Genomic DNA, 113338 nt, shown 5'->3' with positions numbered 1-113338 from the left:
TTGCCGACCACCTGGACCGACACGTTGCCGATCTCGAAGCCGGCCGCCCGCACCCGCCGCGCGCTCTCGGTCAGCAGCGCCACCCCGGACGCACCGGCCCACTCCGGCTGGTCCACCCCGAAGTTCGCGCCCAGGTCGCCGAGGCCGGCGGCGGAGAGCAGGGCGTTGCAGGCGGCGTGCGCCGCCACGTCGGCGTCCGAGTGGCCGGCCAGGCCGTCCTGGTCCGGCCAGTGCAGGCCGGCGACCCAGCAGGGCCGTCCGGCCGCGAAGGCGTGCACGTCGGTCCCGATGGCCACCCGAGGAACGATCACGAGCCGAGGGTACGCGTCAGGCGCCGGTGGCCAGCAGGTGCTCGGCCAGGGCCAGGTCGAACGGGCGGGTGATCTTCAGGGCCAGCTCCGACCCGGGTACGCAGACCACCGGGACGCCCAGCTTCTCGACCAGGCCGGCGTCGTCGGTGAGCGGGTCGCCGGCCGCCTCGTGCGCGGCGGTCAGCACCGACCGGCGGAAGCCCTGCGGGGTCTGCACCGCGCGCAGGGCGGCCCGGTCGACCGTGCCGAGGACCCGCTCGCCGGCGTCGACCTCCTTGACGGTGTCGACCACCGGCAGCACCGGGATCACCCCGTCGTGGCCGGCGCGGACCGCCGCGGCCACCGACTCGACCAGGTCGGGCGGGGTGAGCGCCCGGGCCGCGTCGTGCACCAGGACGATCTCCGGCCCGGCGGGGACGGCGGCCAGCGCGGCGGCCACCGACGCCTGGCGCTCGGCGCCGCCGGCGACCACGGTCACCGGGGCCACCGGCGCGAGCATGGCCCGGACCGACTCGACGTCGGCGGCCGGGGCGGCCACCACGACAGTGTGCACCGAGGGGGCGGCGGCGATCCGGCGTACCGCGTGCACCAGCAGCGGCTCGCCGGCGAGCAGCCGGAGCGCCTTGGGAGCGCCCGGGCCGAGGCGTACCCCGGCTCCGGCAGCAGGAACAAGGACCGCGACGTCACCGCGCGGATTGAGCTGCGCGGTCACGTCGCGGTCCTCGGATTCGTTTGCTACGGGGTGGGTACGACGATGTGGTGCGGATCAGGCCTCGGTCAGCACCTTGTCGAGCAACGTCTCCGCCTCGTCCTTGGTGCTCTTCTCGGCCAGCGCGACCTCGCCGACGAGAATGTCGCGTGCCTTGGCCAGCATGCGCTTCTCACCCGCGGAGAGACCCCGCTCCCGCTCCCGGCGCCACAGGTCGCGGACGACCTCGGCGACCTTCAGCGGGTTACCGGAGGCCAGCTTCTCCAGATTCGCCTTGTAACGCCGCGACCAGTTGGTCGGCTCCTCGGTGTGCGGTGCACGGAGCACGTCGAAGACCTTGCCCAGGCCCTCTTCGCCGACCACCTCGCGCACACCCACGATCTCGGCGTTCTCGGCGGGCACCCGGACCGTCAGGTCACCCTGCGCGACCCTCAGGACGAGGTACTGCTTAGGCTCGCCCTTGATGACCCGAGTCTCGATTGCCTCGATGAGTGCGGCCCCGTGGTGGGGGTAAACAACGGTCTCGCCGACACTGAAAACCATAGGTTCGAAACCCCTTTCGCTGTGTCTAGGGTAACACGCTCAGGCACCGATGTCTCACCGCTGTCCTGACCGTTGGCGCAGCTCAGGGACCCTGTGAGAGGTATTTCTCCAGCTTGACAGGCGGTCAAGCCGATGGTTTCGACACGCTCCGTAACTAACGGATGACAACCCGGTAAGAGTGACGGAAGCGTTCATATCTAGGGCGATGCGCTCCTTCCATGGTAGCTCCGGAATTCCGCGTGCGCCCAGGTGTGGCGGTACGACCACCGGTGCGGGACGCTTGGGATGGACTGACGTCCGCTCACCGAGACGGTTCCTGGGGGTCCGATGGGCATGCCTGACGCTGAAGGCCACGGGCCCTCCGACGGGCTGCCCGACCTGCCCCCGGAGTGGGGCCGGGTGGTCGTCCCCGACGACGCCTCGGCGCTGGACGAGGAGGCCCGCCAGGTCCGCCGCGAGCTGCGCCGGAGCCGCCGGCAGGCCGCCGGGCGGCGGCGCCTCGGCCCGGCCGGCCGGCCGACGCTCGGGCTGCCGGTGCTGGTCCTGCTGGTCGCCGTGGTGATCACCCTCACCGGGCTGGCCGCGGTCACCTGGCCGCGGTCGAACCGCTCCGGGGGCGCCCCCACCGTGCTGCCCTACCCGACGGCCCCGGTGGGGCCGCTGCCGGCGCTCGACCTCGTCGGCCCCGACGACGCTCCGGTGCCGCTGCGCAGCCTGCTGCCCGCCATGATCGTCCTGGTGGACGCCTGCACCTGCGCGGAGCAGGTCACCACCGCGGCGGCCGCCGCGCCGCCGGAGGTCACCGTGGTCACCGTCACCGAGGGCCGCACCGCCGGCACCGCCACCGCCCCGGGGGTACGCCCGCTCGCCGACCCGGCCGGCGGCCTCCGCTCCTACCTGCACCTCTCCGCCCATCCCGGCACGGCCGCCGCCCTGCTGGTGGACCGGCAGGGCACCCTGGTCCGGGTGGTGCCCGAACTGGGCCCGGCGGCGGACTACCGCGACGACCTAGCCCGGCTGGCCGGCTGACCGCCGCTCAGCCCAGCTCGTTCAGCCGGGCATCGAGGTCGACCCGGTCGCCGAGCGCGACGAAGCGCACCAGGAGCGGCCCGCCACTGCCGTCCAGCACCGTGACGTCGGTCCGCCCGTCGCAGCTCACCACCCGCTCCGACTCGTCAGCGTTGGAACCGGTGAACCCGACGGCGACCGTGCCCGGGCCCGAACAGCCGACCGTGAGCAGGAACCGGCTTCCGTCGGACGCGTTCGCCCGGCGGGTCACCGGGGCCCCGCCCGGCGTCAGGCGGGACTTCTCCCGCCACACCTCGTACCGGACGGCGCGCTGCCGGACCACCCCGTCGGGCTCCTCGTGGATCACCAGCGGCTCGTCCGGATCCGCCTCCGGCCCCGGCAGCACGACCTGGTCCAGCACCTGCCCCGTCTGCGGGTCCACCACCGCCCGCAACCGGGGCCCGCCGGCGTCGACCCGGATGCCGGGTTCGAGGAAGGCGGCGGTCGACGGGGCGGGGTCCGGCGCGGCCCGGCCCAGCTCCGGAGCCGCCGCCCGCCACCAGCCCGCGCCGGCCGCCAGCGCCGCCACGGTCAGCCCGGCCAGCACCGCGCTCCGCATCCGCTCGTCGGGAGCCATGGGGAGAGCGTATCGGCGTGGTGCGCCGGCCACCGCCCCGTCAGGGGGTGAGCTCCAGCAGGGCCGCGTAGAGGGTGAGGCCCGGGCCGAAGGCCAGCATCACGACCCGCTCCGGCGGGGTCTGCGCCCGGCGCAGCCGGTCCAGGATCAGCAGCACCGTCGGGGACGAACAGTTGCCGTGCTCGTCGAGCGTCGCCCGGGACGCCGCGAGCGCCGCCGGCGGCAGGGCCAGCTCACGCTCCACGACGTTGAGGATGCGCGGGCCGCCCGGGTGCACCGCCCAGCCGTCCACCTCGGAACGCTGCCACCCGTGCCGGTCCAGCAGATCGTCGACCAGGCCCCGGACGTGGTGCGAGAGCACCTGCGGCACCTTCGGCGACAACCCCATCCGGAAGCCGGTGTCGGTGACGTCCCAGGTCATGTGGTCCGCCGTGGAGGTGTCGGTCACGGAGGTGACCTCGCGCAGCGCGTACCCCCGGCCGCCGGGGACGACCACGGCGGCGACCGCGGCGTCCGAGAAGAGCGCGTGCGAGACGATCTGCTGGGTGTCCACCCGGGCGCCCGGCGGCTGGATGTGCAGGCTGGTCAGCTCCGCGCAGAGCAGCAGCGCGGGGCGGCCCCGGGCGGTCACGAAGTCGCTCGCCGCGCCGAGCCCCGGCAGGGCCGCGTAGCAGCCCATGTGCCCGACGAACATGCGCTGGGTGTCCGGGGCCATGCCCAGGTCCCGGGCGAGCAGGATGTCCAGTCCCGGGGTGGCATAGCCGGTGCAGGAGCAGACCACGAAGAGGCCGATGTCACCCGCGTCCAGGCCGGCGGCGGTCAGCGCCCGGCCGACCGCCTCCTTGCCCAGCGGCAACGCCTCGACCTGGTAGCGCCGCATCCGGCGTTCGGTGGGCCACTCCGAGACGTCCTCCAGCAGCGGGTTCACCGCGGCCTGCCGGCGGGACACCCCGGAGTTGGCGAAGATCCGCTCGGCCAGCGCCCGGGTGGTCCCCGAGAAGTGCTTCGCGAAGAAGCCCGCCCACAGCTCGTCCTGCGCGGCTGACGGCGGTTGCGCCGCACCCAGACCCGCGATCACCGGCACGCCCATGTCCCCCACCTCTCGTCCCCGAATCCACTTCACCAACGAGGCGTGGCCGTGTCACGGTCCGGGTCGCCGCCGAGCGCGGCGATGCCGAGCCAGTCGGCGCAGACGTCGGAGGTGGCCGGGTGCAGCGAGCCGCACCGGGCGTCCCGGTAGAGCCGCTCCAGCGGATGCCCCCGCCGTGTCGCCGAGGTGCCGGCGGCCTCCAGCATGGACGCGGCCACCTCGGCGGCCGTGGTCCCGGCGAGCAGCTTGGCCCGCCAGACCCAGCGGTTGGTCTCCGCGTCGCCGGGCGCCTCGTCGACCCGGCGGGCCGCCTCGGCGACCACCAGCTCGGCCGCCGCCACGGCCGCGTCCGCCCGGCCGAGCCGGGCCCGGACCGCCGGCAGGCCGGCCAGGTTGCGGGCGTTCAGGTGCTCGGCGGCGGCGTCGATCGCGGCCCGGGCCACCCCGACGTAGACGGCCGCGTAGCTGGCCACCAGCCAGTGCGGCATGAGCTGGGCGACCACCAGGGCTAGCCCCTCCACCCCGCCGAGCAGCCGGTCGGCGGGGACGGTCACGTCCAGGTGCAGGTCGTGCGAGGAGGTGGCGCGCATGCCCAGCGAGTCCCAGGTCGGCTCGACCGTGAGCCCCTCCCCGGCCGGGACCAGGAACTGGGAGACCACCGACTGGTCACCGGCGCTGCGGGCGGCCACCAGGTAGCCGTCCGGGTGGCCGGCGCCGGAGCAGAAGGTCTTGCTGCCTTTGATGTGCCACCCGCCCTCGACCGGCTGGTAGACCGTGCTGAGCTGGGACAGCCGGGCCCCGGCGCCGCGTTCGCTCATCGCCACCGCGTACCAGGCGCCCTCGGCCGCCGCGCGCAGCAGCCGGTCCCGGGCCGCGAGCGCCTCGTCCGGTACGCCGAGCGCCTCGGCCAGCTCCTCGGTGACCGCGCCCAGCGCGCCGGTGACCGAGGCGTGCATGTTGAACACCAGCGCGGTCGCGCCGTTGCCCCGGGCCAGCTCGGTGGCGACGGCGGCGTACTCGGCGAAGGTGGCCCCCATGCCGCCCAGCTCACGCGGCACCATCAGCCCGAACAGGCCGGCCTCGCGGAGGTCGGCGAAGTCGTCGACCGGGAAGGAGCCGTCCCGGTCGTGGTCGGCCGCGCGGGCGGCCAGTCGCGGCGCCAACCTGCGGGCCGCCTCCAGCGCGTGCACAGTCATGTAGCCCCCTTCTCGGCGTCCCTTTACCCCGGGCGGCCCCCGCTACCCGCTCCGGTGCCCGCGGCCCTGGTAGAGCACCGCGGTCGACCACGTCGGCACGATGCGCGGCTCCGTCCCGGCGGGACGGTCACCGCCACGCACGCGACGCAGCAGCCAGGCCAGTGTCCCGCCCAGCTCGGGGCGGATGCCGTGCAAGCGCAGCGCCACGCCGTGCCGGGCACATTCCGACACCAGGGCGCGGTCGTCCACGAACAACCGTGGATCGTGGATGCCGCGGGGCACGGTGGGAAGCCGTTCGCCAAGCTCCACCGCGATCAGCCGGGCCAGCAGGGTGTCGTTGAGCGTGTCCAGCACCAGCAGGCCGCCCGGCCGCAGCAGCCGGCACGCCTCGGCCACGGCGCGCCGCCAGTCCGGCACGTGTTCCAGCAGCTCGCCGGCGGAGACCACGGCGGCGCAGCCGTCCGCGAGCGGAACGGCGGTGGCGTCGCCCTGAATCACCGTCACGTCGTGCGCGGCGGCCTGGTCGAGGGCCGATCGGGTCAGGTCCACCCCGACGTGCCGGTAGCCCTTGCCGGACAGGTGCGGGGCGAGCAGCCCGGCGCCGCAGCCGAGGTCGACCAGCAGGTCGTCCACTGCGGACGCCGGGGGCACCAGGGCCGCGCGGGCCCGGGCCAGCCAGTGCAGCATGGCGAACGCGCCGTCCGGTCGCCACCACTCGCCGGCCAGATCGTCGTACTGGCGGGGATCGTTGGGCGGCAGCACCCGGGGCGGGGTGGACACCGGGGCCGCGTCTCGCATGGACCGAGCGTGGCACGACTCCCCGGTAACGACCAGACTTCCCTTATGTCGATGTCGGTGTTAGGGCTGGTCAGGGCGAGCCACCCGGAACCCGCCGCCGCGGTGACCGTGGTGGCCGGGCTGCTCGCGCGGGGCGTCGGGCACGGCCCGGCCGGGGTCGCCACCGTGGCGCTCACGGTGCTGGCCAGCCAGCTCGCCGTGGGCTGGAGCAACGACCTGATCGACGCCGACCGGGACGCCACGGTGGGGCGTACCGACAAACCGGTGACCAGCGGTGCGGTCTCGCGGCGGGCCCTGGCCCGGGCCACCGTGCCGGCCGCCGTCGCCACCCCGCTGCTGGCGCTGGCCGCCGGTCCGGCGGCGGCGTTCTGCGCCACCCTCGGCTTGGTCTCGGCACTGCTCTACAACTGGCCGCTGAAGTCGACCCCGGTCTCGGTGCTGCCCTACGCGGTCTCGTTCGGCGCGCTGCCCGCCTTCGTGGTGCTGGCCCTGCCGGGCGCGCCCGCGCCCCCGGTCTGGCTGGTCGCCGCCGCCGCGCTGCTGGGCGCCGGGGCGCACTTCGCCAACGTGCTGCCCGACCTGGCCGACGACGCGCGGACCGGGGTGCGCGGGCTGCCCCACCGGCTCGGGCCGGCGGGCAGCCGGGGGGCCGCCGCCGGGCTGCTCCTCGCGGCCACCGTCGCGCTGGTCCTCGGGCCGCCCGGGCCGCCGTCGTGGGTGGGGCTGGCGGCGGTCGCCGCCGCCGTCGGGGTGCCGGCCCTCGGCTGGTACGCCGGACGCGCCGCGAACGGGGCCGGCGGCCGGCCGGTGGCCGCCTTCCGGGCCGTCATGGTGGTGGCGCTCATCGACGTGGTGCTGCTGGTGGCGAGCGGCCGGGTGGTCTGACGGTTCCCCGCGGAGGTGGCATTACCGGGTCGGCGTGCGGGCCTCGATCAGCTCCAACTACCCTGGAGCGCGGTCTGCGCGGGTATGGCCACCCCGTGTCCGGCGTCCGGCCGGGCGGGGATCGTGACGAGGAGGACCGACGTGACGCGCTCGATCAGGGGTTCCCGGCGGGCGGCCCTGTTGCTGGCCGGTACCGCGGCGGCGGCGAGCCTGGTGCTGTCCGGGTGTGGCGCCGGCCAGGTGGCCGAGACCGCCAACAAGATCCCGTCGGTGCAGGGCGTCAACGTCCAGACCCCCGACAACCTCTACAAGGTGCGCGGCCTCTACGTGGAGTTCCCCGGCACCGAGGGCTACAAGTCCGGCGCCAACGCGCGGCTGAACGTCGTGATCTACAACGACAGCCAGGCGCCGGTGACCCTGACCGTCACCACCGACAGCGCCCGCGAGATCCTGCTCAGCGGTGCCGGGGCGGGCAGCGACGAGGCCACCCCGACCGGTTCGCCCACCGAGCCGGCCTCCGCGTCGCCCACCGCGACCGACCCGAGCGCCTCGCCCAGCCAGTCGCTCGGCACCAGCGAGTCCCCGTCGGCGAGCGGCTCCGCCTCGGCCAGCGGGTCGGCCTCGGCGAACCCGTCGCCGTCGGCCAGCGAGTCCGCGCCGGCCGGGCAGCCGGCCCGGATCGAGATCCCGGCCCTGAGCTACGTCCAGCTCACCAGCAACAGCCCGCAGTTCCTCCAGCTCGTGGGCCTCAACGAGGCCCTGCTCGTCGGCGAGCGGGCCAACCTGACCTTCGACTTCGGCAACGGCAAGGTGATCAAGACCGGCGCGGCCGTCGGCGTCCCGCTGACCCCGGCCGCACCGCCCTCGCCGGTGGTGCAGCCCCGCGAGGAGGAGGAGGGCGGCGCCGGCCACCCGGGCGGCCTCCCGGGAGGCGGCACCGAGGGCGGCAACCACAGCTGACCGCCAGCTCACGCTTCGACGACACCGCCGGTGTGGCCCGCGCCACGCCGGCGGTGTCGCCGTTTCCGGGTGGGCTTTCGTCGTACCGTCCGGTTAGCGTCCTGGGGTGACCTCGCCCCGATCGACCTCGCCCCGGGCCAGCGCCGGCCGCGGCCGCGCCGCCGCCCGTGAGCCGCGCCCGGCCTACGAGTGCGACGCCTGCGGCCATCAGCCCCCCAAGTGGGTCGGGCGCTGCCCGGAGTGCGGCGAGTGGGGCTCGGTGGTCGAGTGCACAGTGAGCGGCCCGCTGGTCTCCGGCCGGGTGGTCAGCTCCCGGATGCCCGCCGAGCCGGCCCGCCCGATCGCCACCATCAGCGCCGCGCCCGCCCGCGCCCGGCCCACCGGGGTCAGCGAGCTCGACCGGGTGCTCGGCGGCGGCCTGGTCCCCGGCGCGGTCGTGCTGCTCGCCGGCGAGCCCGGGGTCGGCAAGTCCACCCTGCTGCTCGACGTCGCCCAGCAGTGGGCGGCCAACGCGGGCAGCCCCTCGCTGGTGGTCAGCGGTGAGGAGTCGGTCAGCCAGGTGCGGCTGCGCGCCGAGCGGATGGGCACCCTGCACGAGCAGCTCTACCTGGCCGCCGAGAGCGATCTGTCGGCGGTGCTCGGCCACCTCGACGCGGTCAAGCCGGGCCTGCTGGTGCTCGACTCGGTGCAGACCATCTCCACCACCGGCACCGAGGGCGTGCCGGGTGGGGTCACCCAGGTCCGGGCGGTCACCGCGGCGCTGGTCGCGGTCGCCAAGGAGCGCGGCATCGCCACCGTGCTGGTCGGGCACGTCACCAAGGACGGCCAGGTCGCCGGCCCCCGGGTGCTGGAGCACCTGGTCGACGTGGTGCTGCACTTCGAGGGCGACAAGCACTCCTCGCTGCGCATGGTCCGCGGCGTCAAGAACCGGTTCGGCGCGGCCGACGAGGTGGGCTGCTTCGAGATGCACGAGGGAGGCATCAGCAGCCTGGCCGACCCGTCCGGCCTCTTCCTGACCCGCTACTCCGAGCCGGTGCCGGGCACCTGCGTCACGGTGGCCATGGAGGGGCGGCGCGCACTGGTCACCGAGGTGCAGGCGCTGATCGGCGCCACGGTCGCCGGCTCCCCCCGGCGCACGGTCTCCGGGCTGGACAGCGCCCGCCTGGCCATGGTGCTCGCGGTGCTCCAGCGGCGCACCGAGCGGCTGACCCTGCACGACCGGGAGGTCTTCGCCGCCACCGTGGGCGGCATCCGGGTGGTCGAGCCGGCGGCCGACCTGGCCGTGGCCCTAGCGGTCGCCTCCGGCGGGCTCAACCTGGCCCTCAACCCGCACCTGGTGGCCATCGGCGAGGTCGGGCTCACCGGCGAGGTGCGCCGGGTCGGGGCGGTCCCCCGCCGGCTGGCCGAGGCGGCCCGTCTCGGCTTCCGGCTGGCCCTGGTGCCGCCCGGTTGCGGCCCGGGCAGCAGCGGAGTGGCCCCCGAGAACATGCGCGTGATGGAGGTCACCGACGTCCGGGCGGCCCTCCAAGCTGCCGCACGCGCGTCGGCCGAGTGACGGTCCGTACGCGTGCGGTGGGACCGGCCGGGCGATTTCGGACAGCCGTCGCAGCTGGTCGGCGACCGGGGGAGCCGGACATCGTGACACATCACAGTAACCACGAGAGCACCCACCGCACCGCAGTCCGTAGACTGTGCCCGTGCCGATCGACCGCGATGCCACCAAGCCCGCCGCGACGACGCCGCACGCCCGCACCGGCGCCGTGGGCTCCCCCGCCCGTGCCATCAGCGTGAGCGTCACCGGAAGCGTCGGCGGAGCCGGCGGCGACCCGCTGCGGGCCAACCTCGCCCTCATGGCGCCGGGCACCGCGTTGCGCGACGGCCTGGAGCGGATCCTGCGCGGCCGCACCGGCGCACTGATCGTGCTCGGCTACGACAAGATCGTCGAGCAGATCTGCACCGGCGGCTTCCCGCTCGACGTCGAGTTCTCCGCGACCCGGGTCCGCGAGCTGTGCAAGATGGACGGCGCCGTGGTGCTCTCCAGCGACGGCACCCGGATCGTCCGGGCCGCGGTGCACCTGATGCCCGACCCGTCGATTCCCACCGAGGAGTCCGGCACCCGGCACCGCACCGCCGAGCGGGTGGCCCGGCAGACCGGCTACCCGGTGATCTCGGTCAGCCAGTCCATGCGGATCATCAGCCTCTACGTCAACGGCCAGCGGCACGTGCTGGACGACTCGGCCGCCATCCTCTCCCGGGCCAACCAGGCCCTGGCCACCCTCGAGCGCTACAAGCTCCGGCTGGACGAGGTCTCCGGCACGCTCTCCGCCCTGGAGATCGAGGACCTGGTCACGGTCCGCGACGCGGTGGCCGTGGTGCAGCGGCTGGAGATGGTCCGCCGGATCGCCGACGAGATCGCCGGCTACGTGGTCGAGCTGGGCACCGACGGCCGGCTGCTCGCCCTCCAGCTCGACGAGCTGATGGCCGGCGTGGATGCCGACCGCACCCTGGTCATCCGGGACTACCTGCCGGTCGGCCGGAAGTCGCGCACCCTCGACGAGGCCCTGGTCGAGCTGGACCTGCTCAGCGCCACCGAGCTGATCGACCTGGTCGCGGTGGCCAAGGCGATCGGCTACCCGTCCGCCTCCGACGCGCTCGACGCCGCGGTCAGCCCGCGCGGCTTCCGCCTGCTGGCCAAGGTGCCGCGGCTCCCCGCGGCCGTGGTCGACCGGCTGGTGGTGCACTTCGGCAGCCTCCAGCGCCTGCTCGGCGCGACCGTGGAGGACCTCCAGGCGGTCGAGGGGGTGGGCGACGCCCGCGCCCGGGGCGTCCGCGAGGGGCTGTCCCGGCTCGCCGAGGCGTCCATCCTGGAGCGCTACGTCTGACCGCGGTCAGCCCGTGATGGTCAGCTTCACCGGCTCGCTGAGCTTGGTGCCCACCCGGGCGAAGACCTGGTAGGTGCCGATCGGGGCGTACTTGCCGTTGGCCACGCCGTTGGCGCAGCTGTTGTCCAGCTTGCCGTTCCAGCCCAGCTCGTAGGAGCGCTCGAAGTTCGGCGTGAACGACTGCACGTCGGAGCCCTTGCCGGTGCCGCAGGTGTCCGAGGACCAGATGCGGTTCGCGCCGGCCTTGATGTAGAGCTCCTGCAGATCGGCCCCGACATCCCGGCTGCACGTACGCCCCGAGATGTTCTTGACCTTGAGCCGCAGGGTGACCGTCGTGCCCCGCTGCGCGCTGGCGGGCAGCGCCACCGGCGTCACCTGGAGCTCCGAGTCGGTGCAGGTGCCGTCGTCGGCCACCGGGGCGGCCGGCGCGCCACCGTCGTTCGTGCCGGTACCGCCGCCGTTGTCGGTTCCCGTGCCGCCGCCGTCGCTCGTCCCGCTGCCGGCACCCGAGTCGCCCGCGGTGGGCGACGGGCTGGTGGACTGCGGGGTCAGCAGGGAGCCGGTCGGCCCCGGGGCCGCCGTGCCGCTCGGTGACGCACCGCTGGTGGGCGCGCCGTTGTTGCGCTCGGTGCCGGTGCACGAATAGAGCAGGACAATCAGGAAGAGCAGCCCGGCTCCGAGTACCACGGCGCGACGCCGCCAGTACACGTTGGGAGGCAGAGGGCCGACCGTCAGACGCATGATGCGTTCACCGTAACGGCGCGACGCCCGGCCCGCCGGTGCGACGCGCCGGGAAGCCTTCGCCCCGCTCCACCGCCGTCCACAATGGACAGCTCAGGTCACCGAACGGGGCCATCCGGCCACCGCCGGTCAGAGGTAGACCTTGCGCTGGTAGACGGCGTGCGCACCGGCCACCTGGTTGAGGAAGAGCAGGCCGGCGCAGTGGTCGATCTCGTGCTGGAGCGCCCGGGCCTCGAACCCGTCGGTCACCAGCCGCACCGGGTCACCGCTGCCCGGCAGCACGGCCTCGACCACGAGGCGGCTGGCCCGCTTCACGTCACCGGTCAGGTCGGGCACCGACATGCAGCCCTCCCGCCCGGCCTTCCAGCGGCTCGCCTCCACCACGGTGGCGTTGCAGAGCACGAAGGTTCCGTGCACGGTGACCGCCTTCGGGTGCCCGGTCACGTCCACGGCGAACACCTGGGCGCTCACCCCGACCTGCGGCGCGGCCAGACCCACGCAGCCCGGCGACACCCGCATGGTGGCGACCAGGTCGGCGGCGAGCTGGACCACCTCGGCCGAGGTCGGGTCGACTGAGGGCCCGGGCCGGCTGAGCACCGGGTCGGGCGCGGCCACCACCGGGCGTACCTCGCCGGCGAGGCCGAGCTTCTCCGGGGTCCAGCCGCCCAGGCCGGCGTACTCCTCCGCCGTCACAGCAGGTCCGTGTCCGCCGGGCGGAGGCTGACCCCCACGCCCAGCTCCGCAGCGGTACGGGCGAGCCGGCCCGCCACCTCGTCGGCGCTGCCCGGCGGCAACTCGACCTCGGCGACCACCACGTAGAGCGAACCGGTCAGCCGGGTGCTCAGGTCGGTCACGTTGCCGCCCGCGTCGGTCAGCACCCGCGTCATCGCCGCGACGATGCCCATCCGGTCCGCGCCGTGCACCGCCATCACGTACGGCTCGCCGGCCGGCGCGGTCTGCCCGTCGGGGGTGACCGCCCGTACGGTGGCCAGCAGCTGCCCCTCGGCGGCGAGCGGGGCCAGCGCGGCCTCGACGTCGGCGGCGGCCGGGCCCACGCAGATCAGGGTCATCGCGAAGTGTCCCCGCAACCGGGTCATCGTCGAGTCGGTGAGGTTCGCGCCGAGCCGCGCGAGGACCTCGGCGACGTCGGCCACGATGCCCGGCCGGTCCCGGCCGATGACGGTGATCGCGAGCTCGTTCATCCGGACATTCTGCCCGGTAGCCGCCGGTCCACCGCGACGGCCCGCCCGGCCCGCCCAACCTGCGGGAAAGCCGCCCGTGACATCATCGGCGGCGCGATGTCTGAGCCCACTTTCGCCACCCTGATCAGCCGGTGGTACGAACGCAACGCCCGCGACCTGCCGTGGCGCGAGCCGGGGATCGGCGCCTGGGCGATCCTGGTCAGCGAGGTCATGCTCCAGCAGACCCCGGTGGTCCGGGTGCTGCCCGCCTGGGAGGCGTGGCTGGCCCGCTGGCCGACCCCGGCCGCACTGGCCGACGACACCCCTGCCGAGGCGATCCGGATGTGGGGCCGCCTCGGCTACCCCCGCCGGGCGGTACGCCTGCGCGACTGCGCGGTGGCCATCGTGGAACGGCACGGCGGCGCGGTGCCGGAGCGGCTCGACCAACTGCTGGCGCTGCCCGGTGTCGGCACCTACACGGCCCGGGCGGTGGCGGCCTTCGCGTACGGGCAGCGGCACCCCGTGGTCGACACCAACGTCCGGCGGGTGGTGTGCCGGGCGATCGCCGGCGAGCCCGACGCCGGACCGGCCACCCGCCCCGCCGACCTGGTCGCCACCGAGGAACTGCTGCCGGTCGAGCCCGCCGCGGCCGCGCTGGCCAGCGCCGCGTTCATGGAACTCGGGGCGGTGGTCTGCACCGCCCGCGCCCCGCGCTGCGCGGTGTGCCCCGTCGAGTCGCTCTGCGCGTGGCGCGCCTCCGGCCAGCAGGCCCCGGCCGGCCCGACCCGCCGCCCCCAGCGCTACGCCGGCACCGACCGGCAGGTACGCGGTCTGCTCCTCGCGGTGCTCCGCGACGCCCCCGGGCCGGTGCCGCACCAGCGGCTCGACCAGGTCTGGCACGATGACGTGCAGCGGGCCCGGGCGCTGGCCGGGCTGGTCACCGACGGCCTGGTCGAGCCGGTCGGCGAGGAGTCCTTCCGACTCATCGGCGACGGCCCGCCGGTCCCCCTCCCCCGCCCCTGACCCACCAGCCCGGTCCCGGCCGGCTCGGCACGAGAAAAGGCGACGGCCCCGGTGGCTTTCGCCTACCGGGGCCATCGCCCTCGATCAGTTGCCCGAACTTACGCGGCGTCGTCCGCGCCCGTGGCGGCGGTGCCGCCGAGGTCCGCCGGGACCGCGTCCGGCACGGCCACCGGCCGGTCGGCGCCCCGGAAGACGAGCTTGGACTTGTCGATGTTGTCGGGGTCGCCCTCGCAGTCCACCACCACGATCTGACCCGGGGTCAGCTCGTTGAAGAGGATCCGCTCGGACAGGTTGTCCTCGATGTCGCGCTGGATCGTGCGACGCAGCGGCCGCGCGCCCAGCACCGGGTCGAAGCCCTTCTTCGCCAGGTACTTCTTGGCGTTGTCGGTCAGCTCCAGGCCCATGTCCTTGTTCCTCAGCTGCGTCTCGATCCGGGCGATCATGATGTCCACGATCTGGAGGATCTCGTTCTCGCGCAGCTGGTGGAAGACGATGGTGTCGTCGATCCGGTTCAGGAACTCGGGCCGGAAGTGCTGCTTGAGCTCGTCGTTGACCTTCTGCTTCATCCGGTCGTAGTTCGACTCGGAGTCCTCAGAGGCCTGGAAGCCCAGCGACACCGCCTTGGCGACGTCCCGCGTGCCGAGGTTGGTGGTCAGGATGATGACCGTGTTCTTGAAGTCCACGATCCGACCCTGGCCGTCGGTGAGCCGCCCGTCCTCCAGGATCTGGAGGAGCGTGTTGAACACGTCCGGGTGGGCCTTCTCGATCTCGTCGAAGAGGACCACCGAGAACGGCCGACGACGCACCTTCTCGGTCAGCTGCCCGCCCTCGTCGTAGCCGACGTAGCCGGGAGGGGCACCCACCAGCCGGGACACCGTGTACCGGTCGTGGAACTCGGACATGTCCAGCTGGATGAGGGCGTCCTCGCTGCCGAACAGGAACTCGGCGAGCGCCTTGGAGAGCTCGGTCTTACCGACACCGGACGGGCCGGCGAAGATGAACGAGCCGGACGGGCGCTTCGGGTCCTTCAGGCCGGCCCGGGTACGCCGGATCGCCTTCGAGACCGCCTTGACCGCGTCCTCCTGGCCGATGACGCGCTTGTGCAGCTCGTCCTCCATGCGCAGCAGGCGCGAGGTCTCCTCCTCGGTCAGCTTGTAGACCGGGATGCCGGTCCAGTTGCCGAGCACCTCGGCGATCTGCTCGTCGTCGACCTCGCTGACGACGTCCAGGTCACCGGCCTTCCACTCCTTCTCCCGCTGGGCCTTCTGCCCGAGGAGCTGCTTCTCCTTGTCGCGGAGCTGGGCAGCCCGCTCGAAGTCCTGCGCGTCGATCGCGGACTCCTTGTCGCGGCGGACCTGGGCGATCCGCTCGTCGAAGTCACGCAGGTCTGGCGGCGCGGTCATCCGGCGGATGCGCATCCGGGCGCCGGCCTCGTCGATCAGGTCGATCGCCTTGTCCGGCAGGAAGCGGTCGGAGATGTAGCGGTCGGCCAGGGTGGCCGCCGCGACGAGAGCCGCGTCGGTGATGCTCACCCGGTGGTGCGCCTCGTAGCGGTCCCGCAGGCCCTTGAGGATCTCGATGGTGTGGGCCAGCGAGGGCTCACCCACCTGGATCGGCTGGAAGCGGCGCTCGAGAGCGGCGTCCTTCTCCAGGTGCTTGCGGTATTCATCCAGGGTGGTGGCGCCGATGGTCTGCAGCTCGCCACGGGCCAGCATCGGCTTGAGGATGCTGGCGGCGTCGATCGCGCCCTCGGCGGCACCCGCACCCACCAGGGTGTGGATCTCGTCGATGAACAGGATGATGTCGCCGCGGGTGCGGATCTCCTTGAGCACCTTCTTGAGGCGCTCCTCGAAGTCACCGCGGTAGCGGGAACCGGCGACCAGGGCACCGAGGTCGAGGGTGTAGAGCTGCTTGTCCTTCAGCGTCTCGGGCACCTCGCCCTTGATGATCTTCTGGGACAGCCCCTCCACCACGGCGGTCTTGCCGACGCCGGGCTCACCGATCAGGACCGGGTTGTTCTTGGTGCGGCGGGACAGCACCTGCATGACCCGCTCGATTTCCTTCTCGCGCCCGATGACCGGGTCGAGCTTGCCCTCGCGGGCGGCCTGGGTCAGGTTGCGGCCGAACTGGTCCAGCACGAGGCTGGTCGACGGCGCGGCCTCGCCCGGCGCGGCGCCCGCCGCGGCCGGCTCCTTGCCCTGGTAGCCGGAGAGCAGCTGGATCACCTGCTGGCGGACCCGGTTGAGGTCGGCGCCGAGCTTGACCAGCACCTGGGCGGCGACGCCCTCGCCCTCACGGATCAGGCCGAGCAGGATGTGCTCCGTGCCGATGTAGTTGTGGCCGAGCTGCAGCGCCTCGCGCAGCGACAGCTCCAGCACCTTCTTGGCCCGCGGCGTGAACGGGATGTGCCCGCTCGGCGCCTGCTGGCCCTGGCCGATGATCTCCTCGACCTGCTGACGGACGCCCTCGAGGGAGATGCCGAGGCTCTCCAGGGCCTTTGCCGCGACACCCTCACCCTCGTGGATCAGGCCCAGCAGGATGTGCTCCGTACCGATGTAGTTGTGGTTGAGCATCCGGGCCTCTTCTTGGGCCAGGACGACAACCCGTCGCGCTCGGTCGGTGAACCGCTCGAACATGCCCTCGTGCTCCTCACGTGCCGTGCGCCTTGATGGTCAGATCTCGGCGGGGCCGGTGCGCGGACGTCCGGGACGGGCGTCCGTGCCTCCTTACTCTATCGCCGCGGACCGACTCCGCTGAGGTCGTGTGTCCCCGCGAATGGCCGTTCACGCGTCGTTTCTGACAACCGTCCACGCTCAGGAGGTGTTCCGGTACCCCAGCCTGTACGCGCAGAGCGAAATTCGACCGCCGGTGGAAAAGCCCGGTCGAGGGGCTCGGGGCGGGGGCGTGGCGCCCGGCCGCGGTCTTCCACAACCTGTGGACAGCATCTCCACCACCTGTGGACAACTGCCCCGGAGGCCCGTTTCTTCCCGAGTCGCGGAGACCCCGCGGCGCAGCCGGCGCGAACCAGACAGACGGCGCAGCCGGGCGGAAACGCCGACGCCGGCCCGGAGTGGCACTCCGGTCCGGCGTCGTGTCGCCCGCTGCTGGCGTCGTCGGGGTCAGTGCCCCGCCTTCGCGTGGTACTCGTCCACGATCTCCTGCGGGATGCGCCCCCGGTCGGAGATGTCCTTGCCGGCCTTCCTGGCCCAGGCCCGGATGGCCTTGTTCTGCTCGCGGTCGGCGGTCGCGCCGCCGCGCCCGCGCGCGGCCCGGCCACCCACGACCACACCGCCGCGGCCGACCTTCGTCCCGTGCGCGATGTACTGCGCGAATACGTCACGCAATTTTTCAGCGTTGGAAGCCGAGAGGTCGATCTCGTACTGCACACCGTCGAGCGCGAACTTGACGGTCTCGTCAGCGTCCCCGCCGTCCAGGTCATCGACCAGCTTGTGAATGATCTGCTTGGCCACGTCCCACATTCCTTTCGAGCAGGGTTGCGATCCTGCAATACAGGAGCACAATAACCCCCCCGCTGCTTCCTCCGTCAATGGGATGCGGTAACGACCCGGAGAAGCTTCTGCGCTACTCCGGCCGGACCAACGGGAACAGGATGGTTTCCCGAATTCCCAGGCCGGTCAGCGCCATCAAGAGCCGGTCGATTCCCATTCCCATACCACCGGCCGGCGGCATTCCGTACTCCATCGCCCGGAGAAAGTCCTCGTCCAGCCGCATGGCCTCGTCGTCGCCCCGGGCCGCGAGCTGCGCCTGGGCCACCAGCCGCTCCCGCTGCACCACCGGGTCGACCAGCTCGGAGTACGCGGTGCCCAGCTCGAAACCGAGCACGTAGAGGTCCCACTTCTCGGCCAGGCCCGGCTCGCTGCGGTGGCCCCGGGTCAGCGGGCTGGTCTCCTCCGGGTAGTCGCAGACGAAGGTGGGCGCCTGCAGCGACGGGACCACCAGCTCCTCGAAAAGCTCCTCGGCCAGCTTGCCCGGGCCCCACTTCGGGTCGACCGAGAGACCGACCTTGTCGGCGTACTCGACCAGGCGTGACCTTTCGGTGCGGACGGTGACCTCCTCACCGAGCGCTTCGGAAAGAACACCGAACAGCGAGACCGAGCGCCACTCGCCGCCCAGATCGAACTCACGGCCGTCGGCGTGGGTTACCACCGTCGAGCCGGCGACCGCGAGGGCCGCCTGCTGCACGAGATTTCGGGTCAGCTCGGCCATCGTGTTGTAGTCGCCGTACGCCTGGTAGGTCTCGAGCATCGCGAACTCGGGCGAGTGCGAGGAGTCGATGCCCTCATTCCGGAAGTTGCGGTTGATCTCGAAGACCCGGTCGACGCCACCGACGACCGCACGCTTGAGAAACAGTTCCGGCGCGATTCGCAGATACAAATCGGTGTTCAGCGCATTGCTGTGGGTCACGAATGGGCGGGCCGCCGCGCCGCCGTGCAGCAGCTGGAGCATCGGGGTCTCGACCTCGATGAAGTCCTGCCCGTGCAGGGTGTCCCGGAGGCTGCGGACCGCGGTGGCCCGGGTGCGTACCATCTGCCGGGCCTGCGGTCGCACCACCAGGTCCACGTAGCGCTGGCGGACCCGGGCCTCCTCGCTCAACGGCTTGTGCGCCACGGGGAGCGGGCGCAGCGCCTTGGCGGTGACCGCCCACTCCTCGACCAGCACCGACAGCTCGCCGCGCCGGCTGGTGATCACCTCACCGGTCACCCCGACGTGGTCGCCCAGATCGACCAGCCGCTTCCAGTCGTCCAGCCGCTCCGCGCCGACCCGGTCCAGGGAGAGCATCGCCTGGAGTTCGGTGCCGTCGCCGTCCCGCAGGGTGGCGAAGCAGAGCTTGCCGGTGTTGCGGACGAAGATCACCCGGCCGGTGACCGAAACCCGGTCGCCGGTGGCCGTGTCGGTGGGCAGTTCGGCGTACCGCTCACGGATCTTCGCCAGCGTGCTGGTCCGCGGGAAGCCCACGGGGTACGGCTCGACGCCCTCGGCGAGCATCCGGTCCCGCTTCTCCCGGCGGACCTTCATCTGCTCCGGAAGGTCGTCGGCGGGGTCTACTGGCAGGGCGTTCTGCTCGGTCACGGCATGCTTCCTCAGACGGAGAATTCGGGCGGGGTCAGGCCCCGAGCGTACTCAAGGGCCCGCCGGGTCGTTACGGGATAACCTGCCCGCCATGACCGACCCCACTGAGGCCCTCTCGTTCGGCACGGCCGCCGCCGACTACGACCGGTACCGGCCGCGCTATCCCGAGGCGGCGTTGCGGTCGGCGCTCGACGACCTCATCCGGCCCGCCCGGGTCGTCGACCTGGGCGCCGGCACCGGGATCGTCAGCCGCGGCCTGCTCGCCCTCGGCCACGAGGTGACCGCCGTCGAGCCCGACCCGGGGATGCGGGCCCAGTTCGAGGCGGCCACGCCGGGCGTCGCCGCCCGGGCCGGCAGCGCCGAGTCGGTCCCGCTGCCCGACGGGCACGCGGACGCGGTGCTGGTCGGCCAGGCGTACCACTGGTTCGACCGGGAGCGGGCGCACCCGGAGATCGCCCGGGTGCTGCGCGCCGGGGGGATCTTCGCCGCGATCTGGAACCTCCGGGACGACCGGGTCGGCTGGGTGACCGAGCTGAGCCGGATCGCCGAGATCGGGGACACCGTCGACCACCTGCGCGAGACCGTGACCGGCTTCGGCCCCCGGTTCGCGGCGCCCGAGTGGGCCGAGTTCGACCACGCCACCCCCCTGACCCCGGACGAGCTGCTCGGGATGGTGCGCACCCGCTCGCACTACCTGACCGCCGGGCCGGACCGACGCCGCGAGGTCGACGCGGAGCTGCGCGATCTCCTCGCCACCCACCCCGACCTGGCCGGCCGGGACAGCCTGGACCTCCCCTACCGCACCCTGGTCGCCCGGGCGCGGCGCCACTGACCCCCCGCGCGGCCGGCCGCCGCACTAGCCTCGGCCCATGGCCGACGTGACCCAGGCACTCTCCTTCGGCGCCGCCGCCGCCGAGTACGACCGGTTCCGCCCCCGCTATCCCGAGGCGGCGCTGCGCTGGGCGCTGGACGGGCTGGCCGCCCCGGCCCGGGTGGTGGACCTCGGCGCGGGCACCGGCATCCTCACCCGCGGCGTGCTCGCCCTCGGTCACGAGGTCGTACCCGTGGAGCCGGATCCGGGGATGCGGGCGCAACTGGCAGCCGCCACCCCGGGCACGACGGCGCTGGCCGGCAGCGCCGAGGCCGCGCCGCTGCCGGACGGGGCGGTGGACGCCGTGCTGGTCGGCCAGGCCTACCACTGGTTCGACCGGGAGCCCGCACACGCCGAGATCGCCCGGGTGCTGCGCCCGGGCGGCACGTTCGCCCCGATCTGGAACACCCGGGACGAGGGCGTGGACTGGGTGGCGGAGCTGGGCCGGGTCGCCCACCTCGGCGACAACGCCGGCAGCGTGGTGGAGAAGTACGCCGACTTCGGCCCCGCCTTCACGCCGGTAGAGCTGGGCGGGTTCACCCACACCACCACCCTCACGCCCGACGAGGTGGCCGCCATGCTGCACACCCGGTCCTACTGGCTGACCGCCACGCCGGCCGAGCGGGAACGGGTCGACCGGGCGCTGCGGGAGCTGTTCGCCACCCACCCCGACCTGGCCGGCCGGGTGACGGTCGAGCTGCCCTACCGCACCCTCGTCCTGCGCTCCCGGCGGCGCTGAGGCTCAGTTGTTGCGCTCGTAGACCATCCGCAGGCCGATCAGGGTGATCATCGGCTCGTGGTGGGTGATGGTGCGGCACTCGCTGAGCACCAGCGAGGCCAGGCCGCCGGTGGCGATGACCGCCCGCACCTCGCCCAGTTCCTCGATCATCCGCTCGACGATCCGGTCCACCTGGCCGGCGAAGCCGAAGTAGAGACCGGCCTGGAGGCACTCGACGGTGTTCTTGCCGATCACCGAACGGGGCCGGGTGGCCTCCACCTTGCGCAGTTGGGCGGCGCGGGCGGCGAGCGCGTCGAAGGAGATCTCGATGCCCGGCGCGAACGCGCCACCGAGGAACTCACCCCGGTCGCTGATCACGTCGAAGTTGGTGGTGGTGCCGAAGTCCACCACGATCGACGGCCCACCGTAGAGGGTGTAGGCGGCCAGGGTGTTCACCACCCGGTCCGCGCCGACCTCCTTGGGGTTGTCGATGGCGAGCTGCACGCCGGTGCGCACGCCGGGCTCGACGATCACGCTGGGCAGGTCGGCGTAGTAGCGGGCCAGCATGGTGCGCAGCGAGCGCAGCGCGGCCGGCACGGTCGAGCAGGCCGCCACCCCGGTGATCTCCACGGCGTCCCCGGCCAGCAGGCCCCGGAACATCAGACCCAGCTCGTCCGCGGTGGACCGGGCATCGGTCTTGATCCGCCAGTTGTGCACCAGCTTGTCGCCGTCGAAGGTCGCCAGCACGGTGTTGGTGTTCCCGATGTCGATGCAGAGCAGCACAGCGGCAGCCTAGACGGTCATTCCTCGCGCAGATCCAGGGCGATGTCCAGGATCGGCGAGGAGTGGGTCAGCGCGCCGACGGAGAGGAAGTCGACGCCGGTCGCCCCGTACTCGGCGGCCACCGGCAGGGTGAGCCCGCCGGTCGCCTCCAGCTCCGCCCGGTCGCCCACCGCGGCGACCACCTCACGCAGCTGCGCCGGGGTCATGTTGTCCAGCAGCAGGAAGCCGGCGCCGGCCTCGACCGCCTCCACCGCCTCGGCCAGGGTGTCCACCTCGACCTGCACCGGCACGTCCGGGAACGCTTCCCGGACCCGGCGGAAGGCGGCCGCGACCCCGCCCGCGGCGACCTTATGGTTGTCCTTGATCATGGCGACGTCGTGCAGGCCCATCCGCTTGTTGGTGCCGCCGCCGGCGCGGACCGCGTACTTCTCCAGGGCCCGCAGGCCCGGCGTGGTCTTTCGGGTGTCCAGCACCATCGCCTTGGTGCCGGCCAGCGCGTCGGCCCACGCCCGGGTGTGGGTGGCCACCCCGGACATCCGGGAGAGCAGGTTCAGCGCCGTCCGCTCGGCGGTGAGCAGCAGCCGGGTCGGGCCGGTCACCGTGGCCAGCACGTCGCCGCGCGCCACCCGCTGACCGTCGTGGGCCACCAGCGACACCTCGACGGTACGGTCCGCGCCGGTCACCTCGCCCACCAGCTCGAACACGGCCGCGGCCACCGGCAGCCCGGCCACCACGCCGTCGGCGCGGGCGACCAGGTCGGCGGTGTCGTTCTGCGCGTCCGGGATGGTGGCGACGCTGGTGACGTCGAGGAAGTCCGCGCCCAGGTCCTCGGTGAGCGCGTCGACGACCACCCGCCGGACCCGCTCCGGGTCCAGGCCACCGGCCCGCAGCGCCCGCTCCGTCGACTCCCTCACTGTGACTCCTTCGTTCGCGACTGCGGGGCTCGCAAGACCGGCTCACTCCTCGCGCTCACTGTGCCTCCCAGCGCTCGGTCAGAAAACCCTCCGCCCCGACGGCGGCCACCAGGTGGCCGCGCCACCGCTCGTCGGCCGTCGGGAAGTCCTCCCGCCAGTGGCAGCCCCGGGTCTCCCGGCGGGCGTACGCTGCGGCGACCAGGGTCGACGCCACGGTGATCAGGTTGGTCGCCTCCCAGTCGGCGGTCCGCGGCACGCCCCGGGCCAGGCCCAGCTCGGTCAGGGTGGCGGCGGTCCCGGTGAGGGTCGGCGCCGACCGGAGCACGCCCGCGCCGCGGGTCATCGCCCGTTGCAGGGCGGGCGTGGCCTCCGCCGGCACCAGCCAGCCCTGGCCGCCCACCCAGGCGCCGGTCTCCGCCGGCTTCGCCTGCTCGGGCAGCCCGGCGGCGATGTCCTCGGCGATCCGGCGGGAGAAGACCAGCCCCTCCAGCAGCGAGTTGCTGGCCAGCCGGTTGGCGCCGTGCACGCCGGTGCAGGCGACCTCGCCGCAGGCGTACAGCCCGGGGATGGAGGTGCGGCCGCGCAGGTCGGTCCGGACGCCGCCGGAGGCGTAGTGGGCGGCCGGGGCGACCGGGATCAGGTCGGTGGCCGGGTCCACCCCGATGGCCAGGCAGGAGGCGACGATGGTCGGGAAGCGCCGGGCCAGGAAGTCGCCGCCGAGGTGGCGGGCGTCCAGCCAGACGTGGTCCGCGCCGGTGGCCAGCAGCACCCGGTGGATGCCCTTGGCCACCACGTCCCGGGGCGCCAGCTCGGCCAGCTCGTGCTGGCCCACCATGAACCGCTTGCCGTCGCCGTCGACCAGGTGGGCGCCCTCGCCGCGCAGCGCCTCGGAGACCAGCGGCTGCTGGGCGAGGCCGGCCCCCGGCCCACCGGCCGGCACCATCAGCGCGGTCGGGTGGAACTGCACGAACTCCAGGTCGGTGACCGCCGCGCCGGCCCGCAGGGCGAGCGCCACGCCGTCGCCGGTGGAGACCGCCGGGTTGGTGGTGGCCGCGAAGACCTGGCCCATCCCGCCGGTGGCCAGCACCACGGCCCGGCCCAGGATGGCCCCGACGCCGTCCTCGCTGCCCTCACCGAGCACGTGCAGGGTGATCCCGCAGGCCGGGCCGAGCCCGTCCGGCCCGTCGCCGGGGGCGCGCAGCAGGTCCAGCACCAGGGCGTGCTCGACCAGCCGGATCCACGGGTCGCGGCGGACCGCGGCGTGCAGCGCCCGCTGCACCTCGGCCCCGGTGGCGTCGCCGCCGGCGTGCACGATCCGGTCGGCCCGGTGGCCACCCTCGCGGGTGAGCATCAGCGAGCCGTCCGGGTTGCGGTCGAACTCCGCCCCGATCCGCATCAGCTCGCGCAGCCGGGTCGGGCCCTCCTCGACCAGCACCCGGACGGCCGCCGGGTCGCAGAGGCCGACCCCGGCCACCTCGGTGTCGTACGCGTGCGCGGCCGGGGTGTCCGCCGGGTCGAGCACCGCGGCGATGCCGCCCTGCGCCCAGCGGGTCGACCCCTCGTCGATGTTGACCTTGGTGACCACGGTGACGTGCAGCCCGGCCTCGCGCAGGTGCAGCGCGGCGGTCAGCCCTGCGACCCCGGAGCCGACGACGATCACGTCGGTGGTCTCCACCCAGCCGGGGGCGGGCGCGGCGAGCAGCCTCGGCAGGGCCGGCAGGTCGACGGTCGGAAGGTCCATGAGCACAGTCAACCCGAAGGCCCCTCATCCCGGGCGGCGGGGGCGGGACGAGTGGTTTCGGCTACCTCGTCCGCACCGGCAGACCGGCCGGGCCGGCCCCCTTGAGCGAGGCGGTCACCGTGCGGTCGCTGAGCCAGAGGTAGCAGCGCACACCCCGGTCGCCGACCGCCCACCGGCCGGCCCCCGGCGGGCGGACGACCACGCCGCTGCGGAACCGCAGCGTCGGGTCGTCGGGCACGCCGGCGTACTTCGCCAGGACCGTGTTGCAGCCGGTGTAGAGGGGCGCCCAGTCGGCGTCCTTCTTCGGGTACGGGCGGTCCGGCGCCGCCCACACCCCGACGAACTCGGCGTCGTGCGAGGCGCGGCAGTCGACCGGGGTGAGGGTCTGCACCCGGCGGGCGTCCCGGCCGGTGCGCTGGCAGCCCAGCCGCAGCGGGGACGGCCCCTTGAGCGCGTCGCGCAGGCTGCCCGTCCGGGTCACCACCGTCGCCGCCGCCTCGACCGTGGTCAGCTCGGTCAGGTCGCAGCGGTACCAGCGGGAGCCGGCCGCCCAGCCGGGGCCGGTGGGCAGCGCCACGGCCAGCCGCAGCCGGCCGGCCCGCCAGTTGTCGCCGACGTAGCCGCCGGCCCGCGTGTCGCACTCGGCGAAGGCCGCCCGCAGCTCGGCCGATCCGAGCCCAGGCGGGCTGGACCGCTCGACGGTGAACGCCCCCACGTGCACCGTCTCCACCCGGTGCGGCAGGTCACAGCCGACCGGGTCGTAGCCGGACAGGCCCACGGTGGGGATGAAGTCGGCGACCTGGCAGACCCCGGCGGCCGGGGTGAACGCGCCAGCCGCCGGCAGGGCGCCCCAGTCGTCGGTGAGATCCCCGTCAAGCCCGCCCGACGAGGCACAGCCGGCCAGCGCCACTCCCGCGACCACCGCGGCGACGAGGCTGCGCATCGCACGGCCCATCGCGCCTCCCCCAGCCCGACGACCGTCGATTCCGACGGTCCGCCCAGGGTAGCCGAAAATGACCTTCCGGTAACAGAGCGCGCTCCCGCCCGCCCACCACTCGCCGATCTTGCAGTTGCGGCCCCGACAAATGGGGGCAGAGGACGCGGTCGGCGGGCACCAACTGCAAGATCGCGGGGAGGCGCGGGTCAGTTGAGGGCGGCGGCCAGGGGGTTGGGGACGGGGTCGCCGGCGGTGCCGGGGGCGGCCGTGGTCGGGTCGGCGGTCAGGTCGACGACCTTGTTGTCGGCGTCGACGTGCACCACCCGGGGCTGGTAGGAACGCGCCTCGGCGTCGTCCATCTGCCCGTACGAGATCAGGATGACCAGGTCCCCGGGGTGCACCAGGTGCGCCGCGGCGCCGTTGATGCCGATCACGCCGCTGCCCCGCCGCCCCGGGATCACGTACGTCTCCAGCCGGGCGCCGTTGGTGATGTCCACGATCGCGACCTGCTCGCCGGGGATGAGGTCGGCCGCGTCGAGCAGATCCTCGTCCACCGTGACCGAGCCGACGTAGTGCAGGTCGGCCTGGGTCACCGTGGCCCGGTGGATCTTCGACTTGAGCATGGTGCGGAGCATCGGGCTGCCTTGCCTTTCCGAAGGGAGGTGGTGGGGTCAGGAACGCGGGGCGAGGTGGATCGCCGTGTTGTCGATCAGACGGGTGGCGCCGACCCAGGCCGCGATCAGCAGCCGCGCCGCGCCGGAGACCGGGCCGGGCTCCAGGTCGGCGTCGGTGAGCACCAGGTAGTCGAGGCGGGCCCCGGGCGTACCCGAGTCGAAGGCCCGGTGAGCGGCGGCCAGCACCGCCCCGGCGTCCGCGCCCTGGTCGGCGGCCTCGGCGCCGGCCCGCAGCGCGGCGGAGAGGCTCAGCGCGGCCACCCGCTCCTCCGCCGACAGGTAGCGGTTGCGGCTGGACAGGGCCAGTCCGTCCGGTTCCCGCACGGTCGGCACCCCGACGATCTCCGTCGGCACGTCCAGGTCGCGGACCATCCGCCGGACCAGGGTGAGCTGCTGGTAGTCCTTCTCGCCGAAGAACGCCAGGTCGGGGCGGGTGAGCTGGATCAGCTTCATGACCACGGTGAGCACACCGTGGAAGAAGCCGGGGCGGCTCAGCCCCTCCAGGTCCTCGCCGAGCGGGCCCGGGTTCAGCCGCACCTTCGGCTGGCCCTCCGGGTACATGTCCGCCACGGCGGGGGCGAAGACCACGTCCGCGCCGGCCCGCCGGCAGATCTCCAGGTCGGCGTCGAGGGTGCGCGGGTAGCGGTCGAAGTCCTCGTTCGGACCGAACTGGAGCGGGTTCACGAAGATCGTCACGAGCACGTGGTCCGCCCGCTCCCGGGCGGCCCGCAGCAGGGCCTCGTGCCCGGCGTGCAGCGCGCCCATGGTCATCACGACGCCCACCGTGCCGGTCAGGCCCTCCCGGGCCGCCGCCAGCTCCTTGCGGGTGTGCACCAGCTCCGTCACCAGTGCCTCCTCAGTTCGGGCCTGCGGGGCTCGCAGAACCGGCTCCTCGCCCTCACGCCGACACCTCAATCCGGTTCAGCACGTCCAGCAGCGGCGCCGCGTCGACCGGCCGCAGCCGGCCGGCCGCGATCGCGCGATCCGCCGTCCGTCGAGCCAACGCCAGGTAGGGGGGCACGGATTCCGGCGCGGTCGCCGCCAGCCGCTCCAGGTGCCGGCGTACGGTGCCCGCGTCGCCCCGGGAGACCGGGCCGGTGAGCGCGTCGTCGCCGAGCCGCAGCGCGTTCTCCAGGGCGGCCCGCAGCAGCGGGGCGAGCACCTTCTCCGGCCGGTCCACCCCGGCGTCGCGCAGCCGGTCGGCGGCCTCGTTGACCAGGGTCACCAGGTGGTTCGCGCCGTGCGCCAGCGCCGCGTGGTAGAGCGGGCGGTCGCCCTCGGCCACCCACTCGGGCACCCCGCCGAGGTCGGCCACCAGCCGGGCGGCGAACGCGCGCAGCTCGGCCGGGGCGGTCACCCCGTAGGAGATGCCGGCGAGGCGGGTCAGGTCGTCCGGCGTACCGGTGAAGGTCATCGCCGGGTGCAGCGCGAGCGGCCGGGCGCCGACGGCGGCGGCCGGGGCGAGGACGGCCAGCCCGTGCGCGCCGGAGGTGTGCGCGATCACCTGGCCGGGGCGGAGCGCGCCGGCGCCGGCCAGGCCGGCCACCACGCCGGCGAGGGCGTCATCGGGGACCGCCACGATCAGCAGGTCGGTGGCGGCGCGAGCCACGGCGGTCGCGGAGCGGGTCGGGGTCTCCGGCAGCAGCAGCGCCATCCGGGCCCTGGTCGCACCGGAGGCGCCGGCGGCGGCGACCACCCGGTGGCCGGCCGCGGCGAGGGCCGCGCCCAGCACGGCGCCGACCCGGCCGGCGCCGATCACACCGACCGTGAGGGTGCGCGGGAAGACGAGCGAGGCGTCGGCGGCCCGGTGCGGGGCGGCCGGACGCGAACGCAGCGGTGCGCTCATGGCAATCGATCCAGTCCTCGAAGGGGGTACCGGTCGATCGCAAGTATGCGCCGGGGTCACAGAGCCGAAACAAGCATGTGTGAAAACCTTCACCGACGGCGCGAAGGGGCCGCTCCGACGGCGCCGAACGGCCCCTTCTGCTACGCCGGCCCACGTCGCGGAGGCCCCGGCCGTCCGCCCGCCGTAGGGTCGGCACGGTGACGCCCCCGGCACGAGGAACGAACTGATGGCGCTCCGCTGGCGCGACGCGATGTCGACCGCCCTCTACGGGCCGGATGGCTTCTTCGTCGCCGGCCGAGGGCCGGCCGCCCACTTCCGCACCAGCGTCCACGCTTCTCCGGTCTTCGCCTCCTGTCTGCTGCGGTTGCTGACCTCTCTCGACGCGGCTCTCGGCCATCCCGCTCGTCTGGACGTGGTGGATATCGGTGCTGGTCGGGGGGAGCTGTTGCGGTCGTTGTCGGTCGCCGTGGGGGTTTCGGGGGAGCCCACCCGCTCCGGGCGGTCAGGCTTGATCCCTCCGCGGGCGGGCTCCCCCGAAACCCTGACCACCACGGCCGCCGCCCGCCCGTCGCCTTCCGGGCCGGCCGCCGCCGGGTCGTTGGCCGCCGCGCCGGTTCCGCTGGCCGAGCGGGTACGTCTCATCGCGGTCGAGAAGGCGCCCCGACCCGATGACCTGCCGGTGGAGATCGAGTGGGTGGACGAGATCCCGCAGGGCGTCACGGGTCTGCTGGTGGCCACCGAATGGCTGGACAACGTGCCATTGGACCTCGCGGTGTACACCTCGGAGGGCTGGCGGTACCTGCTGGTGGACCCGGCGACGGGTGAGGAGTCGATGGGCGACCCGGTGAGCGCCGAGGATGCCGACTGGCTGGACCGGTGGTGGTCTTCTGCCGTGCGGAACGCGACCGGAACGACCACCGAGGGGTTCCGGGCGGCCCGGCCGGCGGAGGGATCAAGCCTGACCGCCCGGAGCCGGTCGGGCCGCCCGGAACCCCCCACCGGCGCGCGGGCCGAGATCGGAAGGACCCGCGACGAAGCCTGGGCGGCGGCGGTGACCCACCTCGACCGAGGGCTGGCGTTGGCCGTGGACTACGGGCACCTGCGGGGTGATCGGCCGGTCGACGGGACGTTGACCGGGTATCGGGGTGGACGGCAGGTGGCGCCGGTGCCGGACGGGTCGTGTGACGTGACGGCGCATGTGGCCATCGACTCGGTCGCCTCTGCCGGTGAGCGGGTCGCGCGGTGTGCGTACACCGTGGTCTCCCAGCGGGAGGGGCTGCGGGCGCTCGGGGCCGACGGCGGGCGACCGGCGCTGAGCCTGGCCTCCCGGGACCCGGCCGGCTACCTGCGGGCCCTCGCCGCCGCGTCGGCGGTGGCCGAGCTGACCGACCCGGCCGGCCTCGGCGGGCACTGGTGGCTGCTGCAACCGGTCGGCGTCGCCCTCGATCCGCTCATGGCACGATGACGGACATGACCACCGACGCCGGCGACCTCCGCGAACTGACCGTCGGCACCGGGGCCGGCGGGGAGCAGCTCGGCACCGACATGGTGCTCAACATCGGGCCGCAGCACCCGTCGACGCACGGTGTGCTCCGGCTCAAGCTGGTGCTCGACGGGGAGCGGGTGGTCTCTGCCGAGCCGATCGTCGGCTACATGCACCGGGGCGCGGAGAAGCTCTTCGAGGTCCGCGACTACCGGCAGATCATCGTGCTGGCCAACCGGCACGACTGGCTCTCCGCCTTCTCCAACGAGCTGGGCGTGGTGCTCGCCGTGGAACGGCTGATGGGCATGGAGGTGCCGGAGCGCGCGGTCTGGCTGCGGATGGCGCTCGCCGAGCTGAACCGGGTGCTCAACCACCTGATGTTCCTCGGCTCCTACCCGCTGGAGATCGGCGCGATCACGCCGATGTTCTACGCGTTCCGCGAGCGGGAGACGATCCAGGCGGTGATGGAGGAGGTCTCCGGCGGCCGGATCCACTACATGTTCAACCGGGTCGGCGGGCTCAAGGAGGAGGTGCCGTCCGGCTGGACCTCACGGGCCCGGGCGGCGATCGGCGAGGTCCGCCGGCGGATGCCCGACCTGGACAACCTGATCCGGCGCAACGACATCTTCCTGGCCCGCACCGTCGGGGTGGGCGTGCTGTCGGCGGCCGACGCCGCCGCGTTCGGCGCCTCCGGGCCCGTCGCCCGGGCCTCCGGGCTCGACCTGGACCTGCGCCGGGACGAGCCCTACCTGGCGTACGACCAGCTCGACGTGCCCGTGGTCACCAAGGCCGCCGGGGACTGCCACGCCCGGTTCGAGGTGCTGCTCGACCAGGTGTACGTCTCGCTCGACCTCGCCGAGCAGTGCCTGGACCGGGTGGACCGGCTCAGCGGGCCGGTGAACACCCGGCTGCCCAAGGTGGTGAAGGCGCCCGAGGGGCACACCTACGCCTGGACCGAGAACCCGCTCGGCATCAACGGCTACTACCTGGTCTCCCGAGGCGAGAAGACCCCGTGGCGGCTCAAGCTGCGCACCGCCTCGTACGCGAACGTGCAGGCGCTGGCCACCCTGCTCCCGGGCTGCCTGGTGCCGGACCTGATCGCCATCCTCGGCTCGATGTTCTTCGTGGTCGGCGACATCGACAAGTAGCGGCGGCCCGGTCAGCGCCAGCGGTCGGTGGCGCTGGTGCCACCGGCCCGGGGGGCGTCGTCGCGCGGCGGGTACCCGTAGCGGGCCGGCTCGGGCTCGACCTGACGCCACTCCGGCTGGCCGCTGCGCTGCGTCGGGGGCCGCCACTCCTCGGGCACCGGCACCCCGCCGGCCGGGAGCGCCGGCCGGCTCTCCTCCGCCCAGCCGCCGGCCTCGCCGGGAACGGCCCGGCCACGGACGGACGCCCAGCGGTCCTCGACCCGGTACTCGGTGCCGCCGCCGTCGGCGTGCACCGCGGCCCGCCGCTCCCCGACCCGGATCTCCCGGCCCTGCTCGTCGTCGCGGACCGCGGCCCACCGGTTGCCGGTGCGCAGCTCGGACCAGTAGTCACCGTCCGGATCGTCGGCCACTGCCCGGCCGGGCCGCTCGGCGGGCGCCCAGCCGCGGGCGTCCGTCCCCGCCCAGCCCTCAGCCGCCGGCTCGCCGTATCCGCTCCGGTCGCCCTGACCCGCCCAGGCACCCGGCCCGGTCCGGTCGCCCTGGCCGGTGCGGATGGGCTCGTCCCGTCGAGCGGCCCAGCCCGCCTCCTCGCGGCCGCCGCGCCCCGCCGGCCAGGACCGATCGTCGGCCGGTCCGTCCTGGCCCGACCGCCAGGACCGGTCGTCGGCCGGCCGGGACCGTTGCTCGGCCGAACCCGCCGACCAGGACGAATCGTCGGCCCAGCCGCGGTCATCGCCCTCCCGCGCCGGCCAGCCCCGGTCCTCGCCCTCCCGCGCCGGCCGGTCCCGGTCGTCGCTGGACGCCCGGCCGACGCCCGCCCACGGGTGCCCACCGCCGGGCGCGGACCAGGAGCGCTCGTCCCGGGAGTCGGCCGACCCGGACCAGGAACGCTCGCCGCCCTGCCCGGACGAGCCGCCGAGCCGGGAGCCCTCGGCCGGGCCGGACCAGCCGCCGCCGACCTGGGCGGACCAGGAGTGCTCGTCCCGGCCGGGTCGGGCGCGGTCGTCATCGGAGTCCCGGTACCCGGCGCGGGGCTCCTCCGCCTCCGCGCCGCTCCACGAGCGCTCCTCCGGGGCCGGGGACCAGCGGCCGGCGTACCCGCCGTACCGGGCGCCCGCCGGGTCGGCGCCGCCGTCCACGATGGTGTGCCGGGTGGTCACGTGCACGGTCTCGGTGTGGTGCACCACCCCGACCTGTCGGTGCTCCGGACGGATCTCCGGTTCGGGGGTGCGCGGCGCGCCGTAGACACCGGTCTGCGGGCGGTCACTGCCGTAGACACCGGTCTGGGGGCGGTCGCCGCCGTAGACGCCGGCCTGGGGGCGGTCGGCACCGTAGACACCGGCCTGGGGCCGGTCGGCGCCGTAGACACCGGCCTGCGGTCGGTCGGTGCCCTGGCCGGGGCGGTCGGCAGCGTGGTCGGCGCCGTACCGGGTGCCGGGGCGGTGGACTTCGTCGTCCTCGTCCCGGGCGGCGGGCTGCGCCCGGCCCGGCTCGGTGCGGGCGCGCCCCTCCTCGTGCGGCTCGGTGGCCGGCACGCGGGCGCGGCCACCGGCCGGCTCGTCGGTGGCGGACGTGGCAAGGCCCGCGGCGGCGGCGATGCCGGCGGCCGCGGCGTCGAGTCGGCGGCGCATCGCCGTGACCGACTCCTGGGTCCGGTGGGCCTGGTCGAGCGCCTGGTTGCCGCGCTGGGCGGCGGCCACGATCTCGCCGCGCAACTCCCGGCGGAGCTGCTCGAGTTCCGCGCGCAGTTCCTCGGCGCCGGCCGCCCCGCCGCCGCTCTCCGCCCGCAGCGCGATGGAGAGGCCGATCAGCACCACGGCCAGGATCGCCAGCACGGCGCCGAACCGGAGCGGGCCGTTGCCGTCGGCGACCAGCAGGATGAGCGCCGCCAGGGGCGCGAGCCCCACTCCGATCCAGAACAGGATGGTCAGCAGCACGGGGCTGCGGTTTTCGGCGGGGGCGACCGAGGCGGGCATGGCTGAGCAGACTACCGAGAGTTGCCCCGGTAGGGAACGGGCCGAAAGCATCGATGTAAAGGGCGGTGACCAGGACTTCCCGCCCGGCCACGGCTGCCCGTCGCGCCGGCGAGCCGAGGTGGCCCGCCGGCGCGACGGTGGTGGTCAGCTCGCGGCGAGCGCGGCGTCGGAGGAGAACACCAGGCCGACGCTGGCCGCGCCGGTCTTCAGGGCGTTCTTGGTCTGCGGGCCGCCCGCGTCGAGCGAGCTGAACGAGCCGGCCTTGAAGGCGTAGACCTCGACGAGGCCGGCCTGGCACTTCGGCCGCTGCGGGCACTCCGGCGGGCCGGCCAGCACAGTGGCCGTGCCGGAGCACTTGGCCGCCAGGTCGGACAGGGTGGCGACCTGGTACTTGTCGGCGAACGCCTTGGTGACGGCGAACGCGTTCTGGTCCTGTGCCTGGGCGGGCTGGCCGAAGCTGATGCCGACCTTGTCGCCGGCCGCCTTCAGCGCGCCGACCGTCTTGTCCAGCTCCGGCGAGGAGACCGGCTGGGCGTCCTTGCCGTTGGCCTTGGTGTTGAGGAACTCGGCCATGGTCGCCGCGTACTCGGGGACGACCTGGACCTGGCCCTTCTCCAGGGCCGGCTCGTAGAGCTCGCGGTTGCCGATGGTCTGCACCTTGACCTGGTAGCCGGCCGCGGTGAGCGCGATCTTGTAGAGCTCGGCGATGGTCTGGCTCTCGCTGAAGTTGCCGGCGCCGACCGTCACCTGGCCGCCGGGGCCCTTCTCGACGCCGTCGGTCACGCCGTTGGCGTCGGCGAACTCCTTCGCCGCGACCTGCGGCGTCTTCCGGTCGACGTCGACCGCCCGGTTCAGCTCGATCAGCTTCGGGGTGTCGAGCTTCGCGGAGACCTTGTCGAGCGCGGCGACGAGCTGCGGGGTGGCCGCCTTCGCGTTGATCGCGGGGATGACGTTGTCGGTGTTCTGGAGCTTCTTGTCGTCGGTGAGGACGACCAGCTTGTCACCCGCCACCGGGGCGCAACCGGCCCCGGAGGCACCCTGCTCGGGCGCGTCGGTGCCGGAGGAACCGGCGTTGCCGCAGCCGGTGAGGAGGCTCGCCGCGGCGAGGACGCCGAGCGCCCCCACGGCCAGCTTTGAACGTGCGTGCATCAATGCCCGCCTTCCGTGTCCCGGCGCGACCCGTCAGGGCCGGCCGCGTGTCCGACGGGCGATCCGATCGAACGCCCGCGACTCCAGCCAATATCTTCCAGCCCGGACCGACAAATTCTGAGCCGGATTCGTCACCGGATCGTCATCCCGGGGGACTCAGGCGCCGGCGGTGGCGTCGGCCGCGCGGCGGTTCGCCGCCCGCCGGACCCGGCGCAGCGGGCGCGGCGTGACCAGGCGCTCGACCACCGCCAGCACCCCCTCGACGAGCAGCGCCAGCCCGCCCACCAGCACGCCGCCGGCGACGATCTGGCCGCCGCCGGCCGCGATGTCCAGTCCGAAACCGGCCCGGATGATCTGCCCGAGCCCACCGCCGTTGACGAACGAGGCCAGCGCCGCGGTGGCCACCACCTGGACGGCGGCGGTGCGGAACCCGGCCGCCAGGTAGGGCACCGCGAGCGGCAACTCCACCCGGCGCAGCACCTGCCCGCCGGAGAGCCCCATCCCGCGCGCCGCGTCCCGGGCCTCCGGGTCGGCCTGCCGCACCCCGGTGTACGCGTTGGCCAGCAGCGGCGGCACCGCGAAGACCGCGAGCGCGACCACCACCGCCGGCCGGCCGAAGCCGAGGAAGGTCAGCGGCAGGATGGTCAGCAGGGCCAGGGTCGGGATGGCGAGAGTGACGTTGGACACCAGCAGCACCAGGCCACCGCCCCGGCCGGTGTGGCCGAGCCAGAGCCCGATCGGCCAGGCCACCAGGCAGCCGAGCAGCACCGCCAGCGCCGACATGCTCAGATGCTCGCCCAGCCGGTCCAGGATGCCGCCCGGGTTGGTCCAGTTCAGCGGGTCGTTCAGCCAGACGACCGCCTGCTGCACCGGGTTCATGAGCTCCGCCCTCGCAGCCAGGGGGTGAGCAACCGGCCGACGCCGGCCAGGACCAGGTCGAGCACCAGCGCCAGCAGCACGCAGAGCACGGTGCCGGTCATGATCTGCGCCTTGTAGAAGTTGTTCTGGAAGCCGGCGAAGATCAGCTGGCCGAGGCCGCCGCGGCCGACCACCACCCCCACTGTGACCAGCGCCACCGTGGAGACCGTGGCCAGGCGTACGCCGGTGAGGATGCCGGGCAGCGCCAGCGGCAGCTCGATCCGGAACAGCCGGCCCCAGCGGCCGTATCCCATGCCCTCGGCGGCCTCCCGCACCTCGGGCGGCACCTGGTTCAGCCCGGCCAGCACGTTGCGCACGATGACCAGCAGCGCGTAGAGCGCCACCACAGTGAGCACGGTGATCGCGCCGATGCCCAGGTACGGCGCGAGGAAGGCGAACAGCGCCAGCGACGGGATCGTGTAGAGCACCCCGGTCAGCGCCAGGATCGGCGCGGCCAGCGAGCGGAACCAGTAGGCGGCCACCGCGAGCGGCAGCGCCACCAGCGCCGCGATCAGCACCGCCCGGGCGGTCAGCCAGGTGTGCTCACGCAGCGCCGCCAGGATCGTGTCAGAGTTGTCCCGCACGTACTGCCAGGAGAACCATGGGTTACCCGGCGCGGCCCGGTAGCTCAGGTGGAGGGACACACGTGGACGTTACCCCGGGCGCCGGACAGGGCGCGGCCTCGATCACGCTGGAGCGCATCCGCAAGCGCTACCCGGACGGCACGGAGGCGGTGCGGGAGCTGAGCCTGGAGGTCAAGGCCGGCGAGCTCGTCGTGCTGATCGGCCCGTCCGGCTGCGGCAAGTCGACCGTGCTGCGGATGATCAACCGGCTGATCGAGCCCACCGGCGGGCAGATCCTGCTCGGCGACGACGACGTCACCCAGGTCGACCCGGTCACGCTGCGTCGCCGGATCGGCTACGTGATCCAGAACGTCGGCCTCTTCCCGCACCAGACCGTCGCCGCCAACGTGGCCACCGTCCCCGGGCTGCTCGGCTGGCCCCGGGAGCGGACCCGCGCCCGGGTGGACGAGCTGCTGGAGCTGGTTGGCCTCGACCCGGGGCAGTTCGGCCGCCGCTACCCGCACGAGCTCTCCGGCGGGCAGCGGCAGCGGGTCGGGGTGGCCCGCGCGCTCGCCGCCGACCCGGTGGTGCTGCTGATGGACGAGCCGTTCTCGGCCGTCGACCCGATCGTCCGGACCCGGCTCCAGGAGGAGTTCCTCCGGCTGCAGGCCGAGGTCCGCAAGACCATCGTGCTGGTCACCCACGACCTCGATGAGGCGGTCCGGCTGGGCGACCGGATCGCGGTGCTCTCCCAGGGCGGCCGGCTGGAGCAGTACGACACCCCGGCCGCCCTGCTCGGGTCGCCCGCCTCGCCGTTCGTCCGCGAGTTCGTCGGCGCCGACCGCGGCATCCGCCGGCTCGCGGTCACCCCGGTGACCCGCGAGGTGCTCGACCCGCTCCCGGCCGACGGCGGGGCCGGCCTGCCGACCGTGCCGCTGGGCGGCTCGGCGTACGACGCGCTGGGCGGGCTGCTCACCTCCGGCGCCGAGCAGGCGGTGGTCACCGAGGATGGCCGGCCGGTGGGACTGCTCACCCGGGCCCGGGTGCTGGGCCTCGGCGTGCTGGACTGACCGCTCAGGCGGTCAGGCTCGGCCGCGCCGGGCGGACCGGACTGGCCAGGCCGACGATCCAGCGGTCAGGCTCGGCCGCGCCGGGCGGACCGGACTGGCCAGGCCGACGATCCAGCGATCAGGCTCGGCCGCGCCGGGCGGACCGGACTGGCCAGGCCGACGATCCAGCGATCAGGCTCGGCCGCCGAGGCTGGCCAGGCCGACGATCCAGCCGGCGAAGAAGCCGTAGGTGACTCCGGTGCTGGCGGCCTGGAAGGCGGCGAAGAGCGAGCCGTGCGGGCCGAGGAGGGTGGCCAGCAGGGCCGTGCAGCCGGCGGCCAGGGCGTAGGCCCCCCAGCCGGAGAAGAACTGGCTGGCCGAGCTCTCCACCCGGGCCACCTGTGGGCCGGGCAGCACGTAGAGCAGCGCCGCGGCCAGCACGATCAGCAGGATCGCCCGCAGGTTGGTGGCGAGCACGCCCTGCGACGGGTCGTCGGCGTGCAGTCGCCAGGCCGGCCAGGCCAGCAGCCGGAGGAACCACCCGCCGGCCCCGGTCGGGTCGGTGTGGCCCTGCACCCAGCCCACGTACGTCGGGCTGCCGCAGACCGCCACGAGCAGGAGTACGGCGAGCGTGCCGGTGCCGGCGGCCGTGCCGTACGCGCTGATGGTGCGGGGGCGGTTGGTGAGGGCCATGGAGCGGTCAGTTCCCGGCCCACCGCGCCGGGCAAACCTGCGTACCCGTGAAACCGCCGAGGGTCGGCGGGTGGTCATCGCCTAGTGCTTCAGCAGGTAGTCGATGAAGGCGGCCCGCAGCAGCGGCGCGGACTCCTCGTAGCCGTGCCCGGTCATCTCCCGCCACAGGGCGTTGGCCTCGTCGATGATCGGCCCGACCGAGTTGGGAGCGCCGTCCAGGACCGAGGCCTCGTCCGCGTTGGGCATGTGCCGCAGCACCGACCAGAAGAACTCGACGTCGCGACGCTCCCGGGCCAGGTGGAACGCCCGCTCGCGCAGTTCCTCGGTGGAGAGCTTGTCCAGCTCGTCGAAGGTGCGGCCGCCGGGGGCAGGAGTGTGCGTCATGCCGCCGAGCCTAACCGGCGAGATCAGCTCCGGACCCGCCGGACGCGACGCCGAGGCCGGTCGGGCCCGGGTCAGCGGTCCCCGGCGTCCCAGCGCCGCGGTTCGCTCTCCCAGCGCGGCGACTCCCACGAGTCGACGGTGTCGGTGGTGCGGACCGGCAGCACCGACGGCCAGGCGTCGGCCGGCTCCGGTGGCGGGGTCAGCGCCCAGCCGGTGCTGATCGTGCCGTCGCCGCTCGGCCCGGTCGGAACCGCCCCCGGCGGCGCCGGTCGCGGCCGGCCGAACGTCTCGACCAGCCGGGTGACCAGCAGCCCGGCGCCGAGCGTGGCCCCGCCGACCGCCCACCGGCTGATCTCCCAGTCCTGCGCCACGGCCCAGGCCAGGAAGACCTCCACCGTGCAGACCGCCAACAGGGCGCCGAAGATCCCGCCCCGGCGGCCGTACGCGCTGGTGCCGCCGAGCATCACCGCGCCGATCGCCAGCACCGACCAGTCGAGCCCGGTGACGGGCGCCACCGGCCCGTCCCCGTTCGCCGCGATGAGCACCCCGCCGAGCACCGCCAGGACCGCCGAGCCGATCAGCGCCAGCGCGGTCACCGTGGCGGCCACGGCGCCCCGCCGTCGGGCCGGGTCGGCGACCGGCCGGAATCGCCCGACCAGCCGGCGGACCGGTTTGATCGCACCGAAGAGCCCGCCGAGGACGGCCACCGCGGCGAAGCCGAGGAAGAGGTAGAGGGCGGTGCGTCGGGGGTCGTAGCCGCCCTGGACCACGATCGGGGTGGTCCGCCGCTCGATGTACACGATGACGCCGGCCGCGCCGGCCAGGCTGGCCGCCCAGGCGGGCACGTGCAGCACCACCACGGCCACCGCCAGCGCGAGCCCGCCGAGCGCCGCCACCACCAGCGCCGGGAGCAGCGCCTCCCGTATCCCGCGGTCGCCCTGCTCGGCGAAGTGCAGCGCGGCGGCCACGGCGACCGGGCCGATCGCCAGGTTGACCGCGGCGGCCCGCAGACTGAGCCCGGCGGCCAGGGTGAGCAGCCCGAGGCCGGCCACGTCGACCAGCAGCGTCTTCAGCGCGCCGCCGCGCAGCGCGTCGGCGTTTTCGCGCCAGAGCAGCCAGGTCACCGCGGTCAGCCCGGCCAGCAGCAGGAACTCCCAGACCACGTGCACGGCGATCCGGTCCCGGCCGGGCTCGCCGTGGGAGGGGTCGTCGAAGACGTTCTCCAGCACCGTCGCGGGCACGCCGGACGACGCCTCCGCCGGCGCGTTCCGGCCCGTCTCGTCGTACCCCATGGCCCGCGCCTCCCACATGGCCGGCGGTGCGGTCCGACGCTCGGGCGGACCGGCGGCGGCCGTTGCTCTCCGGTCGCCAGGCACGGTACCTGCGGGGGGAGGTGCTGGGAACCCCTGATCAGAGCCGGCCGCGCGGAGTCTCCCGGTCGCCGGGCTCGCGATCCTCGTCGTCCTCCTGCTCGGGCACCCGGCAGGACCGCTCCAGCCAGAGCGCCGCCGCGACCAGGGCGAGCGAGGCGAGCAGGCCGGCCCCGCCGGCCGGCCGGTCGCTCATGGCGGCGTTGGTCCGCTCCACGAAGAGCCAGGCGGTCAGCCCGGCGTAGAAGCCGGCGAAGATGGCCCCGGCCAGGGCGGACGCCTTGGCCAGCACCACGAACCGGGCGACCAGCAGCGGGTTCACCGGGTCCCGCCCGGGACGGCGCTCGATCCGCCCTCGGGTGTTGACCGCCGCGTACGCCTCCAGCACGGCCAGGCCGGCCAGCGTGACCACCGGCAGCCAGGGCAGGTCGGGGGCCATCTCGTAGTAGAAGGTGCTGATCAGCAGCCAGGCCAGCGCGGCGGCGGCCAGGGCGGCCACCACCAGCGTGGAGATCCGGGTCGGACCCATCCGGAAACGGTGGGGGTCGCGCGGGGACTGCGCCTGGCTCATGCCGTCCGGCTCCACAGGGTCATGTGTCCGACTCTAACGCCAGATCGGGGCGCGGACTGAGTTCCAGCGCGTCGGAGGCGAGTGGCTCGGCGTTGAGCAGGTCGGTCAGCCAGCCGTGCCCGGGCAGCCGGCCGTGCGGCTCGATGTCGATCCACGGCCGCAGCACGAAGGCGCGTAGGTGAGCCCGGGGGTGCGGCAAAGTCAGCTCCGGGTCCGCGCTGAGCACCGGCTCCCCGGCGGCGTCCCAGACCGCGATCACGTCCACGTCGAGGGTGCGCGGCCCGAACCGCCGCTCCGGGTCGCGGGTGCGGCCGGCCGCCGCCTCGGCGGCCCGGGCCCGCGCCAGCCAGTCGCGCGGGGTCGCCGCCGGGTCCCCGACCAGCAGCGCCGCGTTGAGGTACGCGGGCTGGTCGGCGTCCCCCCACGGTGGAGTCTCGTAGACACCGGAGACGACCAGCACGGCGTCGCCGAACGAGGCGACCGCGGCGCGCAGGTGGGCGAGGCGGTCGCCCAGGTTGCTGCCGATCGACAGCACGGCCCGGGTCATCGGGTACGCCGCATCGTCACCGCCACGTCCCGGAAGGCGTGCGGGATCGGGGCCTCCGGCTTGTGCACGGTGACCGTCGCGGCGGCGACCAGCGGCTCGGCCAGGCAGACGGCGAGCAGCCGGTCGGCGAGCGTCTCGATCAGGTTGACCGGCTCGCCGGTGACCACGGCGACCAGCTTCTCGGCCAGCTCGCCGTAGTGCACGGTGTCGGTCACCTCGTCCGACTCGGCGGCCGGGGCCAGGTCGAGTTCGAGCACCGCGTCGACCACGAACTCCTGCCCCTGGGCGCGTTCGAAGTCGTAGACGCCGTGCCGGCCGTGCGCGCGCAGGCCGGTCAGCTCGATCCGGTCGCTCATCAGAGCCCCCCTTTCATTCGCGACCGCGGGACTCGCAAGCTCGTTCCCTGCGCTCATCGGTTTCCCTCGTCTCCCGTGGGCCGGGCCAGGCGCGGGCGGCCGGTCGCCCGCCAGACGGCGAGCGCGTCGGCGGTGCCCTGGACGTCGTGCACGCGTACCCCCCAGGCGCCGGCCGCCACGGCGAGGACGCTGGTGGCGACGGTGGCCGCCTCCCGTTCGGCGGTGGGGCGGGGGTTGCCGTCCGCGTCGGCGAGCAGCCGGCCCAGGTAGGACTTGCGGCTCGCCCCGAACAGCACCGGGAAGCCGAGGTCGACCAACTCGGGCAGGCGGGCGCTGAGCTCCCAGTTGTGCGCGGCGGTCTTCGCGAAGCCCAGCCCCGGGTCGACGATGATCCGGTCGGCGGCCACCCCGGCGGCCAGCGCCTCGTCGACCCGCCGGCTCAGCTCGGCCCGCACGTCGGCAACCACGTCGGTGTAGCGCGCCAGGTCCCGCATCTCGCGCGAGTGGCCCCGCCAGTGCATGAGCACCCAGGGGCAGCCGGCGTCGCGGACCACCCGGGCCATGTCCGGGTCGGCGAGGCCACCGGAGACGTCGTTGACCACATCGGCACCGGCGGCGAGGACGGCCTCGGCCACCCGGGCCCGGCTGGTGTCGATGCTGACCGGGATGCCGGCGGCGCTCAGCTCGCGGATCACCGGCAGCACCCGGGCGGTCTCGGTCTCCGCGTCGACCCGGTCGGCGCCCGGCCGGGTGGACTCGCCGCCCACGTCGACCAGGTCGGCGCCGGCCGCGCGCAGTCGCACTCCGTGTGCGACGGCGGCGTCGAGGTCGGCGTATCTGCCGCCGTCGGAGAAGGAGTCGGGCGTGACGTTGAGGACGCCCATCACCACCGGGGTCTCCGCCCGTACCAGATCGGTCACGGCCCCGACAGTACCGGTCACCAGCAGGGCGTCCGGCGGCCCGGGCGACCCCGGCGGACGACGCCTCTGACGTGCGGATTGGAACAGGTGTACGATCGGTCGTCAGGTCCGTTCCGGGTCGACTCTTCGCGGGTTGTCGCAAAGGTAACCGGGCCGTACGCTTTGGAATTGCCCAGCATTGAGATGGCGAAGCCTGGAGGGAGGGCCGAAGCGGGACCAATCCCCCCAATACTCACCACCCTCCGTGGTGGGTGACGAACCCAGCGTCGTCGACGCTGTGTGGTACGAGCACCATCCCGCCAGGCTTTGCCCACGTGCACCACCGCGGCGCCGCCGGCCGCGACCTTGGGGAGGTTTTCCAGTGATCGCCATCGAGCTCATGGGGACGGCGTCCGCCGCCGTCGACCACGCGCTCCACACCTTGGCGTCGACTCCACTCGCCGAGCCGGCTCCCAAGGGCATCGACACCAACAATGTCGTCTCCTTCTTCGCCAGCAAGATCGCCCCGATCCTGCTGGCGGTGCTCGGCGTGATCTTCATCGGCCGGGCCAGCCGGGGCGAGATCTCCAAGGTGCTGACCAGCTCGGCCATCGCGATCATCGGGCTGGCCTTCATCGCCGGCGCCGCCACGCTGTTCTTCGTCGGCGACTACCTGATCAACCTGATCTTCGAATAGGCGTTGGGCGACGATGCGGCTGCGCACCGACGACGACATCTACCGGGCACGCCTCGTCTACCTGGGGCCGCCCGGGTACACCCTTCCCGTCCACCTGCCGTACGCCCAGTACGGCCTGTTCATGCTGCTCGTACCCCTCTACATGTTCATCCACTGGTTGTTCACGCTCCAGGTCGAGCTCTTTCCCGCCTGGGAGATCTCGCTCGCCATCGTGACGACCTCGTTCATCTTCCGGTACGTCGACCCGGACCGGCCGGCGCGCATGGTCATCCGGACCGCGCTGACCGACTGGCGACGCACCCGGGAGCCGGCCGCCGAGCTGCGCGACCCGCGCCTCGTCGCGAGCCGGATCAGGATCCGGGAGGAACTGGCATGACCGGGCGTACGCCGACGGCGCAGACGAACGACGCGGGTGAGGCGGTCGCATGAGTCGCTCTTCCACGCCGGGTTCCCCGGCCGGACGTCCGGCCGGGCCCTACGGTAACCGTGCGCGATCGTTCGACTACCCACCGGACGAGGAGCTGGATGAGGCCGCCCTCGACCCGGCCCTGGTGACCAGCCCGCACCACGGTCGCGTCGGGGTCTTCCAGCCGCCCCGGCCGCTGGCCCCGCGCGGCACCGAGCAGCGGGAACCGGTGGTCGCCGACAGCGGTGACATCGACTCCCCCTTCCTCGACCTCTTCGGTGGCGCGCAGTCCCGGGCCAGCCGGCCGGCGATCCCGCCCGCCGGTTCACCGGCCCCGGTGGAACCGGTGGTGGCGCCGCCCCGGCGTGGCGTCGGCCGGGAGGCGCTGCCCATCCCGCACCAGCACTCCGCTCCGGCAGAACCGGCAGAGCCGGCCCCGCCGATCCCGCACCAGCACGCCGCTCCGGTCGAGCCGGTGGAGCCGGCCCTGCCGCCAGCCCTGCCCGAGGACGAGCCGCCGGCCGCCCGACTCCGGGAGAACCTGCCGGGCGTCCGTCCGGTGGGCCGGCCGCGCGAGGCGCCCGAGGCCGCCCGCCCGGCGGCGTACGCCGCCCCCGCACCGCCGGAGCGGCCCGCCCTCGAACCGGCGCCGGCCGCCCGTACCCGGGTGCCGCACCAGGTCGGCGACCGGCTCCCGGCGCTCCGGTCCACCGTGGAGCCGGAGCCGACCGAGCCCGAGGCTCCGGTCGAGCGCCCCGGCCGCCGGGCCGACCGGCGGCGGGCCGAGCCGGCCCGGCCGAACGGGCGCGAGGTGGCGGCCGCGGCCACCCGCGAGGTGGCCCCGCCGCCCAGCCGCGAGGTGGCCCCGCCCCGGCAGCGGTCCCCGGAGCGCAGCGGCAGGCCCGCCAAGCCGGTCCGGGCCCCGAAGATCAAGTTCAGTGACCGCGACCCCGCGGTCGAGCTGGCCATCACCGAGATCGCCGGCCACCTCACCTTCACCCCCAACACGGTCACCGCCTGGTACTGGCTGCCCGAGGTGCGCTGGGCCTTCCGCCCCGACGCCGAGCGCGAGGCGCTGCTCTCCGCGATCTCCGAGCAGTACGCCGGCCTGGCCGGCTTCCGGCTGCACCTGCGCCGCACCACCCGGCCGTTCCCGGCCGACGAGTGGGCCCGCACCATCGACGCGCACACCGCCGCCCCGCTGCCCGACGTGCCCGGCACCACCGGCTGGGCCGACCACCTGGTCGCCGCGCAGCGGCACCTCATGGCGGTCAACCACGCCGAGGGGCAGACCTACCTCGGCGTCACCTTCGCCCGCCGGTCGCTCGGCGACTCGCTCACCGAGCGCCTGCTGCGCACCTTCGGCCGGGGCACCGCCGACGGCGAGCGGCGCCGGCTGGGCCGCACCGTCGAGCAGTTCGACGAGGTGCTCGGCGCGTTCGGCATGCGCGGCCGCCGGGTCACCGCGCAGGAACTGGAGTGGCTGCTCTACCGCTCGGTGGCGCTCTGCATGGCACCGCCCGGCGTGCTCTCCCCGATCACCAACGGCCGGTGGGAACGCGGCGACCTGCTGGCCCTCACCGAGCAGGTCGAGCGCTACCGCACCCCGTACGGCTCGACGGTCAAGCTGGTCAACCGGATGACCGGCGAGGAGCGGCACGTCGCCGTGCTCGCGGTCGGCCGGATGGAACCGCTGGAGATCCCCGAGCGGCACGAACCCTGGCTGCACTTCCACGAGCGGCTGCCGTGGCCGATGGAGCTCTCCACCCGGGTCGACATCCTCGGCCCCGGCGACTCCTTCCGGAACCTCGAACACCGGCTCCGGATGATCCGCTCCCAGCAGCTCGACTACGCCGAGCACGGCATCGACGCCCCGCCCGAGCTGGAGCGCCTGGCCAAGCGGGCGCTGGTGATCGGCGACGAGATGACCACCGGCCTGCCCGTGGACTCGGCCCGCGCGCACGGCTGGCACCGGATCGCGGTCGGCGGCCGGACCCGCGAGGAGTGCCTGGAACGGGCCCGCCGGCTCATCCAGCTCTACTCGCGGGAGCTGCGCATCTCGCTCCAGCACCCGAAGAACCAGGACTGGCTGGCCCGCGAGTTCATCCCGGGCGAGCCGATCGCCAACACCGGCTACGTCCGGCGGATGCCGGTCAACCTGCTGGCCGCCGCGCTGCCCCAGGCCGCCTCCACGGTCGGCGACCGGCGCGGTGACCTGATCGGCCGCACCGCGGGCACCTGCCGGCGCCCGGTCTTCCTCGACCTGCACTTCCCGATGGAGGTACGCGAGCGCTCCGGCCTCGCCGTCTTCGTCGCCGAGCCGGGTGGTGGCAAGTCCACCCTGCTCGGCGCGCTCGGCTACCTGGCCGCCCGGCGCGGCGTGCAGGTGACCCTGCTCGACCCGTCCGGCCCGTTGGCCCGGCTCTGCGCCATGCCCGAGCTGAAGCCGTACTCGCGGGTGCTCAACCTGACCGGCTCGGAGCAGGGCACCCTGGCCCCCTACGCGCTGATCCCGACCCCGCTGCGCAGCGAGTTCGGCGCCGGGGCGCCCGGCGACCGGGAGTTCGAGATCGCGGTCTCCAACGCACGCGCCGAGCGCCGGATGCTGGTGCAGGACATCTGCATGATGCTGGTGCCGCCGCAGGTGGCCCGGGAGGCGTCCACCGCCACCCTGTTCCGGCACGCCGTACGCCAGGTGCCGGCCGAGGAGACCTCCACCCTGGACGACGTGGTCGCCTGCCTCCAGGGGCTGGACGACGACGCCGGCCGCGAGCTGGCCAACCTGCTCCTCGACACCGCCGAGATGCCGCTGGCCATGCTCTTCTTCGGCCGGCCGCCGGAGGGGCTGCTCGGCGCCGACGCGGCGCTCACCGTGATCACCATGGCCGGGCTCCGGCTGCCCGACCTCAAGATCGAGCGGGAGTACTGGTCGGCCGAGGAGGCGCTGGCCCTGCCGATGCTGCACACCGCGCACCGGCTCGCCGTCCGCCGCTGCTACGGCGGCTCGATGTCCTCCCGAAAGCTGGTCGGCCTGGACGAGGCGCACTTCATGGAGGGCTGGCGCTCCGGCCGGTCGTTCCTGGTCCGCCTCGCCCGCGACTCCCGCAAGTGGAACCTGGCCGCGCTGGTCGCCTCGCAGAACCCGAAGGACATCCTCGGTCTCGACGTGCAGAACCTGGTCTCCACCGTCTTCGTGGGCCGGATCGCCGAGGACACCGAGATCGCCTCCGAGGCGCTGCGGCTGCTCCGCGTGCCGGTCAACGACGGTTACGAGGCCACCCTCGCCTCGCTGTCCCAGGCCGACAGCGGCTCGGCCGCCCGGCTCGGCTTCCGCGAGTTCGTCATGCGCGACGTCGACGGGCGCGTGCAGAAGGTCCGGGTCGACGTGTCGTACGTCGACGGGCTGCTGGAGCACCTGGACACCACCCCCGCCGCGGTCGCCCAGGCCGCCGGGCAGCTACCGACCGTCCTGGCTGATCTGGAGGCGTGACATGGCGAGGGCCCGGGCACGGATCGCGGCGCTCCTCCTCGCGCTCGGCGTACTGGCCGGGGCCACCATCGCCTGGCCGTTGGTCGGGGCGACACCCGCGTACGCCGCCGTGCCGGCCGCCCAGGCCCGGGCCGAGCTGTGCAGCACCAAGGAGTGGCAGGCCGACTTCCGCGCCTGCGTCGCCAAGCTCAAGGCGGTCAGCGAGGACCAGGTCGAGTGCCGCAACGCGCCCGTGCCCGGCGCGCCCGACTCCGGCCTGGCCGGCTGGTTCGCCTCCCGCCCCGACTCCGCCAAGCAGCCCGGCCCCAAGGGCCTCTACAGCGACTACGGGTACGCCGGGTACAGCTACACCACGTACGACGTCGACGGCGGCTGCGCGTCCTCCGTGCTGCATCCGGACTACCGCTTCACGACCATGGTGGCGAACGGCGAGTTCATGTTCGCCAACGCGATCATCGGCGCCTCGAACGCGCTGCGCGAACGCGCCTGGGACCCGCGGACGATGTGGCGCTGGGCCGACCCGCTGGTCGAGCAGGCCACCAAGGCCGTCTACCAGAAGGTGTTCAGCGTCTTCGGCATCATCACCATCTGCGTGGTCGGCCTCTACCTGCTCTGGCGGTCGCGCCAGTCGGACATGAGCAACGCCATGACCACGGCCGGCTGGGCGATCCTGGTGATGGTGGCGGTGACCGCCCTGGCCGCCTGGCCGGTCAAGTCGGCGAACATCGCGGACAACACCCTGATCACCACCCTCGGCGTGGTGCACGACGCCGTCGGTCCGGCGTCCAGGGATATTCCCCCGGACAAGTGCGCCCTGCCGAACCGGGACGCCTGTGTCGACAAGCGCCCGCCCGCGGTCCGTGCCAGCGACACCGCGACCGAAACCATGCTCTACCGGAACTGGCTGCGCGGCGTCCTCGGCTCGGCCGACAGCGAGACCGCCAAGAAGTACGGCCCGGCGCTCTACGACGCCAAGTCCCTCTCCTGGGAGGAGGCGGAGAAGCTCCGGCAGAACCCGGCGACGCGCGAGGCCACCATCAAGGCCAAGCAGCAGCAGTGGGCCCGGGTGGCCGAGCAGATCAAGTCGGAGGATCCGGAGGCTTACGAGTACCTCCAGGGCGTCCGGGACATGGACCGGATCGGGGCCGGTTTCATCGCCGTGCTGGCCTCTCTGCTCTTCGCGATGTTCGACCTGACCGCCTCACTGCTGGTGCTGCTCGGCTTCCTGATCTTCCGCTGGGCGGTGATCGCCGCGCCGATCCTGGGCACGGTCGGGCTGATGCGCCCGGCCAGCGCCGGGCTCCGGCGGCTGGCGAACGCGGTGGTCGCCGCGGTCTTCAACATCGCCATCTTCGGCACCGGCGCTGCCATCTACCTGTTCGCGGTGGATCTGATCATGAACACTCCCACTCTCCCCGGCTGGCTCCAGGTGGTCCTGGTCTGGCTCTGCGGTGTGGTGGGCTGGCTGCTGCTCCGCCCCTACCGGCGGATCACCCAGCTCGGCGGCAAGGACAGCAGCGAGGCGGTCAGCTCGGCCGGCTCCTGGCACCGGCGGTTCTTCCGGGACATGCGCATCGCGGCCCGTCTCGACGTGGCCGAGCCGGGCGGCACCGCCGAGCCGGCGATGGGGCGGCGGCGCGGCGTGTCGGCCGACCAGCGCAGCCTCCGGCCGGAGGCCCGGCACGAGGACCCGGCGCACACCGTCACGGCGATCGAACGGGACCGGCCCGACGGGCGGGAGCGCCCCGAGGAGGCGGCCGAGTCCCGGTCCGGGCGCCGCGGCGCTGCGCCCCGGCCCCGCCGCCAGCCGGCGGGCTGGACCGGGCCCGACGTGCCCGAGGAGGCACCCTCCTTCGCCGTCTACCGGCCGGACTCGGCCGACCGCACCCCGGCGCCGAAGCCGGCGCCGCGGGTCCGCTCCGAGGCGCGGTGAGCCCGGTGCGGCGGGCGCTGGAATTCCTGGTCACCCGGGTACTCCGGTCCCGGCTCGGCGTGGCGCTGGTGATCGCCGTCCTGGTCTTCGGCGTGATCGGCGCGGCCCGGCTGGTTTCCGGTCCGGTCGACACGACCACCGGCCTGAGCACCCGCCCGAGCCAGCCGATCAGCACGGTGGACCCGCATGCCGGTGACGACGGGGTGCTGGCGAGCCCGCCGGCGGCGGTCTCCCCGAAGACGCGACCGGGCGACGCCACCCCCGAGCAGACCGCGAGCCGGTTCACCACCGCCTGGCTGACCGGCCCAGGAAGCAGCGGCGAGGCCTGGCAGGCCCGGCTGCGGCCGCTCTCCACGCCCGCGCTCATCGAGAAGATGACCGGCGCCGACCCGGAGACCGTGCCGGCCCGCCGGATGACCGGCGCGGTGACCCTCCGGCCCCGCACCGAGTCCTTCGTGGAAGCGCTGGTCCCGCTCGACGACGGCCGGCTCCGGCTCGAACTGGTGGCCCCGGACGGGTCGTGGCTGGTGGACGCGGTCGACTGGGAGCGGCCGTGAGCGCCGCGTCCGGTGGCACCGCGCCGGTCCGCCGCAAACGGCGGGTCGGCGTGCTGGTCACCGCGGTCACCACGGTGCTCACCCTGCTCTGCTGCGTCGGCGGCGCGGGCGCCTTCCTCCTCACCGAACTGGGCGGCGACCAGAAGGACGGCGTGCTCGCCGGCCTGGCCTGCGACCCGGCCTACCAGGTGAATCTCACCGGGGACATGCCGCGCTTCACCGAGTACGGTGACGGCCAGCTCCGCAACGCCGCCGTCATCATCAAGGTCGGGCAGGACATGAAGGTGCCCGCCCGCGGCTGGGTGATCGCGCTGGCCACCGCGATGCAGGAGTCCGGGCTGCGCAACCTCGCCAACAGCAGCGTGCGCGCGTCGCTGGCCCTGCCGCACGAGGGCGTCGGCGCCGACCACGACTCGCTCGGCCTGTTCCAGCAGCGACCCGGGTGGGGCAGCGTCCAGCAGCGGATGACGCCCTCGTACGCGGCCCGGAAGTTCTACGAGAAGATGATCAAGGTGCGGAACTGGCAGCAGCGGCCGCTGACCGTGGTGGCGCAGCGGGTGCAGGTCAGTGCCTTCCCGGACGCCTACGCCAAGCACGAGGACCTGGCCGGCCGGATCGTGGACGCGCTGGCCGGCGGGGCCGCCCGGACCGTCGAGATCGCCGGCAAGGCGGTCTGCGACGCCGCCGCCGGGGCCCGGATCGCCGCCTCCGGCTGGACCGCGCCGCTGCCCGGGGGCGTGGTCTCCGGCTTCCGCACCGCGGAGCGGCCCAGCCACAACGGGGTCGACCTCGACGCGGACAAGCGCACCCCGATCCACGCCGCCTCGGCGGGCCGGGTGCTGGTGGCCCGCTGCGACCCCGACCGCTCGGGGCGGCGGGACTGTAACCGGGACGGCTGGCCGGGCAAGGGCGGCTGCGGCTGGTTCGTCGACATCCTGCACGCCGGCGGCTACATCACCCGCTACTGCCACATGATCGAGCGGCCCCGGGTGGTGCCGGGCCAGCTCGTGGAGGCGGGCGAGGAGATCGGCCTCTCCGGCACCAGCGGCAACTCCTCCGGTCCGCACCTGCACTTCGAGGTGCACGTGGAGAGCGACCGCTCCAGCCGGGGGGCGATCAACCCGGTGCCGTTCATGCGCGAGCGGGGCGCTCCGGTGGACGGGACCGCGTGAGGCGTACCGGCCCATGAACAACCCGCTGCCCGACCCCTTCGCGGACCAGCCCGACTGGGCTCCGCTCCCACCCCGCCCCGTCGAGATCGTCCCGGCCACCGGCCGGATCGAGCTGCGCGGCCGGCGTGTGCTGGTCGGCCTGCCGGGCCTCGGTTGGCGCGGTGACCTGCGCGCCGACGAGCGGGTGGTGCAGGGCAGCCGGACCTACGTGCCGGTCATCCCGGAGCACGAGTGGTACCGCGCCGAGTCCGAGCAGGTGGAGGTCTTCGCCCCGCTGGTGCCGGTGGAGCGGGTCTGGGTGGAGACGATCGGTGAGCGGCGGGCGAGTGCCGGCCCGACCGAGTCGAGCATTCGGCTCGTCTCGCTCGACGCGCCCACTCGGCGCCCGCCCACCCCGGCCTTCGAGGCCGACTCGGTCACCGGTCGACGCGTGGTGCACGTAACCGGTGCGACGGAGCAGCGCGACCTGCGCGCGGTCACCGAGACCTACTCCGGCGCCGACGGGGACATCTGCGTCCGGGTGACCCCGGAGCTGGAGTGGTACCGCTGGGCCTGGCTCGGCCAGGCGCCGACCACATTGGAGGTGCCGGTGCACCTGCTGTGGCTGGAGTAGGACCGGCCTCACCCGGTGCGCTCGGCCGCGCAGACTCCCCAGCCGTCGCTCCGCCGCGTCTCGAACCGCCAGCCCTGCCGATCGCTCTGCGAGATCCCGTCGACGTGGGCCGAGATGATCAGATCAACCTCGACCACGGCCACATCACCGGACTGCTGGGCGTTGAGCGCGCCCCAGCTCACCGAGATCGCCGTGTCGAATCTCTTCTCCCGCGCAACTAGATCGTCACGAAGTGCGCGAAGGTCGCCGACGTCCGTTCGGTCCGGACAGGCGAACTCCTGCGCCTTGGTGTCGTTGCGGTCCACCAGTAGCGCCCGGAGGTAGTTGTCCACCACCACGTCCGGGGCGCTGCGGTCGGGCGCAGTAGCGCGGTCGTACAGCACGAAGCCGACGATGGCCCCGCCGGCGCAGACCAGCGCCAGCACCCCGGCGACCACGGCGAGGACGGTGCGCAGCCGCCGCTTCGGGCGGACCGGCGCCGGAGCGGGCGCGGGCGGCGCCAACTGCTCGGGCGGGGTCCGCTGCGCCGGTACGCGGGAGACCTGGGAACCGGCGGGGGGCTGCACTGATTCCACCTCCTGAGGCTATCGGCTGCGCGGCGCGTACCCAATGCCTCAGAACTGACGGATAGTGGCGAACCGCCGCACGGTCCGGTTGGCGGGCCGGCGGGTGAGGCTGCTCACCGCCGAGCCGAACACCGCGCCGACCGACATCCCGGAGGTCGGCCCCCGGCTGGGATACCGTCACACCCGGGGAGGAGTGTCGGCCTCGGAAAGAGAGGTGGACGGGTGGCGAGTCCGAAGGCCCGCGCCGGCCGGGCCGCCGCGCTGCACCGCAGGGCCGAGGCCACCGCGACCGCGGCGGCCGGGATCCTCGACGAGATCCGGCCCGCGCCCGCCGACCACCACCGGCAGTACGAGCTGGCCGAGCGGCTCCGGGCCGCGGCGGCGCTCGCCGCGCCCGGCTGGGCCGGCGACGCGCTGGAGACACTGGCCCCGACGACCCCGCCCGGGGACGGCCCACCCGCCTTCGTCCGGGTCGGCACCGCCGCGCCGCTGGACGACGCCCGGTTCCCCGCGCTGGTGCCGCTGCTCGCCAGTGGACATCTGAGCATCGACGCCGACGCCGGCGACCCGCGGGTTGCCGGGCTGCTCCGGGCCCTGCTGCTGCGGCTCTTCGCGGCCAGCCCGGCCGGCGCCCTGCTGGCCCGCGCGGTCGACGGCGGCCCGGCCGCCACCTTCGCCGGCTACGTGGCGCTGGCCGACGCGGGCCTGCTGCCGCCGCCCGCCACCGACCTGCCCGGGCTCCGGGCGGTGCTTGCCGAGGCCGAGCAGTGGGTGGCCGCCGGCACCGCCCGCCAGCGCGGGCACGACCGTACGCTGCTGCTGGTGGTGGCCGCCCTGCCCGACGGGGCCGCACCGTCCGATCTCGACCGGCTCGCCGAGCTGGCCGCCCGGGGTCCCCGGGCCGGGCTGCACCTGGTGGTGGCCGGCTGGCCCGACCGTGCGCCGCTGCCGCAGGCCACTCCGCTGGCGGTGCGCACCGCGTACGCGCTGGTCGGCGACCCGCCGGCGGCCGGATTCAGCAGCCCCGGGGCGGAGCCGCCGGGCGGGTTGAACTGCCCGATCTTCCTCGACGAGGATCCGCCCGAGGAACTGATCGCCGGGGTGTGCCGGCGGCTGGTCCGGCAGATCGAGGACGGCTCCCGCCTCGCCCTCACCGACCTGCTGCCGGAGGGCGAGCCCTGGGCGGAGAGCTCGGTCGACGGGCTCACCACGACGGTCGGGGACGCCGCCGGGCGGCCGGTCGGCCTGGGCTTCACCGAGCTGACCCCGCACTGGCTGGTCAGCGGCCGCTCGCAGGCCGGGCGGTCGGCGTTCCTCACCGACGCGCTCTTCGGCCTGGCCGCCCGGTACGGCCCGGACGAGCTGGTCCTCTACCTGGCCGACCTCGACGACGGCGAGTCCTTCGTGGAGTTCCTCCAGACCGAGCGGGACCGGTCCTGGGTGCCGCAGGTCCGGGCCGCCGGGATGGCCGCCGACCGCGAATATGTGGCGGACCTGCTCGGCGAGCTGGAGGGCGAGTTACGCCGCCGGGAGGAGGCGGCCCGGCGGGCCGGCGGGCAGCGCTACGCCGAGCTGCGTCAGCACCAGTCGCTGCCCCGGATCGTCTGTGTGATCGACAACTTCCCGCTGCTGCTGCGCGAGCGGGACCGGCTCGCCGCCGACCTGCTGGCCCGGCTGGACGGGCTGGCCCGCGCCGCCCGGTCGTACGGGATCCACCTGGTCCTGGCCGGCGAGGGCGACCTGTGCATCGGCGGCCCGCGCGACCCGCTGCTCGGCCAGTTCCCGGTCCGGGTGGCGCTGCCCGGCGGTTCGGCCGTGCTCGAGCCGACCAACGACGCGGCGGCCGGTCTGCCGGTGGGCAGCGCGGTGGTGAACACTGCCGGCGGGTTGGGCGGCCCGCGCGGCGCGACCCGGGGCCACGAGCGACTGATCCGGTTCCCGGACCCGCACGACGATCCGGCGGTCCTCGCCGATCTGCGGCACCGGCTCTGGTCGGCCCGGCCCGAGGGGGCCGCCCCGCCGGTGGTCTTCGCCGGGTTCGCCCGCCCGTTGCTCGCCAACGACCCGCGGCACCGGGCCGCGCTGGCCGGCCGGGCGCACGCGCCGGCCGCGCTGCTCGGCCGGGCGGTGGACGTCCGGCGCTCCACGGTGGCCGTGCCGCTCGGGCCGGCCGCCGGCCGGAACCTGGCCGTGCTGGGCCGGGACGAGGAGGCCGAGCGGCTGCTGGTCACCGCGGTCCGCAGCGCCGCGGCGGCGCACCCCGGCGCCGCGCGGTTCGTGCTCGCCCCGCTGGCCAACGGGTCGGCCGAGCCGGCTGGCGTGCTCGCCGCCGAGCTGGCCGGGCGGCACCGGGTGGAGACCGTCGACGTGACCGGGTTGCGGGCGGCGGTGGCGGCGGACGAGCCGGGCTACCTGGTGGTGTTCGGGCTGGACGTACCGGACGCCGCCGAACTGCCGCCCGAGCTGCTGCGCACGCTGCTGCTGGAGGGGCCGCCGGCCGGCCGGCACCTGCTCGGCTGGTGGCGCACCGTGGCGCCGCTGGCCGGGCTGCTCGGCCCGGAGGGCGAGGTGGACAAGCTCACCGCCGTGGTGGTCACCGACGTGCCCGGCGGCCGGCTGGAACAGCTCTTCGACCGGCCGGTGCTCTGGCGGCCCCGCCCGGGCCGGGCGGTGCTCTGGGACGGTCCCGGCGAGCAGGGGACGGTGCTGGTCCCGTTCGGCGAGGGGGTAGCACCATGAGCGAGACCGGTACGGCGGTGCCCGCGCCCCGGTCCGGCGGCCCGACGGTCGACGTGGACCCGGCCGGGGCGGCCTGGGCCGACTACGTGGCCGCCGCCCGCCAGCTCGACGGCGTACGCCGCGCCGCGGCGACCGCGGCGAGCGAGCAGGCCCGGTCGGTGGCGGCGGCCCGGGAGGAGCTGACCGCGGTCCGCGAGCGGCTCGCCCCGCAGCAGTCGCGGCTGCGGGAGCTGGGCGTGCCGGCCATCTCGCTGGTGCCCACGCCCCCGGAGGTGACCGAGGCATCCCGGCCGATGGCGGCCGGACCGGCGGCCGTGCTGGCCGCCCTGCGTACCGCCCGGGGCTGGGCGGACGCGGCGGACGACAGCCTCGCCGCGCGCGGCCTGCCCCGGCTGGCCCGCTGGCCGGCGCGCCCCCGCAACCTGCTGATCTACGGCCCGCTGGCGCTGCTGGTGCCGCTGGTCCAGCTCGTGCTCTTCCTCGCCACCGGCACCGGTCCGGTGACCGTGCTCGCGCTGGTGGTGGGGCTGCCGCTGCCGACGGTCGCGTTCATGCTGGGCTGGCTCGCGGTGGGCCGGCTGTTCCGGCCCCGCCCGGTGGACCGGGTGGACCGGACGCCGCGCTTCGGCGCGCTGGTCTGCCTGGTCCCGGCGGTGCTGACCGCGGCCGGCCTGCTGCTGGCCATGCTGGCCGACTGAGCCCGGACACGGCACAGGGCCCCTCCCGGCGGGAAGGGCCCTGTTTCGCTGCGGTCAGCGCGGGATGATCAGTGACATCGCCTCGGCGCGCGACTTGGCGTCGTGCTGGAGGGTGCCCCGGACCGCCGAGGTGATGGTCTGGGCGCCGGACTTCTGGATGCCCCGCATCGCCATGCACATGTGCTCGCACTGGAGCACCACCACGACGCCGCGCGGGGCCAGCTTGGCCATCAGCAGGTCGGCGATCTGCGAGGTGAGCCGCTCCTGCACCTGTGGACGCCGGGCGAACACCTCGACGAGCCGGGCCAGCTTGGACAGGCCGGTGATCCGGCCGTCCGGCCCCGGGATGTAGCCGATGTGCGCGCTGCCCCGGAACGGGAGCAGGTGGTGCTCGCAGAGGCTCATCACGTCGATGTCCCGGACGAGCACCAGCTCCTCGTGGTTGGCCTCGAAGGTGGTGCTGAGCACCTGCGCCGGATCGACCCGCAGGCCGGCGAAGAGCTCGGCGTACGCGCGAGCGACCCGGGCCGGCGTCTGCTGGAGGCCGTCGCGGTCCGGGTCCTCGCCGACGGCGACGAGGATCTCCCGGACCGCCTTCTCGATGCGGCCCAGGTCGACGCTCTCCTCCACCGGCCGGCCGGTGAGCTTGCCGCTGATCAGGCGGGCGGCGACGTAGTCGAGCGCGTCGTCTTCGGGCTCGGTCGCGGAGACGGCCAGCCCCCGGTCGTGGGAGCTGGCCGTCGGGTCGGTGCTCAGTGCGTACCGTCCGAGTTGTTCGAGGGGGACCCGCCGACCGCGGCGCCGTCGGCCTGGGCCTGCGCCTTGAGGGTCTCCTTCTCGGCGGGGGTGAGCACGGGCGGCTCGGTGGAGGGCTGACGCTTGCCGAAGCCGTGGTAGGGGGCCATCGGCGGGCGCTTCGCCACCCGGGCGCAGATACGGGCCATGTCGGCCGTGGAGAGGGTCTCCTTCTCCATCAGCTCGAGCACGATGTTGTCGAGGACGTCCCGGTATTCCACCAGGATCTCCCAGGCCTCGTCGTGCGCGAGCTCGATCAGCGCCCGCATCTCGCCGTCGATCTCGGCGGCCACCGCGTCGGAGTAGTCCCGCTCGTGGCCCATGTTGCGGCCGAGGAACGGCTCGTCCCCGCTGGTGCCGTACTTGATCGCGCCGAGCTTGGAGCTCATGCCGTACTGGGTGATCATCGCGCGGGCCAACTGGGTGGCCTTCTCGATGTCGTTGCCGGCGCCGGTGGTGGGCTCGTGGAAGACGAGTTCCTCGGCGGCCCGGCCACCCAGCGCGTACGCCAGGGTGTCGATCATCTCGGCCCGGGTCTGGGTGTACTTGTCCTCGGTCGGCAGGACCAGGGTGTGGCCCAGCGACCGGCCCCGGGACAGGATGGTCACCTTGTGCACCGGCGCGGCGTGCGGCAGCGCCCAGGCGACCAGCGCGTGCCCACCCTCGTGGTACGCGGTGATCTTCTTCTCCTGGTCGCTCATCACCCGGGTCCGCCGCTGCGGACCGGCGATCACCCGGTCGATCGACTCCTCCAGGGAGTCGTTGGTGATCGCCCGCTGGTCCTTGCGGGCGGTGAGCAGCGCGGACTCGTTGATCACGTTGGCCAGGTCGGCGCCGCTGAAGCCGGGGGTCCGCCGGGCGACCGAGTCGAGGTCGACGTCGGGCGTGAACGGCTTGCCCTTGGCGTGCACCCGCAGGATGGCCTTGCGGCCCTCCATGTCGGGGGCGTCGACCGGGATCTGCCGGTCGAAGCGGCCCGGGCGCAGCAGCGCCGGGTCGAGGATGTCGGGCCGGTTGGTGGCGGCGATCAGGATGACCCCGCCCTTGGTGTCGAAGCCGTCCATCTCGACCAGCAGCTGGTTGAGGGTCTGCTCCCGCTCGTCGTGGCCGCCGCCCATGCCGGCGCCACGGTGCCGGCCGACGGCGTCGATCTCGTCGACGAAGACGATCGCCGGCGCGTTCGACTTGGCCTGCTCGAAGAGGTCGCGGACCCGGCTGGCGCCGACACCGACGAACATCTCCACGAAGTCCGAGCCGGAGATGGAGTAGAACGGCACGCCGGCCTCGCCGGCGACCGCCCGGGCCAGCAGGGTCTTACCGGTACCGGGCGGGCCGAAGAGCAGCACGCCCTTCGGGATCTTGGCGCCCAGGGCCTGGTACTTCGCCGGGTTCTGCAGGAAGTCCTTGATCTCGTGCAGTTCCTCGACGGCCTCGTCCGCCCCGGCCACGTCCGCGAAGGTGGTCTTCGGCGTGTCCTTGGTGATCATCTTCGCCTTGGACTTGCCGAAGTTGAGCACCCGCGAGCCGCCGCCCTGCATCTGCGACATGAAGAACAGCAGCAGGAGCACGAGCAGCGCGATGGGCAGCAGGTTGACCAGCAGGCTCACCCAGATGCTGTCCGAGGAGACCTTGGTGTCGGCCGGGCCGGTGACCCGGTTCTCCGCCTTGGCCTTGAGAACGTCGTTCCAGACCTGGCTGCCCACCTCGTAGGGGAACTGGGCCTCGATCCGGTCGGTGGTGGTGTCGCCGAACTTCGTCTTCTGGGCCAGGTCGAGCTGGAGCGTCTGCTCCTTGTCCTGGAAGACCGCCTTGTTGATCTTCGCGGTGTGGAGCTGGTCGAGCGCCACCGACGTGTCCACGCGGTGGTAGCTGGGGCCAGCCGTGAAAAGTTGACTGAGCACAACGGCGCCGAGGATGACCAGGATGATCCAGACCACCGGTCGGCGGAAGAAACGCGTACGTTCCATACTGTTGTCGGGCACCGAAGCGCCCGCATCCTCCTGATCGACGTCCTGACCGTCTGAATGGTGTCGCCGCCTCGGGCGGCGGCCGCGGCCGCCGTGCGGGCCGGCCCCGACCCCGAGGCGCGCCAACTGCCGCGCCGCGGTCATTCGACGGTACACCGTTCGTGCCAGATGCGAGCTTGCGAGCCCGGCACTTACGCGTACGGCGAACCCGGGTTTGAGCCGGCGTGGCGGGGAGCTCCCCACCCGGCCACCCGGCCGCCCGGTCACGCGGTTCGAGGGGTCGGGCGTGGAGAGTGCCTCCACGTCACCGGCCTCTACCGTAGACCGGAAGGCTGAGAGCCCGCTGAACGTCGGCTGACGACCGGCCGGGCGACCGGGTCAGGCCCGGGCGTAGACCTCGGGCTTGAGCACGCCGACGTAGGGCACCTCGCGGTAGCGCTCGCCGAAGTCGAGGCCGTAGCCGACCACGAACTCGGTCGGGATGTCGAAGCCGACGTACTTCACCGGGACCGGCACCTTGACCGCGTCCGGTTTGCGGAACAGGGCGACCACCTCGACGCTGGCCGCGGAGCGCGACTCGAGGTAGCGCAGGAGCCAGGAGAGGGTCAGACCGGAGTCGACGATGTCCTCGACGACCACCACGTGCCGGCCGGCGATGTCACGGTCCAGGTCCTTGAGGATCCGCACCACGCCGGAGGAGGTGGTGCCCTGGCCGTACGAGGAGATGGCCATGAAGTCCAGCTCGGCGGGCGGGCCCTGGCGGCCCAGCGCGCGGGCGAAGTCGGCCATGAACATGACCGCGCCCTTGAGCACGCAGACGAGCAGGAGACCGTTCTCGACGTGCGCGTAGTCCGCCGAGACCTGCTTGGCCAGTTCCGCGGTCTTCTCGCGGATCTGCGCCTCGGAGATGATCACGTGGTCGATGTCGGCGTCGTACCAGGAGCCGTCAGCCATGCTCCTAGCCTGCCGTACGCCGGATGGCCTCCGTCGGCGGGGCCGCCCCTTTTGGCGCGGTCCCGCCGGGGATTAACGGCGCAGATGGAGCAAATCACGTCAGCAGGTGCGCGAGCGCCAGCGCCGGCCGTCGTCGGTCGGCTTCCAGTCGGCCGAGTCCCGGGTGTCGGCGGTCAGCCCGAAGGCGCTGGCGCCTACGAGGAGGAGCAGGAAGAGCAGGAGCAGCAGAACGGTCATGGCGGCGCTCGCTTTCGCGTGGTTGATGTGGTTTTCGCCGCCGGTGCGCACCGGACACCATCAAGTTTGCGACCCGCCGTGCAGTTCGGACAGTGGCAGGGATGCCACTGAGCCTCGATTTCCTGCCACCTCTGGGGTTACCCTCGTCACATGCTTCGTACTGTCGCCGTCGTCGCCCTGCAAGAGGTCGCCGCGTTCGAGCTCGGTGTCGTCGCGGAGGTGTTCGGCACCGACCGCACCGCCGACGGCTTCCCCGGCTACCGGTTCGACGTCTGCACCGTCGACGGCGGGCCGGTCCGCACCCGCTCCGGCTTCCTGCTCACCCCGACCGCCGACCTGACTGCGGTCGACGACGCCGACCTGGTGGCCGTGCCCGCCCACGGCGACGGGACCACGCCGGTCCCCGCGTCGGTGCTGGCCGCGCTGCGCCGCGCGGCCGACCGCGGCGCCTGGCTGCTCAGCGTCTGCTCCGGGGCGTTCGTGCTCGGTGAGGCGGGGCTGCTCGACGGGCGCGACTGCACCACCCACTGGCGGCACGTCGACGACCTCCAGGAGCGGTTCCCGGCGGCCCGGGTGCACTGCAATTCGCTCTACGTGCAGGACGGGCGGCTGCTCACCAGCGCCGGCACCGCCGCCGGGATCGACGCCTGCCTGCACCTGGTCCGCCAGGAACACGGCTCGGCCACGGCCACCCGGCTGGCCCGCCGGATGGTCGTCCCGCCGCACCGCGACGGCGGCCAGTCCCAGTACGTCGAGGCGCCCATCCCCAGGGCGCCCGAGGCGCCCACCCTCGAGCCGGTGCTGGGGTGGCTCATGGGGCACCTGGACCGGACGGTGACCGTGGACGAGTTGGCTGCCCGGGCCGGGATGGCGGCGCGGACCTTCGCCCGGCGGTTCCGCGCCGAGACCGGCACCACCCCCCACGACTGGCTGACCAACCAGCGGGTGCTGCTGGCCCGGCGGCTGCTGGAGGAGACCCGGCTGAGCGTGGAGACCGTCGCCGACCAGGCCGGCTTCGGCGACGCGGCGGCGCTGCGGCACCACTTCACCCGCCGGGTCGGCACCACCCCGCACGCCTACCGGACCACCTTCCGGGAGCGGGTCGACGCCTGATCACCAGCCCAGCATCGCCCCGTCGACCCGGGACTCCGACCCGGCCACGTACCCGCCACCGGGCGCCCGCCAGATCGCCTGGCCGTACCCGAAGACCGACGGCTCGGCCGCGACGGTGATCTCGTGCCCGCGCGACCGCAACCCCGCGACCAGCGCGGGGTCGAGTTCCGGCTCGACCAGCAGCGTCCGGCCCGCGTGCCAGTACCAGCGCGGGGCGTCGAGAGCCGCCTGCGGGTCGCGCCCGGCGTCGATGGTGGCCGAGACGAGCTGCACGTGCCCCTGCGGCTGCATGTGCCCGCCCATCACCCCGAACGGTCCGACCGGGGCGCCGTCCCGGGTCAGGAAGCCCGGGATGATCGTGTGGTACGGCCGCTTCGCCGGCCCCACCACGTTCGGGTGGTCGGGGTCGAGGCGGAATCCGAGGCCGCGGTTCTGCAACGCGAAGCCGTGCCCGGGGACCACCACGTGCGAGCCGAACGCCAGGTAGGTCGACTGGATCAGGCTGACCATCATGCCGCCGGCGTCGGCGGTGCAGAGGTAGACGGTGCCGCCGCGCTCCGGCTCCCCGGCGACCGGGTCGCCCGCCCGCTCGGTGACCAGCGCCCGGCGGGCCGCCGCGTACGCCGGGTCGAGCAGCGCCGCCGTCGGCACCTCGACTCGCTCCGGATCGGCCACGTGGGCGTGCGCGTCGGCGAAGCCGAGCTTCACCGCCTCGATCTGCCAGTGCAGCCGCTCCTCCGGCGACAGCGCGGCCAGGTCCACCCCGTCGAGCACCTGGAGCGCCAGCAGCGCGGCGATCCCCTGCCCGTTGGGCGGCAACTCCCACACCTCGTGCCCCCGGTAACGCACCGGGACCGGGTCGACCCAGGTCGAGGCGTGCCGGGCCAGGTCGTCGCCGGTGAGGAAGCCACCGGTGCGGGCCGCGTGGTCGTCGATCGCCGCCGCGATCCGCCCCCGGTAGAAGTCCGCCGCCCCGCTCTCCGCGATCCGCCGCAGCGTGCCGGCCGCGTCCGGGTTGCGCCACCACTCCCCCGGCCGCGGCGCCCGACCGCCCAGGGTGAACACCCGGCGGAACTCGGCGTACTCCGGCCCGGCCAGCCCGTCGTGCGCGGCAACCCCGCGCGCCCAGGCGGCCGCCGTGCCCGGGGCCACCGGATAGCCGCGCTCGGCGTAGCCGATGGCGTCGGCGAACAGGTCGGCGAAGGGCAGCGAGCCGAACCGCTCGTGCAGGTCCCGCCAGCCGGCGGGGGCGCCCGGCACGGTCACCGGCAGCCAGCCCCGGGCCGGCACGGCGGGCCCCGCGCCCTGCGCCCCGCCGAGCGCCTCGACCGCCGCCGCGCCGCGCCGGCCGGTCGCGGCCAGCACCAGCTCCCGGGTCAGCGCCGCCGGGGAACGGCCGGAGGCGTTCAACCCGTGCAGCCGCTCGCCGTCCCAGACGATGGCGAACAGGTCGCCGCCGATGTCGTTCGAGGGCGGCTGCACCACGGTCAGGGTGATCGCGGTGGCCAGCGCCGCGTCGACGGCGTTGCCGCCGCGTCGCAGGACGGCCAGGCCGGCGGCCGCCGCGAGCGGCTGGCTGGTCGCGACCGCACCGTGGGGGGCCAGCAGCGGCTGTCGGGGGTACGCCATGCGCCCTGTCTACCGCCTCCGGCGGCTCCCGGCGACCCCTGGTGGATCAGGTGGTGAGACGGCCGGCGTGGCGGCGGACCGGGAGGCCCCCGGGCAGGTGCGCGGGGCCCTGCCCGTGCCAGTCGGTGACCAGGGCGTCCAGCGCCGCCACGTGCCGGTGCGACAGGGCGGCCGGCGGCGCGCCCAGCTCCCGGGCCCAGGCGTGCAGCACCCGGGTGCGTACCGCCGCCGGCAGTGCCGCCAGGCCGGCGACCGAGAGCCCGCCCTCGGCGGCCCGGATCTCGGCGAGCGCGGTGGCGGCGAGGTCGTCCAGGGCGGCGGCGTCGGCGGCCAGCAGGCGGGCGGTCCGGGCCAGGTTGTCCACCACCCCGGGGCCGAGCGCCTCGACCAGGGCCGGCAGCACGTCGGCGCGGACCCGGGACCGGGCGTACGCGGGGTCGGCGTTGTGCGGGTCCTCCCAGGGCGTGAGGCCGAGCGCGGCGCACGCTTCGCGGGTGTCGACGCGGGCGACGTCGAGCAGCGGGCGCAGCAGGGGCACCCCGTCCAGCTCGCGGTGGGGCGGCATGCCGGACAGCCCTCGCGGGCCGGCCCCCCGGGCCAGCGCGAGCAGCACCGTCTCGGCCTGGTCGTCGCGGGTGTGCCCGAGCAGCACCGCGGCCGCGTCGTGCCGGCGGGCGGCGGCGACCAGGGCGGCGTACCGGGCCTCGCGGGCGGCCGCCTCCGGGCCGCCGGGACGGCCGGCGACGGTCACCGGGACCACCTCGATCGGGTCGAAACCGGCCTCGGCCGCCCACCGGGCCACCCGTTCGGCGCGCTCGGCCGAGCCGGCTTGCAGGCCGTGGTCCACGGTCACCAGGCCGGCCCGGCGGTCGAGGCGGGGCGCCACGAAGGCGGTGGCGGCGGCCAGGGCGAGCGAGTCGGCGCCGCCGGAGCAGGCCACCAGCACCGGCCCGGCCCCGGGCAGCCCGGTCAACGCCCGGCGTACGGCGAGCCGGACGGCGGCGACCGGCGGGGGAAGCGCCGCCAACTCAGCCGGCGGCCGGGGGCACGTTCGCCGGGCCGCCGTGCACCCGGGCCACCCAGGCGTCCGGGTCACCCAGCTCGTCCAGGCGGGGCAGGGTGAGCGGCGAGGAGAAGATCTTGTTGAAACCGGCCATGCCGACCCGGTCCACCACGCCGTGCACGAACTTGCGGCCCTCGGCGTACTGGCGCATCTTGACCTCGATGCCGAGGATCCGGCGGATCGCCTTCTCCAGCGGGTTGCCGGACTCGCGGCGGCGGTTGAACGCTGCCCGGATCGACTCGACGCTGGGGATGACCTGCGGGCCGACGCCGTCCATGACGAACTCGGCGTGCCCCTCCAGCAGGGTCATCAGCGCGGTGAGCCGGTCCAGCACGGCACGCTGCGCCGGGGTCTGCACGATGTCCAGCACGCTGGCCCGGCTGTTCGGGTCCTTCACCGCGTCGGAGAGCGTGGCCACCCCGCGGCGCAGCCGCTCCAGCACGTGCTCGCCGCCCTGTGACGCGTCGACGAACGCCTGCACCTCGCTGAGGAAGTAGGCCCGCATCCACGGCACGGCGGTGAACTGGGTCCGGTGGGTCACCTCGTGCAGGCAGACCCAGAGGCGGAAGTCTCGCGGGTCGGCCCCCAGCTTCCGCTCCACCTCGACGATGTTCGGGGCGACCAGCAGGAGCTGGCCGGGGTCGCCGGCGAAGACCTCGTACTGGCCGAGCACCCGGCCGGAGAGGTACGCCAGCACGGTGCCGGCCTGCACCCCGGTGAGCCGGGAGCCGATCGCCTCGGTGAGCGGCCCGGGGCGCTTGTCGCCGGAGAGCCGATCCACCAGCGGAGTGATCACCTCGCGCAGCCCGGCGATGTTGGCGGCCGCCCAGTCCCGGCGGTCGACCACGCGGACCGGCGGGTGGGTGACCTGGGGGCGCAGACCGGTGTAGTTGGCGACGTGCCCGGCGGCCTCCTCGGTCAGCCGGCGCAGCTCGCCCACCACGTCGGTGGCCTCGGCGTACGACACCCGGGGGCCCGACTTGCCCAGCGCCCCCGCGGTCGCGGCGGCCAGATCCCAGTCCACGAACTGCGCCATGAACCCACCGTACCCGCGCCGCGACACCCCCACCCGGGCTCGCGCCAGCCGATCGACGCCGGTCGCAGCGGGCGGGACGGTCAGCGGCAGCCGCAGCCGGCCAGCGCGGAGGTGATCCGGTCGAGGGCCTGCCGGGTCTCGTCGAGGGTGTCCGGCGTGCGGTCGGTGAGGACGGCGAAGGTGAGCAGCCGGCCGTCGGTGGTGGTGACCAGCCCGGCGATGGCGTTCACCCCGCTGAGCGTCCCGGTCTTCGCCCGCACCACGCCCGCACCGGCCTTCGTCACCGCCGCCTGGTAGCGCTCGTCCAGGGTGCCGGACCAGCCGCCCACCGGCAGGCCGCCGAAGATCGCGGCCAGGTCGGGGTGGCTGCCGTTGCCGGCGAGCGTGATGAGGTCGGTGAGCAGCGATGGGCTGATCCGGTTGGTGCGGGACAGGCCGCTGCCGTCGGCCAGGCTGATCTCGTCGGCCGGCAGGCCCAGCTCGCCGAGCACCTGGTCGGTGGCGGCCGCGCCGCCCGCGAACGAGCCGGGCTTGCCCTTGGCGAGCGCGACCTGCCGGGCCATCGCCTCGGCGATCACGTTGTCGCTGTCGCTGATCATGATGTCGACCAGGCGGACCATCGGCAGTGACTGGACCTTGCCCAGCTCGGCGCCGGGGGCGGGCGTGCCGGTCGCCGTCGCGCCGGAGGCGGCGGGCGCGGTGCCCCGCTTCACCTCGGCGGCCGTTCCGGAGAGCCCGAGGAGCTTGGCGAACTGCCGGCCGGCGGTCAGGTCCGGCTGGGGCACCCGCTCGGCGGCGTGGTTCATGGCCTCCTCGGTCCGGCGGGCCTCCGCCGGGTCCCGCCGCGCGCCGTCGGTCATCAGCGCGGTGATGGCCGCGCCGAACCCGCCGGTGGGGATGTCGTCGTCCCAGCCGGGCTCGTAGACCGGGCCGCTGAACAGGGACGAGTCGACGGTGACCTTGGTCGGGGCGGTGCCGCCGAGCGCCTTGCGCACCTGGGCCGCGAGGTCGTCCAGTCGGGCCGCGCCCGGGTAGAAACCGTTCTTGTCGACGGCGAGGGTCGGGTCGCCGCCGCCCACCAGGACCACCTCGCCGGGGGCCGCGCCGGCCACCGCCCGGGTGGGGATCCGGTACGCCGGACCGCGGGCCGCCAGCACGGCGACCCCGGTGGCCAGCTTGGTCACCGAGGCGGGCACGGTCGGGGTGTCCTGCCCGCTGCCGTAGAGGGCCTCGCCGGTGGTCACGTCGGCCACCGACACGTTCACCCGCTCACCGAGCGCGGCGGCGCGGACCAGGGGTTCGAGCGCGGCGCGTACCCCGTCGGGGGTGGGCAGCGGGGCGTTGCCGTCCGCGCCGGCCAGCACGGCGGGCGGGGCGGGCTCGGACGACTGCGCGGCCGCGGTCGGGCTGTCCTCGCCGCCCAGCCAGCCGGCCACCGGGCCGGGGCGGACCACGGCCAGGCCGACCGCGGCCAGGGCGACGATCAGTACGGTGGCCAGCACCGCGACCAGCGGGAGCCGGCGTCGACGGGACGGCGGAGGCGGCGGCGGGAGCGGGGCGGCGCCGACCGGCGGGACGGGCGGGCTCACCGGGATGGATCCGGGCGCGTCGTAGCCGGGCCAGCTCACCGGCGCGGCCGGGCCCGGGCCGTGGTGCCGCGGGTCGGCCTGCCCGTAGTCCCGCGGGCCGGCGTGGCCGTACTGCCGGGGATCGGCGTGGCCGTAGTCCCGCGGCGCGGCGTTACCGTGGTCCCGGGGCGCCGCGTGGCCGTAGTCCCGCGGCGCCGCGTGACCGTAGTCCCGGGGCGCCGCGTGGCCGTAGTCCCGGGGCGCCGCGTGGCCGTACTCGCGCGGGGCGGCGCGGCCGTGGTCGGCGGGCCGGGGGTGGCCGTACTCCCCGGGGTTGGCGCGGCCGACCGGGGCGGACCCGGCGGCCGGCCCGGGGCGGTGGGCGGGGTTGGTGCCGGGGACCGAGACGCGGCCGGTGGCCCCGCCGGGACCGGAAGTGGCGGACCCGCGCCCGTCAACCCCTTCGGGGCGGTAGTGTGAATCTTCCCTCCCCACGACCCCCTCCTCCCCCGCTCAAAAGCGCCTTGGGTGACACTACTTCGGTCCGAACACTATGCGGCGGCCGGAGCCGGCGGGGGGCGTTCACCCCGTCCGGTGGGCGGCGCCACTGGTTTCCGTTAGCCAGCGTGGGCAAACGAGGGAGCGTGGGAGATGGATTTCGACGTCACGGTTGAGATCCCCAAGGGTCACCGCAACAAGTACGAGGTGGACCACGCGACCGGCCGGATCCGGCTGGACCGCACTCTCTTCACCTCCACCCAGTACCCGGCCGACTACGGCTTCATCGAGGGCACCCTCGGCGAGGACGGCGACCCGCTGGACGCGCTGGTGCTGGTGCCCGAGCCCACCTTCCCGGGCTGCCTGATCCGCTGCCGCACCATCGGCATGTTCCGGATGACCGACGAGAAGGGCGGCGACGACAAGGTCCTCTGCGTGCCCTACGAGGACCCGCGTCAGGAGCACCTGCGGGACATCCACCACCTGGGCGAGTTCGACCGGCTGGAGATCCAGCACTTCTTCGAGGTCTACAAGGACCTGGAGCCGGGCAAGTCGGTCGAGGGCGCGACCTGGGTGGGTCGCACCGAGGCGGAGGCCGAGATCGTGGCCTCGTACCAGCGCGCCAAGGAGGCCGCCGAGCGCGGCGAGACCCTGCACTGACCTGATCCGCGCCGACGGGCCCGGGCCGCTCCACGGAGCGACCCGGGCCCGCGTGCGTGCCGGTCAGCCGAGCAGGCCGCGGGCCCGGTCGTAGAGGTCGAGCACCGCGCAGGCCACCGGGACCACCGCCACCACCAGCGCCGTGTCGGTCAGGTCGGCCAGCCGACCGAGGTACGGGGAGACCGGTCGCCGGGCGTACGTGGCGCCGGCCGCGACGGCGACCAGGACCAGGGCCAGCCCGCCCACGGTCAGCGCCAGCCGGCCGGCCGGGCCGGCCCGGTCGGCGAGCACCGCGCCGAGCAGGGCGTACCCGGTCAGCCCGGCGGCGACGGCGGGCACCCGGTGGCGGACCGCCACGAAGAGCCGGGAGCGCAGCAGCAGCACCCCGCAGCCGACCGCCACCAGCAGCCGACCGGCGGTCCCGCCGGTGGTGGCGAGCACCGCGGTGGCCGCGACGGCCAGCACCGCGTGCCCGAGCAGCATCCCGGTCAGCATCTCCTCGGTGCGGGCCACGGCCGCGTGCACCCGGCCCCGGTCGGGCAGGTCACGGACGCCGGGCGGGCCGCCTGCCGGGGCGGGCAGGGTGATCGGTGGCAGCGGCACCTTGCCGAGCCGGATGGCCAGCAGCGGCAGCCCGCCCAGCGCGAAGACCAGCGCGCAGAGCAGCACGGCGGCGGTGCCGGCCGGGTCGAGGAGCAGCCCGCCGAGGCCGGCCGCCGCGCCGGCCGCGCCGGTGGTCGCGCCGGCCAGGAAGACCCGGGACCGGCTGGCCACCCCGAGCAGGCCGAGCACCGACACCAGCAGCAGCGCCACCGAGCCGGCGAGGAGTTCGGGCGCGCCGACCCAGCGCAACGGCCCGAGCGGGCCGACCGGGTCGCCGGTGCCGACCGCCAGGGCGCCGGCCGCGGCGGCCCAGGGCAGCGCGTACCCGCCGAGGGTGGCGCCGACCGGCCCGTCGCCGTAGGCCCGGGAGGCGGCGGTGGCGGCGAGGACCAGGAGCAGGGCGACCGTGGCGGCGACCGGCCAGCCGCTGCCCGGCCCCGGACCGGCGGCGAGCACGGCGAGCAGCCCGACGGCCAGCGGCACGCCCGCGCCGGCCAGGGCGGCTGCCCGGGTGGCCCCGGCCGACCAGGCGGCGCCCCGGCGGCGGGCCCCGTCGGCGATCGCCTCGACCACGTCGTCGTATTCCAGTTCGGGCCACTGGGCGCGGGCCGGGACGAGGTGCAGCACCTCGCCGTCGCGGACGCCCTGGGGCAGCAGCGCCTGCGCGGTGGCCAGCACCGCGCCGTCGGTCCGCCGCAGCACCCAGCCGCCGTGCCGTTCGCCGTCGTCGGCCAGCCCCTCCCCGGCGTGCCGGAGCACCTCGGGCAGCAGCTCGGCGAGGGGGACCTGCTCCGGCAGGGCCACGTCGACCCGCCGCCGGGGGGCGCTGATCGTGACCCGGGCCAGCCCGCTTGTCATCGATGTTTCTCCATATCGAGCGGGAACGGTGGCTGACGGACGAGTGGACTTTACCTACGATGAGCCAGGCTCGGGTTACCGAGAGCCATGGGGAGGCGGAGTGTCCACTGTCGTCATCAAGCGGCCGCCGCGCCGCCCGGCGCCGGAGATCCCGGCCGGTGAGCTGCCCGTCGAGGCGCCGCCGGAGATCCCCGCGGTGGCCGGCGGGCGGTGGCAGCAGGCGCTGATGGTGCTGCCGATGCTCGGCGGGACGGTGGCCATGGCGATGATGTTCGGCCGGGGCGGCGGGGCCTACTCGTACGTCGTGGGCGGCATGTTCGGGCTCTCCTCGGTGGCGATGCTGGTGACCTCCGGGGGCAGCGCCGGCCCGAAGAAGTCGGAGATGATGGCCGCCCGCCGGGAATACCTGCGGCACCTGGCCGCGCTGCGGCGCCGGGTCCGGGAGACCGCCGGGGCACAGCGGGCCGGGCTCTACTACCGGCACCCCGACCCGGGGCGGCTCTGGTCGACCGTGGAGAGCCACCGGGTCTGGGAGCGCCGGCCGGGCGACCCCGACTTCGCCGTGGTCCGGGTCGGGGTCGGGCCGCAGACGCTGGCCACCCCGCTGGTGCCGCCGGTCACCCGGCCGCTGGACGAGCTGGAGCCGATGACCGCGGGGGCGCTGCGGCGCTTCCTGGACGCGTACTCGGTGGTGCCGGACCTGCCGGTGGCGCTCTCGCTGCGCAGCTTCGCCCGGGTCTTCGTGCGCGGCCCGGCCGTCCCGGCGCTGGCCCGGGCCGTGCTCACCCAGCTCGCCGTCTTCCACGCCCCCGACGAGCTGCTGATCGCGGTCTGCGCCGGGCCGGAACGCCGGGCTCGGTGGGAGTGGGTCAAGTGGCTGCCACACGCCCACCACCCGGGCCGCACCGACGCGCTCGGCCCGGTCCGGCTGGTCACCAGCTCCGCCGCCGAGCTGGAACGGCTCCTCGACGACGTGCTGGCCAGCCGGTCCCGGTTCAGCCCGGCCGGTCCGGCCACCGACGGCCCGCACGTGCTGGTGGTGCTCGACGGCGGCGACCTGACCGGGGCCACCGACCTGGCCGGCGACGGCGGGATCGACGCGGTCACCGTGCTCGACCTGGACACCCCGCCGCCCCGCCTGCTCGACCGGTACGCCCTCCTGCTCGACGTGGTCGACGGCCGGCTGCACTCGCACTCCGCCGAGGGGCACGCCGAGGTGGGCGTGGCCGACGCGCTGGAGCCGGCCGACGCCGAGGCGGTGGCCCGCCGGCTCGCCCCGCTGCGGCTGGCCGGCACCGTACGCGGACCGGACGCCCCGCGCGGCGCCGAGCCGGGCCTGCCCGAGCTGCTCGGCCTCGGCGACCCGGAGAACTTCACGGCCGAGCAGGGCTGGGCGCCCCGGGCGGCCCGGGACCGGCTCCGGGTGCCGATCGGGGTGGGCGCCGACGGCGGGGCGATCGAGCTGGACCTCAAGGAGTCGGCGCAGGACGGGATGGGCCCGCACGGGCTGCTCATCGGCGCCACCGGCTCGGGCAAGTCCGAGCTGCTCCGCACGCTGGTGCTCGGGCTGGCCGCCACGCACAGCTCGGAGCAGCTCAACTTCGTGCTGGTCGACTTCAAGGGCGGCGCCACCTTCGCGCCGTTCGAACGGCTGCCGCACACCGCCGCGGTGATCACCAACCTGGCCGACGCGCTGCCGCTGGTCGACCGGATGGTCGACGCGATCAACGGCGAGCTGATGCGCCGGCAGGAGCTGCTGCGCCGGGCGGGCAACTTCGCCGGTGTGCGCGACTACGAGCGGGCCCGGGCGGCCGGCACCCCGCTCGCCCCGCTTCCGTCGTTGCTCCTCGTCTGCGACGAGTTCTCCGAGCTGCTCTCCGCCAAGCCCGACTTCATCGACCTCTTCGTGCAGATCGGCCGGCTGGGCCGGTCGCTCGGCGTGCACCTGCTGCTCGCCTCGCAGCGGCTGGAGGAGGGCCGGCTGCGCGGGCTGGACACCCACCTGTCGTACCGGATCGGGTTGCGCACCTTCTCGGCGCTGGAGTCCCGGACGGTGCTCGGCGTGCCGGACGCGCACGAGCTGCCCCGCAGCCCAGGGCACGGCTACCTGCGCTCCGGCATCGACCCGCTGGTCCGGTTCAAGGCCGCATACGTCTCCGGCGCGGTACGCCGGCGGGCCGGCCCGGCGGGGGCGGCCGGCGCCGGCAGCCCGCGGCTGCTCGCCTTCTCCACCCACCTGGTGCCGGTGCCCGAGCCGGCCACCCCGGCCGTCCTCCCCGCCGAGGAGGAGACCGGCGAGACCCTGCTCGACCTGATGGTCGGGCGGCTGGCCGGGCAGGGCCCGCCGGCGCACCAGGTGTGGCTGCCCCCGCTCGACGAGTCACCGTCCCTCGACGAGCTGCTCGGCCCGGTCGGCGCGGACCCGGTCCGCGGGCTCACCGTGGGCAACCCGGAGCTGCACGGCGCCCTCCAGGTGCCGGTGGCCGTGGTCGACAAGCCGTTCGAGCAGCGCCGCGACCTGTTCTGGCTGGCCCTGGACGGGGCGGCCGGGCACGTCGCGGTGGTCGGCACCACGCGTAGCGGCCGGTCCACCCTGCTCCGCACCCTGGTCTGCGCGCTGGCACTCACCCACACCCCGGCCGAGGTGCAGGTCTACTGCCTGGATCTCGGCGGCGGGACGCTCGGCGCGCTGCGCGACCTGCCGCACGTCGGCGGGGTGAGCGGCCGGGCCGACGACACCGCGGTACGCCGGACCGTCGGCGAGATCGCCACCCTGCTGGCCGAGCGGGAGCGGCGGTTCACCGAGGCCGGGGTGGAGTCGATGGCGGCCTGGCGCCGGCGCCGGGCCACGACGACGTCGGCCGGCACCGACCCGTTCGGCGACGTGTTCCTGGTGGTAGACGGCTGGAACACCCTGCGCAGCGAGTACGAGGACCTGGAACCCCTGGTCACCGAGCTGGCCACCCGGGGCCTGGCGTACGGGGTGCACGTGGTGGCGAGCGCGCTGCGCTGGTCGGACTTCCGGCCGGCGATCCGGGACCTGTTCGGCTCCCGGTTGGAGCTGCGCCTCGGCGACCCGGCCGACTCGGTGGTGGTCAAGCGCGCGCTCGCAGCGACCGTCCCCGAGGAGCGGCCGGGGCGCGGGATCACCGCGGGCGGGCTGCACTTCCTCGCCGCCGAGCCCCGGGTCGCCGGCCTCGGGGCCGAGACCGGCGACCTGGTCAAGGCGGTCGCCGGGGCCTGGGCCGGGCCGGTCGCGCCCCCGGTGCGGCTGCTCCCGCCGGTGCTGCCCTACGCCGAGCTGGACCAGGCCGCGACCACCGGCCTGGCCTTCCCGATCGGGGTGGCCGAGGCGGACCTGCGTCCGGTGGTGCTGGACTTCGCCAGCGAGCCGAACTTCGTGGTCTTCGGCGACGCCGAGTGCGGCAAGTCCTCGTTCCTGCGGGCGCTGGCCACCTCGATCGTCCACCGGTTCACCCCGGAGCAGGCCCGGGTGATCCTGGTCGACTACCGGCGCAGCCTGATGGGCGCCATCGAGACGGCGCACCTGATCGGGTACGGGACCGCCGCGCCGCACACCGCCGAGCTGATCGAGTCGGCGGCCGGCTACCTCCAGGGGCGGCTGCCCGGGCCGGGGGTCACTCCGGCGGAGCTGCGTACCCGGTCGTGGTGGACCGGGCCGGAGCTGTTCGTGCTGGTGGACGACTACGACCTGGTGGCCGGCGGGCCGACCAACCCGGTGCGGGCGCTGGAGGAGCACCTGCCGCACGCCCGGGACGTCGGCCTGCACCTGGTGCTTGCCCGCCGCTCCGGGGGTGCGGGCCGGACCTCGTTCGAGCCGGTCATCCAGCGGTTGCGGGAGTTGTCCACGGCCGGGCTGGTGATGTCGGGCGCCCCGGAGGAGGGTCCGCTCGTCGGTCAGGTGAAGGCCGGCCCGCTGCCGCCGGGCCGGGGTCGCCTGGTCACCCGGCGGGAGGGCGTACGCCTGGTCCAGCTGGCCCATCTCCCGCCCGGGTGACCAGCCCCACCGAGTTGCACCGTGACGTACGGGAAACCCGGTAATCTCCGAGCAGCATGTGTCTGACGCGACGAAATGGCTGGGGAATGTGACCAGGGATCGGCAGGGAGTTCCCACCGCGCCACCCCGGCGTCTCGCCGGGCGCGCGCTGCTCGGCGCGGTGGCGGTCGTGGCCACCGTGGCCGGTCCACTGGCCCCGCCCGCGCACGCCGCCCCAGCCGTCGCGACCCGCGAACCGGCCCGGCTCGCCCCGCTGCACACGGTGGCCCGGACGGACCAGGTCCGCGACGAGCAGTGGCAGCTCGAGGAGCTTCGCGCGAAGACGGCCTGGCGCACCTCGACGGGGCGCGGCGTGGTGGTCGCGGTCATCGATTCGGGTGTGGACGGTACCCATCCCGACCTGGCCGGCCAGGTGCTTCCCGGCGTCGACCTGGTCACGCCGGACGGCGGGGACGGGCCGGACCCGGTGGGCCACGGCACCACGGTGGCCGGTCTGATCGCCGGGCGGGCCGATGACGACCGCGGCGTCCTGGGGCTGGCGCCGGACGCCCGGATCCTCCCGGTCCGCGTCCTGGACGACGAGAACCGCTACGACGACGCACTGATCGTCGCCAAGGGGGTGCGCTGGGCGGTCGACAACGGCGCGCGCGTGATCAACCTGTCCCTCGGCGGCGGCGGGGACAGCCCGGCCCTCGCCGCGGCCCTCGACTACGCCTTCGCCCGGGACGTGGTGGTGGTCGCCTGCACCGGCAACCTGGCCACCTCGAACAGCCCGAAGGTCTGGTACCCGGCCCGCGAGCCGGGGGTACTGGCGGTCGCCGGTCTCGACCGCAACAGCCGGAACCTCTGGTCCGGCTCGATCACCGGCCACCAGACCGTGCTCACCGCGCCGGCCACCGCGCTCTACGGCGCCCGCCCGGAGGGCTACTGGCGGGTGCAGGGCACCAGTTTCGCCGCCCCGCTGGTCGCCGCGACGGCCGCGCTGGTCCGGGCCCGCTATCCGCGGATGTCCGCCGGGGACGTGGTCAACCGGCTGATCACGACGGCCCGCGACCTCGGTCCCACCGGCCGTGACGACCGGTTCGGCTACGGCATGGTCGACCCGGTGGCCGCGCTCACCGCCGACGTGCCGCCGGTCGGCCGCAACCCCCTCGACGACAACGACTCTCCCGGCGTGGTGGGCTTCGGGCCGGCCCCCGGCGCCGGCCGCGACACCCGGGCCGCCGCCGGGCAGGGCGGCGAACCGTTCGGCTACGGCCCGCAGCAGCAGACCCGGTGGTCGGCCCGCCCGGCCGGCCAGGCCGACGACTCGGCGCCGGAACGGCTCTGGTCCGGCCTGGCCCTGTTCGTCGCCCTGGTCACCGGCGCCGCGCTGATGGTCCGCCGGTTCCGGCAGTCCCACCGCTGACCGCCGGCCCGTCTGACGGAGCCCAACCCTGGGTAGTGACCAACGCATGAACACGTCCGGCCACCTGACCTCCCTGCCCGAGCGGTCCTGGCGGCGGCGCCGCCTCGACCCGGACCATTCGCTGGGCCTGCGGCTCACCCTGGCCGCCCTCGCCGCGTTCCTGGTGCTGGTGCCGTTCGCCCTCCTCGCGCTGCTGGTGCTGGACGCCTGGTCGCCGCTGTCCCGGCTGGACGCCACGATCACCGACGCCCTGCACGGGTACGCCCTCGACCATCCGGCCTGGGTCCGGGTGATGGCGGTCTGGACCGACGTCTTCGGGCCCGGCCCGCTCCGGGTGGCCGCCGCCGGGGTGGTGGTCTGGTTGCTGCTGCGCGGCGCGCCCCGGCTGGCGCTCTGGGTGGTCACCACGATGACCGTCGGCGGGCTGCTCGGCGCACTGCTCAAGCTGCTGGTGGGCCGGCACCGGCCGGACCTGCTCGACCCGGTGGCCCGGGCGGCCGGCTACTCCTTCCCGTCCGGCCACGCGCTGAACGCCACCCTGGCCGCCGGGGTGCTGCTGCTGGTCTTCCTGCCCTTCGCCCGGCACAGCCGGGCGGTGCGCGGCGCGCTCTGGACTGCGGCCGTGCTGATCGCGGTGGTGACCGGGCTCAGCCGGATCGCGCTGGGGGTGCACTGGACCAGCGACGTGGTCGGCGGCTGGCTGCTCGGCGTGGCGGTGGTCGCCGCCACCACGGCCGCGTTCTCCACCTGGCGGACCCGGGTCGGCCGGCGGCCGGCGCGTACCGCCCGGGAGGGGGTCGAGCCGGAGTTGGCCGAACCGGGGCCGGACGGCCGCCACGCGTAGTCCGGCATCCGCCGGGGTAATGGGCGGCTCATGTCCGATGTCGCGGTCCAGATCGCCCGGCGGGTCCTGCTGCCGGTGGCCCTGCTCTTCGCCGTCCTGGTGGCGCTGGGCCTCCTGGTCACCCGGGTGCTCGCGAAGACCTGGCCGTTCACCGTCGAGGACGCGCTCAACCGCGAGTTCGCCGCGCACCGGACCGCCGGCTGGAACGACGTCTCGCTGGTGTTCAGCACGCTGGCCAGCACTCAACTGATCGTCGTGGTGACGGTGCTGGTGGCGCTGGTGCTGCGGCTGGTGCTGCACCGCTGGCGGGAGCCGCTCTTCCTCTGCGCCGCGGTGAGCGCGCAGGCGCTGATCTTCCTCTTCACCACCATGGTCATCGACCGGACCCGTCCCGCCGTCGAGCACATGGACGACTCGCCGCCGACCTCCAGCTTCCCGTCCGGGCACACGTCGGCCGCGATGGCGCTCTACGTGGGCATCGCGGTGCTGCTCGCGCTGCGGGCAAGGAGCACCCCGGCCAAGGTCGGCTGGTGGGCCCTGCTGGTGCTGGTGCCGGTCGGGGTCGCGCTCACCCGGATGTACCGGGGCATGCACCACCCCAGCGACGTGGTGGCGTCCTTCCTGAACGGCGGCGCCTGCGTGGCGATCATGGCGCGGGCGGTGCTCGACCGCACGCTCACCTGGGGCCGGGCCAAGCTGCCGCTCGGCCGCTCCGGCGACGGCGTGACCCGGGCGGGCGCCTCCGCCGGCTGACCGCCGCCGGCTCAGGTGCACTCGCCGGTGGCCACCCCCCGGGTACGCTCCGCGCCGGCCAGCGCCACCGACCGCGCCTCGGCGGACGTGACCGCGAAGCCGGTGTTCGGGTCGTCCGCGGCGGCCGCGAAGATCACGCCGAGCACCAACCCGTTCGAGGAGACCAGCGGGCCGCCCGAGTTGCCGCTGCGGACCAGCGCCCGGATCGTGTAGATCTCCCGGGTCACGTCGCCGGCGGAGTAGATGTCCGGCCCGGTGATCCGGTCGACGTCGCGGATCCGGGCCGGGCGGGCGTCGTACGGGCCGTCGAGGGGGAAACCGAGCACGATGGCGTCGGCCCCGCTGCCGGCCTCCCCGGCGGCGAAGCGCAGCGACGGCCCGGGCAGCCCCGGCACGTGCAGCACGGCCAGGTCCCGCTCGGGGTCGTAGACGACGACCTCGCCGTCGTAGCGGTCGCCGCGCAGTTCCACCGCCACCGTGCGGGTGCCCGCCACCACGTGCGCGTTGGTCATCACCCGGTCGTCGGCGTACACGAAGCCGGAGCCCTCGATGCGGCGGGCGCAGCTCGGCGCGGAGCCCAGCACCTTCACCACCGACCGCTGGCTGTTCTTCACCACCTGGGAGTTGGCCAGCGTCGGGTCGGGCGGGGAGACCTGCCGGGCCCGGGTCGGCGCGAGGTCGCCGAAGACGTCCGGGAAGCCGTTGGTGTCGACCGTGTCGCGCAGCGCCGTGGACAGCTCCTGCGCCTTGTCCGGCAGCACCCGGTCGACGACGGTGAGCAGCGCGCTGTTGCGGACGGACGAGGCCAGCCAGGGCACCGACGAGGAGCCCAGCGGCACGGCGACCAGCCAGGCCACCAGCATGACCGCGAAGACCGAGATGACCGCGCCGCCGGCGTCGTCGATCTTCCGCCCGGCCGGCCCGGTGATCGCCGCCCGCAGGTTGGAGCCGAGCCAGCCGGCCAGCGCCTGGCCCAGCACGGCCAGCCCGAAGATGGCCACCAGGGAGATCAGCACGCGGGTGCCGCTGTCGGTGAACTGCCGGGCGACCAGCGGCCCGAGCTGGAGGCCGAGCAGCGCGCCCAGGAAGAAGCCGGAGAACGACAGCGCCCCGATGACGAAGCCCTGACGGTATCCGCTGATCGCGAACACGAGCATGAGCAGGAGCAGTACGAGATCCACGGCGGACACGCCCCAAGGGTACGGGCACCGCGCCCGGAAGAGGCTGGCCGCTCGCTGAACGTGACCTTCGGATTCGCGCCGGTGAGCCCGGTCGGCTCAGCGGACCGGGCTCTCGTCGACCGCGTCGGTGCCGGCCGAGGGGGCCGGGGCGGCGGCCGGCGGCAGTTCCACCACCCGGGACCGCGGCCACGGGCGGGCCCAGCCGCCCATCTCCAGCAGCGTGTTCAGCACCCCGGCGGTGAAGCCCCAGACCAGCATGCCGCGCACCGAGAAGGCCGGGCCGATCCAGCCGCTCGGGTGGCGGACCCGCATCCGGTTCGCCGGGTCGACCAGCTCGGCGACCGGCAGCCGGGCGACATGCGCCACCTCGGCCGGCTCGCGCGGGTGCACCGGGTGCGGGGCGTGCCACCAGGCGAGCACCGGGGTGACCACGAAGTCGCTGACCGGGATCCACAGCCTCGGCAGCTCGGCCAGCACGGTCACCGTGCTCGGGTCGAGGTCGACCTCCTCGTTCGCCTCGCGCAGCGCGGTGGCGCGGGCGTCGGCGTCCTCCGGGTCGGCCGCGCCGCCGGGGAAGGCCGGCTGCCCGGCGTGGTTGCGCAGCGTGGCGGCGCGCTGGAGGACCAGCACGTCCGGGCCGGCGCCCGGTTCCTCGCCGAGCAGCACCAGCACCGCGCTCTCGCGGCCGCCGCTCTCCGGGGTGGCGAGCCGGGTGAAGTCCTCGGCGCGCGCGGTGCCGAGCCGGTGGAGCAGCGGGTCGAGCCAGTCCGGCGGCCGTCGGGTCACAGCCGCACCCCGAGGTGGGTACGGACGAGCTCGGCGAGGCGGGCGTCGTCCAGCGCACCGGTCGAGTCGGTGTGCCGGATCCGCCCGTCGGCGTCGACCAGGACGGTCAGCGGGAAGGCGTTGCGGCCGAGCGCCCGCTCGAACGCGTCACCCTGGTCGACCAGCATGGGGAACCGGACGCCGAAGTCCTCGCCGATGGACTGGGCGCCGCCGCGGCTGTCCCGGCTGTTGACCCCGATCACCTGGAACCGGCCGTCGGCCCGCTCGCTGAGCCGTTGGAAGGCGGGCAGCTCCTTGCGGCACGGCGGGCACCAGGACGCCCACACGTTGATCACCGCCGGCCCCTTGATGTCGCGGACGTTCACCGGCGCGCCCCCCGTGAAGCAGGAGAGGGCCAGGTCGGGCAGCGGATCGCCCGGCGTGCCGGACGGGGCCGGGGCGGACGCCGGCGCGGCGGCCAGCGGGGCGCAGTCGGCGAACGGCGAGGGACGCTCGGCCCGGGTGGCCGGCGCCGGGCCCGCGGACTCCTCGGTGCTGGCGGTGCAGCCGGCCACCGCGAGCAGCAGCGGGACGAGCAGGTAGGCGAACCGGCGGGTCACGGCACCTCCGCCGCGACCGCCTGCTGCGGCACCAGGTCGGGGTCGATGCCGACGGCCGCCGCCAGATCCCGGGCGCGCGGCCCCTTGAGCAGCTTGGCCGCGGCCACCGGGTCGGTCGGCCCGGTGCCGTACGCCGGGCAGAGCTGCGCCAGTGTGCAGGCGCCGCAGGCCGGCTTGCGGGCGTGGCAGACCCGCCGGCCGTGGAAGATGATCCGGTGCGACAGCATCGTCCAGTCGCGCTTCGGGTAGAGCGCCCCGATCGCGTGCTCGATCTTGACCGGGTCGGTCTCGGTGGTCAGCCCCCACCGCTGCACGAGCCGCTGGAAGTGGGTGTCGACCGTGATGCCGGGGACGTCGAAGGCGTTGCCGAGGATCACGTTGGCGGTCTTGCGCCCGATGCCCGGGAGGGTGACCAGATCGGCCAGCTTGCCGGGGACCTCGCCGTCGTAGCGCTCGCAGAGGGCCCGGCCGAGGTTGATCAGGGAGCTGGTCTTGTTCCGGTAGAACCCGGTGGGCCGGATCAGCTCCTCCAGCTCGGCGCGGTCCGCCCCGGCGTAATCGGCCGCCGTGCGGTAGCGGGCGAACAGCTTCGGGGTGACCTCGTTGACCTTCTTGTCCGTGCACTGGGCCGACAGGATCGTGGCGACGGCCAGCTCCAGCGCGTTGGAGTGGTCGAGTTCACAGTGCGCGTCGGGGTGGGTCTCGGTCAGCACCCGGCCGATCCGCCGGGCGCGGCGCGTACGACCGAGGTCGGTCTCGGGGGAGCGCGTTGTCACGCCGGCCAGCCTACGTCGCGGGGACGACGTCCCGGCGGGCCCACGCGCGCGGTGGTTGCCTCAGCCGCCCGCCGGAGCGCTGATCTTGCCGGAATCGTCGACCCGCGCGCCGGTCTTCGGGAAGTCGGCCCCGCTCATCTCGCGGACCAGCCCGAGGCCCTGGTCCTGCCGGTCGATGGCCGGCCGGCCCACGCTGTTCATCCTGGTCGAGGTGAACTGGCCCCCGACGAAGCGCCCCTCCGCGGTCAGCGAGACCTTCAACACGCCACCCCAGCCGAGCCGGCCCGAGCTGTTCAGCGACTTCCCACCGCCGGCGAAGTTGCCCAGGCTGTAGGCGATCAGCCGCCCCTTGTAGAACTCCATGCCGCGCAGCACGTGGGGGCCGTGCCCGATCACCAGGTCGGCGCCGGCGTCGATCACCGCGTGCGAGAAGCGGATCGGGTCGCCCCGGTTCTCCCCGAAGAACATCTCGCTGCCCGGCTTCACGTGGCTCCGGTCGGCGCCCTCGGCGCCCATGTGCACCTGCACCACGACCAGGTCGGCCATCCCCTTGGCCATGGTGATGACCTGCTTCGCGGCGTCGAGGTCGACCAGGCTGTTCGACCACGGGTACGACGAGAAGCCCGCCACCGCGACCTTGATGCCCTTGACGTCGACCACGGTGATCTCGCCGGGCGCGCCGGTGTGCTTGAGCCCGTGCGCCTCCAGCGCCGACTGGGTGTTCTCGTAGCCCTGCTGGCCGTAGTCGTAGCCGTGGTTGTTGGCCTGGTTGAGCAGCTGGAACCCGGCCGAGCGCAGGTGCGCCGCCCAGCCCGGGGGCGCCCGGAACTGGTAGCAGTTCTTCGGCTGCGGGCCGCACTTGCCGGCGCCGGTGTCGTCGGTGAGCGGCTCCTCCAGGTTGCCCATCACCAGGTCACCCTTGAGCGCGGCCTTGACGTCGTCGAAGAAGCCCTTCCCGCCGTTGGCGGGCAGCCGGGACGGGGCGTTGCCCATGATCACGTCACCGGTCGCGGTCAGCGAGATCGACTTCTCGGCCGGCTCGCCCGACGCGGCGGGCTGGTCGGCCTCGGCGGGGACCGCCGACCCGGTCGAGCCCCCGCCCTGGCCCGGCTGCCAGATCGGCCCGTCGCCGGAACCCTCGCCGCAGCCAGCGGCGAGCAGGACGACGAGCAGCGCGCCGAGGGCCGCGGCGAGGCGCGCGGAGCGGCGGCGAGGACGAGGCACGGAGAGGGCGGGAGCGTACATCGTCCGCGACGCTACCGTCCCGGGAACACCGCGACGAGGGCCGATCGGTCGGAAAACCCGATCGGCGGGACCGGCCACGCTCAACCCGCCCGCCGGTCGGACCAGGGCACGACCGGCCCGGCGCCGCCGGCCAGGACGGCCGCGTGCACGGCCCGGGCCAGCGGGGCGCCCCAGGCCGAGCGGGGGCCGCCGTACGGGGCCGGGTCGCCGTCGGCCGGGCAGAGCACGGTGACCGCGTCGGTGGGGGTGCCGGTGGCCGGCAGCCCCAGCTCCCAGATCGCCTGCGCCTTCGCCTCGGTGGCCGTGGCCACCGCGTTGACCAGGGCGGCCTCGCCGAGCCGGGCCGGCACGTACACGACGATGTTGACCGTGCCGACCCGCTGGGCGGGCGTTGCGGGCGCGGGCGCGGCGGCCCAGACCGGGGTGCCGAGGCCGACCGTGGCCCAGACCCGTACGCCGCCGTCCGCGCGGGTCACCACCTCGGTCACGTCGACCCCGGTCAGCAGCCCGACGCCGGGGCCGGCCAGGCCGAGCCCGGCGGCCAGGTCGGTCAGGTGCGCGGCGGGGTCGTCCCGGTCGTACGACATCGGCACGGTCGCGTTGACCACCCACCGCCGTACGCCGATCCCGCCGCCCAGTGGGGCGGAGCCGATCGCCAGCAGCGGCGTCTCGGCCCGCCAGACCAGCAGCGGGAGGTCCCACCCGTCCTCGGGTCGGGTGGTCAGGAACGGCTCGCTCAGCACGCCGGTCACCCTACGATCACAGGTGGGGACGGGTGGTGCCGGCCCGGACCGGGGGACGGGGATCCTAGTCGTCGACCGGGTCGAGCAGGTTACGCCCAACGATCAAGATTCCAGGGGTGCACCTCTGATTCCCGCTCATGTGCGCCTAGACTGGCGGCGCGCGAGGGATCAGCGGACGGCGGACCCGGCCGACGGACGGCACGCGCAAGCGGAGGTGCGCGATGGACGAGGTACTGGCCCGCAGCGGGATCTTCCAGGGTGTCGACCCGGAGGCTGCCGAGGCGCTCGCCAAGGAGATGGAGACGATCGAGGTCCGCAAGGGCGAGGTCGTCTTCAACGAGGGCGAGCCCGGCGACAGTCTCTACATCCTCCTGTCCGGCAAGATCAAGGTGGGTCGCCGGGCCGCGGACGGCCGGCAGAACCTGATCGCCGTGATGGGCCCGTCGGACATGGTCGGCGAGCTGTCGCTCTTCGACCCCGGCCCGCGTACGGCGACGGCCACGGCGGTCACCGACACCCGGCTGGTCCGGCTGCGCAAGCAGGCGCTGCGGCCCTGGCTGAACAACCGGCCCGAGATCGCCGAGCAGCTGCTGCGGGTGCTGGCCCGCCGGCTGCGCCGGACCAACGACTCGCTGGCCGACCTGATCTTCACGGACGTGCCCGGCCGGGTCGCCAAGAACCTGCTCCAAATGGCCGGCCGGTTCGGCACCCGCGACGGCGGCGTGCTGCGGGTGACCCACGACCTGACCCAGGAGGAGATCGCCCAGCTCGTCGGCGCCTCCCGGGAGACCGTCAACAAGGCCCTGGCCGACTTCGCCTCGCGCGGCTGGCTGCGGCTCGACGGCAAGAGCATCATCATCCTCGACCCGGAGCGCCTGGCCCGCCGCGCGCGGGTCTGACCCCTCCACGAGCGTCCCGGCCCGGCCCGCCTCCGCGGTCCGGGCCGGTTGCCGTCCTGGCGGCGCCGCGCCCGGCGCGGTGAGGCCACGGGCCGGGCCGGTCCCGTCTCTGCCGGCCGCAGAATTGCTGGACCAGCCGGCCGGCCGGGCGCAGGCTGGGGCGATGATCGAGCGGGTAGCTGTCCTCTCCGACATCCACGGCGTGCTGCCGGCGCTGGAGGCCGTGCTGGCCGAGCCGGACGTGGCGGCCGCCGACCTAATCGTGCTCACCGGCGACATCGCCGCCGGCCCGCAGCCGGTCGAGGTGCTCGACCTGCTCGCCTCGCTCGGCGACCGGGCCCGCTGGGTCGGCGGCAACGCCGACCGCGAGCTGGTCGAGGCGCGGGCCGGGCGACCGGCCAAGATCGAGGTGTCCGACTGGGCCGCGGCCCAGCTCCGCGAGGACCAGGTGGCCCGGCTGGCCGCGCTGCCGCCGACCGTCACGCTGCCGGTCGCCGGCCTCGGCGAGGTCATCTTCTGCCACGCCACGCCCCGCGACGACGAGGAGGTCGTGCTGGTCGACTCCCGGCTGGAGCGCTGGGCCGAGGTCTTCGCCGGGCTGCCGGCCCGGGTGGGCACGGTGGTCTGCGGGCACACCCACATGCCGTTCACCCGGCTGGTGGACCGCCGCCTGGTGGTCAACCCCGGCAGCGTCGGCATGCCGTACGGCGGCGCGGGCGCCTGGTGGGCGCTGCTCGGGCCGGGCGTGCAACTGCGCCGGACCGGCTACGACGTGGACGCCGCCTGCGCCCGGGTGGCCGCCGAGTCGGGCTTCCCGGACGCCGCCGCCTGGGCCGACGAGTACCTGCGTTCCCGCCACAGCGACGCGGACGCGCTCACCGTCTTCGGCCCGCGCGACGGCCGCTGACCGGCCACACCCGCAGGAGATCGTGAAGTTTGTGAATTCCCGGCCCGACAGCGGCAGCGCGGGTGGCGGGACCGGCCGGGGTCGACCCGGCCGGTCCCTCCGTGGGTCAGCGGTGGGTCAGGTAGTCGCGGGCCGTCGCACGCAGCCGGGCGTGCACCTCGTCGTACCCGCGGGCCCCGCTTAGGTAGCGCTTGTCCACCTTCGCCACCATCGTGTAGTTCGTGTCGCACACGTTGCCGACCGGCGCCTCACCGGCCTGGCTGATCAGCTGGTACGCGTCGAGCTGGTCCAGCCCGACCAGCTCGGCGGTCCAGGTGACCAGGTCGTGCTGGCTGATCCGGTAGGCGTCCTCGAGCGGGCGGGCCGAGCCGGTGGACATCAGCGCGTCGTCCGACTCCAGCCGCGGCCACGGGGTGCCGATCCCCTTGACGACGTCCACCACGACCGTGGTGTTCATGGCGGCCTCGAGGCCGGTGCCGCAGACCTCGCCATGGCCCTGCCGGCAGTGCCCGTCCCCGAGGGCGAAGAGCGCTCCGGACACGTTCACGCCGAAGTACGCGGTGACCCCGGCCCGCAGCTCGGGGGTGTCCATGTTGCCGCCGTGCGCGTCCGGGGTGATCGTCATCCGCGCCTCGAAGGCGCCCGGCGCCACCCCGGCGGTGCCGTGCATCGGATCCAGCGGCAGCGCCACGGTGTAGTCGCCCCGCCGTGCCCGGTACGTCGCCGTGCCGGCGGCGACGTCGACGTCGTACCGCCAGACCACCTCGTCGAGCGGGGGTTGCAGGGTGGCCGTCGTGTGGGTGCCGGTGAGCGCGCCGAAGTGCGGGAAGGTGGTGGACACGGCCCAGTCCCGGGCCGGCTCGATGGAGATGAAGTGCACGGCGAGCGTGTCGCCGGGCTCGGCCCCCTCGACGTGGATCGGCCCGGTCACCGGGTTGAGGTACGGGAACTGGCAGACCCGCGACGGCAGGTCGTCGACGCTGCGGACGCGCCCGCCGAAGCAGTCCTCCGTGTACAGCTCGAGGATCGCGCCCGGGCGCACCCTGAGCACCGCCTCGCGCCCGCCGAAGGTGTAGGAGAGCTCGTCCGGCTCCGGCCGGTACCTCACCACGTCGGCCGTCACTGCGGCTCCTTCACCGGCTCGTCGGTGCTCTCGTGGGCGACGTCGACCAGCGCGGCGAGCTCGGGACGCCGGCCCGTCAGGTAGAAGACCAGCAGGACCAGCAGCCCGATGCCCAACCAGACGAAGCCGAGCACCTGGGCGGCGACCTTGGCGTTGATCACGACGTAGAGCAGGATCAGGAACCCGATCACCGGCACCACCAGATGCCGCAGCCAGTCCCGGCTGCCGTTGCGCACGACGTAGTGGGTCACGACGGAGACGTGCAGCGCCAGGAACGCCGTCATGGCGCCGAAGTTGACCAGTGTGGACAGCAGCGAGATGCCGTCGTCCCGGCTGGCCATGTAGAGGCCGAGGGCCAGCGAGATGGCGGCGACCAGCAGGGTGGCGTTGGCGGGCACCCTGTGTTTCGGGTTGATCCGGGCGAGGAAGCGCGGCATCTGCCGGTCGCGGGCCATCGCGTACAGCAGGCGGGAGGTCGCGGCCTGGGCCACGAGGGAGTTGGCGAAGCCCCAGGCGATCGCGGTGGCCAGGGCGGTCAGCCCGGCCAGCCAGCCCCCGCCGGCCGCGCGGGCCGCGTCGTAGAACGCGGTCCCCTCCGGGTCGCCGTTGTCGAGCAGGCCGGGTGCGTCCGGCACCAGCAGGGCCGCGACCCAGGTCTGCACGACGAACAGGGCACCGGCCAGCAGCAGCGCCCCGACCATCGCCCGGCCGATCTGCCGGGCCTCCTCGCGGCTCTCCTCGGCCAGCATCGAGATCCCGTCGAAACCGAGGAAGGAGAGCACGGCGATCGACACCGCGCCGAAGACCAGCGGCCAGGAGAAGGTGCCCGCGTCGTACAGCGGCCGGAACGAGAAGCCCGCACCCTTGCCCTGGGCCAGCGCCACCACGCCGACGACCAGGAAGATCGCGAGGATGACCAGCTCGGCGGCGAGCATCACCCGGTTGACCCGGGCGGTCATCTTGATGCCGAGGTAGTTGACGACGGTGTTGAGCACGACGAAGGCCGCCAGCCACACCCACACCGGCACGCCGGGCACGAGGGAGTGCATGGCCACGCTGGCCACCAGGTAGAGCAGGCCGGGCACGAGGACGTAGTCGAGCAGGATCACCCAGCCGGCGAGGAAGCCGACGGGCGGTGCGATGCCGCGACCGGTGTAGCTGTAGACGGACCCGGCCATGGGGAACGCGCGGACCATCTGCGCGTACGAGGAGGCGGTGAACATCATCGCCACCATGCCGATGAGGTAGGCCAGCGCGACCATGCCGCCGGAGCCGGCATACACGCTGCCGAAGATGCCGAAGGGCGCGATCGGCACCATGAAGATCAGTCCGTAGATGAGCAGGTCGGTGAAGGTGAGGGTCCGGCTCAGTTCCTGCCGGTAACCGAACCGTTCGACCTGGACGGATGTCTCGGATGGGTCGGGAGGTTGAGTCACGGCACGCCTCCTTGATCTGGTGAGGCGCACGTTAGTCCAGCCATCGACCGACAGCTAGATCTATGCGCATGGATTGTATACATCGCTCGATCGGGACTCAGAAAAAGTCAGGCTTGACTGTTTGTTTCGGGGACGGCACGCTGTCCCCGTGCCCACCGCATCGACCCGCGTCCCTCAACAGGAGCGCAGCCGCGCCACCCAGGCCCGGCTGCTGGAGGCGACCGTCGAGTGCCTGGTGGAGCACGGCTGGTCCGGCACGACGACGACCGTGGTGGCCGCCCGGGCGGGCGTCTCCCGGGGCGCCCAGCTGCACCACTACCCGACCAAGGCGGCCCTGGTCACCGCCGCCGTCACCCACCTCACCGAGCGCCGGGCCGTGGAGCTGCGCACCGAGGCCGCGGCGTTGCCGGCCGGCCCGCGGCGCCTCGACGGGGTGGTCGACCTGCTCGCCGCCGCCTTCACCGGGCCGCTCTTCGTCGCGGCGCTGGAGCTGTGGGTGGCCGCCCGCACCGACGCCGAGCTGCGCGACGCCCTGGTTCCCCTCGAAGCACGGGTCGGCCGGGAGATGCACCGGCTCACCGTGGAGCTGCTCGGCGTGGACGAGCGGCGACCCGGCGTCCGCGAGGCGGTGCAGGCCACCCTCGACCTGCTCCGCGGCCTCGGCGTGGCCAACCTGCTCAGCGACGACACGACCCGCCGCACCGCCCTGCTGCACACCTGGAAGCGCCAGCTCGCCGCCCTGCTCAATCCCGACGCCGCGACGCCCGGGAGCGCGCGGCCGCACTGATTCCCCCGGAGGCACCATGGTCGACCTGACAGCCCTGCTCGCGGACCTGACCGCCGAGTCCGAGCAGCTCGACGCGCTCGTCGCACCGCTGGCGCCGGAAGCCTGGGAGCGGCCGACCCCGGCGCCCGGGTGGAGCATCGCCCACCAGATCGCCCACCTGGCCTGGACCGACCACGTCGCCCACCTCGCGGCGACCGACGCGGCGGCGTTCTTCGCCTCGGTCACCTCCGCTCCGGATCCGTCCCGGCTGGTCGAGGACGGCGCCGAATCGTTCCTCGCCCCGGCCGCGGCGCTGCTGGCACGCTGGCGGGCGGGCCGGGCCGCGCTCACGACGGCGCTCGCCGCCGTCCCAACCGGGGAGAAGCTGCCCTGGTACGGCACCCGGATGTCGCCCGCCTCGATGGCGACCGCCCGGCTCATGGAGACCTGGGCGCACGGCGAGGACGTGGCCGACGCGCTGGGCGTCCGGCGTGCCCCGACGGCCCGGCTCCGGCACGTGGCGCACCTGGGCTTCCGTACCCTCGGGCACAGCTTCGCGGCCCACGGCCGCGCGGTGCCGACGGCGCCGGTGCGTGTCGAACTCGCCGCACCCGACGGGGACACCTGGGCCTTCGGGCCGGTGGACGCGGCCGACCGGGTCACCGGGCCGGCGCTCGACTTCTGCCTGCTGGTCATCCAGCGCCGGCACCGCGCGGATCTGGCGCTGGTCGCCACGGGGCCGGTCGCCGACGAATGGCTGGACATCGCCCAGGCGTTCGCGGGGCCGCCCGGCGGCAAGCGGGAGGCGACGGGCAGCGGGGTGACCCGGTGACCGCGCTGCGGGTCGGCAACGCGTCCGGCTTCTACGGCGACCGCCTCACCGCCTGGCGGGAGATGCTCGACGGCGGCGAGCTGGACGTGCTGACCGGCGACTACCTGGCCGAGCTGACCATGCTGATCCTCGGCCGGGACCGGATGCGCGACCCCTCGCTCGGCTACGCCAAGACGTTCCTGCGCCAAGTGGAGGGCACCCTCGGCATCGCGCTGGAGCGCGGGGTCAAGCTGGTCACCAACGCCGGCGGGCTCAACCCGGCGGGGCTGGCCGCCGCGATCGGCGCGCTCGCCGACCGGCTCGGCCTCACCGTCCGGATCGGGTACGTCGAGGGCGACGCCCTCGCCCGGCCGGACGCGTTGACGGCGAACGCGTACCTGGGGGCGTTCGGGATCGCGGCCTGCCTCGACGCCGGGGCGGACGTGGTGGTCACCGGGCGGGTGAGTGACGCCTCGCTGGCGGTCGGCCCGGCCATTTCCCGCTTCGGCTGGGCCCGGGACGACCTCGACGCGCTGGCCGGGGCGACCGTCGCCGGGCACCTCATCGAGTGCGGCGCGCAGGTCACCGGCGGCAACTTCAGCTTCTTCACCGAGCTGCCCGACGGCGGGCACCGCCCCGGCTTCCCCATCGCCGAGATCCACGCCGACGGCTCGTCGGTGCTCACCAAGCACCCCGGCACGGGCGGCGCGGTCACCGTCGAGACGGTCACCGCCCAACTGCTCTACGAGGTGGGCGGGCCCGCGTACCTCGGGCCGGACGTGGTGACCCGACTGGACACGGTGGAGCTGTGCCAGGAGGGGCCGGACCGGGTGCGGGTCTCCGGCGTCCGGGGCACGCCCCCGCCGGACACCCTCAAGGTGGGCGTCAACAACCTGGGCGGCTTCCGCAACTCGATGACGTTCGTGCTCTGCGGGCTGGACATCCCGGCCAAGGCGGCGCTGGTCCGGGGGCAGCTGGAGGAGGCGGTCGGCAAGGAGGGGCTGGAGTTCACGCTGGCCCGCACCGACCACCCGGACGCCACCGACACCGAGGCGGCGAGCGCGCTGCTGCACGTACACCTGCGGGACGGCGACAAGGCGCGGGCCGGGCGGGCCTTCTCAGCGGCCGCGGTGGAGCTGGCACTGGCCTCCTATCCGGGCTGCACGCTGACCACCCTGCCCGGCGACGCCACCCCATACGGGGTCTTCACCGCCGACGCCGTGCCGCAGGACGCGGTCGCGCACGTGGCCGTCCTGCCGGACGGCGCCCGGGTGCCGATCGCCCCACCGGCGCGTACCGCGGCACCGCCGGCCGGCGAACAGAACCCGGGCGGGCCGCCGGGCCACACCGGGCCGACCCGGCGGGCGCCGCTCGGCGAGCTGGTCGGGGCGCGCTCGGGCGACAAGGGCGGGGACGCCAACCTGGGCGTCTGGGCCCGTACCGACGCCACCTGGGCGTGGCTGCGCGGCTGGCTGACCGTCGCGCGGCTGGCCGAGCTGTTGCCGGAGACCGCTCCGCTGGCCGTCGAGCGGTACGAGCTGCCGAACCTGCGGGCGGTCAACTTCGTGATCCGGGGGCTGCTCGGCCAGGGCGTGGCCGCCTCCACCCGCTTCGATCCGCAGGCCAAGGCGCTCGGCGAGCTGCTCCGCTCCCGGGTCGTCGACCTGCCCGCCGACCTCACCCCGGGGGTGCCGTCGTGACCATCGTGGACACTCCGGAGCGGCGGCAGCTCCGCGAGCTGACCCGGGCCTTCGTGACCAAGGAGGTCCTGCCCTACCTGGACGACTGGGAGCGGGCCGGCGAAGTGCCCCGGTCGCTGCACGAGACCGCCGCGAAGATCGGGCTGCTCGGCATCGGCTTCCCCGAGTCGGTCGGCGGCAGCGGCGGGGACCTGCTCGACTCGATCCTGGTCACCGAGGAGATCATCCGCTCGGGCGGCTCGTCCGGGCTCGTCGCCGCGCTCTTCACCCACGGCATCGCGCTGCCGCACATGGTTGCCTCGCGCGACGAGGGCCTCATCGACAGGTACGTGCGGCCGACGCTCGCCGGCACGATGATCGGCGCGCTGGCGATCACCGAGCCGAGCGGCGGCTCCGACGTGGCGGGCATCCGCACCTGCGCCCGGCGGGACGGCGAGCACTATGTGGTGAACGGGTCGAAGACCTACATCACCAGCGGCGTCCGGTCCGACTTCGTGACCACCGCCGTCTGCACCGACTTCCCCGGCTCGGGCTCGCTGAGCCTGCTCGTGATCGAGAAGGGCATGCCCGGGTTCACCGTCGGCCGGCGGCTGGAGAAGCTGGGCTGGCACTGCTCGGACACCGCCGAGCTCTCCTTCGTCGACGTCCGGGTGCCGGTGGCGAACCGGATCGGCCCGGAGGACACCGCCTTCCTGGCGATCATGCAGCAGTTCGCCACCGAACGGCTCTCCCTGGCCACCCAGGCCTACGCCACGGCGCAGCGCTGCGTAGAGCTGGCCACCCGCTGGTGCCGGGACCGCTCCACCTTCGGCCGCCCGCTGGCCAGCCGCCAGCTCGTCCGGCACCGGCTGGCCGAAATGCACACCCGCGCCGAGGCGGCCCGGGCGTACGTGCACGACGTGGCCGAGCGGGTCGCGGGAGGGCAGCCCGTGGTGACCGAGGTGGCGATGGCGAAGAACGTCGCGGTGTCGGCCTGCGACTTCGTCGTCGACGCGGCGCTGCAACTCCACGGCGGCTTCGGCTACCTGCGCGACGCCGAGGTGGAACGGCACTACCGGGACGCCCGGATCCTGGGCATCGGCGGCGGCACCACCGAGATCATGAACGAGATCATCGCGAAGGGCATGGGCCTTTGACCACACTCGACAGCGCGATCGACCCGGCCGCACCGGCCCACCGCGCCAACCGGGCGGCCCTGCTGGACCGCCTCGCGGAGCTGGAGACCGCGCTCGACCAGGCCCGCGCCGGTGGCGGCGAGAAGTACGTGACGCGGCACCACAAGCGGGGCAAGCTGCTCCCCCGGGAGCGGATCGAGCTGCTGCTCGACCCGGACAGCCCGTTCCTGGAGCTGTCGCCGGTGGCCGCGTACGGCACGGACTTCCCGGTCGGTGCCAGCACGGTCACCGGCATCGGGGTGGTCGAGGGCGTGGAGTGCCTCGTGGTCGCCAACGACCCGACCGTGCGCGGCGGGGCGGTGAACCCCTGGGCGCTCGCCAAGACCCGGCGGGCCGGCGAGATCGCCCTGGCCAACCGGCTTCCGATGGTCAACCTGGTGGAGAGCGCCGGCGCTGACCTGCCCACCCAGGCGGAGATCTTCATCCCGGGCGGCCGGGTGTTCCGCGACCTGACCCGGCTCTCCGCGGCGAAGATCCCCACGGTCAGCGTGGTCTTCGGCAACGCCACCGCGGGTGGCGCGTACGTGCCGGGCATGTCGGACTACACGATCATGATCCGGGACCGGTCGCAGGTCTACCTGGCCGGGCCGCCGCTGGTGAAGATGGCCACCGGCGAGGTCACCGACGACGAGTCACTGGGTGGGGCGGCCATGCACGCCGGGAAGTCCGGCCTGGCCGACTTCCTCGCCGAGGACGAGCGGGACGGCATCCGGCTGGCCCGGCAGTGCGTACGCCGGCTCAACTGGCGCAAGCAGGGCCCGCCGCCGCGCAACCCGTTCCCCCGGCCGCCGAAGTACGACCAGGACGAGCTGCTCGGCATCGCCAGTGCCGACCTCAAGGTGCCATTCGACCCGCGCGAGGTGCTGGCCCGGGTGCTGGACGGCAGCGAGTTCGACGAGTTCAAGCCGAACTACGGCACCGCGCTGGTCACCGGATGGGGCGAGCTGCACGGGTGGCCGGTAGGCGTGCTGGCCAACGCCCGGGGTGTGCTGTTCAGCGAGGAGGCGCAGAAGGCGGCCCAGTTCATCCAGCTCGCTAACGCCGCCGACACCCCGCTGGTCTTCCTCCAGAACACCACCGGCTACATGGTCGGCACCGAGTACGAGCAGCGCGGCATCATCAAGCACGGCGCCCTGATGATCAACGCGGTGTCGAACTCGACGGTGCCGCACCTGACGGTCAACCTCGGCGCCTCCTACGGGGCCGGCAACTACGGCATGTGCGGCCGGGCGTACGAGCCGAGGTTCCTGTTCACCTGGCCGAACGCCAAGTCGGCGGTGATGGGGCCGGCGCAGCTCGCCGGGGTGCTGTCGATCGTCGCCCGGCAGGCCGCCGCCGCCCGGGGCCGCGACTACGACGAGGAATCCGACGCCGCCATGCGGATGATGGTCGAGCAGCAGATCGAGTCCCAGTCCGGGGCGCTCTTCCTCTCCGGCCGGCTCTACGACGACGGGGTGATCGACCCCCGGGACACCCGTACCGTCCTCGGGCTCTGCCTGTCGGCGATCCACAACGGACCCGTGAAGGGCGCCGACGGCTTCGGCGTCTTCCGGATGTGAGGGGCGAGCTGTGATCACCAGACTTCTCGTGGCCAACCGGGGGGAGATCGCCCGCCGGGTCTTCGCCACCTGCCGGGTGCTCGGCGTGGAGACGGTCGCCGTGCACTCCGACGCGGACGCCGACGCGCCCTTCGTGGCCGAGGCCGATCTGGCCGTCCGGCTGCCCGGGAACACGCCGGCCGAGACGTACCTGCGGATCGACCTGGTCCTGGACGCGGCCCGCCGGGCCGGGGCGGACGCCGTCCACCCGGGCTACGGCTTCCTGGCCGAGAACGCCGAGTTCGCCGCCGCCGTCACCGACGCCGGGCTGACCTGGGTCGGCCCGCCGGCCAAGGCGATCGCCGCGATGGGCGACAAGATGGCGGCCAAGGCCCTGCTCGCCGACGCGGGCGTGCCGATGCTGCCCACCTGGACCGAGGCCGACCAGGTGACCGACTTCCCGGTGCTGGTCAAGGCGGCCGCGGGTGGCGGCGGCCGGGGCATGCGGGTGGTCCGCGACGCCGCCGGGCTCGCCGAGGCCGTCGCGGGCGCGCGCCGCGAGGCGGCCGCGGCGTTCGGGGACGGCACGGTCTTCATCGAGCGGTACGTCGAGCGCGGCCGGCACGTCGAGGTGCAGATCTTCGGCGACACCCACGGCACGGTGGTGGCCCTCGGGGTACGCGACTGCTCGATCCAGCGCCGGCACCAGAAGATCGTCGAGGAGGCGCCGGGCGTCCTGCCCCCGCAGGTGCGCGAGCGGCTGCACGCGGCGGCGGTGGCCGCCGGCCGGGCGGTCGACTACGTCGGCGCCGGGACCGTCGAGTTCCTGCTCGCGCCCGACGGGGAGGTCCACTTCCTGGAGATGAACACCCGCCTCCAGGTGGAGCACCCGGTCACCGAGGCGGTCACCGGGTTGGACCTGGTCCGGCTGCAACTGCTGGTCGCCGAGGGCGAACCGCTGCCGATCACGGCCACCCCGCCGGCCGACGGCCACGCGATCGAGGTGCGGCTCTGCGCCGAGGACCCGGCCCAGGGCTTCCGCCCGGCCACCGGCACCCTGCACCGCTTCGCGATCCCCGGGGTGGCCGGCGAGTTCGCCCCGACGAAGGGCCTGCGCCTGGACTCCGGCGTGCGGGACGGCTCGACGGTGGCCGTGCACTACGACTCGATGCTCGCCAAGCTGGTCGCCTGGGCGCCCACCCGCGCCGAGGCCGCTCGGGCCCTTGCCGGCGCGCTGGCCCGGGCCGAGTTGCACGGCGTCGCCACCAACCGGGACCTGCTGGTCCGGGTGCTGCGCAGCCGCGAGTTCGGCGGGGCGGAGGCCGACACCGGCTTCCTGGAGCGGCACGAGGAGGTCTTCGCCCCGCTGCTCCCGCCGGAGCGGCTGCCCGTGGCCGCCCTCGCCGCGGCGCTGGCGAGCGCCGCCGGCCGCCGCGCCTCGGCGCCCGTGCTCGCCGGCCTGCCCTCGGGCTGGCGCAACGTGCCGGCCTTCCCGCAGGTCAGCCGATTCACCGGCCCCGGGGGCGAGATCGAGGTGCGGTACCGGCTGGACCGGACGGAGGCGCTCGCCGAGTGCTCGGTGTCGCAGGGTGTCGCCCTGGTCGAGGCCGCCCCGGACCGCGTGGTGCTGGACGTCGACGGGGTGCGGCGGGCGTTCGGCGTACACCGGGTGGGGCCGGAGGTCTTCGTGGACGGCCCGGAGGGGGCGGCGAGCCTCACCGAGCTGCCGCGTTTCCCCCTGCCCACCGCCGAGCTGGCGGCCGGATCCCTGCTCGCCCCGCTGCCCGGCGCGGTGACCCGGGTGCACGTCGAGGTCGGCCAGCGGGTGGCCGCCGGCGACCTGCTGCTGACCCTCGAAGCGATGAAGCTCGAACACCCCGTGCTCGCCCCGACCGACGGCGTGGTGGCGGAGCTGCCGGTGCCGGCCGGCGGCCAGGTCGACACCGGAGCGGTGCTGGCCGTGGTCAACCCCGAGGAGGACCCGCGATGAACTTCGATCTCACCCCCGAGCAGGACCAGCTCCGCGACGCCGTCCGGGCGCTGGGCCGGAAGTACGGCCACGGCTACTTCGTCGAGAAGGCCAAGGCCGGAGCGCACACCACCGAGCTGTGGCAGGAGGCCGGCCGGCTCGGCTACCTGGGCGTCAACATCCCCACCGAGTACGGCGGCGGAGGCGGCGGCATCACCGAGCTGGCCATCGTCTGCGAGGAACTGGCCGCGGCCGGCTGCCCGCTGCTGCTGCTCGTGGTCTCGCCCGCCATCGCGGCCACCGTGATCAACAAGCACGGCACCGACGAGCAGCGCAAGCGCCACCTGCCCGGCCTCGCCGACGGCTCGCAGAAGATCGTCTTCGCGATCACCGAGCCGGAGGCCGGGTCGAACTTCCACCGGCTCGGCACGGTGGCCCGCCGCGACGGCGACGACTGGCTGCTCACCGGCCGCAAGTGCTACATCTCCGGCGTCGACGAGGCCGGGCACGTGCTGGTGGTGGCCCGCACCGAGGACTCGGCCACCGGCAAGCTGAAGCCGGCGCTGTTCATCGTGCCGACCGACGCACCCGGGCTGGAGAAGTCCCAGCTGGACATGGAGATCCTCTCCCCGGAGAACCAGTTCCTGCTCTACCTGGACGACGTCCGGCTGCCCGCCGACGCGCTGGTCGGCGAGTCACTGGACGCCGGGCTGCCGGCGCTCTTCGCCGGCCTCAACCCGGAGCGGATCACGGTCGCCGCGATGGGCGCCGGCACCGGCCGGTACGCCATCGAGCGGGCCAGCGCGTACACCGCCACCCGGACGGTGTGGGGCGGCCGGACGATCGGCTCGCACCAGGGCGTCGCCCACCCGCTCGCGCACGCCGCGGTGCAGGTGGAACTCGCCCGGCTGATGATCCACAAGGCGGCCAGCCTCTACGACGCGGGCCGCGACCTGGAGGCCGGTGTCGCCGGCAACATGGCCAAGTACGCGGCCGGCGAGGCGGCCGCGCTCGCCGTGGATACCGCCGTCCAGGCGCTCGGCGGCGCCGGCATGACCACCGAGTACGGCGTGGCCACCCTGCTCGGCGCGGTCCGCGCCGGCCGGATCGCCCCGGTCAGCCGCGAGATGATCCTCAACTTCGTGGCCCAGCACGTGCTCGGCCAGGACAAGTCCTACTGACGTATCCCGGGTGACGACCGCGGGCGTGGCAACCAGACTGGTGGGATGTTCCCACCGGACCTGGAGCGGGCGACCGACCGGCTCTACACCGCCTTCGCCCACCACCGCCTGCCGCCCGGCATGGCGACGGCCTGCGACCACTGCGTCGACCCGGCCGAGGTGGACGAGTTCCTGCGTACGCCGCTGCGCGACCTCGCGCCCGACCAGCTCGGGGTCTACCTGTCCAACCCCGGCACCTGGGGCGACGGGACGGAGCTGCCGCACCTGGTGCCCCGGCTGCTGGAGGGGTACGCCACCGGCGAGATGAAAAACTGGTGGTCGCCGGAGACGGTGGCCCAGCGTATCGAGCAGCGCTGGCGGGACTGGTCACCCGCCGAGCGGAGCGCGATCGAGGACTTCTTCCGGGCCTGGTGGCGGTGGACCCTGACGTCCTGGCCGTCCACCAACCCCGCCTGGGACGTGCTGAAGGCAGTCGCGGAACTCGACCTCGACGTGGGTGCGTATCTCGCGGACTTCGCGGAGTTGCCGGGCGAGGAGCCGGCCCGGCACCTGGCCGAGGTGGTCGATTCCTGGACCTGGGGCGGGCGCCTGCCCGGGGCCACGGAGCGGGCGCTGCCGGGCTGGCTGAGCGGCGGCACGCCGGCGCGGCTGCTGTGGGTGGCCGCGGTTGCCTTCGCGGAGTCGCCGGTCGGCGAGGAGCTGACCAAGGCCGCCGAGCTGGCCGACCTGCTGCGGGACTCGCTGGCTGAGGAAGGAATCTGACGAACGGCCCCGGGTGCGCGGGACGCAACTGTCGCAGAAGATGCCGTTGCCCGGCGCCCCTGGTCAGGGCGCCGGGCAACGGCGGTGGCTCAGGACGTGGCGAGCTTGTCGAACTTCTCCCACGGCCCGATCGACGTGCGGTTGGCGATCAGCGGCAGGGTGCCCGCGTTCTCCGCCACCACGTACCGGCCGTTGGCGTTGGCCCGGAGGCTGATGCTGCCGTCCGAGTTGTTGATGATGGTGAACTTCTCCCAGGCGCCGATCGACGTCCGGTTCGCGATCAGCGCCTTGGTGCCCGCGCTCTCCGCCACCACGTACATGCCGTTGGCACGCGCGCGGAGGGCGACGAAGCCGCCACCCGCGTCGACCACGTCGAACTGCTCCCACAGCCCGACCGAGGTCCGGTTGGCGATGAGCGGCTTGGCGCCGGCGCTCTCGGCCACCACGTAGCGGCTGTTGACCCGGGCGCGGAGGGCGACCGGAGCCGCGACCGCCGGAGCGCCGGTGAGCCGGGTGAGCGCCGCGTAGTCGCCGTTGAAAACGTTCTGGCTGTAGTTGCCGGGCTGGCTGGGGTCACCGGGGGCGTACTGCCAGATGGTCTCCGTGGTCCAGCCGGCCGGCAGCGGCGGGCGGGTGGTGGTGTAGCCGGCGATGTCCAGCGGGTTGGCACCGAACGTCGCGTTGTTGCCGGTGCACGGGTTCCAGTAGTTGGTGTTGGTGTAGATCATCACCGGCCGGCCGATGCGGGACTTGACCTGGTCGGTAAAGGACTTGATCCAGCTCGACATCTCGGTCGTGGTCAGCCCGTAGCAGGTCGGCGCGCCGCTCCAGTACGGCCACTCGATGTCCACCATGGGCACCAGCGTCTGGCTGTCCTTGGCGAACTGCGCGTTGTCGACGAAGAAGTTGGCCTCGGTGATCGGGTCGCGCCCGTCCGGGCGGGCGAAGTGGTAGGCGCCGACGAGCAGGCCGGCCGCCTTGGCCGCCGCGTAGTCCTCGGCGAAGTAGGGGTTGCGGTACGTCTGCCCCTCGGTGGACTTGATGTAGGCGAACTTGTAGCCGTTGGTCGCCACGGCCGGCCAGTCGATCGGGCCGAGGTTGTGGTCGTGGCTGGAGACGTCGATGCCGCGGACCGTGTAGCCGGCCGGGGTGGTGGCGCTCGTGGACGCCGAGGTGGTGCGGGCGCCCGGCTTGACGCCGGCGTTCGCCCGTCCACCACCGTCAGGAGCGGAGCCTGCCGCGCTGACCGGCTGTGCGGTGGCGAGCGCCGTGCCGAGCGCGAGCCCGGCGGACATCAGGACAGAGATCCATCTTCTTGACATGGATGTCGGGAATCCTCTTGGTCGGGAGGTCGAGGACCGCCGGTCGCCAGGGGGCGGATCACGGCGGCGGAATCACTCTTCGCCTTCGGCCCAGGATCGGCCGCGGCGGTGTGCGTCCGTACTCTAACCGCCGAACCGGCTGCGCGGTGTCCCGCCGCGACCAGGCGTCTGACGGGAGCCCGGGGTACGGCGGGGGCCCGATCACCCGCCGTACCCCGGGGGTCCGTCAGCGGACGGTCAGCGTGCCGACCGCCGGTAGCGGCGCGACCACCGGCGGCAGCCGCTTCGGCTCGCCCCGGCCGGGCTCGCCGGCCCGGGCCAGCGCGTTCTTCGACGCCTCCGCCCGGGCGGTCGCCGGCTCGTCCTGGAAGGGCTGCGCGTCACCGGTGCAGACCGTGCCCCTGGCGGGCAGCGTCCCGTTGAGCAGGTAGGCGTCGACCGCGCCGGTCACGCACGCCGAGGTGCCGTAGGCGGTGTGCCCCCAGCTGTCGCTGCTCAGCAACCGGCTGTTCGGCAGCAGCCGGGCCGAGCTGACCGCGCCCTGGTAGTTGGTCGCCGGGTCCCAGTAGTTGCCGACCACCAGCACCGGGGCGGCGGTGGTCCGGTTGAACGGGCCGGTCCAGGCGTCCTCGTCCCGCACCGTCCAGGTGTTTCGGGCGCAGGGGGCGGTGCCCCAGGCCCAGGCCCGGCCGAAGTAGGGGGCCCTCTTGTCCTCCCTGGCCGACAGCGCCGGCCAGGCGTCCGCGCTCTTCGGGTGGTACGCGTCGGTGCAGTCCACCGTCAGGAACGTCTCGAGCCCGTTGTCGTACGGGAAGTCGTAGGCGTGCTGCCGGCGGGCCTGGGCGGCCCGCTGGGCCACCGCGGCGCGCGCCTGCGCCGTGGCGGACGCGGTGGCGGCCGGGTCGGTCAGCACCAGCAGCTCACCGGTGAGGTCCACGATGTACTGCCAGCCGCTCGGGTCGTAGAGGTAGCTGAGGGTGGCGCCGACGAAGTCGGCGTAGCTGACGGTGAACTGCCCGAGGTCCGGGTCGTCCACCACCAGCGGCTTCTTGCGCAGCCGCTGCGCCACCGTCTCGTACGCGGCGACCGGGTCGCCGCCGGACGCCAGCGTGCACTTCTGCGCGCCGGCCTTGGCGCACCGGACCAGGATCTCGTGCAGCGCCCGGTACGCGCCGTCGGCGCTGCGCAGCCGGGTCTCCTGGAGCTGGTTGCGGGCCCTGCCCTGGCCGACCCAGGCGTTCGGGTTGAGCACGCCGTCGACCATCAGGGCGCGGAACCGGTCCGGGAACATGTTCGCGTAGTACTGCCCCAGCGCGGTGCCGTAGCTGAAGCCGAGGTAGCTGAGCTTCCTGTCGCCGAGCGCGCGGCGCAGCACGTCCATGTCGCGGGCCACCTCGGCCGTGGATGCCGCGCCGGTCAGCGGCTTGCCGGTGGTCGAGCAGCCCTTGCCGACCGCCTTCGACGCGGCGACGTACGCCTTCTCCTCGGCCTTCGTGTACGGGAAGGCGACGTTCAGCCCGGCGTACGCCCGGGTCTGGTCCTTCACCGACGGGAAGCACCTGACGTTGTCGCTGGAGGCGACGCCGCGCGGGTCGGCGCCGACGATGTCGAAGCGGTCGAGCAGGTCGTCGCCGAGGAAGTACGGCGCGGCGAGCGCGATGCTGGTGCCGGAGCCGCCCGGGCCGCCCGGGTTGAGGAACAGGCTGCCGATCCTGTGCTGCTGGTCGCGGGCCTTCACCCGGAGCACCGCCACCTCGGTGGTGGCGCCCTTCGGGTTGTCGTAGTCCAGCGGGAGCCGGACCGTGGCGCACTCGGCGTAGTCGTAGCAGGCGTACCAGTCGAGCTTCGGCGTCGGCACGCGGTCGACCCGGCGCGCCTCGGCGGCGCTGGTCCGGTCGTACGCCGGCGGTTGCGGCGTGCGGGCCGCGGCCGCGGCGGGCGCGACCGCCGATCCGGCGAGGACGATGCCGGCGATCCCTGTTGCGGTGAGGGACCGGATTGCACGTGGCATGTGGCTGCCTTCCGGTGGGGAACGGGGTCCGTCGAGGAGACCTCGACCCTCGTCACTTTAGGGATCACGACCAACCGAAGCAGCCCGCCAAACGGGGACAGAGGCGACAGATTGCCGATTGATGTAACGAATTTTTCTTGATCGACGCTTTTGGCCCTCCAGCCTGGAGGGTGAGCCCGCCACGGAACGCGTCCGACCGGAAGCGGTCCGGGTCCGGCGGTTGACAGGGCGACGCCCTGGGCCATGCTTGTCGGGTGAGTTCGTTCCCGAAGCCCGATGCGCGGGTCAAGGCCGTCCTCGCGTCGCTGGCGGCGGTGGCGGCGCTGGCGACGTTGGTGGTGTGGCGCCCCGCCGGCATCCTGTCGGTGGTGCTGGCCCTGGTCTGTGTCCTGCTCGGCATGGTCGCCGGGGTGACGGTGACCGCCGCCCGGCAGGCCCCGCGCAGCGCCGACGCCCCGACCGAGGATTGGCCGTCCCCCGCCGCGCACGGGGTGGACGCCGACACGCTGGAGGCGATCGACCCCCGGGCGGTCCGCCGGCTGCGCACGCCCGGCGGCTATGCGGGTGACGCCGACACGCTGGAGACGCTCGACCCGCGGGCGGTCCGGGAACTGCGGGCGCCGGGCGGCGGCTACCCGGTGGACGCCGACACGCTGGGGGCGCTCGACCCGCGGACGGTGCGGGAGCAGCGGACGGCGAACGGGGTCAGCGACCGATGAGGGTGGGCGCGGCCAGCGCGTCCACGCCCCGCCCCGCCAGGCACCGGTAGGTGCGGTCCAGGTCCGTCCCAGCCGGCGGCAGCACCTCCAGGTTCCAGCCGGTCACCTGCCGGATGCCGCTGACCAGCCGGAACGTGCTGACGCTGCAGACCTGCCGGACGGCCGGGTCGGCGACGACGGCGTCGTGGCCCGCACCGGCCAGCGCGACCGGCAGGAAGCCCTCGGCGTAGGTCTCCCAGGTGTGCCGGCCGTCGCAGGGCACCCGGGGCGCCTCGGCCCGCTCGCGGCGCAGCCGCACCGGGCCGTAACACTCCAGTTCGGACGCGCAGTGGGCGCCCGCCGGCAGCCGGACGTCGCCCGCCGCGCAGCCGGGCAGCAGCCTCGCCCCGGACGGCTCGGCCGCGGTGGCCACCGGCGTCGGCGACACCACGGTCGGCGCGCCGCCGGCCAGCCAGGCGCCGGCGCCGGCCGAGGCGGCGAGCGCGAGCACCCCCGCCCCGCCGAGGAACCAGCGGCGCGGCCAGCGCCGGCCGCGGGTCGGCACGGTCGGGTGGACGTCCTCCGTCGGGGGCCGCGGGCTCGGCCGGCCGGTGCGGGCCAGCGGGTTGCCGGTGGTCGGGCCGCCGCTGATCGGGGCCCCCGGGTACGGCGCTCCGCTCACCGGGGCGGCGCCCGGGTCCAGCGGGAGCGCGGCGAGCATGCCCCGCAGTTCCACGGCGGAGGGACGCTCGCCCGGGTCGTTGGCCATGCCCAGCCGCAGCACGTCGACCATCTCGTCGGGCACCCCGGGCAGGCCGGGGATCGGCTGCTGGAACATCTCCAGCACGGTGACGAGGCTCGGGTTGCGCTCGGATTGCCAGCGCGGCGGGCGGCCGTGCATCACCGCGTAGAGGGTGGCGCAGAGCGCGTAGACGTCAACGGCCGGGCTGGGCGGGCTGTGGCTGAACATCTCCGGTGGCGCGTACGCCGGGGTGAGCACCTCCAGCGTGACCGAGGCGTCGCGCACCTCGGCCAGCACCGCCAGCCCGAAATCGGCCAGCACCGCCGGATTGAAGTGCGAGTAGAGGATGTTGGCCGGCTTCACGTCCCGGTGCAGCACCCCGGCCGCGTGCGAATGGGCCAGCGCGTCGGCGATCTTCACGCCGAGGTCGCGGGCCTCGACCGCGCCCAACGGGCTCCTGCGCATCCGCTCCGCGTACGAGCCGTCGCAGAGCTCCATGATGAGGTAGGGGTGCTGGTCGACGGTGACCCCGACGTCGAAGAGGTCCACCACGTGCGGGTGGGAGGACATCTTGCCGGCGGCCCGCGCCTCGCGCAGGAAGCGCGCCTGGTCCCGATCGCTGTCCAGCGTGCGGTTCTCCACCTTGACCGCGACCTCGCGCCCCACCGAGATCTGGGTGGCCCGGTAGACGGTGGCGTAGCCACCCCGGGCGAAGACCTCCAGGTCGGTCAGACCGGGCACGATGGGCAGCCGCAGGGCGCCGGGCGGGGTCTCGGTCACGGCTCGAAAATACCCAACGGTCCCGGTCGCTCAGTGCACCGCGTCGGTCGCCGGCACCGGGTCCGGGCCCGCCACCGTGTCGTCCGCCGCACCCGACCCGGCCGCCCGGCGGGCGTCCCACCACAGGCCGGCGGCGGTCGCGACCGCGCCCAGGCCCTCCCAGGCGGCCACCCCGAAGAACCGGTTCGGGGCGACGTCGGAGAGCACCGCGATGCTGAAGACGGTGAAGGTGACCAGCCGGAACCAGACGGTGAACCGGTAGAACGGCCGCCACTCGGTGGCCACGGCGAGCAGGTAGTAGACGCCCATGTTGAAGGAGGCCATCGAGGACGCGGTGAGAAACGTGCCGGTGTAGTCACCCGGGGCGCGTTCGGCCGGCACCTCGAAGCCGAGCAGGCGCAGCTGCGTCTCCGGCCAGATCAGCCCCAGCGCGCCGAGCAGCAGCGCCAGGAGCCCGAAGACCGCGATCGTCCAGCCGGCGCCGGAGCGCGGCAGCCTCATCGTTCCTCCCCCAGGCCGCGGCCGTCGACGTGCGCGGCCCCTCGCCCTCCACGCTAACCGCCCCCTCCGACGGGCACATCCCCGGAACCGGCAGAACCGGCGGCGGGATCAGCCGCCGGCGAGGCGGGCGCGGAGCGCGTCGGCGACCGCCCGTTCACTGCGCTGCTCGGTGGCGTACGCCAGCCGCACCGCCTCCTCGGCGCTGGCCAGCGCCTCGGCCGGGCGGCCGCAGGCGGCCAGCGCCTCGGCCAGCACCATCCGCGCGATGACCTGGCTGCGCACGTCCTCGGCCGGGGCGGACACCGCCCGCTGCGCCCAGTCCAGCGCCTGCTCGCGCTGGCCGTGGGCGAGCAGCGCGGACGCGTACCGGGCCATGGTCTGCCGGCGGGAGAAGAGCAGCGATGGACTGTTGGCGGCGGTGGTGGCGACCGGGGCGAGCAGCCCCACCGCGGTCGCCGAATCGCCGGCGGCGAGCCGGGCCATGGCGAGCAGCACCCGGGGCGCCACCTGGGCGGGGGCCTGCGGGTTGTGCGGCTCTACGGTGGTCAGCACCGACCGGGCCTCCCGCTCGGCGGTCGCGGCGTCGCCCATGTCCAGCGCCACGAAGCCGCGCATCGTCCCGGCCATTCCGGTCAGCAGCGGGTGCGCGGTGCGGTCGGCGTAGGCGAGGGCGTCGGTGAGCAGGTCGGCGGCGTGCTCGGGCTCGCCCAGCCCGCGGGCCACCACCCCGCGTACGACCAGCGCGAAGCCCTGCCCCCAGTCGTCGCCGACCTCGGCGAACTCCCGGTACGCCCGGCGTGCCGCGCGGTCCGCCTCGGCCAGGTCGCCCAGCTCGGCGGTGGCGTACGCCTCGACCGCGCGGAGCGTGCCCACCGCCCACGCCTCGCCGACCCGCTCGCCGAACGGCAGGAACACCTGCGCCATCCGGCACGCCTCGCGGAGCCGGCCGGCGAGCAGCCGGGCGAACGCGGTGGTGCCGCGCAGCCAGGCCCGCCCGTAGGGGTCCTTCAGCTCGGCGAAGAGCCGGGCGGCCCGGCCGAGCACCGCGTCGGTGCCGGCGAAGTCGCCGCGGGTGGTGGTCACCCAGGCCAGGTTCTGCAACGACCAGGCCTGCCCGCGCGGGTCCTTGGCGGCGAGGCTGACCTGGTAGGAGGCGGCCAGCCGGCTGCTCGCCTGACCCAGCCGGCCGGCGATGAAGTCGGCCATGCCCAGCCTGCGCATCGCCGAGGCGCGCATGGTCGGCAGGTTGGCCTCCGTGGCCACCTGCAACGCCTCCTGCCAGCTCCGCTCGGCCCGGGCGGCGTCGCCCAGGGTCTGGTGGGCCTGCCCGGCCAGCAGCAGGGCGCTGGTCCGCGTGGCCGCCGCGTCCCCGGCGTTGGCGGCGATCTTCTCGGCGAAGGCGAGCGCGTCGGTCGGGCGGCCGATCTGGAGCAGCGCCCGGGCGTGCACCACGCGGTCGGCCAGCGGCACCCCGTCGCGGGCCAGCTCGGCGGCGCGTTCGGCGTACTCGACGGCCAGCGCCGGCTCCCCCGACCGCAGCGCGCGGCGGGCGGCCCGGCCCAGCGCGGCCACACCCAGCGGGGCCACCGCCCGGGCCGGCGCGTCCGGGCGGAGCTTGACCGCGTCGGCGAGCGCGGCGGCCCGCTCGACGTGCTCGGCCACGAAGTCGTCCCGGGCGGACTCGGTGAACCCGCCCGGCAGGGTGGTGGCGCCGTCGGCGCTCTCCGGGGCGACCCAGCGGGCCAGCGCGGCGTGCCGCTCGGCCAGCTCGGCCTTGCTCACCCCGGTGTACGCGGCCTCCCGCATCAGCGGGGTGGCGAAGGCGAACCCGGTGCGGGTGCGGTGCAGCATGCGGCGTTGCAGCAGCTCCTCCACGGCCCGGTCCAGCTCGACCGCGGCCACCGCGGCCGGCCGGCCGTCCCGCCCGACGCGCTGCTCACGCAGCGCCTCCAGCGCGCCGGCGGGCACCGTGTCACCGACCACCGCGGCGTCCCGCAGCACCGAGCGGGCGTCCGGCGGCAGCGCGTCGATCCGCGCGGCCAGCACGGCGGCCAGGTCCCGGGAGAGCAGCCGGCTGCCCAGCGAGCCGGGCGCGAGGCGCCAGCCGACGTTGGCGTCCCGCCCCGGGCCGGCGGTCAGCGCGCCGCGCTCCATCAGCAGGGTGACCAGCTCGGCCAGGTAGAACGGGTTGCCCTGGGCGGTGGCGAGCAGCCGGTCCGCGTCGGCCGGCGACAGCTTGCCGCCGCTCAGGTAGCTGGTGAGCAGGCGGGAGGCGTCGGCGCCGCGCAGCGGGGGCAGGGCGTGCACCTCGGCGTCCGCGACCCGGGTCAGCGCGCCGGCGGTCCGCACCAGCTCGGGCCGGCCGAGCAGCAGCACCAGCACCGGGCCGCTGAGCCGGTTGAGGGTGAGCGCGAGCGCCTTGATCGTCTCGCGCGTGGCGTCGTGCAGGTCGTCCACCACGATCACCAGCGGCGCCTCCTGGGCGAGCGCGCTGAGCAGCTCGGCGACCGCGTTGGGCACCGCCTCGGCGTCCGGCGGCGGCGCGGCGGCGTTCCACTCGCCGTTCTCGCTGGCGGCGGGGAGTTCGGCATAGCCGAGCAGGGCCAGGAGCTGATCCACGGCGAGCGGGGGCGGGTCGCCGGGGAGCCGGGCGAGGCGCTGCCCGAGCCGGCGCAGCCGCTCCTCGACGGCCGGCCGGGTGAGCGCGGTTGCCGCGTCGTTGGGCAGGCCGACCGCGGCCCGGACCAGGTCGGCGAGGGGGGCGAGGCGGCGCCGCTCGCCGAACGCGGCGCAGCGGACGGAGAGCACCCGGGCGCCGGTGTGCGCGGCGTACCGGCCGGCGCCGACGTCGTAGCCGGCGGCGAGGCGTTCCACCTCGGCGGCGAACCGGGACTTGCCGATCCCCGCCTCGGCGGTCATCAGCAGCACCCGCGGCTCAGCCCGGTCGATCACCTCGGCGAGCCGGCCGGCGATCCGGCCGATCTCGGTCTCCCGGCCCACGAAGGGCGCCTCGTCACCGAGACCCGACCGGGTGCCCGGCGCGTCCAGCAGGCCCAGCAGCTCGTACGCCTCGACCGGCTCGCGCTTGCCCTTGAGCCGCAGCGGGCGCAGCGCCCGCCAGGAGGCGACGTGCCGGGTGGCGGCGGAGGTGCGCGCGCCGGCGTAGACCGCGCCGACGGCGGCGGCGTCGGCGAGCCGGGCCGCCGTGTTGACCGTGTCGCCGATGACCGTGTATTCGATCGCCGCCTGGATGCCGGCGATCACGTCGCCGGTGTTCAGCCCGACCCGCAGGCCGAGCGGCGCGCCGCCGCCCCGCTCGTCGTCGAGCACCCGGCGGACCGCCCGCTGCATGGAGAGCGCGGCCCGGACGGCCCGCTCGGCGTCGTCCTCGTGCGCCACCGGCGCGCCGAAGACCGCCATGATCCCGTCGCCGGTGAGCTTGTCGACGTGCCCGCCGAAGGTCTTGACGGCGCCCGCCAGGGCGGCCAGCACCCGGTCGGTTACCGCGCCGACCCGTTCCGGGTCGAGGTCCTCGGACCAGGAGGTGAAGTCGGAGAGGTCGCCGAAGAGCACGGTGACCACCCGCCGCTCAGCGGCGGGCAGCGTGGCGGCGGCCGGCAGCGCGGCCCCGCAGTTGTGGCAGAACCGCGCGCCCGGCACGGCGACGGTTCCACACACCGGGCAGGTCACGGTTGCTCCAACCCCGCGGCCCCCGCGTCGGATTCCCGAGGCGTCACGCCGAGGTATTCCAGCTGGGCCCGGACCGACCATTCGGCGGCCCACCACAGCGACCGGTCGACGTCCGCGTAGACCCGCTCGACCACCTCGGGCGCGGTGGTCGCGCCGGCGGCGACCGCCGCGCGGACCTGGTCGAGCCGGGCCCGCCGGTGCGCCAGGTAGAACTCGGCCGCCGCGCCGCAGTCGGCGAGCGCCGGGCCGTGCCCCGGCAGCGCCGGGATCCCCCGGTACGTGGCGAGCAGTTCCAGGCTCGCCAGGTAGTCGCCGAGGTGCCCGTCCGGGTGGGCGACCACGGTGGTGCCCCGCCCCAGGATGGTGTCACCGGTGAGCACGACCCGCTCGTCGCCGTGCCCGACCAGGAAGCAGACCGAGTCTGCGGTGTGCCCGGGCGTGCTCAGCAGGCGGATCTCCAGGCCGTTGTCGAGCGCGGCGTCCGGGGCCAGCGGCGGGCCGCCCACCGTGTACGCCGGGTCGACGGCGAGGACCGGCGCCCCGCCGAGCAGCTCGCTCAGCCGCGGCGCGCCCTCGGTGTGGTCGGCGTGCCCGTGGGTGATCAGCACGAAGCCGACCGGGCCGTGGGCGGCGAGCGCGGCCAGATGCTCCTCGTCGGCCGGACCGGGATCGACCACCACGGCGTGCTCCGCACCGGGGGCGCGCAGCACCCAGGTGTTCGTGCCGTCGAGCGTCATCGGCCCCGGATTCGGGGCACGCACCAGCGTCACCCACTCCGGCAGCTCGTCCGCGAGCGCTCCGGCGGCTCCGGTCACAGGCCCCATGGCAGCGATCGTACGACCCCGCCCGCCGCTCCCCGCGATCTTGCGGTTCCGTCACGGGTTATGTCCCCTTGCGGGCGGTCTGCCCGCCCGGAACCGCAAGATCGCGGGTACGGAGCGTCAGGCGACCTCGACGATGACCTCGACCTCGACGGGGGCGTCGAGGGGAAGCTCGGCCACGCCCACCGCGCTGCGGGCGTGCCGGCCGGCCTCGCCGAAGACGGCGCCGAACAGCTCGGAGGCGCCGTTGACCACGCCGGGCTGGCCGGTGAAGCCGGGCGCGCTGGCCACGAAGCCGGTCAGCTTGACGATCTTGACAACGTTCTCCAGCCCGACCAGCGAGTCGATCGCGGCGAGCGCGTTCAGCGCGCACCGCTGCGCCAGGTCCTTCGCCTGCTCGGCGGAGACGCCGTTGCCGACCTTGCCGGTGGCGAGCAGCTTGCCCTCGGCGATCGGGAGCTGGCCGGAGACGTAGACGTGCTGCCCGGACTGGACGGCCGGCACGTAGCTGGCCAGCGGCGACGCCACCTCGGGCAGGGTCAGGCCGAGTTCCGCGAGCTTCGCGTGCGGTCCGTTGCTCATGCGCCTGCGCCCTTCGGCCGCTTCAGGTAGGCGACGAGCTGCTCCGGGTTCGGGCCGGGAACCACGGAGACCAGCTCCCAGCCGTCCTCGCCCCAGTTGTCGAGGATCTGCTTGGTCGCGTGGACCAGCAACGGGACCGTGGCGTATTCCCACTTCTGCATCGGGTAGAGGCTCCCTTGCCTGGCATGGACTTCGGTCAGGCACAGCCTACGGTCCGGCGCTGTCAGGAGGACGCGGGACGCTGCTCGGGCGTACCGGACGGCTCTCCGCAGGGGCCCTCGTGCTCGTACCGCTGCGGGCACCGGGTGCGGTCGGGCAGCAGCAGGTCGCAGAAGACCCGGTGCCGGTTGTTCTGGTCGTCGGCCGTGGAGACGGTGGTCTCCCCGGCGTCGAGCTCGGTGAGGAAGCCGAGCGAGGTGGCCACGGTGCCGGCGAGCGCGGTGGCCGCGGCCAGGTCGGGGACCCGGACGGGCAGGTGGATGACGTAGCCCGGCTCCTCCTCGTCCCGGCCCCGCCCGGTCGGCCGGACCGGGCCGCGGAGCACCTCGGCCGGCGGGCGGTACGACCGCTCGTTGAACGGCGCTCCCGTACCGGGCCCCTCGGCGTCGCCGGGCCGTCCGGCCCGTTCGCCGGGGGGAAACTGGGCTCGGGGAATGTTCTCCGCGTCGCGCATCCGCTGCCTCCGGGCGTCGTACCTGTTCACAGTCACCCACCATCCGGCTCGGAACCCACGCCCGGTCCGGCCCCCGCGTCGCGACGAACGTAGGACCTGCGCGGAGTCCCGGCAACGGGACGCGCGCACCCGGTCACGTCCAGTCACATATGCGACACATTCCTGATCCGGAACGCGACGGCGGTTCGTGCCGGGGCCTGCCGCGGCACGGCGTACGCGGGGCTGGCAAGCCGCCCGCCGACCGTTACCCTTCCGGTCTGGACGAGCGCCCGTGCTCGCCCCGCCACGCTCGATCACGTGTCCGTCGCCAGGGGCGGCGGCGGCGCGCCGCACTCCCGGGGGAAGACATGACCCAACCGCCCATCGGTGGCGCCGCCGGCTCGCCCGGAGGTCCCGCCCACCAGGAACCGCCCGCCGGTGCCGTGCCGGCCCCCGGGGCGATGCCTCCCGTGCCGCCGCCCGGCTACCCGCCGTACCCGCAGCCGCCGGCCCCGAAGAGGCGGCGCGGCGTGCTGATCGCCTCGATCGTGCTGGGCGCGGCGATCCTGCTCTGCGGCGGAGGCGGCACGGCCGCGTTCCTCACCCTGCGCCAGGCCGAGGACGGCCAGGGCGCCAAGGAGCCGACGGTCGCGGTGGACGGCTTCCTCACCGCGGTCTACAAGGATCGGGACGCCCGCAAGGCGGCCACCTTCGTCTGCTCCGCGTCCCGGAACGACCAGAAGATCGCCGCCAAGGTCGCCGAGGTGCAGAAGTACGCCGGGCAGTACCAGAGCGCGCGGTTCCGCTGGACCACCCCGAAGGTGGACAACCAGACCGGGGACCGGGCCACGGTCAGCACCAAGGTCACCATGACCACCGCCGACGAGAAGGTGGCCGACCAGGAGCTGCGCTTCACCGTGGTGCAGAAGACGGGTTGGTGGGTCTGCGAGGTCGCGTGACCGCGGCGGCTGGATAGGCTCGACGGGTGGCAGCGACTGAGCAGCCGGCCGAGTCCGCCGGCAGATGGCCGGCCCGCCTGCACGTGGTGACCGGCAAGGGCGGCACGGGCAAGACCAGCGTGGCGGCGGCCCTCGCCCTCGGGCTGGCCGCCGGCGGCCGGCGCACCCTGCTCGTCGAGGTCGAGGGGCGGCAGGGCATCGCCCAGCTCTTCGGCACCGACCCGCTGCCCTACGAGGAGCGGCACCTGGCCGACGCCCCGGGCGGCGGTGAGGTGCGCGCCCTCGCGGTGGACGCCGAGGAGGCGCTCCTCGAGTACCTGGACATGTTCTACAAGCTCGGGGCGGCCGGCCGGGCGCTGCGCAAGCTGGGCGCGATCGACTTCGCCACCACCATCGCCCCGGGCCTGCGGGACGTGCTGCTCACCGGCAAGGTCAAGGAGGCGACCACCCGCACCAGCGGGCAGCGCCGGACGTACGACGCGGTGGTGCTGGACGCCCCGCCGACCGGGCGGATCGGCCGCTTCCTCAACGTCACGGCGGAGACCGCCCGGCTGGCCAAGGTCGGCCCGATCAAGACCCAGAGCGAGGGGGTCTCCGCGCTGCTCCGCTCGCCGATGACCGCGGTGCACGTGGTCACGCTGCTGGAGGAGATGCCGGTCCAGGAGACGGTCGACGCCATCGCCGAGCTGGCCAAGCTCGGCTTCCCGGTCGGCCGGGTGATCGTCAACGGGGCCCGCCCCCCGGTGCCGGCCGGCCGGCCGGTGACCGCCGCCGAGCTGAAGCGCGGGCTGGCCGCCGCCGGCCTGCCGGCCGACGCCCGGACCGTGGCCGGTCTCGCCGCGGAGGCCCGCGACCAGCAGGTACGCCGGGAGCTGGAGGACTCGCTCCGCGCCGACCTGGTGGAGCTGGGCCTGCCCCTGACCGAGCTGCCGCTGCTGCCCGCCGGGGTCGATCGGGCGGGGCTGGCGACGCTGGCTGAGACGCTCGTCCGGGCGGATTGACTCACACCTGCGGCCGGCACGGAGCCGAGAGACCCTCGAGACCGATACGCTCGATTGGTGCCTTCCGAAGACGCGGCGCCACCGCTGGACGTCGACCAGATCCTCGCCGATCCGGGCGTGCGGATCGTGGTCTGCTGCGGGGCGGGCGGAGTGGGCAAGACGACCACCGCGGCGGCGCTGGCGCTGCGGGCGGCCGAGCGGCACGGCCGGCGGACGGTGGTGCTCACCATCGACCCGGCCCGCCGGCTGGCCCAGTCGCTCGGCCTGACCGAGCTGGACAACACGCCGCGCCAGGTCAAGGGGATCGACATCGAGTTTAGCGGCGGCCAGCTGCACGCCATGATGCTCGACATGAAGCGCACCTTCGACGACGTGGTGCTCCAGCACACCGATCCGGCGAAGGCGGCGGAGATCTTCGCCAACCCCTTCTACCAGGCCATGAGCTCCACCTTCGCCGGGACGCAGGAATACATGGCGATGGAGAAGCTGGGCCAGTTGCACGCCCGGGGCGAGTGGGACCTCATCGTGGTGGACACCCCGCCGTCCCGCTCGGCGCTGGACTTCCTCGACGCGCCGGCCCGGCTCTCCCGCTTCCTCGACGGCCGGATGCTGCGGCTGCTGCTCGCCCCGGCCCGCAGCGGCGGGCGGAGCATGTTCAGCTTCGTGACGGCCAGCTTCGGGATGTTCTCGAAGGTGGTGCAGAAGGTGATCGGCGCGCAGCTGCTCACCGACCTGTCCGGCTTCGTCGCTGCGCTGGACTCGATGTTCGGCGGTTTCCGGCAGCGGGCCGAGCAGACGTACCGCATCCTCCAGGCCCGGGAGACGGCGTTCCTGCTGGTCGCGGCGCCGGAGCCGGACGCGGTCCGGGAGGCCGCCTACTTCGCCGGCCGGCTGCGCTCCGAGCGGATGCCACTGGCCGGCCTGGTGCTCAACCGGGTGCACCGGCCGACTGTGCCGGAGCTGGCCGCCGCGGACAGCCTGGCCGCCGCGGAGCGGCTGGCCGGCGTGGGCGGCCACGAAGGCACCGCCGAGGTGCTGCGGGCGCACGCCGCGCTGGCCGAGCAGGCGCTACGCGAGCAGCGGGTGGCGGCCCGGTTCACCGAGGAATTCCCGGCGGTGCCGGCGGTGTCGGTGACAGCGCAGCCCGCCGACGTGCACGACGTCGACGGGCTGCGGACGATCGGCGAGGCGATCAGCCGGCGCTGAGGCGCGGACCGACCGGCGCGTCGGTCAGTTGGCCGTGGTCACGAGGACCTTGTCCCGACCGGCCTTCTCCTTGGCGTTCTTCTTCATGGCCGCCTCGAACATCTTCCGCCAGCTGGTGACCTGCGGGTGACGGCGCAGCAACGCCCGGCGCTCGCGTTCGGTCATGCCACCCCACACGCCGAACTCGATCCGGTTGTCGAGTGCGTCGGCCAGGCACTCGTACCGAACTGGGCAGCTCCGGCAGATCCTTTTCGCCACGTTCTGTTCGGCGCCCTGTACGAACAACGCGTCCGGGTCCCCGTTCTGACACGCCGCCAGTGACGGCCAGTCAGTGATCATGCCCATCTGTACACGTCCCCCCTTGCAGTACCTACCGACTTCGCGCGACCAGCCGTCGAATTCCCCCCGGTCGTCCGGGCCGACCTCCCCAGGGCGGCGCGGACGACGTGTGGCTGCTGTCGCCGCCACCATCATGCTGTGTAGTCGCCTGATTACGCAACGTTGTCGGCGAAATCCATCATTCCGGACACTCCCGGCTTCCCGGGCCTTCGCCCGCCGTCTACCCGGCCGGAGTACGTGAAAACGCTGCGCCACTCCCCCGTTCGAGGGAGACTTCTGCCAGGTTTCACGCAACCACGCACCGGGGTTCGTGCGTTTAGCACAACGAGGACGGCGCGCGCAGGAAATGGGGAAACTTCCCGGCGCGCCCCTCGTTCCCTACTCGCGTACCCTGTCGAGGTGACCTGGATGCGGAAACGTGACCACAATGTGCTGACCAACGCCGCATCGCTACTCATCTGTGGCCTGTTGGCCGGCGTGGTGGTCGCGGCGGCGGCCTTCCCCGCGGTGGCGATGTCCGGACTTGCCGCCAAGGCGGGCGCGGAGACCTTCGGCGCGCTGCCCACCGAACTGACGGTGGCCCGCTCGCCGCAGATCACCTACCTGCTGGCCTCCGACGGCAAGACCCCGCTGGCCACGATGTACGACGAGAACCGGCGCGACGTGAAGCTCAAGGACATCGCGCCCATCATGCAGAAGGCCATCATCGCGGCCGAGGACCACGACTTCTACAAGCACAACGGCGTGGACCTCAACGGCGTGGCCCGGGCGTTCGTCAACAACCAGGCCGGGGCCCAGCGGCAGGGCGCGTCGACGCTCACCATGCAGTACGTCCGCCTGGCCATCTCCTACTCGGCCACCCACCCGGCCGACGTGGTCGCCGCGACCGAGGACACCAGCGCCCGCAAACTGCGCGAGATGCGCTACGCGCTGCAGATCGACAAGGAGCTCTCCAAGGACGAGATCCTGGAGCGCTACCTGAACATCGCCGCCTTCGGCAACGGCGCGTACGGCATCTACGCCGCCAGCCAGGTCTACTTCGGCAAGGTGCCGAGCAAGCTCGACATCCAGGAGTCGGCGATGCTCGCCGGCATGGTGAAGGCGCCGACCGCGTTCGACCCCACCACGCCGGCCGGTTACCCGGAGGCGGTCGGCCGGCGGGACTACGTCATCGACAACATGGTGCAGATCGGCGCCGTCACCAAGGAGCAGGCCGACCAGGCCAAGAAGATCCCGCTGAAGGTCAGGAACAAGCGCACCCCGAACGGCTGCGTCGCCACCAACACCCGCTCCTGGGGCTTCTTCTGCGACTACTTCTACCGCTGGTGGATGCAGCAGGAGACCTTCGGCTCCACGTCGTACGACCGGGAGCGGCGGCTGAAGAGCGGTGGCTACACCATCACCACCACCCTCGACGTGCAGGCGCAGAAGGGCGCCGACAAGGCGGTCCGCAACCAGCTGAGCGAGGACAAGACGGCGGCCCGGATGGTGGCCGTCGTCGAGCCGGGAAGCGGCCGGGTCCGCGCCATCGCGGTCAACCGGAACTTCAAGCTCGACGACCCGGCCCATCCGCAGAACAAGATCTCCAGTGACCCGAAGAAGGCCAAGAAGAAGATCCGGGGCAACCGCCCGAACACGGTCAACCCGCTGATCACCGGCGGCGGCGGCATCACCGGCTACCAGGCCGGCTCGACCTTCAAGATCTTCACACTGGTGGCGGCCCTGGAGAAGGGCTACCCGCTCAGCTACACCATCAACGCGCAGGAGCAGTTCAAGTCGGAATACATCATCGACTCGGGCAACCCGGCCGCGTGCAAGGGCACCCACTTCTACTGCCCGCAGAACGCCTCGAAGTCGATGGCCGGCGTGCACAACATGTGGAGCGCCTTCGGCGCTTCGGTCAACACCTTCTTCGTGGAGCTCCAGCAGCGCGTCGGCGCGGAGAACGTGGTGAAGGCCGCGCAGAAGCTCGGCATCACCTTCCGGGCGTCCAACGACGCCAAGTTCGCCGCCAACAAGGATGCCGCGCACCAGTGGGGCGCGTTCACCCTGGGCGTCTCGCAGACCACCCCGCTGGAACTGGCCAACGCGTACGCCACCCTGGCGGCGGACGGGAAATACTGCGAGCCGATCCCGGTGCAGGAGATCCGCGGCCCGGACGGCGACAAGCTGGACATCGCCAACCCGCACTGCGAGCAGCGGATCAGCACCGAGGTGGCCCGGGCCGCCGTGGACGCGGCGCGCTGCCCGGTGGGTGACCACTCGTCGACCTCGAAGTGCAAGAACGGCACCGCGGGCAACGTCCGCGGGGTCGTCAACGCGCCGGTGGCCGGCAAGTCCGGCACCACCGACGGGGACAAGACCTCCGCTCTGGTCGCCATGACCAAGCAGTACGCGGTGGCCGGCATCGAGGCCGACCCGGACTGGCCGCAGACCAACCAGCGGATGAGGCACAACGAGGTGCCGTGGGGCATCAACCCGGCGGTCTACCAGACGTTGCGGGATGCCATGAAGGGCAAGGAGCGGATCAACTTCACCCCGCCGAGCGGCAAGATCATCGAGGGTGACCAGCGCTCCATCCCCGGCGTGAAGTGCGAGTCCGTCGACACCGCGAAGTCGCGGCTGCGCGGTGCCGGCTTCGAGCCGGTGGTGTCCAGCCAGAAGGTCCCGTCGGAGTGCCCCGTGGGCACGGCGGCCGGCACCAGCCCGGACGGGCGCACCATCAAGGGTGGCGTGGTGACCATCGAGGTCAGCGCCGGTGGCGGGGCGCCGAAGCCCGGCACCGGCACCGGCGGGCCGGCGGTCCCGCCACCGCCCAACCAGGGCCGCCCGGGACGACCGCGGGGCTGACCCGAGCAACGCCAGCGGGCGGGCACCCCACCGGGTGCCCGCCCGCTTCGTCGTCAGGAGGAGGTCAGAGACCGAGCTGGCGGCGTACCTCGGCGGCGACCCGGCCACCCTCGGCCCGGCCCGCCACCGCGGCCTGGGCCGCCTTCATGGCCGGGCCCATCTGCGCCTTGCCGGTGAAGCCGCCCGCGGCGAGCGCCCCCGAGACCAGCTCGGCCAGCTCGTCGTCGGAGAGCTGCCTGGGCAGGTAGCGCTCCAGCACCTCGCCCTCGGCGGTCTCCTTGCCGGCCTGCTCGGCGCGACCCGCGTCGGCGAAGGCGGTCGCCGCCTCGCGCCGCTTCTTCGCCTCCTTGGTCAGCACCGCGAGCACCTCGTCGTCGCTGAGCTCGCGCTTTTCCCTGCCGGCGACCTCGGCGTTGCCGACGGCCGCGAGGGCCATCCGCAGCGTGGAGGTGGTCAGCTGGTCGCGCGCCTTGAGAGCGGCGCGCATGTCGGCGGTGAGACGGTCCTTCAGCGTGCTCATGGACGGTCAAACTACCCTGAACGCCATGCGAAAGCGCACACTATTCCGGCTCGCGGCCGGGACCGTCGCCGCCGGGGCGGCCACCCTCGCGTACGCGTCACTCGTCGAGCGGAACATGTTCACCCTGCGCCGGTACGACGTACCGGTGCTTCCGACCGATGCCGAGCCGCTGCGCGTACTGCACCTGTCGGACCTGCACATGATGCCCAACCAGCGGCGCAAGCAGGACTGGGTGGCCTCGCTGGCCGCCCTCGACCCCGACCTGGTGGTGGTCACCGGGGACAACATGGCGCACCCGGACGCGGTGCCGGGCGTGCTGCGCGCCCTGCAACCACTGCTCGACCTGCCCGGCGCCTTCGTCTTCGGCTCCAACGACTACACCGGGCCGGTCCTGAAGAACCCGTTCACCTACTTCCTGCCCGACCGGGAGTACACCGAGGGCGTGCCGCTGCCGTACGAGGAACTGCGCGACGTCTTCACCGGCGCCGGCTGGGTCGACCTCAACAACGCCCGCACCACGCTGAAGGCCGGAGGCCGGGAGATCGAGCTGGTCGGCGTCGACGACCCGCACATCGAGCGGGACGACTACCCGGCCGTGGCCGGACCGGTCAGCCCGGGAGCGGCGCTCTCCATCGCGCTGGCCCACTCCCCGGAGCCGGCCGTGCTGGACCGGATGGCCGCCGACGGCTTCGGGCTGCTGCTCGCCGGGCACACCCACGGCGGGCAGGTCTGCGTGCCCGGATACGGCGCGCTGGTCACCAACTGCGGGCTGCCCCGGTCGATGGCCCGCGGACTGCACCGCTGGCCGGGCTCCGACTCCTGGCTGCACGTCTCGGCCGGCCTGGGCACCCACCCCACGGCGCCGGTGCGTTTCGCGTGCCCCCCGGAGGCGAGCGTCCTCACCCTGATCCCCCGCTGACCTCACGACCCAGGGGTACCGAGTTTGACCATCGGAGCGGGTGGGCTACTATTTGTCGGCACGCCTCGGGGTGTGGCGCAGCTTGGTAGCGCGCTTCGTTCGGGACGAAGAGGTCGTCGGTTCGAATCCGGCCACCCCGACCAGAGGTAACGACGACTCAAGGCCCCTCCGCGGAGGGGCCTTGAGTCGTTTCTGGCGAATCATCGCTCGGCCGAGGGCAGCGGGAAGGCAATCGACGCGATCGGCCTGCGACCCCGATCACACCGCACGCTTCAGGTCGCCACGCGACGGCCAGGCCGGCTAGGCCGGTTGCTCCGCGTTCGGACGGGACCGCTCCGCCCACCGCACCACGTACGGCGTCACGAGGCCCGCCAGGGTGAACACCCCGCCGAGCACGAGCCAACCGGGCACTCCCCAGGTGATGCAGAACAGTGCCAGTATGGCGGGAGCCAGCATGTTCGCCAGGCCGGCCCCGAGCCCGAAGAGCCCCATGTACTGCCCTTGGGCGTGCGCGGGAGCGAGGCTGAATCGCAGTTCCAGCGAGCCGGCGGTGTGCCAGAGTTCGCCGATCGTGTGCACGAAGATGCCAACGACGATGCCGGCGAGCGCGAGCCACGAGGGAAGTCCT

At 74.2% G+C, this 113338-nt stretch carries 103 protein-coding genes and 1 tRNA gene (2 of these 104 running past the window's edge); 43 read left to right on the top strand and 61 right to left on the bottom strand.

From position 1 onward, the window contains the following. The 3 genes in view from ispF to AB0F68_RS09055 are tightly spaced (at most 54 nt apart) and all read right to left on the bottom strand, a layout consistent with a single transcriptional unit that may run on beyond the window. Positions 1–311: the 5' portion of a 2-C-methyl-D-erythritol 2,4-cyclodiphosphate synthase gene (ispF, locus tag AB0F68_RS09065; protein WP_357334164.1), read on the bottom strand. The gene continues 172 nt to the left of window position 1, outside the view; only the first 311 of its 483 coding nucleotides appear in the window; the start codon lies at positions 309–311; its stop codon lies beyond the left edge, outside the window. Positions 312–327: 16 nt separating this feature from the next. Continuing rightward, entirely contained in the window at positions 328–1023 is a 696-nt protein-coding gene (gene ispD / locus AB0F68_RS09060) for a 2-C-methyl-D-erythritol 4-phosphate cytidylyltransferase (protein ID WP_357334161.1), read from the bottom strand. A gap of 54 nt (positions 1024–1077) precedes the next feature. Continuing rightward, complete coding sequence (locus tag AB0F68_RS09055) at positions 1078–1563, bottom strand: CarD family transcriptional regulator (RefSeq protein WP_007073334.1); 486 nt, start codon at positions 1561–1563, stop codon at positions 1078–1080. A gap of 327 nt (positions 1564–1890) precedes the next feature. Here AB0F68_RS09055 and AB0F68_RS09050 point away from each other — a divergent pair, with 327 nt between their 5' ends. After that, entirely contained in the window at positions 1891–2592 is a 702-nt protein-coding gene (locus tag AB0F68_RS09050; RefSeq protein ID WP_357334159.1) for a hypothetical protein, read from the top strand. A gap of 7 nt (positions 2593–2599) precedes the next feature. Here AB0F68_RS09050 and AB0F68_RS09045 read toward each other — a convergent pair whose 3' ends face one another. The 4 genes from AB0F68_RS09045 to AB0F68_RS09030 are packed head-to-tail and all read right to left on the bottom strand — an operon-like array spanning position 2600 to position 6292. Next, on the bottom strand, positions 2600–3208 hold the full coding sequence (locus tag AB0F68_RS09045; protein WP_357334157.1) for a hypothetical protein: 609 nt from the start codon (positions 3206–3208) through the stop codon (positions 2600–2602). A gap of 40 nt (positions 3209–3248) precedes the next feature. Then, the gene (locus AB0F68_RS09040) at positions 3249–4298 is read right to left on the bottom strand and encodes a type III polyketide synthase (RefSeq protein WP_357334154.1); all 1050 of its coding nucleotides are present in this window, start codon (positions 4296–4298) and stop codon (positions 3249–3251) included. Positions 4299–4327: 29 nt separating this feature from the next. Next, on the bottom strand, positions 4328–5494 hold the full coding sequence (locus AB0F68_RS09035; RefSeq protein ID WP_357334153.1) for an acyl-CoA dehydrogenase family protein: 1167 nt from the start codon (positions 5492–5494) through the stop codon (positions 4328–4330). A gap of 42 nt (positions 5495–5536) precedes the next feature. Continuing rightward, positions 5537–6292, bottom strand: coding sequence for a methyltransferase domain-containing protein (locus tag AB0F68_RS09030; protein ID WP_357334152.1), 756 nt, complete (start codon positions 6290–6292; stop codon positions 5537–5539). 45 nt (positions 6293–6337) lie between these two features. On the opposite strand from AB0F68_RS09030, the gene AB0F68_RS09025 reads away from it, so the two are divergent. From AB0F68_RS09025 to disA, 4 genes are all read left to right on the top strand, one after another. Then, a complete protein-coding gene (locus AB0F68_RS09025) occupies positions 6338–7177 on the top strand; it encodes a UbiA family prenyltransferase (RefSeq protein ID WP_357334149.1) in 840 nt (279 codons plus the stop codon). A 141-nt stretch (positions 7178–7318) separates the two neighbouring features. Further along, positions 7319–8137: a hypothetical protein gene (locus AB0F68_RS09020; protein ID WP_357334147.1), complete on the top strand. Its 819-nt coding sequence runs from the start codon at positions 7319–7321 to the stop codon at positions 8135–8137. Between the two features lie 106 nt (positions 8138–8243). After that, complete coding sequence (gene radA / locus AB0F68_RS09015) at positions 8244–9692, top strand: DNA repair protein RadA (RefSeq protein WP_357334145.1); 1449 nt, start codon at positions 8244–8246, stop codon at positions 9690–9692. A 142-nt stretch (positions 9693–9834) separates the two neighbouring features. Next, the gene (disA, locus tag AB0F68_RS09010; RefSeq protein ID WP_091267634.1) at positions 9835–11019 is read left to right on the top strand and encodes a DNA integrity scanning diadenylate cyclase DisA; all 1185 of its coding nucleotides are present in this window, start codon (positions 9835–9837) and stop codon (positions 11017–11019) included. A gap of 6 nt (positions 11020–11025) precedes the next feature. Here the strand turns inward: disA and AB0F68_RS09005 are convergent, their stop codons facing one another. The 3 genes from AB0F68_RS09005 to AB0F68_RS08995 form a co-directional block, all read right to left on the bottom strand. After that, on the bottom strand, positions 11026–11760 hold the full coding sequence (locus AB0F68_RS09005; protein ID WP_357334143.1) for a hypothetical protein: 735 nt from the start codon (positions 11758–11760) through the stop codon (positions 11026–11028). Between the two features lie 129 nt (positions 11761–11889). Next, positions 11890–12453, bottom strand: a complete 564-nt coding sequence (locus AB0F68_RS09000; protein ID WP_357334141.1) for a peptide deformylase — start codon at positions 12451–12453, stop codon at positions 11890–11892. Next, the gene (locus AB0F68_RS08995; RefSeq protein WP_357334139.1) at positions 12450–12962 is read right to left on the bottom strand and encodes an ACT domain-containing protein; all 513 of its coding nucleotides are present in this window, start codon (positions 12960–12962) and stop codon (positions 12450–12452) included. The genes AB0F68_RS09000 and AB0F68_RS08995 overlap by 4 nt, the downstream gene beginning before the upstream one ends. A gap of 96 nt (positions 12963–13058) precedes the next feature. Between AB0F68_RS08995 and AB0F68_RS08990 the strand changes: the two genes are divergently transcribed. After that, positions 13059–13964 (top strand): A/G-specific adenine glycosylase, encoded by a 906-nt coding sequence (locus tag AB0F68_RS08990; protein WP_357334137.1) that lies wholly within the window; start codon positions 13059–13061, stop codon positions 13962–13964. Between the two features lie 98 nt (positions 13965–14062). Here the strand turns inward: AB0F68_RS08990 and AB0F68_RS08985 are convergent, their stop codons facing one another. From AB0F68_RS08985 to lysS, 3 genes are all read right to left on the bottom strand, one after another. Continuing rightward, complete coding sequence (locus AB0F68_RS08985) at positions 14063–16600, bottom strand: ATP-dependent Clp protease ATP-binding subunit (RefSeq protein ID WP_046562693.1); 2538 nt, start codon at positions 16598–16600, stop codon at positions 14063–14065. Between the two features lie 483 nt (positions 16601–17083). Continuing rightward, positions 17084–17434, bottom strand: a complete 351-nt coding sequence (locus tag AB0F68_RS08980) for an Lsr2 family protein (protein ID WP_357334134.1) — start codon at positions 17432–17434, stop codon at positions 17084–17086. 112 nt (positions 17435–17546) lie between these two features. Next, positions 17547–19055 (bottom strand): lysine--tRNA ligase, encoded by a 1509-nt coding sequence (lysS, locus tag AB0F68_RS08975; protein ID WP_357334132.1) that lies wholly within the window; start codon positions 19053–19055, stop codon positions 17547–17549. A 91-nt stretch (positions 19056–19146) separates the two neighbouring features. On the opposite strand from lysS, the gene AB0F68_RS08970 reads away from it, so the two are divergent. Together AB0F68_RS08970 and AB0F68_RS08965 are read left to right on the top strand one after the other, a co-directional pair. Next, a complete protein-coding gene (locus AB0F68_RS08970; RefSeq protein WP_357334130.1) occupies positions 19147–19887 on the top strand; it encodes a class I SAM-dependent methyltransferase in 741 nt (246 codons plus the stop codon). A 37-nt stretch (positions 19888–19924) separates the two neighbouring features. Beyond that, complete coding sequence (locus AB0F68_RS08965) at positions 19925–20665, top strand: class I SAM-dependent methyltransferase (RefSeq protein ID WP_357334128.1); 741 nt, start codon at positions 19925–19927, stop codon at positions 20663–20665. 3 nt (positions 20666–20668) lie between these two features. Here AB0F68_RS08965 and AB0F68_RS08960 read toward each other — a convergent pair whose 3' ends face one another. The 7 genes from AB0F68_RS08960 to AB0F68_RS08930 form a co-directional block, all read right to left on the bottom strand. Further along, positions 20669–21427, bottom strand: coding sequence for a type III pantothenate kinase (locus AB0F68_RS08960; RefSeq protein ID WP_357334126.1), 759 nt, complete (start codon positions 21425–21427; stop codon positions 20669–20671). Positions 21428–21444: 17 nt separating this feature from the next. Then, positions 21445–22341, bottom strand: coding sequence for a carboxylating nicotinate-nucleotide diphosphorylase (nadC, locus tag AB0F68_RS08955; RefSeq protein ID WP_357334123.1), 897 nt, complete (start codon positions 22339–22341; stop codon positions 21445–21447). A 55-nt stretch (positions 22342–22396) separates the two neighbouring features. After that, positions 22397–24082: an L-aspartate oxidase gene (locus AB0F68_RS08950; protein ID WP_357334121.1), complete on the bottom strand. Its 1686-nt coding sequence runs from the start codon at positions 24080–24082 to the stop codon at positions 22397–22399. 61 nt (positions 24083–24143) lie between these two features. Continuing rightward, complete coding sequence (locus tag AB0F68_RS08945; protein ID WP_357334119.1) at positions 24144–25037, bottom strand: septum formation family protein; 894 nt, start codon at positions 25035–25037, stop codon at positions 24144–24146. A gap of 188 nt (positions 25038–25225) precedes the next feature. Next, positions 25226–25654: an aspartate 1-decarboxylase gene (gene panD / locus AB0F68_RS08940; RefSeq protein ID WP_107078331.1), complete on the bottom strand. Its 429-nt coding sequence runs from the start codon at positions 25652–25654 to the stop codon at positions 25226–25228. 36 nt (positions 25655–25690) lie between these two features. Beyond that, positions 25691–26539, bottom strand: a complete 849-nt coding sequence (gene panC / locus AB0F68_RS08935; RefSeq protein WP_357334116.1) for a pantoate--beta-alanine ligase — start codon at positions 26537–26539, stop codon at positions 25691–25693. Positions 26540–26591: 52 nt separating this feature from the next. After that, positions 26592–27539 carry a Rossmann-like and DUF2520 domain-containing protein gene (locus AB0F68_RS08930; protein WP_357334114.1) on the bottom strand — a complete coding sequence of 316 codons (948 nt, stop codon included), beginning with the start codon at positions 27537–27539 and terminating at the stop codon, positions 26592–26594. 226 nt (positions 27540–27765) lie between these two features. Here AB0F68_RS08930 and AB0F68_RS08925 point away from each other — a divergent pair, with 226 nt between their 5' ends. Both AB0F68_RS08925 and AB0F68_RS08920 read left to right on the top strand, forming a co-directional pair. Further along, positions 27766–29004 carry an SAM-dependent methyltransferase gene (locus AB0F68_RS08925; RefSeq protein WP_357334112.1) on the top strand — a complete coding sequence of 413 codons (1239 nt, stop codon included), beginning with the start codon at positions 27766–27768 and terminating at the stop codon, positions 29002–29004. Further along, on the top strand, positions 29001–30170 hold the full coding sequence (locus tag AB0F68_RS08920; RefSeq protein ID WP_357334110.1) for an NADH-quinone oxidoreductase subunit D: 1170 nt from the start codon (positions 29001–29003) through the stop codon (positions 30168–30170). The genes AB0F68_RS08925 and AB0F68_RS08920 overlap by 4 nt, the downstream gene beginning before the upstream one ends. Before the next feature lie 11 nt (positions 30171–30181). Here AB0F68_RS08920 and AB0F68_RS08915 read toward each other — a convergent pair whose 3' ends face one another. The 4 genes from AB0F68_RS08915 to AB0F68_RS08900 all read right to left on the bottom strand — a co-directional run bounded on the left by AB0F68_RS08915 (position 30182) and on the right by AB0F68_RS08900 (position 34857). Then, complete coding sequence (locus tag AB0F68_RS08915) at positions 30182–32146, bottom strand: hypothetical protein (RefSeq protein WP_357334108.1); 1965 nt, start codon at positions 32144–32146, stop codon at positions 30182–30184. A 144-nt stretch (positions 32147–32290) separates the two neighbouring features. Beyond that, entirely contained in the window at positions 32291–33295 is a 1005-nt protein-coding gene (locus AB0F68_RS08910) for a glycine betaine ABC transporter substrate-binding protein (protein WP_357334106.1), read from the bottom strand. A gap of 156 nt (positions 33296–33451) precedes the next feature. Beyond that, positions 33452–34174, bottom strand: a complete 723-nt coding sequence (locus AB0F68_RS08905; protein ID WP_357334104.1) for an ABC transporter permease — start codon at positions 34172–34174, stop codon at positions 33452–33454. Then, positions 34171–34857, bottom strand: coding sequence for an ABC transporter permease (locus AB0F68_RS08900; protein WP_357334102.1), 687 nt, complete (start codon positions 34855–34857; stop codon positions 34171–34173). The genes AB0F68_RS08905 and AB0F68_RS08900 overlap by 4 nt, the downstream gene beginning before the upstream one ends. 2 nt (positions 34858–34859) lie before the next feature. Between AB0F68_RS08900 and AB0F68_RS08895 the strand changes: the two genes are divergently transcribed. Then, the gene (locus AB0F68_RS08895; protein WP_357334099.1) at positions 34860–35846 is read left to right on the top strand and encodes an ABC transporter ATP-binding protein; all 987 of its coding nucleotides are present in this window, start codon (positions 34860–34862) and stop codon (positions 35844–35846) included. 171 nt (positions 35847–36017) lie between these two features. Here the strand turns inward: AB0F68_RS08895 and AB0F68_RS08890 are convergent, their stop codons facing one another. From AB0F68_RS08890 to folP, 7 genes are all read right to left on the bottom strand, one after another. After that, positions 36018–36518 (bottom strand): hypothetical protein, encoded by a 501-nt coding sequence (locus tag AB0F68_RS08890; RefSeq protein ID WP_357334097.1) that lies wholly within the window; start codon positions 36516–36518, stop codon positions 36018–36020. Positions 36519–36599: 81 nt separating this feature from the next. Continuing rightward, complete coding sequence (locus AB0F68_RS08885) at positions 36600–36902, bottom strand: hypothetical protein (RefSeq protein ID WP_357334095.1); 303 nt, start codon at positions 36900–36902, stop codon at positions 36600–36602. A 71-nt stretch (positions 36903–36973) separates the two neighbouring features. Continuing rightward, positions 36974–38194 carry an ABC transporter permease gene (locus AB0F68_RS08880; RefSeq protein WP_357334093.1) on the bottom strand — a complete coding sequence of 407 codons (1221 nt, stop codon included), beginning with the start codon at positions 38192–38194 and terminating at the stop codon, positions 36974–36976. Between the two features lie 118 nt (positions 38195–38312). Next, on the bottom strand, positions 38313–38843 hold the full coding sequence (locus AB0F68_RS08875; protein WP_357334091.1) for a DUF3180 domain-containing protein: 531 nt from the start codon (positions 38841–38843) through the stop codon (positions 38313–38315). Between the two features lie 19 nt (positions 38844–38862). Next, positions 38863–39390 carry a 2-amino-4-hydroxy-6-hydroxymethyldihydropteridine diphosphokinase gene (gene folK / locus AB0F68_RS08870; RefSeq protein WP_357334089.1) on the bottom strand — a complete coding sequence of 176 codons (528 nt, stop codon included), beginning with the start codon at positions 39388–39390 and terminating at the stop codon, positions 38863–38865. After that, entirely contained in the window at positions 39387–39746 is a 360-nt protein-coding gene (gene folB / locus AB0F68_RS08865; protein ID WP_357334087.1) for a dihydroneopterin aldolase, read from the bottom strand. The genes folK and folB overlap by 4 nt, the downstream gene beginning before the upstream one ends. Positions 39747–39799: 53 nt before the next feature. Next, the gene (gene folP, locus AB0F68_RS08860; RefSeq protein ID WP_357334084.1) at positions 39800–40666 is read right to left on the bottom strand and encodes a dihydropteroate synthase; all 867 of its coding nucleotides are present in this window, start codon (positions 40664–40666) and stop codon (positions 39800–39802) included. Positions 40667–41027: 361 nt separating this feature from the next. Between folP and AB0F68_RS08855 the strand changes: the two genes are divergently transcribed. From AB0F68_RS08855 to AB0F68_RS08825, 7 genes are read left to right on the top strand one after another with little or no spacing between them, the layout of a single operon-like run. After that, a complete protein-coding gene (locus tag AB0F68_RS08855) occupies positions 41028–41342 on the top strand; it encodes a hypothetical protein (protein ID WP_151465372.1) in 315 nt (104 codons plus the stop codon). Between the two features lie 13 nt (positions 41343–41355). After that, the gene (locus AB0F68_RS08850) at positions 41356–41718 is read left to right on the top strand and encodes a hypothetical protein (RefSeq protein WP_091317037.1); all 363 of its coding nucleotides are present in this window, start codon (positions 41356–41358) and stop codon (positions 41716–41718) included. A gap of 49 nt (positions 41719–41767) precedes the next feature. After that, positions 41768–45238 carry an ATP-binding protein gene (locus tag AB0F68_RS08845; protein ID WP_357334081.1) on the top strand — a complete coding sequence of 1157 codons (3471 nt, stop codon included), beginning with the start codon at positions 41768–41770 and terminating at the stop codon, positions 45236–45238. A gap of 1 nt (position 45239) precedes the next feature. After that, positions 45240–47171: an MFS transporter gene (locus tag AB0F68_RS08840; protein WP_357334079.1), complete on the top strand. Its 1932-nt coding sequence runs from the start codon at positions 45240–45242 to the stop codon at positions 47169–47171. Continuing rightward, a complete protein-coding gene (locus AB0F68_RS08835) occupies positions 47168–47728 on the top strand; it encodes a hypothetical protein (RefSeq protein ID WP_357334077.1) in 561 nt (186 codons plus the stop codon). Before AB0F68_RS08840 ends, AB0F68_RS08835 begins: the two co-directional genes overlap by 4 nt. Next, positions 47725–48900, top strand: coding sequence for a M23 family metallopeptidase (locus tag AB0F68_RS08830; RefSeq protein WP_357334075.1), 1176 nt, complete (start codon positions 47725–47727; stop codon positions 48898–48900). Before AB0F68_RS08835 ends, AB0F68_RS08830 begins: the two co-directional genes overlap by 4 nt. A 13-nt stretch (positions 48901–48913) precedes the next feature. Continuing rightward, complete coding sequence (locus AB0F68_RS08825; RefSeq protein ID WP_357334073.1) at positions 48914–49513, top strand: hypothetical protein; 600 nt, start codon at positions 48914–48916, stop codon at positions 49511–49513. 8 nt (positions 49514–49521) lie between these two features. On the opposite strand, the gene AB0F68_RS08820 is transcribed toward AB0F68_RS08825, so the two are convergent. After that, positions 49522–50079, bottom strand: coding sequence for a hypothetical protein (locus AB0F68_RS08820; RefSeq protein WP_357334725.1), 558 nt, complete (start codon positions 50077–50079; stop codon positions 49522–49524). Positions 50080–50301: 222 nt separating this feature from the next. Between AB0F68_RS08820 and AB0F68_RS08815 the strand changes: the two genes are divergently transcribed. After that, entirely contained in the window at positions 50302–52818 is a 2517-nt protein-coding gene (locus tag AB0F68_RS08815) for an FtsK/SpoIIIE domain-containing protein (protein WP_357334071.1), read from the top strand. Next, positions 52815–53516 carry a hypothetical protein gene (locus AB0F68_RS08810; protein ID WP_357334068.1) on the top strand — a complete coding sequence of 234 codons (702 nt, stop codon included), beginning with the start codon at positions 52815–52817 and terminating at the stop codon, positions 53514–53516. The genes AB0F68_RS08815 and AB0F68_RS08810 overlap by 4 nt, the downstream gene beginning before the upstream one ends. Positions 53517–53570: 54 nt before the next feature. Here the strand turns inward: AB0F68_RS08810 and folE are convergent, their stop codons facing one another. From folE to AB0F68_RS08790, 4 genes are all read right to left on the bottom strand, one after another. Next, the gene (gene folE / locus AB0F68_RS08805) at positions 53571–54233 is read right to left on the bottom strand and encodes a GTP cyclohydrolase I FolE (protein WP_357334723.1); all 663 of its coding nucleotides are present in this window, start codon (positions 54231–54233) and stop codon (positions 53571–53573) included. A 35-nt stretch (positions 54234–54268) separates the two neighbouring features. Further along, positions 54269–56278 carry an ATP-dependent zinc metalloprotease FtsH gene (gene ftsH / locus AB0F68_RS08800; RefSeq protein ID WP_357334720.1) on the bottom strand — a complete coding sequence of 670 codons (2010 nt, stop codon included), beginning with the start codon at positions 56276–56278 and terminating at the stop codon, positions 54269–54271. 378 nt (positions 56279–56656) lie between these two features. After that, complete coding sequence (gene hpt, locus AB0F68_RS08795; RefSeq protein WP_151463854.1) at positions 56657–57232, bottom strand: hypoxanthine phosphoribosyltransferase; 576 nt, start codon at positions 57230–57232, stop codon at positions 56657–56659. A 99-nt stretch (positions 57233–57331) separates the two neighbouring features. Continuing rightward, complete coding sequence (locus AB0F68_RS08790) at positions 57332–57469, bottom strand: hypothetical protein (protein ID WP_192579893.1); 138 nt, start codon at positions 57467–57469, stop codon at positions 57332–57334. A 150-nt stretch (positions 57470–57619) separates the two neighbouring features. Between AB0F68_RS08790 and AB0F68_RS08785 the strand changes: the two genes are divergently transcribed. Continuing rightward, complete coding sequence (locus tag AB0F68_RS08785; RefSeq protein WP_357334065.1) at positions 57620–58582, top strand: helix-turn-helix domain-containing protein; 963 nt, start codon at positions 57620–57622, stop codon at positions 58580–58582. Here the strand turns inward: AB0F68_RS08785 and AB0F68_RS08780 are convergent, their stop codons facing one another. From AB0F68_RS08780 to dacB, 4 genes are all read right to left on the bottom strand, one after another. Next, positions 58583–60211, bottom strand: a complete 1629-nt coding sequence (locus AB0F68_RS08780) for a gamma-glutamyltransferase family protein (protein WP_357334062.1) — start codon at positions 60209–60211, stop codon at positions 58583–58585. A 46-nt stretch (positions 60212–60257) separates the two neighbouring features. Further along, complete coding sequence (tilS, locus tag AB0F68_RS08775) at positions 60258–61238, bottom strand: tRNA lysidine(34) synthetase TilS (protein WP_357334060.1); 981 nt, start codon at positions 61236–61238, stop codon at positions 60258–60260. 1 nt (position 61239) lies between these two features. Next, a complete protein-coding gene (locus AB0F68_RS08770) occupies positions 61240–62310 on the bottom strand; it encodes a zinc-dependent metalloprotease (RefSeq protein ID WP_357334058.1) in 1071 nt (356 codons plus the stop codon). An 80-nt stretch (positions 62311–62390) separates the two neighbouring features. After that, positions 62391–63899 (bottom strand): D-alanyl-D-alanine carboxypeptidase/D-alanyl-D-alanine-endopeptidase, encoded by a 1509-nt coding sequence (dacB, locus tag AB0F68_RS08765; RefSeq protein WP_357334715.1) that lies wholly within the window; start codon positions 63897–63899, stop codon positions 62391–62393. Between the two features lie 630 nt (positions 63900–64529). Here dacB and AB0F68_RS08760 point away from each other — a divergent pair. Continuing rightward, entirely contained in the window at positions 64530–65036 is a 507-nt protein-coding gene (locus tag AB0F68_RS08760) for an inorganic diphosphatase (RefSeq protein ID WP_091266984.1), read from the top strand. A 63-nt stretch (positions 65037–65099) separates the two neighbouring features. On the opposite strand, the gene eccD is transcribed toward AB0F68_RS08760, so the two are convergent. Continuing rightward, entirely contained in the window at positions 65100–66497 is a 1398-nt protein-coding gene (gene eccD, locus AB0F68_RS08755; protein WP_357334055.1) for a type VII secretion integral membrane protein EccD, read from the bottom strand. Between the two features lie 100 nt (positions 66498–66597). Here eccD and eccCa point away from each other — a divergent pair, with 100 nt between their 5' ends. The 4 genes from eccCa to AB0F68_RS08735 all read left to right on the top strand — a co-directional run bounded on the left by eccCa (position 66598) and on the right by AB0F68_RS08735 (position 73520). Beyond that, positions 66598–70515 (top strand): type VII secretion protein EccCa, encoded by a 3918-nt coding sequence (eccCa, locus tag AB0F68_RS08750; RefSeq protein ID WP_357334053.1) that lies wholly within the window; start codon positions 66598–66600, stop codon positions 70513–70515. Positions 70516–70603: 88 nt separating this feature from the next. Continuing rightward, the gene (mycP, locus tag AB0F68_RS08745) at positions 70604–71923 is read left to right on the top strand and encodes a type VII secretion-associated serine protease mycosin (protein ID WP_357334051.1); all 1320 of its coding nucleotides are present in this window, start codon (positions 70604–70606) and stop codon (positions 71921–71923) included. A gap of 46 nt (positions 71924–71969) precedes the next feature. Further along, positions 71970–72767, top strand: a complete 798-nt coding sequence (locus AB0F68_RS08740) for a phosphatase PAP2 family protein (RefSeq protein WP_357334048.1) — start codon at positions 71970–71972, stop codon at positions 72765–72767. 30 nt (positions 72768–72797) lie between these two features. Beyond that, complete coding sequence (locus AB0F68_RS08735; RefSeq protein WP_357334046.1) at positions 72798–73520, top strand: phosphatase PAP2 family protein; 723 nt, start codon at positions 72798–72800, stop codon at positions 73518–73520. Positions 73521–73531: 11 nt separating this feature from the next. Here AB0F68_RS08735 and AB0F68_RS08730 read toward each other — a convergent pair whose 3' ends face one another. From AB0F68_RS08730 to AB0F68_RS08705, 6 genes are all read right to left on the bottom strand, one after another. Then, positions 73532–74710 carry a MarP family serine protease gene (locus tag AB0F68_RS08730; RefSeq protein ID WP_357334044.1) on the bottom strand — a complete coding sequence of 393 codons (1179 nt, stop codon included), beginning with the start codon at positions 74708–74710 and terminating at the stop codon, positions 73532–73534. Between the two features lie 87 nt (positions 74711–74797). Further along, the gene (locus AB0F68_RS08725) at positions 74798–75487 is read right to left on the bottom strand and encodes a CoA pyrophosphatase (protein WP_357334042.1); all 690 of its coding nucleotides are present in this window, start codon (positions 75485–75487) and stop codon (positions 74798–74800) included. Further along, positions 75484–76086 carry a TlpA disulfide reductase family protein gene (locus AB0F68_RS08720; protein WP_357334040.1) on the bottom strand — a complete coding sequence of 201 codons (603 nt, stop codon included), beginning with the start codon at positions 76084–76086 and terminating at the stop codon, positions 75484–75486. The genes AB0F68_RS08725 and AB0F68_RS08720 overlap by 4 nt, the downstream gene beginning before the upstream one ends. Then, complete coding sequence (gene nth / locus AB0F68_RS08715) at positions 76083–76862, bottom strand: endonuclease III (protein ID WP_357334038.1); 780 nt, start codon at positions 76860–76862, stop codon at positions 76083–76085. The genes AB0F68_RS08720 and nth overlap by 4 nt, the downstream gene beginning before the upstream one ends. Positions 76863–76922: 60 nt before the next feature. After that, positions 76923–78107 carry a CapA family protein gene (locus AB0F68_RS08710; protein ID WP_357334035.1) on the bottom strand — a complete coding sequence of 395 codons (1185 nt, stop codon included), beginning with the start codon at positions 78105–78107 and terminating at the stop codon, positions 76923–76925. Between the two features lie 80 nt (positions 78108–78187). Further along, the gene (locus AB0F68_RS08705) at positions 78188–78850 is read right to left on the bottom strand and encodes an adenosylcobinamide amidohydrolase (RefSeq protein ID WP_357334711.1); all 663 of its coding nucleotides are present in this window, start codon (positions 78848–78850) and stop codon (positions 78188–78190) included. A gap of 221 nt (positions 78851–79071) precedes the next feature. On the opposite strand from AB0F68_RS08705, the gene AB0F68_RS08700 reads away from it, so the two are divergent. After that, positions 79072–79749, top strand: a complete 678-nt coding sequence (locus AB0F68_RS08700; protein ID WP_007073398.1) for a Crp/Fnr family transcriptional regulator — start codon at positions 79072–79074, stop codon at positions 79747–79749. A 163-nt stretch (positions 79750–79912) separates the two neighbouring features. Then, complete coding sequence (locus AB0F68_RS08695; protein WP_357334033.1) at positions 79913–80656, top strand: metallophosphoesterase family protein; 744 nt, start codon at positions 79913–79915, stop codon at positions 80654–80656. Positions 80657–80762: 106 nt separating this feature from the next. Here the strand turns inward: AB0F68_RS08695 and AB0F68_RS08690 are convergent, their stop codons facing one another. Then, on the bottom strand, positions 80763–81779 hold the full coding sequence (locus AB0F68_RS08690; protein WP_357334031.1) for an acetamidase/formamidase family protein: 1017 nt from the start codon (positions 81777–81779) through the stop codon (positions 80763–80765). Further along, positions 81776–83215: an APC family permease gene (locus AB0F68_RS08685; protein ID WP_357334029.1), complete on the bottom strand. Its 1440-nt coding sequence runs from the start codon at positions 83213–83215 to the stop codon at positions 81776–81778. The genes AB0F68_RS08690 and AB0F68_RS08685 overlap by 4 nt, the downstream gene beginning before the upstream one ends. Before the next feature lie 148 nt (positions 83216–83363). On the opposite strand from AB0F68_RS08685, the gene AB0F68_RS08680 reads away from it, so the two are divergent. From AB0F68_RS08680 to AB0F68_RS08645, 8 genes are read left to right on the top strand one after another with little or no spacing between them, the layout of a single operon-like run. Further along, a complete protein-coding gene (locus AB0F68_RS08680) occupies positions 83364–84002 on the top strand; it encodes a TetR/AcrR family transcriptional regulator (RefSeq protein ID WP_357334026.1) in 639 nt (212 codons plus the stop codon). A gap of 16 nt (positions 84003–84018) precedes the next feature. Next, positions 84019–84813 carry a TIGR03084 family metal-binding protein gene (locus AB0F68_RS08675; RefSeq protein WP_357334025.1) on the top strand — a complete coding sequence of 265 codons (795 nt, stop codon included), beginning with the start codon at positions 84019–84021 and terminating at the stop codon, positions 84811–84813. Next, the gene (locus AB0F68_RS08670; protein WP_357334022.1) at positions 84810–86492 is read left to right on the top strand and encodes an acyclic terpene utilization AtuA family protein; all 1683 of its coding nucleotides are present in this window, start codon (positions 84810–84812) and stop codon (positions 86490–86492) included. The genes AB0F68_RS08675 and AB0F68_RS08670 overlap by 4 nt, the downstream gene beginning before the upstream one ends. Next, positions 86489–87628: an acyl-CoA dehydrogenase family protein gene (locus AB0F68_RS08665; protein ID WP_357334020.1), complete on the top strand. Its 1140-nt coding sequence runs from the start codon at positions 86489–86491 to the stop codon at positions 87626–87628. Before AB0F68_RS08670 ends, AB0F68_RS08665 begins: the two co-directional genes overlap by 4 nt. Continuing rightward, a complete protein-coding gene (locus AB0F68_RS08660; RefSeq protein ID WP_357334018.1) occupies positions 87625–89226 on the top strand; it encodes a carboxyl transferase domain-containing protein in 1602 nt (533 codons plus the stop codon). Before AB0F68_RS08665 ends, AB0F68_RS08660 begins: the two co-directional genes overlap by 4 nt. Before the next feature lie 10 nt (positions 89227–89236). Beyond that, on the top strand, positions 89237–91195 hold the full coding sequence (locus tag AB0F68_RS08655) for a biotin carboxylase N-terminal domain-containing protein (protein ID WP_357334015.1): 1959 nt from the start codon (positions 89237–89239) through the stop codon (positions 91193–91195). Beyond that, positions 91192–92355, top strand: coding sequence for an acyl-CoA dehydrogenase family protein (locus tag AB0F68_RS08650; protein ID WP_357334013.1), 1164 nt, complete (start codon positions 91192–91194; stop codon positions 92353–92355). The genes AB0F68_RS08655 and AB0F68_RS08650 overlap by 4 nt, the downstream gene beginning before the upstream one ends. A gap of 45 nt (positions 92356–92400) precedes the next feature. Beyond that, complete coding sequence (locus tag AB0F68_RS08645; protein ID WP_357334011.1) at positions 92401–93117, top strand: hypothetical protein; 717 nt, start codon at positions 92401–92403, stop codon at positions 93115–93117. A gap of 89 nt (positions 93118–93206) precedes the next feature. Here AB0F68_RS08645 and AB0F68_RS08640 read toward each other — a convergent pair whose 3' ends face one another. Next, positions 93207–94412, bottom strand: coding sequence for a GH25 family lysozyme (locus tag AB0F68_RS08640; RefSeq protein WP_357334008.1), 1206 nt, complete (start codon positions 94410–94412; stop codon positions 93207–93209). 253 nt (positions 94413–94665) lie between these two features. Next, positions 94666–96450 carry an alpha/beta hydrolase gene (locus AB0F68_RS08635; RefSeq protein WP_357334006.1) on the bottom strand — a complete coding sequence of 595 codons (1785 nt, stop codon included), beginning with the start codon at positions 96448–96450 and terminating at the stop codon, positions 94666–94668. Positions 96451–96704: 254 nt separating this feature from the next. Here AB0F68_RS08635 and AB0F68_RS08630 point away from each other — a divergent pair, with 254 nt between their 5' ends. Beyond that, a complete protein-coding gene (locus AB0F68_RS08630; RefSeq protein WP_357334004.1) occupies positions 96705–97169 on the top strand; it encodes a hypothetical protein in 465 nt (154 codons plus the stop codon). On the opposite strand, the gene AB0F68_RS08625 is transcribed toward AB0F68_RS08630, so the two are convergent. The 7 genes from AB0F68_RS08625 to AB0F68_RS08595 form a co-directional block, all read right to left on the bottom strand. Further along, the gene (locus AB0F68_RS08625; protein WP_357334002.1) at positions 97156–98670 is read right to left on the bottom strand and encodes a serine/threonine-protein kinase; all 1515 of its coding nucleotides are present in this window, start codon (positions 98668–98670) and stop codon (positions 97156–97158) included. The two genes, AB0F68_RS08630 and AB0F68_RS08625, sit on opposite strands and share 14 nt — an antisense overlap. Positions 98671–98700: 30 nt before the next feature. Further along, entirely contained in the window at positions 98701–99171 is a 471-nt protein-coding gene (locus AB0F68_RS08620) for a hypothetical protein (RefSeq protein ID WP_357334000.1), read from the bottom strand. Positions 99172–99279: 108 nt separating this feature from the next. Beyond that, a complete protein-coding gene (locus AB0F68_RS08615) occupies positions 99280–102861 on the bottom strand; it encodes an adenylate/guanylate cyclase domain-containing protein (protein ID WP_357333998.1) in 3582 nt (1193 codons plus the stop codon). Then, the gene (locus AB0F68_RS08610) at positions 102858–103685 is read right to left on the bottom strand and encodes an MBL fold metallo-hydrolase (protein WP_357333996.1); all 828 of its coding nucleotides are present in this window, start codon (positions 103683–103685) and stop codon (positions 102858–102860) included. The genes AB0F68_RS08615 and AB0F68_RS08610 overlap by 4 nt, the downstream gene beginning before the upstream one ends. A gap of 117 nt (positions 103686–103802) precedes the next feature. Then, positions 103803–104264, bottom strand: a complete 462-nt coding sequence (locus AB0F68_RS08605) for a RidA family protein (protein ID WP_262282657.1) — start codon at positions 104262–104264, stop codon at positions 103803–103805. After that, complete coding sequence (locus tag AB0F68_RS08600; protein ID WP_091316921.1) at positions 104261–104425, bottom strand: DUF4177 domain-containing protein; 165 nt, start codon at positions 104423–104425, stop codon at positions 104261–104263. The genes AB0F68_RS08605 and AB0F68_RS08600 overlap by 4 nt, the downstream gene beginning before the upstream one ends. 62 nt (positions 104426–104487) lie before the next feature. Further along, on the bottom strand, positions 104488–104937 hold the full coding sequence (locus AB0F68_RS08595) for a hypothetical protein (RefSeq protein ID WP_357334709.1): 450 nt from the start codon (positions 104935–104937) through the stop codon (positions 104488–104490). Between the two features lie 347 nt (positions 104938–105284). Between AB0F68_RS08595 and AB0F68_RS08590 the strand changes: the two genes are divergently transcribed. Genes AB0F68_RS08590 through AB0F68_RS08580 form a run of 3 tightly spaced genes read left to right on the top strand, consistent with a single transcriptional unit; the run spans position 105285 to position 108082 of the window. Then, positions 105285–105875 (top strand): hypothetical protein, encoded by a 591-nt coding sequence (locus tag AB0F68_RS08590; RefSeq protein WP_357333993.1) that lies wholly within the window; start codon positions 105285–105287, stop codon positions 105873–105875. Between the two features lie 26 nt (positions 105876–105901). Then, complete coding sequence (locus tag AB0F68_RS08585) at positions 105902–106876, top strand: ArsA-related P-loop ATPase (protein WP_357333991.1); 975 nt, start codon at positions 105902–105904, stop codon at positions 106874–106876. Positions 106877–106930: 54 nt separating this feature from the next. Then, positions 106931–108082, top strand: a complete 1152-nt coding sequence (locus AB0F68_RS08580; protein WP_357333989.1) for an ArsA-related P-loop ATPase — start codon at positions 106931–106933, stop codon at positions 108080–108082. A 24-nt stretch (positions 108083–108106) separates the two neighbouring features. On the opposite strand, the gene AB0F68_RS08575 is transcribed toward AB0F68_RS08580, so the two are convergent. After that, the gene (locus AB0F68_RS08575; RefSeq protein ID WP_091266889.1) at positions 108107–108427 is read right to left on the bottom strand and encodes a WhiB family transcriptional regulator; all 321 of its coding nucleotides are present in this window, start codon (positions 108425–108427) and stop codon (positions 108107–108109) included. Between the two features lie 402 nt (positions 108428–108829). Here AB0F68_RS08575 and AB0F68_RS08570 point away from each other — a divergent pair, with 402 nt between their 5' ends. Further along, on the top strand, positions 108830–111271 hold the full coding sequence (locus AB0F68_RS08570) for a transglycosylase domain-containing protein (protein WP_357333986.1): 2442 nt from the start codon (positions 108830–108832) through the stop codon (positions 111269–111271). 64 nt (positions 111272–111335) lie between these two features. Here the strand turns inward: AB0F68_RS08570 and AB0F68_RS08565 are convergent, their stop codons facing one another. Further along, the gene (locus tag AB0F68_RS08565) at positions 111336–111791 is read right to left on the bottom strand and encodes a GatB/YqeY domain-containing protein (RefSeq protein WP_357333983.1); all 456 of its coding nucleotides are present in this window, start codon (positions 111789–111791) and stop codon (positions 111336–111338) included. Positions 111792–111816: 25 nt separating this feature from the next. On the opposite strand from AB0F68_RS08565, the gene AB0F68_RS08560 reads away from it, so the two are divergent. Both AB0F68_RS08560 and AB0F68_RS08555 read left to right on the top strand, forming a co-directional pair. After that, positions 111817–112710 (top strand): metallophosphoesterase, encoded by an 894-nt coding sequence (locus tag AB0F68_RS08560; protein ID WP_357333981.1) that lies wholly within the window; start codon positions 111817–111819, stop codon positions 112708–112710. A 66-nt stretch (positions 112711–112776) separates the two neighbouring features. After that, positions 112777–112853 (top strand) — tRNA-Pro (locus AB0F68_RS08555). Between the two features lie 157 nt (positions 112854–113010). Here AB0F68_RS08555 and AB0F68_RS08550 read toward each other — a convergent pair. Further along, positions 113011–113338: the 3' portion of an MFS transporter gene (locus AB0F68_RS08550; RefSeq protein WP_357333979.1), read on the bottom strand. Its footprint extends 839 nt past the window's final position; only the last 328 of its 1167 coding nucleotides appear in the window; its start codon lies off the right edge, out of view; its stop codon occupies positions 113011–113013.

The sequence above is a fragment of the Micromonospora sp. NPDC023966 genome (assembly GCF_040639095.1).
Taxonomy (GTDB): Bacteria; Actinomycetota; Actinomycetes; order Mycobacteriales; family Micromonosporaceae; genus Micromonospora.
Note: the sequence above shows the minus strand (reverse complement) of the source record. Positions and strands in the feature narration are given on the sequence as shown.

Bases quoted from the DNA above. Each gene is read 5' to 3' on its own strand.
- AB0F68_RS09055 (WP_007073334.1), bottom strand. From the start codon at position 1,563: ATGGTTTTCAGTGTCGGCGAGACCGTTGTTTACCCCCACCACGGGGCC.
- AB0F68_RS09050 (WP_357334159.1), top strand. From the start codon at position 1,891: ATGGGCATGCCTGACGCTGAAGGCCACGGGCCCTCCGACGGGCTGCCC.
- AB0F68_RS09045 (WP_357334157.1), bottom strand. From the start codon at position 3,208: ATGGCTCCCGACGAGCGGATGCGGAGCGCGGTGCTGGCCGGGCTGACC.
- AB0F68_RS09040 (WP_357334154.1), bottom strand. From the start codon at position 4,298: ATGGGCGTGCCGGTGATCGCGGGTCTGGGTGCGGCGCAACCGCCGTCA.
- AB0F68_RS09035 (WP_357334153.1), bottom strand. From the start codon at position 5,494: ATGACTGTGCACGCGCTGGAGGCGGCCCGCAGGTTGGCGCCGCGACTG.
- AB0F68_RS09030 (WP_357334152.1), bottom strand. From the start codon at position 6,292: ATGCGAGACGCGGCCCCGGTGTCCACCCCGCCCCGGGTGCTGCCGCCC.
- AB0F68_RS09025 (WP_357334149.1), top strand. From the start codon at position 6,338: ATGTCGATGTCGGTGTTAGGGCTGGTCAGGGCGAGCCACCCGGAACCC.
- AB0F68_RS09005 (WP_357334143.1), bottom strand. From the start codon at position 11,760: ATGCGTCTGACGGTCGGCCCTCTGCCTCCCAACGTGTACTGGCGGCGT.
- AB0F68_RS08995 (WP_357334139.1), bottom strand. From the start codon at position 12,962: ATGAACGAGCTCGCGATCACCGTCATCGGCCGGGACCGGCCGGGCATC.
- AB0F68_RS08990 (WP_357334137.1), top strand. From the start codon at position 13,059: ATGTCTGAGCCCACTTTCGCCACCCTGATCAGCCGGTGGTACGAACGC.
- AB0F68_RS08985 (WP_046562693.1), bottom strand. From the start codon at position 16,600: ATGTTCGAGCGGTTCACCGACCGAGCGCGACGGGTTGTCGTCCTGGCC.
- AB0F68_RS08970 (WP_357334130.1), top strand. From the start codon at position 19,147: ATGACCGACCCCACTGAGGCCCTCTCGTTCGGCACGGCCGCCGCCGAC.
- AB0F68_RS08965 (WP_357334128.1), top strand. From the start codon at position 19,925: ATGGCCGACGTGACCCAGGCACTCTCCTTCGGCGCCGCCGCCGCCGAG.
- AB0F68_RS08950 (WP_357334121.1), bottom strand. From the start codon at position 24,082: ATGGACCTTCCGACCGTCGACCTGCCGGCCCTGCCGAGGCTGCTCGCC.
- AB0F68_RS08945 (WP_357334119.1), bottom strand. From the start codon at position 25,037: ATGGGCCGTGCGATGCGCAGCCTCGTCGCCGCGGTGGTCGCGGGAGTG.
- panD (WP_107078331.1), bottom strand. From the start codon at position 25,654: ATGCTCCGCACCATGCTCAAGTCGAAGATCCACCGGGCCACGGTGACC.
- AB0F68_RS08930 (WP_357334114.1), bottom strand. From the start codon at position 27,539: ATGAGCGCACCGCTGCGTTCGCGTCCGGCCGCCCCGCACCGGGCCGCC.
- AB0F68_RS08925 (WP_357334112.1), top strand. From the start codon at position 27,766: ATGGCGCTCCGCTGGCGCGACGCGATGTCGACCGCCCTCTACGGGCCG.
- AB0F68_RS08920 (WP_357334110.1), top strand. From the start codon at position 29,001: ATGACGGACATGACCACCGACGCCGGCGACCTCCGCGAACTGACCGTC.
- AB0F68_RS08915 (WP_357334108.1), bottom strand. From the start codon at position 32,146: ATGCCCGCCTCGGTCGCCCCCGCCGAAAACCGCAGCCCCGTGCTGCTG.
- AB0F68_RS08910 (WP_357334106.1), bottom strand. From the start codon at position 33,295: ATGCACGCACGTTCAAAGCTGGCCGTGGGGGCGCTCGGCGTCCTCGCC.
- AB0F68_RS08905 (WP_357334104.1), bottom strand. From the start codon at position 34,174: ATGAACCCGGTGCAGCAGGCGGTCGTCTGGCTGAACGACCCGCTGAAC.
- AB0F68_RS08890 (WP_357334097.1), bottom strand. From the start codon at position 36,518: ATGGCCCTCACCAACCGCCCCCGCACCATCAGCGCGTACGGCACGGCC.
- AB0F68_RS08885 (WP_357334095.1), bottom strand. From the start codon at position 36,902: ATGACGCACACTCCTGCCCCCGGCGGCCGCACCTTCGACGAGCTGGAC.
- AB0F68_RS08880 (WP_357334093.1), bottom strand. From the start codon at position 38,194: ATGGGGTACGACGAGACGGGCCGGAACGCGCCGGCGGAGGCGTCGTCC.
- AB0F68_RS08875 (WP_357334091.1), bottom strand. From the start codon at position 38,843: ATGAGCCAGGCGCAGTCCCCGCGCGACCCCCACCGTTTCCGGATGGGT.
- folK (WP_357334089.1), bottom strand. From the start codon at position 39,390: ATGACCCGGGCCGTGCTGTCGATCGGCAGCAACCTGGGCGACCGCCTC.
- folB (WP_357334087.1), bottom strand. From the start codon at position 39,746: ATGAGCGACCGGATCGAGCTGACCGGCCTGCGCGCGCACGGCCGGCAC.
- AB0F68_RS08850 (WP_091317037.1), top strand. From the start codon at position 41,356: ATGCGGCTGCGCACCGACGACGACATCTACCGGGCACGCCTCGTCTAC.
- AB0F68_RS08845 (WP_357334081.1), top strand. From the start codon at position 41,768: ATGAGTCGCTCTTCCACGCCGGGTTCCCCGGCCGGACGTCCGGCCGGG.
- AB0F68_RS08840 (WP_357334079.1), top strand. From the start codon at position 45,240: ATGGCGAGGGCCCGGGCACGGATCGCGGCGCTCCTCCTCGCGCTCGGC.
- AB0F68_RS08825 (WP_357334073.1), top strand. From the start codon at position 48,914: ATGAACAACCCGCTGCCCGACCCCTTCGCGGACCAGCCCGACTGGGCT.
- AB0F68_RS08810 (WP_357334068.1), top strand. From the start codon at position 52,815: ATGAGCGAGACCGGTACGGCGGTGCCCGCGCCCCGGTCCGGCGGCCCG.
- ftsH (WP_357334720.1), bottom strand. From the start codon at position 56,278: ATGGAACGTACGCGTTTCTTCCGCCGACCGGTGGTCTGGATCATCCTG.
- hpt (WP_151463854.1), bottom strand. From the start codon at position 57,232: ATGGCTGACGGCTCCTGGTACGACGCCGACATCGACCACGTGATCATC.
- AB0F68_RS08790 (WP_192579893.1), bottom strand. From the start codon at position 57,469: ATGACCGTTCTGCTGCTCCTGCTCTTCCTGCTCCTCCTCGTAGGCGCC.
- AB0F68_RS08785 (WP_357334065.1), top strand. From the start codon at position 57,620: ATGCTTCGTACTGTCGCCGTCGTCGCCCTGCAAGAGGTCGCCGCGTTC.
- AB0F68_RS08780 (WP_357334062.1), bottom strand. From the start codon at position 60,211: ATGGCGTACCCCCGACAGCCGCTGCTGGCCCCCCACGGTGCGGTCGCG.
- AB0F68_RS08770 (WP_357334058.1), bottom strand. From the start codon at position 62,310: ATGGCGCAGTTCGTGGACTGGGATCTGGCCGCCGCGACCGCGGGGGCG.
- AB0F68_RS08760 (WP_091266984.1), top strand. From the start codon at position 64,530: ATGGATTTCGACGTCACGGTTGAGATCCCCAAGGGTCACCGCAACAAG.
- eccD (WP_357334055.1), bottom strand. From the start codon at position 66,497: ATGACAAGCGGGCTGGCCCGGGTCACGATCAGCGCCCCCCGGCGGCGG.
- AB0F68_RS08740 (WP_357334048.1), top strand. From the start codon at position 71,970: ATGAACACGTCCGGCCACCTGACCTCCCTGCCCGAGCGGTCCTGGCGG.
- AB0F68_RS08735 (WP_357334046.1), top strand. From the start codon at position 72,798: ATGTCCGATGTCGCGGTCCAGATCGCCCGGCGGGTCCTGCTGCCGGTG.
- AB0F68_RS08710 (WP_357334035.1), bottom strand. From the start codon at position 78,107: ATGTACGCTCCCGCCCTCTCCGTGCCTCGTCCTCGCCGCCGCTCCGCG.
- AB0F68_RS08700 (WP_007073398.1), top strand. From the start codon at position 79,072: ATGGACGAGGTACTGGCCCGCAGCGGGATCTTCCAGGGTGTCGACCCG.
- AB0F68_RS08695 (WP_357334033.1), top strand. From the start codon at position 79,913: ATGATCGAGCGGGTAGCTGTCCTCTCCGACATCCACGGCGTGCTGCCG.
- AB0F68_RS08675 (WP_357334025.1), top strand. From the start codon at position 84,019: ATGGTCGACCTGACAGCCCTGCTCGCGGACCTGACCGCCGAGTCCGAG.
- AB0F68_RS08650 (WP_357334013.1), top strand. From the start codon at position 91,192: ATGAACTTCGATCTCACCCCCGAGCAGGACCAGCTCCGCGACGCCGTC.
- AB0F68_RS08645 (WP_357334011.1), top strand. From the start codon at position 92,401: ATGTTCCCACCGGACCTGGAGCGGGCGACCGACCGGCTCTACACCGCC.
- AB0F68_RS08640 (WP_357334008.1), bottom strand. From the start codon at position 94,412: ATGTCCGCCGGGCTCGCGCTCGGCACGGCGCTCGCCACCGCACAGCCG.
- AB0F68_RS08635 (WP_357334006.1), bottom strand. From the start codon at position 96,450: ATGCCACGTGCAATCCGGTCCCTCACCGCAACAGGGATCGCCGGCATC.
- AB0F68_RS08620 (WP_357334000.1), bottom strand. From the start codon at position 99,171: ATGAGGCTGCCGCGCTCCGGCGCCGGCTGGACGATCGCGGTCTTCGGG.
- AB0F68_RS08610 (WP_357333996.1), bottom strand. From the start codon at position 103,685: ATGGGGCCTGTGACCGGAGCCGCCGGAGCGCTCGCGGACGAGCTGCCG.
- AB0F68_RS08605 (WP_262282657.1), bottom strand. From the start codon at position 104,264: ATGAGCAACGGACCGCACGCGAAGCTCGCGGAACTCGGCCTGACCCTG.
- AB0F68_RS08600 (WP_091316921.1), bottom strand. From the start codon at position 104,425: ATGCAGAAGTGGGAATACGCCACGGTCCCGTTGCTGGTCCACGCGACC.
- AB0F68_RS08595 (WP_357334709.1), bottom strand. From the start codon at position 104,937: ATGCGCGACGCGGAGAACATTCCCCGAGCCCAGTTTCCCCCCGGCGAA.
- AB0F68_RS08590 (WP_357333993.1), top strand. From the start codon at position 105,285: ATGACCCAACCGCCCATCGGTGGCGCCGCCGGCTCGCCCGGAGGTCCC.
- AB0F68_RS08575 (WP_091266889.1), bottom strand. From the start codon at position 108,427: ATGGGCATGATCACTGACTGGCCGTCACTGGCGGCGTGTCAGAACGGG.
- AB0F68_RS08570 (WP_357333986.1), top strand. From the start codon at position 108,830: ATGCGGAAACGTGACCACAATGTGCTGACCAACGCCGCATCGCTACTC.
- AB0F68_RS08565 (WP_357333983.1), bottom strand. From the start codon at position 111,791: ATGAGCACGCTGAAGGACCGTCTCACCGCCGACATGCGCGCCGCTCTC.
- AB0F68_RS08560 (WP_357333981.1), top strand. From the start codon at position 111,817: ATGCGAAAGCGCACACTATTCCGGCTCGCGGCCGGGACCGTCGCCGCC.